The sequence below is a fragment of the Streptomyces albiaxialis genome (genome assembly GCF_039530985.1).
Taxonomy (GTDB): Bacteria; Actinomycetota; Actinomycetes; order Streptomycetales; family Streptomycetaceae; genus Streptomyces; species Streptomyces albiaxialis.
On the sequence record NZ_BAAAPE010000005.1, the window covers coordinates 269,041 to 384,383 of the forward strand.

At 72.7% G+C, this 115,343-nt stretch carries 87 protein-coding genes and 6 pseudogenes (1 of these 93 running past the window's edge); 46 read left to right on the top strand and 47 right to left on the bottom strand.

The window, feature by feature from the left end; genetic code table 11:
• The first annotated feature begins 127 nt into the window (after positions 1-127).
• A complete protein-coding gene (locus tag ABD343_RS09270; RefSeq protein WP_344526038.1) occupies positions 128-673 on the top strand; it encodes a MarR family winged helix-turn-helix transcriptional regulator in 546 nt (181 codons plus the stop codon).
• 1 nt (position 674) lies between these two features.
• A complete protein-coding gene (locus tag ABD343_RS09275; protein ID WP_344526040.1) occupies positions 675-1,439 on the top strand; it encodes a class I SAM-dependent methyltransferase in 765 nt (254 codons plus the stop codon).
• 42 nt (positions 1,440-1,481) lie between these two features.
• On the opposite strand, the pseudogene ABD343_RS09280 reads toward ABD343_RS09275, so the two are convergent.
• Both ABD343_RS09280 and ABD343_RS09285 read right to left on the bottom strand, forming a co-directional pair.
• Positions 1,482-1,961, bottom strand: a pseudogene (locus ABD343_RS09280) (helix-turn-helix domain-containing protein); the annotation flags it as partial.
• Between the two features lie 60 nt (positions 1,962-2,021).
• Positions 2,022-2,702: pseudogene (locus ABD343_RS09285) on the bottom strand (alpha/beta fold hydrolase); the annotation flags it as partial.
• 199 nt (positions 2,703-2,901) lie between these two features.
• On the opposite strand from ABD343_RS09285, the gene ABD343_RS09290 reads away from it, so the two are divergent.
• Positions 2,902-4,116, top strand: coding sequence for a serine hydrolase domain-containing protein (locus ABD343_RS09290; RefSeq protein WP_344526042.1), 1,215 nt, complete (start codon positions 2,902-2,904; stop codon positions 4,114-4,116).
• A gap of 224 nt (positions 4,117-4,340) precedes the next feature.
• Here ABD343_RS09290 and ABD343_RS09300 read toward each other — a convergent pair whose 3' ends face one another.
• Both ABD343_RS09300 and ABD343_RS09305 read right to left on the bottom strand, forming a co-directional pair.
• Positions 4,341-5,084 carry a GNAT family N-acetyltransferase gene (locus tag ABD343_RS09300; protein ID WP_344526044.1) on the bottom strand — a complete coding sequence of 248 codons (744 nt, stop codon included), beginning with the start codon at positions 5,082-5,084 and terminating at the stop codon, positions 4,341-4,343.
• A 2-nt stretch (positions 5,085-5,086) separates the two neighbouring features.
• Positions 5,087-6,223: an aminotransferase class I/II-fold pyridoxal phosphate-dependent enzyme gene (locus ABD343_RS09305; RefSeq protein WP_344526046.1), complete on the bottom strand. Its 1,137-nt coding sequence runs from the start codon at positions 6,221-6,223 to the stop codon at positions 5,087-5,089.
• Positions 6,224-6,290: 67 nt separating this feature from the next.
• Between ABD343_RS09305 and ABD343_RS09310 the strand changes: the two genes are divergently transcribed.
• Entirely contained in the window at positions 6,291-7,100 is an 810-nt protein-coding gene (locus ABD343_RS09310) for an acetoacetate decarboxylase family protein (protein WP_344526048.1), read from the top strand.
• A 66-nt stretch (positions 7,101-7,166) separates the two neighbouring features.
• Here ABD343_RS09310 and ABD343_RS09315 read toward each other — a convergent pair whose 3' ends face one another.
• The 8 genes from ABD343_RS09315 to ABD343_RS09350 form a co-directional block, all read right to left on the bottom strand.
• On the bottom strand, positions 7,167-7,379 hold the full coding sequence (locus tag ABD343_RS09315; RefSeq protein ID WP_344526050.1) for an MbtH family protein: 213 nt from the start codon (positions 7,377-7,379) through the stop codon (positions 7,167-7,169).
• Positions 7,376-26,539: an amino acid adenylation domain-containing protein gene (locus tag ABD343_RS09320; protein WP_344526052.1), complete on the bottom strand. Its 19,164-nt coding sequence runs from the start codon at positions 26,537-26,539 to the stop codon at positions 7,376-7,378. The genes ABD343_RS09315 and ABD343_RS09320 overlap by 4 nt, the downstream gene beginning before the upstream one ends.
• An 83-nt stretch (positions 26,540-26,622) precedes the next feature.
• Complete coding sequence (locus ABD343_RS09325; RefSeq protein WP_344526054.1) at positions 26,623-27,756, bottom strand: aminotransferase class I/II-fold pyridoxal phosphate-dependent enzyme; 1,134 nt, start codon at positions 27,754-27,756, stop codon at positions 26,623-26,625.
• Between the two features lie 115 nt (positions 27,757-27,871).
• Positions 27,872-28,495, bottom strand: a complete 624-nt coding sequence (locus tag ABD343_RS09330; RefSeq protein WP_344526056.1) for a carbonic anhydrase — start codon at positions 28,493-28,495, stop codon at positions 27,872-27,874.
• Positions 28,496-28,998: 503 nt separating this feature from the next.
• The gene (locus ABD343_RS09335) at positions 28,999-30,351 is read right to left on the bottom strand and encodes a cation:proton antiporter (protein WP_344526058.1); all 1,353 of its coding nucleotides are present in this window, start codon (positions 30,349-30,351) and stop codon (positions 28,999-29,001) included.
• 12 nt (positions 30,352-30,363) lie between these two features.
• Positions 30,364-31,554: a beta-ketoacyl-[acyl-carrier-protein] synthase family protein gene (locus ABD343_RS09340; RefSeq protein WP_344526411.1), complete on the bottom strand. Its 1,191-nt coding sequence runs from the start codon at positions 31,552-31,554 to the stop codon at positions 30,364-30,366.
• Between the two features lie 77 nt (positions 31,555-31,631).
• The gene (locus tag ABD343_RS09345) at positions 31,632-31,916 is read right to left on the bottom strand and encodes an acyl carrier protein (RefSeq protein ID WP_344526060.1); all 285 of its coding nucleotides are present in this window, start codon (positions 31,914-31,916) and stop codon (positions 31,632-31,634) included.
• 48 nt (positions 31,917-31,964) lie between these two features.
• Positions 31,965-32,972, bottom strand: coding sequence for a beta-ketoacyl-ACP synthase III (locus ABD343_RS09350; protein ID WP_344526062.1), 1,008 nt, complete (start codon positions 32,970-32,972; stop codon positions 31,965-31,967).
• Between the two features lie 314 nt (positions 32,973-33,286).
• Between ABD343_RS09350 and ABD343_RS09355 the strand changes: the two genes are divergently transcribed.
• The 11 genes from ABD343_RS09355 to ABD343_RS09405 are packed head-to-tail and all read left to right on the top strand — an operon-like array spanning position 33,287 to position 52,312.
• Positions 33,287-34,390, top strand: a complete 1,104-nt coding sequence (locus ABD343_RS09355; RefSeq protein ID WP_344526064.1) for a hypothetical protein — start codon at positions 33,287-33,289, stop codon at positions 34,388-34,390.
• A complete protein-coding gene (locus ABD343_RS09360; protein ID WP_344526066.1) occupies positions 34,387-35,427 on the top strand; it encodes an SDR family NAD(P)-dependent oxidoreductase in 1,041 nt (346 codons plus the stop codon). Before ABD343_RS09355 ends, ABD343_RS09360 begins: the two co-directional genes overlap by 4 nt.
• Positions 35,427-37,178, top strand: coding sequence for a fatty acyl-AMP ligase (locus ABD343_RS09365; protein WP_344526068.1), 1,752 nt, complete (start codon positions 35,427-35,429; stop codon positions 37,176-37,178). The genes ABD343_RS09360 and ABD343_RS09365 overlap by 1 nt, the downstream gene beginning before the upstream one ends.
• Positions 37,175-37,456, top strand: coding sequence for an acyl carrier protein (locus ABD343_RS09370; protein ID WP_344526070.1), 282 nt, complete (start codon positions 37,175-37,177; stop codon positions 37,454-37,456). The genes ABD343_RS09365 and ABD343_RS09370 overlap by 4 nt, the downstream gene beginning before the upstream one ends.
• Positions 37,449-41,336, top strand: a complete 3,888-nt coding sequence (locus tag ABD343_RS09375) for a type I polyketide synthase (protein ID WP_344526072.1) — start codon at positions 37,449-37,451, stop codon at positions 41,334-41,336. Before ABD343_RS09370 ends, ABD343_RS09375 begins: the two co-directional genes overlap by 8 nt.
• On the top strand, positions 41,320-44,553 hold the full coding sequence (locus ABD343_RS09380; RefSeq protein WP_344526074.1) for a type I polyketide synthase: 3,234 nt from the start codon (positions 41,320-41,322) through the stop codon (positions 44,551-44,553). The genes ABD343_RS09375 and ABD343_RS09380 overlap by 17 nt, the downstream gene beginning before the upstream one ends.
• A 2-nt stretch (positions 44,554-44,555) precedes the next feature.
• Positions 44,556-47,267, top strand: coding sequence for an aminotransferase class III-fold pyridoxal phosphate-dependent enzyme (locus ABD343_RS09385; RefSeq protein WP_344526076.1), 2,712 nt, complete (start codon positions 44,556-44,558; stop codon positions 47,265-47,267).
• A complete protein-coding gene (locus ABD343_RS09390) occupies positions 47,260-47,868 on the top strand; it encodes a hypothetical protein (RefSeq protein WP_344526077.1) in 609 nt (202 codons plus the stop codon). Before ABD343_RS09385 ends, ABD343_RS09390 begins: the two co-directional genes overlap by 8 nt.
• A 9-nt stretch (positions 47,869-47,877) precedes the next feature.
• Complete coding sequence (locus ABD343_RS09395) at positions 47,878-49,791, top strand: NAD(P)/FAD-dependent oxidoreductase (protein WP_344526078.1); 1,914 nt, start codon at positions 47,878-47,880, stop codon at positions 49,789-49,791.
• Entirely contained in the window at positions 49,788-50,918 is a 1,131-nt protein-coding gene (locus tag ABD343_RS09400) for a fatty acid desaturase (protein ID WP_344526080.1), read from the top strand. Before ABD343_RS09395 ends, ABD343_RS09400 begins: the two co-directional genes overlap by 4 nt.
• Complete coding sequence (locus tag ABD343_RS09405) at positions 50,915-52,312, top strand: cytochrome P450 (protein WP_344526082.1); 1,398 nt, start codon at positions 50,915-50,917, stop codon at positions 52,310-52,312. The genes ABD343_RS09400 and ABD343_RS09405 overlap by 4 nt, the downstream gene beginning before the upstream one ends.
• Before the next feature lie 38 nt (positions 52,313-52,350).
• Here ABD343_RS09405 and ABD343_RS09410 read toward each other — a convergent pair whose 3' ends face one another.
• Both ABD343_RS09410 and ABD343_RS09415 read right to left on the bottom strand, forming a co-directional pair.
• The gene (locus tag ABD343_RS09410; RefSeq protein WP_344526084.1) at positions 52,351-53,883 is read right to left on the bottom strand and encodes an MFS transporter; all 1,533 of its coding nucleotides are present in this window, start codon (positions 53,881-53,883) and stop codon (positions 52,351-52,353) included.
• A gap of 11 nt (positions 53,884-53,894) precedes the next feature.
• Positions 53,895-56,294: an MMPL family transporter gene (locus tag ABD343_RS09415; protein ID WP_344526086.1), complete on the bottom strand. Its 2,400-nt coding sequence runs from the start codon at positions 56,292-56,294 to the stop codon at positions 53,895-53,897.
• A gap of 170 nt (positions 56,295-56,464) precedes the next feature.
• Here ABD343_RS09415 and ABD343_RS09420 point away from each other — a divergent pair, with 170 nt between their 5' ends.
• On the top strand, positions 56,465-57,067 hold the full coding sequence (locus ABD343_RS09420) for a TetR/AcrR family transcriptional regulator (protein ID WP_344526088.1): 603 nt from the start codon (positions 56,465-56,467) through the stop codon (positions 57,065-57,067).
• A gap of 21 nt (positions 57,068-57,088) precedes the next feature.
• On the opposite strand, the gene ABD343_RS09425 is transcribed toward ABD343_RS09420, so the two are convergent.
• A complete protein-coding gene (locus ABD343_RS09425) occupies positions 57,089-58,000 on the bottom strand; it encodes a cation diffusion facilitator family transporter (RefSeq protein WP_344526090.1) in 912 nt (303 codons plus the stop codon).
• A 376-nt stretch (positions 58,001-58,376) separates the two neighbouring features.
• On the opposite strand from ABD343_RS09425, the gene ABD343_RS40960 reads away from it, so the two are divergent.
• Entirely contained in the window at positions 58,377-59,417 is a 1,041-nt protein-coding gene (locus ABD343_RS40960) for a serine/threonine-protein kinase (protein ID WP_425578129.1), read from the top strand.
• Between the two features lie 239 nt (positions 59,418-59,656).
• Here ABD343_RS40960 and ABD343_RS09445 read toward each other — a convergent pair.
• Both ABD343_RS09445 and ABD343_RS09455 read right to left on the bottom strand, forming a co-directional pair.
• Positions 59,657-59,800, bottom strand: a pseudogene (locus ABD343_RS09445) (sigma factor-like helix-turn-helix DNA-binding protein); the annotation flags it as partial.
• A gap of 158 nt (positions 59,801-59,958) precedes the next feature.
• On the bottom strand, positions 59,959-60,891 hold the full coding sequence (locus tag ABD343_RS09455) for an NAD-dependent epimerase/dehydratase family protein (protein ID WP_344526092.1): 933 nt from the start codon (positions 60,889-60,891) through the stop codon (positions 59,959-59,961).
• A 525-nt stretch (positions 60,892-61,416) separates the two neighbouring features.
• On the opposite strand from ABD343_RS09455, the gene ABD343_RS09460 reads away from it, so the two are divergent.
• Together ABD343_RS09460 and ABD343_RS09465 are read left to right on the top strand one after the other, a co-directional pair.
• Positions 61,417-61,872 (top strand): outer membrane protein assembly factor BamB family protein, encoded by a 456-nt coding sequence (locus ABD343_RS09460; RefSeq protein ID WP_344526094.1) that lies wholly within the window; start codon positions 61,417-61,419, stop codon positions 61,870-61,872.
• On the top strand, positions 61,869-62,090 hold the full coding sequence (locus tag ABD343_RS09465) for a hypothetical protein (protein WP_344526096.1): 222 nt from the start codon (positions 61,869-61,871) through the stop codon (positions 62,088-62,090). The genes ABD343_RS09460 and ABD343_RS09465 overlap by 4 nt, the downstream gene beginning before the upstream one ends.
• 241 nt (positions 62,091-62,331) lie before the next feature.
• On the opposite strand, the gene ABD343_RS09470 is transcribed toward ABD343_RS09465, so the two are convergent.
• On the bottom strand, positions 62,332-63,312 hold the full coding sequence (locus tag ABD343_RS09470) for a threonine ammonia-lyase (RefSeq protein ID WP_344526098.1): 981 nt from the start codon (positions 63,310-63,312) through the stop codon (positions 62,332-62,334).
• 310 nt (positions 63,313-63,622) lie between these two features.
• On the opposite strand from ABD343_RS09470, the gene ABD343_RS09475 reads away from it, so the two are divergent.
• The 3 genes from ABD343_RS09475 (at position 63,623) to ABD343_RS09485 (ending at position 65,820) form a co-directional block, all read left to right on the top strand.
• Positions 63,623-64,456: an NmrA/HSCARG family protein gene (locus ABD343_RS09475; RefSeq protein WP_344526100.1), complete on the top strand. Its 834-nt coding sequence runs from the start codon at positions 63,623-63,625 to the stop codon at positions 64,454-64,456.
• A gap of 167 nt (positions 64,457-64,623) precedes the next feature.
• Positions 64,624-64,845, top strand: coding sequence for a sigma-70 family RNA polymerase sigma factor family protein (locus ABD343_RS09480; protein WP_344526102.1), 222 nt, complete (start codon positions 64,624-64,626; stop codon positions 64,843-64,845).
• A 108-nt stretch (positions 64,846-64,953) separates the two neighbouring features.
• Entirely contained in the window at positions 64,954-65,820 is an 867-nt protein-coding gene (locus tag ABD343_RS09485; RefSeq protein WP_344526104.1) for an LPXTG cell wall anchor domain-containing protein, read from the top strand.
• Between the two features lie 95 nt (positions 65,821-65,915).
• Here the strand turns inward: ABD343_RS09485 and ABD343_RS09490 are convergent, their stop codons facing one another.
• Both ABD343_RS09490 and ABD343_RS09495 read right to left on the bottom strand, forming a co-directional pair.
• Complete coding sequence (locus ABD343_RS09490) at positions 65,916-66,521, bottom strand: FhaA domain-containing protein (RefSeq protein WP_344526106.1); 606 nt, start codon at positions 66,519-66,521, stop codon at positions 65,916-65,918.
• Between the two features lie 15 nt (positions 66,522-66,536).
• Entirely contained in the window at positions 66,537-67,049 is a 513-nt protein-coding gene (locus tag ABD343_RS09495; protein ID WP_344526415.1) for a winged helix-turn-helix transcriptional regulator, read from the bottom strand.
• 101 nt (positions 67,050-67,150) lie between these two features.
• On the opposite strand from ABD343_RS09495, the gene ABD343_RS09500 reads away from it, so the two are divergent.
• Positions 67,151-67,864: an SDR family oxidoreductase gene (locus tag ABD343_RS09500; protein ID WP_344526108.1), complete on the top strand. Its 714-nt coding sequence runs from the start codon at positions 67,151-67,153 to the stop codon at positions 67,862-67,864.
• 32 nt (positions 67,865-67,896) lie between these two features.
• The gene (locus ABD343_RS09505; protein WP_344526110.1) at positions 67,897-68,325 is read left to right on the top strand and encodes a tautomerase family protein; all 429 of its coding nucleotides are present in this window, start codon (positions 67,897-67,899) and stop codon (positions 68,323-68,325) included.
• A gap of 134 nt (positions 68,326-68,459) precedes the next feature.
• On the opposite strand, the gene ABD343_RS09510 is transcribed toward ABD343_RS09505, so the two are convergent.
• The 4 genes from ABD343_RS09510 to ABD343_RS09525 form a co-directional block, all read right to left on the bottom strand.
• Positions 68,460-69,356 carry a ferredoxin family protein gene (locus ABD343_RS09510; RefSeq protein ID WP_344526112.1) on the bottom strand — a complete coding sequence of 299 codons (897 nt, stop codon included), beginning with the start codon at positions 69,354-69,356 and terminating at the stop codon, positions 68,460-68,462.
• Complete coding sequence (locus ABD343_RS09515) at positions 69,353-70,570, bottom strand: cupin domain-containing protein (protein WP_344526114.1); 1,218 nt, start codon at positions 70,568-70,570, stop codon at positions 69,353-69,355. Before ABD343_RS09515 ends, ABD343_RS09510 begins: the two co-directional genes overlap by 4 nt.
• A complete protein-coding gene (locus ABD343_RS09520; RefSeq protein ID WP_344526116.1) occupies positions 70,567-70,818 on the bottom strand; it encodes a BatC protein in 252 nt (83 codons plus the stop codon). The genes ABD343_RS09515 and ABD343_RS09520 overlap by 4 nt, the downstream gene beginning before the upstream one ends.
• Before the next feature lie 180 nt (positions 70,819-70,998).
• Entirely contained in the window at positions 70,999-71,355 is a 357-nt protein-coding gene (locus tag ABD343_RS09525; RefSeq protein WP_344526118.1) for a MerR family transcriptional regulator, read from the bottom strand.
• 139 nt (positions 71,356-71,494) lie between these two features.
• Here ABD343_RS09525 and ABD343_RS09530 point away from each other — a divergent pair, with 139 nt between their 5' ends.
• Positions 71,495-72,400: an NmrA/HSCARG family protein gene (locus ABD343_RS09530; RefSeq protein ID WP_344526120.1), complete on the top strand. Its 906-nt coding sequence runs from the start codon at positions 71,495-71,497 to the stop codon at positions 72,398-72,400.
• A gap of 153 nt (positions 72,401-72,553) precedes the next feature.
• Here the strand turns inward: ABD343_RS09530 and ABD343_RS09535 are convergent, their stop codons facing one another.
• Positions 72,554-73,570 carry a LacI family DNA-binding transcriptional regulator gene (locus ABD343_RS09535; RefSeq protein WP_344526122.1) on the bottom strand — a complete coding sequence of 339 codons (1,017 nt, stop codon included), beginning with the start codon at positions 73,568-73,570 and terminating at the stop codon, positions 72,554-72,556.
• Between the two features lie 276 nt (positions 73,571-73,846).
• On the opposite strand from ABD343_RS09535, the gene ABD343_RS09540 reads away from it, so the two are divergent.
• Positions 73,847-75,121 (top strand): MFS transporter, encoded by a 1,275-nt coding sequence (locus ABD343_RS09540; RefSeq protein WP_344526124.1) that lies wholly within the window; start codon positions 73,847-73,849, stop codon positions 75,119-75,121.
• On the opposite strand, the gene ABD343_RS09545 is transcribed toward ABD343_RS09540, so the two are convergent.
• Complete coding sequence (locus ABD343_RS09545; RefSeq protein ID WP_344526126.1) at positions 75,118-76,047, bottom strand: helix-turn-helix domain-containing protein; 930 nt, start codon at positions 76,045-76,047, stop codon at positions 75,118-75,120. The two genes, ABD343_RS09540 and ABD343_RS09545, sit on opposite strands and share 4 nt — an antisense overlap.
• Positions 76,048-76,069: 22 nt before the next feature.
• Complete coding sequence (locus tag ABD343_RS09550; RefSeq protein WP_344526416.1) at positions 76,070-76,936, bottom strand: helix-turn-helix domain-containing protein; 867 nt, start codon at positions 76,934-76,936, stop codon at positions 76,070-76,072.
• A 341-nt stretch (positions 76,937-77,277) separates the two neighbouring features.
• Between ABD343_RS09550 and ABD343_RS09555 the strand changes: the two genes are divergently transcribed.
• Both ABD343_RS09555 and wrbA read left to right on the top strand, forming a co-directional pair.
• On the top strand, positions 77,278-78,180 hold the full coding sequence (locus tag ABD343_RS09555) for an NAD-dependent epimerase/dehydratase family protein (protein ID WP_344526128.1): 903 nt from the start codon (positions 77,278-77,280) through the stop codon (positions 78,178-78,180).
• A gap of 60 nt (positions 78,181-78,240) precedes the next feature.
• Positions 78,241-78,861, top strand: a complete 621-nt coding sequence (wrbA, locus tag ABD343_RS09560; RefSeq protein WP_344526130.1) for an NAD(P)H:quinone oxidoreductase — start codon at positions 78,241-78,243, stop codon at positions 78,859-78,861.
• A 37-nt stretch (positions 78,862-78,898) separates the two neighbouring features.
• On the opposite strand, the pseudogene ABD343_RS09565 reads toward wrbA, so the two are convergent.
• Positions 78,899-79,138: pseudogene (locus tag ABD343_RS09565) on the bottom strand (SbtR family transcriptional regulator); the annotation flags it as partial.
• A gap of 1 nt (position 79,139) precedes the next feature.
• Between ABD343_RS09565 and ABD343_RS09570 the strand changes: the two are divergent.
• Positions 79,140-79,484: pseudogene (locus ABD343_RS09570) on the top strand (zinc-binding dehydrogenase); the annotation flags it as partial.
• Positions 79,485-79,595: 111 nt separating this feature from the next.
• On the opposite strand, the gene ABD343_RS09575 reads toward ABD343_RS09570, so the two are convergent.
• The 3 genes from ABD343_RS09575 to ABD343_RS09585 form a co-directional block, all read right to left on the bottom strand.
• Positions 79,596-80,381 (bottom strand): IclR family transcriptional regulator, encoded by a 786-nt coding sequence (locus ABD343_RS09575; RefSeq protein WP_344526131.1) that lies wholly within the window; start codon positions 80,379-80,381, stop codon positions 79,596-79,598.
• 64 nt (positions 80,382-80,445) lie between these two features.
• Positions 80,446-81,387 carry a dihydrodipicolinate synthase family protein gene (locus ABD343_RS09580; protein ID WP_344526132.1) on the bottom strand — a complete coding sequence of 314 codons (942 nt, stop codon included), beginning with the start codon at positions 81,385-81,387 and terminating at the stop codon, positions 80,446-80,448.
• Between the two features lie 27 nt (positions 81,388-81,414).
• Positions 81,415-82,584 carry a mandelate racemase/muconate lactonizing enzyme family protein gene (locus ABD343_RS09585; protein ID WP_344526134.1) on the bottom strand — a complete coding sequence of 390 codons (1,170 nt, stop codon included), beginning with the start codon at positions 82,582-82,584 and terminating at the stop codon, positions 81,415-81,417.
• A gap of 86 nt (positions 82,585-82,670) precedes the next feature.
• On the opposite strand from ABD343_RS09585, the gene ABD343_RS09590 reads away from it, so the two are divergent.
• The 4 genes from ABD343_RS09590 to ABD343_RS09605 all read left to right on the top strand — a co-directional run bounded on the left by ABD343_RS09590 (position 82,671) and on the right by ABD343_RS09605 (position 86,177).
• Entirely contained in the window at positions 82,671-83,111 is a 441-nt protein-coding gene (locus tag ABD343_RS09590; protein ID WP_344526136.1) for a helix-turn-helix domain-containing protein, read from the top strand.
• Positions 83,112-83,188: 77 nt separating this feature from the next.
• Positions 83,189-84,550, top strand: a complete 1,362-nt coding sequence (locus tag ABD343_RS09595) for an MFS transporter (RefSeq protein WP_344526138.1) — start codon at positions 83,189-83,191, stop codon at positions 84,548-84,550.
• Positions 84,550-85,209: a bifunctional 4-hydroxy-2-oxoglutarate aldolase/2-dehydro-3-deoxy-phosphogluconate aldolase gene (locus ABD343_RS09600; RefSeq protein WP_344526140.1), complete on the top strand. Its 660-nt coding sequence runs from the start codon at positions 84,550-84,552 to the stop codon at positions 85,207-85,209. Before ABD343_RS09595 ends, ABD343_RS09600 begins: the two co-directional genes overlap by 1 nt.
• Complete coding sequence (locus tag ABD343_RS09605; protein WP_344526142.1) at positions 85,206-86,177, top strand: sugar kinase; 972 nt, start codon at positions 85,206-85,208, stop codon at positions 86,175-86,177. Before ABD343_RS09600 ends, ABD343_RS09605 begins: the two co-directional genes overlap by 4 nt.
• A gap of 18 nt (positions 86,178-86,195) precedes the next feature.
• On the opposite strand, the gene ABD343_RS09610 is transcribed toward ABD343_RS09605, so the two are convergent.
• The 6 genes from ABD343_RS09610 to ABD343_RS09635 form a co-directional block, all read right to left on the bottom strand.
• On the bottom strand, positions 86,196-86,999 hold the full coding sequence (locus tag ABD343_RS09610) for a TIGR03943 family putative permease subunit (protein ID WP_344526144.1): 804 nt from the start codon (positions 86,997-86,999) through the stop codon (positions 86,196-86,198).
• Positions 86,984-87,904, bottom strand: coding sequence for a permease (locus ABD343_RS09615; RefSeq protein WP_425578142.1), 921 nt, complete (start codon positions 87,902-87,904; stop codon positions 86,984-86,986). The genes ABD343_RS09610 and ABD343_RS09615 overlap by 16 nt, the downstream gene beginning before the upstream one ends.
• 98 nt (positions 87,905-88,002) lie before the next feature.
• Positions 88,003-88,818, bottom strand: coding sequence for a class I SAM-dependent methyltransferase (locus ABD343_RS09620; protein WP_344526146.1), 816 nt, complete (start codon positions 88,816-88,818; stop codon positions 88,003-88,005).
• Between the two features lie 78 nt (positions 88,819-88,896).
• Complete coding sequence (locus ABD343_RS09625) at positions 88,897-90,189, bottom strand: NAD(P)/FAD-dependent oxidoreductase (RefSeq protein WP_344526148.1); 1,293 nt, start codon at positions 90,187-90,189, stop codon at positions 88,897-88,899.
• A gap of 20 nt (positions 90,190-90,209) precedes the next feature.
• Positions 90,210-91,514, bottom strand: a complete 1,305-nt coding sequence (locus tag ABD343_RS09630; RefSeq protein ID WP_344526150.1) for an MFS transporter — start codon at positions 91,512-91,514, stop codon at positions 90,210-90,212.
• Between the two features lie 10 nt (positions 91,515-91,524).
• Positions 91,525-92,784 carry a M24 family metallopeptidase gene (locus ABD343_RS09635; protein WP_344526152.1) on the bottom strand — a complete coding sequence of 420 codons (1,260 nt, stop codon included), beginning with the start codon at positions 92,782-92,784 and terminating at the stop codon, positions 91,525-91,527.
• A 127-nt stretch (positions 92,785-92,911) separates the two neighbouring features.
• On the opposite strand from ABD343_RS09635, the gene ABD343_RS09640 reads away from it, so the two are divergent.
• Complete coding sequence (locus ABD343_RS09640) at positions 92,912-93,961, top strand: LysR substrate-binding domain-containing protein (RefSeq protein WP_344526154.1); 1,050 nt, start codon at positions 92,912-92,914, stop codon at positions 93,959-93,961.
• 12 nt (positions 93,962-93,973) lie between these two features.
• Here the strand turns inward: ABD343_RS09640 and ABD343_RS09645 are convergent, their stop codons facing one another.
• Entirely contained in the window at positions 93,974-94,726 is a 753-nt protein-coding gene (locus tag ABD343_RS09645; protein WP_425578143.1) for a TetR/AcrR family transcriptional regulator, read from the bottom strand.
• A 110-nt stretch (positions 94,727-94,836) separates the two neighbouring features.
• Between ABD343_RS09645 and ABD343_RS09650 the strand changes: the two genes are divergently transcribed.
• The 3 genes and pseudogenes from ABD343_RS09650 to ABD343_RS09660 all read left to right on the top strand — a co-directional run.
• The gene (locus ABD343_RS09650) at positions 94,837-95,760 is read left to right on the top strand and encodes an alpha/beta fold hydrolase (protein WP_344526158.1); all 924 of its coding nucleotides are present in this window, start codon (positions 94,837-94,839) and stop codon (positions 95,758-95,760) included.
• A gap of 119 nt (positions 95,761-95,879) precedes the next feature.
• On the top strand, positions 95,880-96,440 hold the full coding sequence (locus ABD343_RS09655; RefSeq protein WP_344526160.1) for a putative immunity protein: 561 nt from the start codon (positions 95,880-95,882) through the stop codon (positions 96,438-96,440).
• Positions 96,441-96,569: 129 nt separating this feature from the next.
• Positions 96,570-97,010: pseudogene (locus ABD343_RS09660) on the top strand (GNAT family N-acetyltransferase); the annotation flags it as partial.
• 69 nt (positions 97,011-97,079) lie between these two features.
• Here the strand turns inward: ABD343_RS09660 and ABD343_RS09665 are convergent.
• Complete coding sequence (locus ABD343_RS09665; RefSeq protein WP_344526162.1) at positions 97,080-98,681, bottom strand: MFS transporter; 1,602 nt, start codon at positions 98,679-98,681, stop codon at positions 97,080-97,082.
• Positions 98,682-98,766: 85 nt separating this feature from the next.
• Positions 98,767-99,843, bottom strand: a complete 1,077-nt coding sequence (locus ABD343_RS09670; RefSeq protein ID WP_344526164.1) for an NAD(P)/FAD-dependent oxidoreductase — start codon at positions 99,841-99,843, stop codon at positions 98,767-98,769.
• Between the two features lie 101 nt (positions 99,844-99,944).
• Between ABD343_RS09670 and ABD343_RS09675 the strand changes: the two genes are divergently transcribed.
• Positions 99,945-100,538 (top strand): helix-turn-helix domain-containing protein, encoded by a 594-nt coding sequence (locus ABD343_RS09675; RefSeq protein WP_425578130.1) that lies wholly within the window; start codon positions 99,945-99,947, stop codon positions 100,536-100,538.
• Positions 100,539-100,634: 96 nt separating this feature from the next.
• Positions 100,635-101,558: a class I SAM-dependent methyltransferase gene (locus ABD343_RS09680; protein WP_344526168.1), complete on the top strand. Its 924-nt coding sequence runs from the start codon at positions 100,635-100,637 to the stop codon at positions 101,556-101,558.
• Here ABD343_RS09680 and ABD343_RS09685 read toward each other — a convergent pair.
• On the bottom strand, positions 101,541-102,095 hold the full coding sequence (locus tag ABD343_RS09685) for a GNAT family N-acetyltransferase (protein ID WP_344526170.1): 555 nt from the start codon (positions 102,093-102,095) through the stop codon (positions 101,541-101,543). The two genes, ABD343_RS09680 and ABD343_RS09685, sit on opposite strands and share 18 nt — an antisense overlap.
• 564 nt (positions 102,096-102,659) lie before the next feature.
• Here ABD343_RS09685 and ABD343_RS09690 point away from each other — a divergent pair.
• Entirely contained in the window at positions 102,660-103,049 is a 390-nt protein-coding gene (locus ABD343_RS09690; protein WP_344526172.1) for a hypothetical protein, read from the top strand.
• A 27-nt stretch (positions 103,050-103,076) separates the two neighbouring features.
• On the opposite strand, the gene ABD343_RS09695 is transcribed toward ABD343_RS09690, so the two are convergent.
• On the bottom strand, positions 103,077-103,730 hold the full coding sequence (locus ABD343_RS09695; protein ID WP_344526174.1) for a type III effector protein: 654 nt from the start codon (positions 103,728-103,730) through the stop codon (positions 103,077-103,079).
• A 135-nt stretch (positions 103,731-103,865) separates the two neighbouring features.
• On the opposite strand from ABD343_RS09695, the gene ABD343_RS09700 reads away from it, so the two are divergent.
• Positions 103,866-104,306 carry an Hsp20/alpha crystallin family protein gene (locus ABD343_RS09700; RefSeq protein ID WP_344526176.1) on the top strand — a complete coding sequence of 147 codons (441 nt, stop codon included), beginning with the start codon at positions 103,866-103,868 and terminating at the stop codon, positions 104,304-104,306.
• 199 nt (positions 104,307-104,505) lie between these two features.
• The gene (locus ABD343_RS09705) at positions 104,506-104,949 is read left to right on the top strand and encodes a DUF2267 domain-containing protein (RefSeq protein WP_344526178.1); all 444 of its coding nucleotides are present in this window, start codon (positions 104,506-104,508) and stop codon (positions 104,947-104,949) included.
• 21 nt (positions 104,950-104,970) lie between these two features.
• Here the strand turns inward: ABD343_RS09705 and ABD343_RS09710 are convergent, their stop codons facing one another.
• Positions 104,971-105,384 carry an organic hydroperoxide resistance protein gene (locus ABD343_RS09710; protein ID WP_344526419.1) on the bottom strand — a complete coding sequence of 138 codons (414 nt, stop codon included), beginning with the start codon at positions 105,382-105,384 and terminating at the stop codon, positions 104,971-104,973.
• Positions 105,385-105,496: 112 nt separating this feature from the next.
• Here ABD343_RS09710 and ABD343_RS09715 point away from each other — a divergent pair, with 112 nt between their 5' ends.
• The 3 genes from ABD343_RS09715 to ABD343_RS09725 all read left to right on the top strand — a co-directional run bounded on the left by ABD343_RS09715 (position 105,497) and on the right by ABD343_RS09725 (position 107,552).
• Positions 105,497-105,973 (top strand): MarR family winged helix-turn-helix transcriptional regulator, encoded by a 477-nt coding sequence (locus tag ABD343_RS09715; RefSeq protein ID WP_344526180.1) that lies wholly within the window; start codon positions 105,497-105,499, stop codon positions 105,971-105,973.
• Between the two features lie 138 nt (positions 105,974-106,111).
• On the top strand, positions 106,112-106,690 hold the full coding sequence (locus tag ABD343_RS09720) for a dihydrofolate reductase family protein (protein WP_344526182.1): 579 nt from the start codon (positions 106,112-106,114) through the stop codon (positions 106,688-106,690).
• Between the two features lie 82 nt (positions 106,691-106,772).
• A complete protein-coding gene (locus ABD343_RS09725) occupies positions 106,773-107,552 on the top strand; it encodes a class I SAM-dependent methyltransferase (RefSeq protein ID WP_344526184.1) in 780 nt (259 codons plus the stop codon).
• Between the two features lie 84 nt (positions 107,553-107,636).
• On the opposite strand, the gene ABD343_RS09730 is transcribed toward ABD343_RS09725, so the two are convergent.
• On the bottom strand, positions 107,637-110,714 hold the full coding sequence (locus tag ABD343_RS09730; protein WP_344526421.1) for an AfsR/SARP family transcriptional regulator: 3,078 nt from the start codon (positions 110,712-110,714) through the stop codon (positions 107,637-107,639).
• Positions 110,715-111,162: 448 nt separating this feature from the next.
• Positions 111,163-112,041, bottom strand: coding sequence for an aldo/keto reductase (locus tag ABD343_RS09735; RefSeq protein WP_344526186.1), 879 nt, complete (start codon positions 112,039-112,041; stop codon positions 111,163-111,165).
• A 290-nt stretch (positions 112,042-112,331) separates the two neighbouring features.
• On the opposite strand from ABD343_RS09735, the gene ABD343_RS09740 reads away from it, so the two are divergent.
• Positions 112,332-113,261 carry a helix-turn-helix domain-containing protein gene (locus ABD343_RS09740; protein ID WP_344526188.1) on the top strand — a complete coding sequence of 310 codons (930 nt, stop codon included), beginning with the start codon at positions 112,332-112,334 and terminating at the stop codon, positions 113,259-113,261.
• Between the two features lie 115 nt (positions 113,262-113,376).
• Here the strand turns inward: ABD343_RS09740 and ABD343_RS09745 are convergent, their stop codons facing one another.
• Together ABD343_RS09745 and ABD343_RS09750 are read right to left on the bottom strand one after the other, a co-directional pair.
• Positions 113,377-114,576, bottom strand: a complete 1,200-nt coding sequence (locus ABD343_RS09745; RefSeq protein ID WP_344526190.1) for an ABC transporter permease — start codon at positions 114,574-114,576, stop codon at positions 113,377-113,379.
• Positions 114,576-115,343 carry the 3' portion of an ABC transporter ATP-binding protein gene (locus tag ABD343_RS09750; protein ID WP_344526192.1) on the bottom strand. It continues 6 nt past the right edge of the window, so the window shows 768 of its 774 coding nt (coding positions 7-774); its start codon lies off the right edge, out of view; its stop codon occupies positions 114,576-114,578. Before ABD343_RS09750 ends, ABD343_RS09745 begins: the two co-directional genes overlap by 1 nt.

Sequence of the window (115,343 nt, forward strand, 5' to 3'; positions counted from 1 at the left end):
TCCTCGGCCCCGACGGCCGTCCGCCGCCCCGTCCGGTTGTCGATGGTCTCGTACGGCACCCGGGGAGACGAGCGTCGGCCAGCCTGAGGCTTCCCCTTGCTTGTGCAAGCAGATAGAGTGCCGAGGCGTGGATGACCTCGTGCTGAACGACACCGCCCCCTCCGTCCCCTCCGCCCCCGCCGGTGACGAGGAGGACGACCGGTGGTGCATGGCCGTACGCCTGCTCGGCCAGGTGGAGAAGCAGTTGGACACGACGCTGCAACGTCACCACGGACTGCCGCTCTCGGAGTACCGGGCCCTGTGCGCGCTGAGCCGGGCGGAGGGCGCCGAGGCGATGCGGATGGGCGAACTCGCCGACCGTATCGGCCTCAAGGACAGCACCGTCACGCGGCTCGTGGCCCGGCTGGAGAGCCAGGGGCTGGCGGCCCGTACGTCCGGGTCCGGGTCCAGCACCCGGGACGGGCGGACCGTCACCGCCGTCATCACCGAGAGCGGCCGGAAGCGCTACGAGCAGGCCACCCCCACCTACCGCGCCGCGCTCGGCCGGGCCCTGGACACGGGGCGCGCCAACATCTACCTGGCCGACCTCGCCACGTGGGTACGCACCGGCCGCCCCGCGTCCGCCGACACCGACACCGACACCGACACCGACTTCGCCCCTGAGAGGACCTGACATGCCCTCCGGCGTGAGCACCGCCATCGAGCACTACGACCGGCTCCTCGCCGAGCACTACACCTGGATGGTCGGCGGCGACATCCGGCAACTCGGCGACCGTGAGGCCGACTTCCTCACCGAGCACGGCCTGTCCGGCCCCGCCCCCGGCGCCGCGGCGGTCGACCTGGGCTGCGGCCCCGGCGCCCACGCCCTCGCCCTGGCCCGCCTCGGCTACGACACGGTCCACGCCGTGGACACCAGCCGTACCCTGCTGGATGAACTGGCCCCGCTATCCGCCGAGTTCCCGGCGATCCACCTCACCCACGACGACCTGCGCACCGCACTCCCCCGGACCGTCGAGCCCGGCACGGCCCACGCGATCCTGTGCATGGGAGACACGCTCCTCCACCTGCCCGCCAGGCGCGACGTCCCCGCCCTCCTGGCCGACGTCGCCGCGGCCCTCTCCCCGGGCGGGCACTTCCTCGCCACGTACCGCGACCTCACCGGCGAACTGCGGGGCACGGACCGCTTCCTCCCGGTCCGCGCGGACGAGGACCGCATCCTCACCTGCTTCCTCGAATACCGCGACGAGGACACGGTCACCGTGCACGACCTGCTCCACGCCCGCACCGCCGGCTCCTGGCACTTCCAGGCCGGCAGCTACCCCAAGCTGCGCCTCGCCCCCTCCTGGCTGTCGGACCAGTGCCGGGCGGTCGGCCTCCACGTCCGGCCCGACGCCCCGGCGCCCGGCGGAATGCGCCTCTTGCACGCCACGAAACCCTGACCTGGCCTGTCAGGAAAGGGGGCCGGGCGGCCGTCCAGGCGGTCAAACCGGCGCAGGGCTCCGTGTCGGCGATGAATCCGGCCACGCGACGTCGTCGATCGCGAGCCACGGCGCGACGGCCACCGCCGTGGGAGTCGGCCCGGCGAACGACTTGACCTCGCGGTAGAGGTGGGACTGGTCGACGTAGCCGCTCTCGGCGGCGACGTCGGCGGCGGCACGGCCCGCCGTGAGAAGGCGGGTGGCGTGGTCGAACCGCACCAGGCGGGCCGCGCGTCGGGGAGTGATACCGAGCTGGGCCCGGAAGCGGGCCGACAGCCGCTTCCGGCTCCAGCCGACCTCGCCCGCAAGGCCCTCGACCCGCGCCCGCCCCCGGGAGGCGCGCGTCCGCCGCCAGGCGAAGGCGACCTCCGGGGCGACTGCCGGGGCGACTGCCGACCGGCCATCCAGGCGTCGTCGGCCGAGGAGGTCCGTCGCGAGCGTGAACCGCTCGTCCCAGGACGCGGCGGCGCGCAGCCTGTCCTCGTGCCCGACGCCGGGCGATTGCTCGACCCGTGCGTGCGGCACCGCGCCGTACTGGTGCACCGACGACGGTTCCCATCGGGGGTCGGCGGTGCCGAAAGCGGCCAGTACGGGCACGTCGAGGGCGGCGAGGCGCTCGGGCACACTCCGCTCGACGAGGTACTCCGTGTTCCGGCGCAGCACCGTCCTGAACGTTCGGTACGAGGTGCCCCGCATCTCGGCGACCATGTCGTCAGGGACGTCCACGGGACGGGCGGCGGTCGCCCTGATCCCCTTGCGCGTCATCGTGTCCGACCGCCGCGACCACAGGAGCGGGCCGAACGGCGGGCCCAGCAGGACGCGCAGGGCCAGCGGCTGCGGGAGGAGCGCGTCGGAGCTCGGGCCCGTGCTGAGCAACGCGATCGACCTCACCAGGTCGGGACGCCGTTCGGCGAGCGCGGTGGCGACATAGCCGCCGCTGGAATGCCCGACCACGGTGACGGGACCGAGGCCGAGGTGGTCCAGGTGCGCCGCCAACCGGACCGCCTGCTCGGGCACCTCGTAGGACACCGCGGGCGGTGACTGGCCGCAGCCCGGGAGATCGGCCCGGAGGACGTGATGATGACCGGCGAGTGCCGGGACGATCGGACTCCAGGAGCCCCCGGAGGCGCCCGATCCGTGGATGAGCAGCAGCGGTGGCGCCTGCCGAGGGCCGTCCTGGACCACATGCGTCCCCCGTACGTGCTCAACGCCGTGCTCGTTCATGCGAGCGCATGATCCGGGGGGGGCGCCGATCCTCGGTCTTGTACAAAAGTCCGTTGTCGAGTTGACGACCGCGTACGGTCGTCACGGCACCGGGCAGGGCACGGCCGCCGGTTCTCCACCACGCCCTAGGTCGGGTCCCTGACCCCCTTCCGGGATGTTCCCGATGGTCCGGCGGCGCGGTCCCTGGTGCGCTGTTCCCATGACTCGACTCACGTGGTCCCGCCTGCCCGCCGCCCTCGTCGCCGTCACCGTCGTCGCGGGGACGCTCGCCGTCACCACCGCGGCGGCCGGTCCGCCCCGTTCGACTTCGAAGGACCAGGACACACATACGCGGACCCAGAGAGCCCTGGACAGGATCGTCGCGCAGGGCACGCCCGGTGTCATCGCCGAGGTACGGGACGCGCACGGGGTCTGGAAGGGGCGGGCCGGAGTCCGGAATCTCGCCTCCGAACAGCCGCGGAGCCCCCGGGAGAGGTTCCGTGTCGCCAGTGTGACCAAGACCTTCACGGCCACGGTGCTGCTCAAGCTGGAGGCCGAGGGGAAGCTGTCACTGGACGACAGCGTGGCCGAATGGCTGCCGGGGGTGGTCCGGGGCAAGGGCTACCGGCCCGGGCACATCACCGTACGGCAACTGCTCAACCACACGAGCGGCATTTTCGACTACAACATGGACAAGGGGTTCCGCGCCCGGTACGCGGGTGACGAGTTCGAGCGGAATCGCCACGTCGAGTGGTCTCCGGCGAAGCTGGTGGACCTCGCGCTCGCGCATCCGCCCAACTTCCAGCCCGAGCAGGGCAGCAGGCCCGGCAGACCCGGCAAGTGGGACTACTCCGACACCAACTACGTCCTCGCCGGCATGGTCATCGAAAAGGTCACCGGCGGCAGCTACGCGCGGGCCGTCGAACGCCTCGTCATCGATCCGCTCGGCTTGCGCGGCACGCGCGTGCCCGGCCGGTCGCCCGCGCTGCCCTCACCACACGCGAGGCACTACTCCACGCTGTTCGAGGACGGCCCGCAGGCCAAGGTCCGCGATGTCACCGAGTTCAGTCCCACGGTCGCCTTCTCCGCCGGGCAGCTCATCTCGACCGCCCAGGACGTGAACACCTTTCTGTCCGAACTGCTGGCGGGCGACCTGCTGCCGCCCGCCCAGCAACGCCAGCTCCTCGACGCGGTCCCCGTTGACGGGGACAAGGGACACGGCGGCCCGCAGGACGTCTACGGCCTCGGCATACGGCACTTCAAGCTCGACGAGGGCTGTTGGGCCTGGGGCCACGGCGGCATGATCCCCGGTTCCGCGACCCGCACGCTCGCCTCGGCGGACGGCCGCCACGTCATGACGATGAACCGCAACGGCGACTGGGGAGAGCAGCGCCTGGAGGACGCCGCCGTCAGGACCGAGTTCTGCGGGACCTGACGGCAGCGGGCGACCGCCGGATCCACGGACCTGACCTCTGCCGCCGTCGCGGCCCGGCTCGGCTTCCCGCCCGCGACCGCCTTCACCCGCTTCTTCCGCAACCGCACGGGCGAGACACCCACCGATTTCAGCGGCCGAACGCGCCCCGCGTAGCCGGGGCGGGCCTCCGTGACGGCGACTGGCCTCCTGCCGCCCGGTGTGGCCTTGACTTGGCGGAAGGGGCTTCAGGTCAGGTTGTGGGAGATCCAGACGTTGGGTTCGACGTAGACGGCGTATCCGAAGGAGGCCGCGCAGTGGATCGGGGCGAGGGCGCCGGGGACTATCACCGGGCCGTCCTTGTCGAAGGGGAGGCTCGTCCAGGTGCGCCATTGCTCCAGCGAGCCGGGGATCGTCATGGAGGCCGGGGCGATGCCGGCTATCTCGCCGCCTAGCTGCACGTGCGTCCGCAGCCAGGGGTCGCGGGGCAGGCCGTCCGGGGCGACGTCCCGGACGTAGGCGTCGAGAGGTGTTTCCGGCCGTTCGTGCTTGGCGGTGGGGCGTACCGGGACGATCAGGCGGCTGCTGCCCTTCGTGCGGGCGTTGTCCGCCATCGCGCGGAGCATCAGCGTGGACAGACCCCGGCCCCTGTGGGCGGGGTCGATGACCACCTCGACGGCGCTGACAGTGTCGGTCCTTCGTCCGCGGCGGTGGTCGTCGAAGGCCCAGATGAGCATGCGGTCCCAGCCGTCGGGCGGGAGGTTCCGGCGGCCCGGGAGGTCCAGGGCCACGGGGAGGGTGTGGCCTCGTGCGACGGCTCGGCCCTCCTCGGTGGCGACCAGGGTGTAGTCGTGGAAGGTGTCGACGAGTTGCCCGTAGTGGGCGTCCGCCACCGGGCCGTGGTACATGAATTCGGGCCAGGTGGGGTTGAGGGTCCAGACCTCACCGAGCAGTTCGGGCCGTTCCGCGAGCGTGTGGATCTCGTACGCCATCGTCATCCGTCCTTGAGGGTCCAGGCACCGGCCAGGGCGTGGGCGGCGCGGTGGAGGCGGGTGGGGGGTGTGGCCGAGTAGGCCAGCCTGATCGCGGGGGTGGGGCTGCCGAAGGGGGAGCCGGGCTGGACCAGTACGCCCGCCTCGGCCGCTCGTGAGACGGCTTCCGTTTCGGGGAGCCACGGGGGAAGGCCGATCCAGGCGAAGAGCCCTCCCGGCGGGAGGGGGACGGTGAAGTCCTGGCCCAGGGTGTCGCGGAGCGTGGTGACCAGGGCGTTGCGGCGTTCCGCCAGGTGTTCGCGGAGTCCCCGGAGATGTGTGTCGTATCTGCCGTCGCCCAGGAGCCCGGCTACCGCGAGCGACGGGAGGTGGCTGGCCGCTCCTCCGCTCCGTACGACGCCCCTGCCCGCCAACTCGCGGCATCGGCGCGCGGAGGACCCGAGCCAGCCCAGGCGCAGCCCGGGGGCGAGGGTCTTGGAGAAGGTGCCGAGGCGGATCACGCCTTCCTGCCCGGCCAGCGCGGCCAGGGACGGCGGGGTGGGCAGGCCGTCGAAGGCCAGGTCCGCGTAGGCGTCGTCCTCCACGAACGTGAGGCCGCAACCACGCGCGGCGTCGATCAGTTCCGCCCGCCGGGACAGCGGGATGAGGGTGCCCGTCGGGTTGTGGAACGTCGGCACGAGGTAGACGAAGGCCGCGCGACGCCCGGACCGGCGGGCGGTACGTACGGCCTCCTCGATCGCTCCGGGAACGGGTCCGTGCCGGTCACGGTGGACCGGGGCGACGTCCAGTCCGCGGTCGCGGAAGATCCGCAACGCCAGGTCGTACGTGGGCGCTTCCGCGAGCACCACGTCGCCGGGACGGGACAGCGCGGAGGCGACGGTGTCCAGCATCTGCGACGTGCCCGGCGTCACGAGCAGTTGCTCCGGAGACCAGGGGTGGGCCTCGGTGCGCGACAGGTGCTCCGCCACCGCCTCCCGGAACGGCAGGGCGCCGTGGTCGTGTCCGTAGCGCAGCGCCAGGTCGCCGTAACGGTCGAGCGCGGTCGCGAAAGCGCCGCGCAGCGCATTCGTGGGTATCAGTTCCGGGTCGGGATATCCGGGCCCCAGATCGTGGAACCCGGCGGGCCCCACATGCTGCACGATGTCGGCGATTCGAGAGATCTCAGACTCCCCTTCTCTTTCCGGATCGGATGGGTATTCTCTGCCCATGCTCGAAGAAACCTCAACTCAACTGTCCGGATACTCCTACCCGTTGTCTCCTTCCGGAGAATCTTCCATGGTCACTCCCCCGCCGTGGCACTTCTCGGGAAACATGCTGTGGATCGACTGCCGGGTCACCCCCGAAGCGGCCCGGAAATTCCTCCCGGAAGGTCTCTCCCTGACGCAGGGGGAGATGAACGCAGCCGCCGTCTTCTCCGAGTGGGAGTGGTGTTCCGCGGATTTCCGGGAATCCGCGGACCCCGTCCGCTGCCAGTTCTCCGAGTTCCAGATACTCCTCGCGTGCGCGCACCGGGGGAAGCAGATGGCGCGCTGCCCCTACGCCTGGGTCGACTCGGCCACGTCGTTGACCCGGGGCTGGATCCAGGGCATGCCGAAGCAGTTCGGTTCGGTCCATCTGACCAGGATGTTGCCCGTCGGCCTGGCGGGCGGCAGGCGCGGGGAAGGGGCCCGGCTCTCCGGCTCGCTCGGCGTGCACGACAGGCGGTTCGCCTCGGCGACGGTGACCCTTTCCCGGCCCGAGGAGACTCCCCCGGCGCTCGCCCGGCTGCCGCTGGTGCACAGTCGGTTCATTCCGAGCTGGACCGGTGAGAGATCTCCCCGGGCTCGGCTCATGACCTCCCGGGTGTCGGGGACGGAATTCGGCGAGGTGTGGTCGGGTTCCGCGACGCTCTCCTTCGACGAGAGCAGCGTCGGATCACAGGACCCTGATCTGCTGTCACTGCTCCCGACGGAGACCGGAAACGGCTATTCGTTCGCGTACGCCGAGACGCTGGAAGGCGGCGATTACCTGGATTAGAAGGACCGTCCCGTCGACCGTGCGGCCGTGTCCCCGAATCGGAGGGGACACGGCCGGTTTTCGTCGTCACGAGGCGGCCGTCTGCTCCACCAGGCTGCGCGGCCGCATATCGACCCATTCGCGTTCCACATAGGCGAGGCATTCCTGGCGCGGGGCAGGACCGTGCACCTGGGTCCAGCCGCCCGGAGTCGGTAGATGCGCGGGCCAGATCGAGTGCTGGTTCTCGCTGTTCACAAGGACGAGGAATGCGAGGTCGTCGTTCTCGAACGGGTTGGTCATGAGTTCTTCCGTCCTCTCGGAGCGTGTTCGTCCGGCAGAAGGTGTGCGTCCAGCAGGCGCCCGATGTGCTTGGCCGACGGCGCGTCGAGCATCTCGGTGTGGCGGCAGTCGACGGCGTGATCGGTCACCTCGCCCTCGACGAAGGGCCCCCAGCGCCGCGCCGAGTCCGGGTGACCGGCCTCTCCCGTGGCGGTGAACGCGAGCACGTCGTGGTCGAGGCGACGCGGCGTGAAGCCGCGGGCCAGGCGCGCGTTGTTCGTGTAGACGGCGATGAGCCGTGAGAGTCCCTCCTCGTTCTGTCCCAACGGGGTCCGGTTCTCGGCCAGGAAGCCGGTGAGGGCGCGGCGCAGGATGCCGGGGTCCGCCTCGGCCGGTTGTGCGAGGCCGAAGTGGTCCAGCAGCGAGCGCAGCACCGAGATCTCGACGGACTCCGCGTCCTGGCCCTTGGCCTCGGGCGGGTCCTCGGGATGGGCGTCCAGCAGGGCCACGACGCCGACCTCGTGCCCCTGGCTCTTCAGCCGCGCCGCGACCTCGTGGGCGAGGGTGCCGCCCATCGACCAGCCGAGCAGGTGGTACGGACCGTGCGGCTGCGTCCGTACGATGTCCGCCGCGTAGCCCTGGGCCATCTCCGTCAGGCTCGACGGCAGGGACGCGCCGCCGTCGAGCCCCCGGGCCTGCAGCGCGACGACCGGCACGCGCCGGTCGAGATGCGGCAGCAGGCGGGCATACGCCCAGCTCAGGCCCGCGACCGGGTGGACGCAGAAGAGCGCGGGGCCCTCCCCCTCGCGGAGCCGCAGCAGCGGGGCGAACGCCGTACCGCCGGTGCTCCCCTCCTGTTCCGAGGGATCGCGTCCCGAGAGATGGCGGCGCACGAGGCCACGCGGTGTCGGGGCGTCGAAGAGGGCCGCGAGGGGCACGTGCACGCCGAAGGTCTCGTGCATCCTGCCGGTCAGCCGGGTGGCCAGCAGCGAATGGCCGCCGAGGTCGAAGAAGTTGTCGTCGGGCCCGACGTCCGGCAGCTCGAGAATCTCGGCGAACAGGCAGATCAGGAGGTCCTCCCGAAGGCCGCCGGTCCGGTGGCCGTGGGCCGGCACATGGGCACTCGGCGGGTCGGGGAGCGCCCGGCGGTCGATCTTCCCGTTGGACGTCAGCGCGAATCCGGGGACGGCGACATGGACGGCGGGGAGCATATGGCCGGGCAGGAACCGGCCCGCGTGCGCCCGCAGCGCGTCCGGATCCAGGTCCTCACCGGGTTCGGCGAGGTGTAGATACGCGATCAGCCGGCCCTGACGCTCCGTCACCACGGCTCGGCGGACCGAGGGATGGGCCTCGAGGACCGCCTCGATCTCGCCCGGTTCGATCCGTACGCCGCGGACCTTGAGCTGGTCGTCGCCGCGGCCGGCGAACTCCAGCTCGCCGCTCCTGTTCCAGCGGGCGAGGTCGCCCGTGCGGTACATGCGCTGCCCGTCGGCGGCGAACGGGTCGGGGACGAACCGTTCGGCGGACAGCCCCGGCCGGTTGAGGTAGCCGTCCGCGACGCCGTCGCCCGCGAGGTACAGCTCGGCGACGACACCGGGCAGCACGGGCCGTAGAGCGTCGTCGAGCAGACGCACCCGCGTGCCGGGCACGGCCGTCCCGATGGGCGGCGCGTGGGCGAAGTCCGTCGAGGCCCGCCAGTACGTGGCGTTGACCGTCGCCTCGGTGGGGCCGTAGAGATTGATCAGCCGCGCCGGGGTGGTGTCGTGGAAGCGGCGTACGGTCTCGCGGCCCAGCACGTCACCGGCGCACAGGACGCGCCGCAGAGACGGGAAGCCGTCCGGGCCCCCGTGGTCGAGGAGGGCGTCCAGGACCGCGGGCACCACGTCGAGCGTGGTCACCCCGTACCTGTTCAGTTCCCGCGCCAGATGCGCGGGGTCGGCGTCCGCTCCGGGCTCGGCGACTGCCAGCCGGGCGCCAGTCGCCAGGGCCCAGAAGATCTCCTCCAGCGAGGCGTCGAACCCCAGGGGCGACTTGTGCAGGACGACGTCGCTCTCGTCCAGCCGGAAGAGCTGCTGGACGGCGCCGACCATCGCGGCCACGTTGCTGCGGGTCAGCCTGACGCCCTTCGGCGTGCCCGTCGTCCCGGACGTGTAGAGGAGCGCGGCGGGGGCCGGACCGGGGTGCCGGTCCGGCGCGGCGGGCCGGGTGGCCGTCTCCTGCCCGGCCAGGGCCCCGAGGGTGAGCGTCGAGGAGGGGGGCAGCGCGTCGAGGGCGCCCTCGACGCCGAGGCAGCAGACCGGTTCCGCGTCCTTGAGCACGTAGGCGATGCGGTCCTGCGGGTGGCTCGGGTCGACGGGGACGTAGGCGGCGCCCGTCTTGAGGACCGCGAGCAGCGCGACGATCAGCTCGGGGGAACGCGGCAGCGCCACCGCGACGGTCGTGTGCTGCCGGGCGCCCCGGTCGACGAGGAGCCCGGCGAGTCGGTCCGACGCCTCGTCCAGCTCGCGGTACGTCAGTGACCGGTCGCCGTACTCGACCGCGACGGCGTCGGGACGCCGTACGGCCTGACGGCCGATGAGCACCACGACGTCCTCGTACGGCGCGGGCACCACGGCGTCGTGAGCGGGGTGCAGGAGGTCCCGTTCCGCCGGTTCGAAGAGGTCGATGTCCCCCAGCGGTACGTCGGGCGATGCGGCCACCGAGGCGAGCAGTGTGGTGAGCCGGCGACCGAGGGCTTCGACCGTCTGCGCGTCGAAGACGGCCGTGGGGTAGGTCAGTACGCCCTCGATACCTGCCGGGCCTCCAGTGTCGTCCCTCAGTTCGGTGAGGCTCACCGTGAGGTCGAAGCGCGCGATGTCAGGAGCGAGCGGGTATTCGCTCACTTCGAGCCCGGGGAGGGCGGGGGTGGGCTGGTGGGTGTTGTTCAGCGCGAGCATGACCTGGAACAACGGATGCCGGGCCATGCTCCGCTCGGGATTGAGGACCTCCACCAGCCGCTCGAACGGCACGTCCTGATGCGCGAACGCCGCCAGATCCCGCTCCCGTATCCGTGCCAGCAGCTCACGGAACGACGGATTCCCGGACGTGTCCGTACGGAGCACCAGGGTGTTGACGAAGAAGCCGACCGACTCGTCCAGCGCCTCGTCCAAACGCCCCGCCACCGGCGAACCCAGCGGAACGTCCTCCCCCGCACCCAACCGCGACAGCAGCGCGGCAACCGCTCCCTGCAACACCATGAAGACGCTCACGCCGCACTCCCGCGCCAGCCCCACCACGCTGTCGTGCAGGCAGGCCTCCAGCCCATACGCCACCGACGCGCCCCCGTGCGAGGCCACCGCAGGGCGCGGACGGTCGAAGGGCAACACCAGCTCATCCGGCAGTCCCGACAACTCCTGTTTCCAGAAAGCGAGCTGCCGCGCGCTCACGCTGCTCTCGTCGGCCTCGCTGCCGAGCAACTCACGCTGCCACAACGTGTAATCCGCGTACTGCACCGGCAACGGACCCCAACCCGGCACCCGTCCCTCACGACGCGCCTCGTACGCCACCCCCACATCCCGCAGCAACGGGCCCAACGACCACCCGTCCCCCGCAATGTGATGCAACACCACACACAACACCGACTCCCGCTCCCCCACCCGCAAAAGCACCGCACACAACGGCACCTCACACGACAGATCGAACGAACGCCCCACCACCTCCTCCACCACGCCGTCCACATCCGACGCGGCGACATCCCGCACCTCCAGCACCTCACCGACCGACCCCACCGGCAGCACCTCCTGCCGCGGCACACCCCCCACCTCCGGGAACACCGTCCGCAACACCTCATGCCGCCCCACCACATCCCGCAACGCCCCCGCCAACGCACCCGCATCCACCACGCCCACCAACCGCAGCACACCGGGCATGCTGTACGTCACGTCCTCGCCGTCGATCCGCTGCAGGAACCACATCCGCTGCTGCGCGTACGACAACGGCATCGGATCGGGGCGGTGAGTCGCCGGGGTGAGCGGGGGCCTGGCCGGTGCGGTCGTGTCGAGGGCGGTGGCCAGCGCGGCCGGGGTGGGGGCGTCGAAGAGGAGGCCGACGGTCACTTCCCTTCCGAGGTCGGCGCGGATCCGGCTGATCAGGCGGATGGCGAGGAGTGAATGTCCGCCGAGGTCGAAGAAGTCGTCCTCGGGCCCCACCGTCTCGGCTCCCACGACCGCCGCGAACAGCGCGCACAGCGCTGCTTCCAGCCGTGATTCCGGCGCCCTCCTCGACGTACCGGCCATCGACTTCGGCGCCGGGAGGGCCTCGCGGTCCAGCTTGCCGTTCCGGCTGACCGGCAGCCTGTCGAGGAGAGTGAAGCTGGAGGGCACCATGGAGGACGGGAGCCGCTGGGCGCAGTGCGAGCGCGCGGCGGTCGTCAGCCCCGCGAGGAGGCGGGACGTTTCCGGCGTGCCGGCGAAGTGCCCGGGCGCCGCCTCTGTCGTCTTCAGCCGGGTGCGCGGAGGAGCGGCGTCGCTCGCGAAGACCGCGTCGAAGCAGTCGTCGGCGGCCTCCGCGAAGGTGACCGTCACGCCCCTGTCCAGCCCGCGGCCGAGGGCGTGGACGTCCTCGATCTCCACGCCCGGCCGCTGCCGTATCCGCTCCACGGCGCCGCCGACGTCCCCGTGCGCGTCGAAGTGCCGCATCGCGGCGACCTCGTGCGCCGTACGGGCGTTGGGGACGCGGGCAAGCCGTATTCGCTCCCCGGCGTGCCGCTCCAGGGCCGTTGTCAGCTCGTCGAGGCCGGAGATGTCCTGGCCCCAGACCAGCGTCCGCTCCTCGTCGGGCGCGGGAGGCGTGGCGTCGGTGCGGAGGACCACGTCGTAGCGGTATCGGGTCAGTTCGTTGTGGTGAACGCCGCGCTTGTGGGTCGCCTCGGCCGAGGTGTAGCGCTGGAGGCGCCCGGTCGCGGCGGCGAAGAACGCGGGGTCGAGCAGGAGTTCCTTCTCCAGCAGCAGGTCCTGGGCGACCGCCTGCCGGATCTGACCGGCGTCGGCGCCAGGACCGCCGCGGCCCAGATGCACGGCGGTGCGCAGCGACCGTACGAGGCCGCGGTGGCGGACGTCGCCCACGAAGACGACGCCGCCCGGGGCCAGCAGCCCGGCCACCCCGTCCAGCACCTTGAGCAGGTAGTCCGCCGAGGGGAAGTACTGGACGACGGAGTTGAGCACGACCGCGTCGAAGTGGGCGGCGGGCAGGCCGCTCAGTTCGTCGGCCGCCCGCGCGCTCAGCCGCACCCGTCCCCGGAGTTCCGGGGATGCGGCCACCTGGCGGGCCAGCCGGTCCACCACGACCTGGGACACGTCGGTGCCCCAGTATTCGATGCTGTCGGCGGCGAGTTGGGAGAGCAGGAGGCCCGAGCCGACGCCGATCTCCAGGACGCGGCGTGCGTGCAGTTCCCTGACGCGCTCCACGGTGCGGTCACGCCACTCGCGCATCTCCTCCAGCGGGACGGGTTCCCCGTCGTAGCTGCTGTTCCAGCCGGAGAAGTCCTCCCCGAAAGGAGTCTCAAGGCCGTCGGGGGCGTCGGGGCCGTCGGCGCGGTACAGCTCGTCGTAGACGGACGCCCACTCGTCCACGTGTTCCTGGGCGCCGCCCGTCTCGGACTCGGCCCCGGCCACGAGATCGGCCGTCCGCGGGACCAAGTAGGCGGCTATGCGCGCATCACCCTCGCCGGCCCGGTGGACGGCCGCGGCTGCCTGGCCGACACCGGGGAGGGAGGCCAGAACAGCCTCGATCTCCCCCAGTTCGACGCGGACCCCGTGCAGCTTGATCTGGCCGTCGGCACGTCCGGCGTGTTCGAGGGCGCCTCTCCTCGACCATCGGGCGAGGTCGCCCGTGCGGTACATGCGGGTGCCGTCCCCGGCGAAGGGGTCCGCGACGAAGCGTTCCGCCGTGAGTGCGGGGCGGTTGACGTACCCCCGGGCCAGTTGTGCGCCGGAGATGTACAGCTCGCCCACGACTCCGGCGCCGACGGGGTCGAGGCGCTCGTCGAGGACGTAGGCGCCCGTGTTCCAGACCGGGTGCCCGATCGGGACCACGGGGCTGTCGTCGCTCGGGTCGCACGTCCAGGCCGTGACGTCGATCGCCGCCTCGGTGGGGCCGTACAGGTTGTGCAGGGAGGCGGGGAGCAGGCTCAGCGCGCGGTCCCGCAGCTCGGGTGTGAGGGCCTCGCCGCTGCTGAGGACGTGCCGCAGGCTCGTGCACCGGGCCGCCGAGGGCTCGTTGAGGAACTCTTCGAGCATGGAGGGGACGAAGTGGACGATGGTGACGTACTGCTGCTCGATCACGCGAGCGAGATAGGCCGGGTCGCGCTGCCCCTCGGGCCGGGCCATCACCAGCGTCGCGCCGGTGACGAGGGGCCAGAAGAACTCCCAGACGGAGACGTCGAAACCGGTGGAGGTCTTCTGCAGGACGCGGTCTTCCGGGCCCAGCCCGTATTGGTCCTGTGTCCACAGCAGCCTGTTCACGAGGGCGCCGTGCGTGTTGAGCACGCCCTTGGGCGTACCGGTGGTGCCCGAGGTGTAGAGCAGGTACGCGGGATGGCCGGGCGCGAGGTGTGCCCGCTCCGAGGGGAGCGTGTGCGGTGTCGAGAGGGCGTCGACGGTGACGGTGGGGAGGTCCCGCTCCGCGAGCGGGGCGTCGTCGCCCGGCCCGGTCACGGCACAGACCGGTGCCGCGTCCCGGAGCATGTGGTCGATCCGCGCGGAGGGCAGGCCGAGGTCCAGGGGGAGGTAGGCGGCGCCCGACTTGAGGACCGCCAGGAGCGCGACCACGAGGTCCGGGGAGCGGGGAAGCGTGACGGCCACGATCCGCTCGGGTCCGGCTCCGTGGTCCCTCAGTACGTGGGCCAGCCGGTCGGCGCGGGAATCCAGCTCCGCGTAGCTGAGCGACAGGCCCTCGTGGACGACCGCGGTGGCCTGCGGGGTGCGTGCCGCCTGTTCCTCGAAGAGCTGCGGCAGGGTCGTGGCCGGTACGGGCCGTGCCGTGTCGCGCGCCGTGACGAGCAGCCTGCCCCGTTCGTCCTCGCCGAGGATGTCGATCTCGCTCAGGCGCCTGTGCGGCTGGGACGTCACCGTCTCCAGGAGGGCGGTGAGGCGCCGTACGAGGTCCTCCGCCGTCGTACGGTCGAAAACGTCGGTGTTGTACTGCAGCGCTCCCGTGATCGCGCCGGTCCCGCCCTGCCACGGGTGCGCCTCGCCGAGTTCCAGGTGCAGGTCGAACTTCGCGGTGCGGATCGGCAGGTTCTGCACCTCGATGTCGAGTCCGGGCATGTCCAGGGCGGCGGGCGGGAGGTTGTGGTACGCGAACATGACCTGGAAGAGCGGGTGGTGGGCCATGTCGCGGACGGGGTTGAGTTCCTCGACGAGGTGCTCGAAGGGCAGGTCCTGGTTCTCCTGCGCGCTCAGCACAGTCTGCCGTACGCGCTCCAGCAGCTCCGCGAACGAGGGGTCGTCGGAGGTGTCGGTGCGCAGCACGAGGGTGTTGACGAAGAAGCCGACCAGCCCCTCCAGCGACTCGTCGGTGCGCCCGGCGACCGGGGTACCGACGGGGATGTCGTCACCGGCTCCCGTCTTCGACAGGAGCGTGGCGAAGGCGGCCTGCAGCACCATGAAGACGCTGGCGTGGTGCACGCGGCCCAGCTCCGCGACGGCTTGGTGGAGGCCGGGCTCCAGGGTGCAGGGCACGCTGTCGCCCCGGTAGGTGATCGTCGCGGGGTGCGGCCGGTCCACCGGGAGGCCGACGCGCTCGGGCAGCCCGTCGAGGGTCTCCCGCCAGTACGCGAGCTGCCGCCCCGCCAGGCTGTCCGGGTCGTCGGCGTCGCCGAGGAGGTGCCGCTGCCACTGGCTGTAGTCGGCGTACTGCACCGGCAGCGGGGCCCAGTCGGGCGCCTCGCCGGTCCGGAGCCTGGCACCGTACGCCGCTGCCAGGTCGTGCGTCAGGGGAGCGACCGACCAGCCGTCACCGGCGATGTGGTGCAGCAGGACGAGGAGGACGTGGTCGTCCTCCGCCACCCGGAAGAGCTCCGCGCGCAGCGGCAACTCGGCGGAGAGGTCGAAGCGGTGCGCGGCCGCCTCCTCGAGGGCAGGCATCAGCGCGTCCTCGGTCACCTCCCGCACCGTGAGGGCCGCGTCGGGCGACGGTACGGGCCGCACCCGCTGCCAGGGGGCGCCGTCCTCCTCGACGAGGAGCGTCCGCAGGGCCTCGTGGCGGGCGCTCACGTCCGCCAGCGCCGAGCGGAGCGCCGTAGGGTCGAGCGGCCCGGTCAGCCGCAGGGCCATCGGGATGTTGTAGGTGGCGCTGGCGCCGGTGAGCTGGTGCAGGAACCACAACCGCCGCTGGGCGTAGGACGGGGCGACGCGCCCCTGTTCCGGGCGGCGCTCCAGTGCCGGACGCGGGGCCACGCGCCGGTGGAGCCGGGCGGCGAGCGCGGCGACGGTGGGGTGCTCGAAGACGGCGCGAACGGAGACCTCCGCGCCCAGCCGGGTCCGTATCTTGCTGACGAGGCGCGTGGCCAGGAGCGAGTGGCCGCCGAGGGCGAAGAAGTCGTCGTCGATCCCGACGTGGGGAAGGTCGAGCACGTCGGCCGTCAGGGCGCACAGCGCCGCCTCCGTGGAATCGCGCGGCGGCCGGGACGAGGTGCCCTCCGAGAAGTCGGGCGCGGGCAGCGCGCCACGGTCGAGTTTCCTGTTGGGCAGCAGCGGCAGGGCGTCCAGCGTCACGATCACCGCCGGTACGAGGTGCGCGGGCAGGCGGCCCGCGAGGTGCTCCCGGATCTCCCGGGGCTCGACCGGGCCGTCCCCGGCGGGTTCGACGTAGGCGACCAGGCGGTGGCCGTGCGCCACGACCACCGCGTGGGTGACCGCCGCGTGGCTCGTCAGCGCGGCCTCGATCTCGCCGGGTTCGACGCGGAAGCCGCGTACCTTGATCTGCTCGTCCGCGCGGCCCATGTACTCCAGCTCGCCGCCGGCGTTCCAGCGGGCCAGGTCCCCGGTGCGGTACATCCGTGTGCCGGGCGGCCCGTACGGGTCGGCGACGAAGCGCCCGGCGGTCGGTCCCGGGCGGCCCGCGTACCCCCGGGCGAGCCCGCGCCCGGCCGAGTAGAGCTCCCCGACGACGCCCGCCGGTACGGGCTGGAGCCGCTGGTCCAGCACGTAGGCGCGCGTGTTGCTGAGGGGGCGGCCGATGGAGGGGCGGCCTTCGCCGTGCAGGGGGCCGGTCATGCTGACGCAGACGGAGTGTTCGGTGGGCCCGTAGGCATTGATCATCCGGCGTTCCCGCGACCAGAGCGCCACGGTCGTACCGGAGCAGGCCTCGCCCGCCGCGACCAGGGTGCGGGGCAGCTCGCCGAGCGGTGCCGCGGCGGCGTGGGCGTCGAGCACGGAGGCGGGCGCGCACAGGTGCGTGACGCCGTGCCTGGTGAGCGTGCGCGCCAACGGCTCGCCGGACAGGAGGTTCTCGGCGTCCGTGACGACCAGCGCGGCCCCTGCCGTGAGGGTGGGGATGATCTCGCTCATGGCCGCGTCGAAGCTGATGGACGAGAACTGCAGGCACCTGCTGTCCCCGTCCAGCCGCAGCGCCCCGCCGAACGAGTGGGCGAGATCGGGAAGCCCCGCGTGGGTGACCACGACCCCCTTGGGCGTCCCCGTCGACCCGGAGGTGTAGATCAGATACGCGGCGTGCCCGGCGCGGAGCGAGGCGGTGCGCTCGGAGTCGTCGAGGTCGCGGTCGGACAGCGCGGCCAGGCGGCGGCGTACGTCCTCGTCGTCCAGCCGTATCCGCGGGGGTGTGGGGGTGGGCAGCGCCGTCTCGTCGCCGGTCGTCACCAGCAGCACGGGGCCGGCGTCCTCGGCCATGAAGCGGAGGCGCTCCCGCGGGTAGGCGAGGTCGAGCGGAAGGAACGCGGCACCGCTGGCCCAGACCGCGAGCAGGGTCACCACGAGGTCGGTGGAGCGCGGCAGGGCCACGGCCACCGTCTGCTCGGGCCCCGCGCCGTGTTCGACGAGAAGCCGGGCGAGACGGTTGACCCTGCCGGACAGCTCGGCGTAGCTGAGGGATTCGGCGTCCCCCAGCAACGCCATGGCCTGCGGCGTCGCGGCGGCCTGCCGGGCGAACAGAAGGGGTACGGGGGCGTCGTCCCCGTACTGTTCGCCCGTGTCGTTGTACTCCTCCAGCAATTGGTGGCGTTCGGCGCCGTCGAGGATGTCCGCCGCCCGGACCGGCTGGTCGGGGTCGTCGACCACCTGCTCCAGCAGGCGGTTCAGGCGTCGCAGCGTCTTCTCGGCGGTGGCGGGGTCGAAGAGGTCCGTCGCGTAGGTGAGCCGGACCGGGATGCCCGCCGGCTCGCCGTCGTCGTACTCCTCGCGGAGATCGAACGCGAGGTCGAACTGCGTCGTGCCCGTTTCCAGGGGGTGAAGCGCTGTCTCGATTCCGGGGAGGGTGGGGAGCGGTTGTGTGGTGTTGTTCAGCGCGAGCATGACCTGGAACAACGGATGCCGGGCCATGCTCCGCTCGGGATTGAGGACCTCCACCAGCCGCTCGAACGGCACGTCCTGATGCGCGAACGCCGCCAGATCCCGCTCCCGCACCCGCCCCAACAGCTCACGGAACGACGGATTCCCGGACGTGTCCGTACGGAGCACCAGCGTATTGACGAAGAAGCCGACCGACTCGTCCAGCGCCTCGTCCAAACGCCCCGCCACCGGCGAACCCAGCGGAACGTCCTCCCCCGCACCCAACCGCGACAGCAGCGCGGCAACCGCTCCCTGCAACACCATGAAGACGCTCACGCCGCACTCCCGCGCCAGCCCCACCATGTCCCGGTGAAGCCGCGCGCTCAGCTCGTACACCACCGACGCGCCCCCGTGCGAGGCCACGCCCGGACGCGGACGATCGAACGGCAACACCAGCTCATCCGGCAGCCCCGACAACTCCTGTTCCCAGAAAGCGAGCTGCCGCGCGCTCACGCTGCTCTCGTCGGCCTCGCTGCCGAGCAACTCACGCTGCCACAACGTGTAATCCGCGTACTGCACCGGCAAGGGACCCCAACCCGGCACCCGTCCCTCACGACGCGCCTCGTACGCCACCCCCACATCCCGCAGCAACGGGCCCAACGACCACCCGTCCCCCGCGATGTGATGCAACACCACACACAACACCGACTCCCGCTCACCCACCCGCAAAAGCACCGCACACAACGGCACCTCACACGACAGATCGAACGAACGCCCCACCACCTCACCGATCGCCGCATCCACCTCCGCGGCCGGAAGGTCCCGCACCTCCAGCACCTCACCGACCGACCCCACCGGCAGCACCTCCTGCCGCGGCACACCCCCCACCTCCGGGAACACCGTCCGCAACACCTCATGCCGCCCCACCACATCCCGCAACGCCCCCGCCAACGCACCCGCATCCACCGCACCCACCAACCGCAGCACACCGGGAAGGTGGTAGCGCAGGCCGCCTTCGCTCAGTCGCTCCAGGAACCACATCCGCTGCTGCGCGTACGACAACGGCATCGGATCCGGGCGACGCGCGGCCGGGGTGAGGGCGGGCCTGGCGGTGTCCGCCTGCTCCACGCGGCGGGCGAGTGCCGCGACGTCGGGTGCCCCGAAGAGGGTCGCGAGGGGGATCTCGACCCCCAGCTCGGTCCTGATCCGGCTGATGAGGCGCGTGGCCAGCAGCGAGTGACCTCCCAGATCGAAGAAGTTGTCGTGCACGCCGATCCGCGGGGCCTGGAGGATCTCGGTGAAGAGGGTGAGCAGGACGAGTTCCGTCGAGGTCGCGGGCGCGCGGCCCGTCTCCCGGGGGGCGAGGTCCGGCGCGGGCAGGGCGGCCACGTCCACCTTGCCGTGCGCCGTCAGCGGCATCTCGGCGAGGGTCGTCACGAGGTCGGGGACCATGAACTCCGGGAGCCGCGCGCGAAGATGGGAGCGCAACTGCTCGGCCGTAGGGTCTTCTCCGCCCGTCGTCGTGGCGTACGCCACGAGGAGCCGCCGGCCCTCCCTGCCCTCGCGGGAGACCACCAGGGCGGTGTCGACGGCCTCGTGGCTCGCGAGTGCCGCCTCGATCTCCGCGGGCTCGATACGGACGCCGCGCAGCTTGATCTGCCGGTCCTCGCGGCCCGCGAACTCCAACTGCCCGTCCGCATTCCAGCGGGCCAGGTCTCCCGTGCGGTACATCCGCGCGCCCGGCACAAAGGGGTCGGCGACGAAGCGTTCCGCGGTCAGTCCCGGGCGGCCCGCGTATCCCCTGGCCAGCCCGCCCCCGGCGAGGTACAGCTCCCCCACGACCCCGTCCGGCACGGGCCGGAGCGAGGCGTCGAGGACGTGGGCACGGGTGGTGGCGGTGGGGGTGCCGATGGGCGGGCGCCGGTCGCCGTACGGGTCGGGCGCCGTCCAGGTCGTGGCGTTCACCGTGCACTCGGCGGGCCCGTAGGCGTTGACCAGCTCGGCCCGGGTCGTGGCGTGGAGCCTGTGGACGGTGTTCGCGGAGAGGGTGTCTCCGGCGCTGATCACTCGGGTGAGGGAGGGGGCCGGGGTCCGCGCCAGTTCCTCGGTGAGCAGGTCGAGGACGGCCGGTACGACATCGAGGGTGGTGACGTCGTACCGGCGGATCAGGTCGGCCAGTCGCGCGGGGTCGCGGTCCGCTCCGGGCGGGGCGACGGCCAGTCGGGCGCCGGTGAGCAGCGGCCAGAAGATCTCCTCGACCGCCGCGTCGAAGTGCAGCGGCGACTTGTGGAGCACGACGTCGCGGTGGCCGAGCGGCATCTCGTGCTGGAGTGCGGCGACGAGCCCGGCGACGTTGCCGTGGGTCAGCACGATGCCCTTGGGCCGCCCGGTCGAACCGGAGGTGTACAGCACGAGGGCCGCCCGCCCGGCCGCCGCGCGGGGGCGGGGCGGCGGGGTCGTGGCCGTAGCGCCGGAATCGTACGGATCCCCCTCTGCGTCGAGGACGAGGCGGGCAGTCGCGGGGTCGGCACCGTCCGCGACGTGCGCGGTGGCGGCGGTCGTGACCACACAGACGGGTGCGGCGTCCCAGAGCATGAAGTCCGTGCGGGCTCCCGCGTGTTCCGGGTCCAGCGCCAGACAGGCCGCGCCCGACCGGAGGACGGCGAACACGGTCACCACCTGCTCCGCTCCCCGGGGGAGGGCGATGCCGACCACCGTGTCCGGGCCCACGCCGTGGCGGGCGAGGAGGGCGGCCCGCTCCTCGGCGCGCGAGGCCAGCCCGGCGTACGTCAGGACGGCGTCCTCGGCGGTCAGGGCGGGCGCGTCGGGGCGGGCGGTCGCCTGCGCGGCGAGGAGCGAGAGGAGGTCCTGGTCCTCCGGTACGGGCGGAAGGACGGGCCCGCACCGGAGGCGGCGGTGCTCGGCGGGGGTGAGGACGTCCAGGTCCGCCAGCGGTACGTCGGGGTCCGTCAGGACCGCGCCGAGGAGCTGGTGCAGCCGCTGGACCAGCGTGTCGGCCGTGGCCGGATCGAAGAGGCCGGCGGCGTAGATGAGCGGGCCGTCGATGCCCGCGGGCTCGCCGTCGGCGGAGTGCCGTTCGGTGAGGCTGAAGGTCAGGTCGAACCGGGCGATTCCCGGTTCCAGGGGCTGGAGTTCCACCTCCAGGCCGGGCAGGCGCAGCTCGGGTTCGGGGTTGTTCTGGAGGGCGAGCATCACCTGGAACAGCGGGTGGCGGGAGGGCGACCTGTGCGGGTTGAGGCTCTCCACCAGCCGCTCGAAGGGGATGTCCTGGTGCTCGTGCGCGGCGAGGTTCGTCTCCCGTACGCGCCGCAGCAGCTCGCGGAACGTCGGGTTGCCCGAGGTGTCCGTGCGCAGCACCAGCGTGTTCACGAAGAAGCCCACCAGGTCTTCCAGCGCCTCGTCCCTGCGCCCGGCGACCGGCGAGCCCAACGGGATGTCGTCCCCGGCTCCCATCTTCGACAGCAGGGCGGCGACGGCCCCCTGCAGCACCATGAAGACGCTCACGCCGCACTCGCGCGCCAGCTCCGCCACGCCCCGGTGCACAGTGGCGTCGAGGCTGACAGGGCTGGTCAGGCCGCGGGGGTCGGCGACGGCGGGGCGCGGCCGGTCGAAGGGCAGGGCGAGCTGGTCGGGCAGTCCGGCCAGGTGGGTGCGCCAGTGGTCGAGCTGCTCGCTGAGCAGGCTCCCGGGGTCGTCCTCGGAGCCGAGCAGGTCCCGCTGCCAGAGGGTGTAGTCCGCGTACTGCACGGGCAGCGGCTCCCACGCGGGGGCGACACCCGCGCCGCGTGCCTCGTACGCGCTCGCCAGGTCCCGCAGGAGCGGGGTGAGCGACCATCCGTCGGCGGCGATGTGGTGGACGACCAGGAGCAGCAGGTGGTCGTGGGCGTCCGCCCGGTAGAGGCGGACGCGCAGTGGCGGCCGGGTGGTCAGGTCGAAGCCGGTACGGGCCTCTCCGAGGAGGTCGTCCGTGTCGGGCAACGCGTCGACCTGGGCGGTTTCGATCCGCGGCGCGGCCTCCCGCACCGGCAGAAGCCGACGGCCGGGCTCGCCGTCGTGGTCCGGGTAGATCGTGCGCAGCGACTCGTGCCGCTCGACGACGTCCGCGAAGGCCCGTTCCAGGGCGCCGACGTCGAGGGGCCCGCGCAGCCGCAGAACGCCGGGCATGTTGTACGCGAGGGTGTCCTCGTCCATGCGCTGGAGGAACCACATGCGGCGCTGGGCGAAGGACACGGGCACGGTGCCGGGCCGCTCCTGCGGGACGAGGGCCGGGCGAGGACGCGTACGGGCGCCGTCGAGCCGTTGCGCCAGCACCCCGGCGGTGGGGTTCTCGAACAGCGTGCGGATCTCCACTTCGGCGCCGAGGACGGAGCGGATCCGGCTGGCGAGCTTCGTCGCGAGGAGCGAGTGCCCGCCCAGGTCGAAGAAGCTGTCGTCGGGACCGACCCGCTCGACGCCCAGCGTCTCGGCGAAGAGGGCGCACAATGCCCGTTCCCGCTCGGTGCCGGGGGCCCGCGAGGCGCCGGCGGGCGTACGGACGGCGTCGGGCGCGGGAAGGGCTCGCTGGTCGACCTTGCCGTGGGCGGTCAGGGGCAGTCGTTCGAGCAGGACGAACGCGGCCGGGCGCATGTGCGGGGGAAGTTGTTCCTCGCACCAGGCGCGCGCGGCGGGGACGAGGGCGGTGTTGTGGTGCGCACGCGCCGGGCTGTTGGCGTGCTCGCGCGGGTCGGCCCGGTCGGGCTGGGGCGCGGGCAGGGGCAGGCGGGGGTCGTCGTCCGGGGTGAAGAGCGCGTCGAGGGTGTGCGAGTCGCCGTGGTGCGCGCAGGCGAGGCGTACCTGGAGCCCCAGTTCCTCGGCGAGTTCCCGTAGGTCGTCCGGGTCGAGGGCGTCGGTGGGCCGGGACAGGGCCGCGCACGCCTCCCCGACGTCCTCCGGGTCCCGCCGGAGCGACGCGGTCGCGGCGTGCTCGGCGGCCAGGCGGGCGTTGGGCACGCCGTCGATCCGCAGGGCACCGTCGTGCTGTTCCAGGTGGCGGCGGAGCTGGTCGCGGGTGGTGACGTCGCTTCCCCAGGAGAGGCGCCGCGGCGGTGGGCCCGACTGCGCCGGGGTCGAGCGGAGGATCACGTCGTAGCGGTGCCGGGTGAGTTCGTTGTGGTGCGTGCCGTGCTTGAGGTACGCCTCGGCTTCGGCCAGGCCCGGTACGCGGTGCGCGGCGGCGGCGAAGAAGGCGGGGTCGAGGCAGAGTTCGGTCTCGTTCAGCAGGTCCTGGGCGATGGCCTGGTCGAGCCGCGCCGGGTCGGCGGCGGGGCCTCCGCGCTCCAGGTGGACGGCCGTGCGGAAGGTGCGGAGCAGCGCGCGGTGGCGTACGTCGCCGATGAAGAGCACGCCGCCGGGCGCGAGCAGCTTCGCCGCGCCTTCGATGACGCGCAGCAGGTAGTCGCCCGAGGGGAAGTACTGCACGACGGAGTTGAGCACGACGGCGTCGAAGTGGGCCTCGGGCAGTCCGCGCAGGTCGTCGGCGGGCTGCGTGCGCAGCCAGACCTTGCCGCGCAGCGCGCTCTCGGCGGCCACCTGCCGGGCCAGGCGTTCCACCACGACGCGGGAGAGGTCGGTCCCCCAGTACTCGGTGCGGTCGGCCGCGAGCCGGGACAGCAGCAGGCCCGATCCCACGCCGATCTCCAGGACGCGCCGGGCGCCGAGTTGGGCGATCCGTTCGACCGTGGCCGCCCGCCACTCGCGCATCTGCGGCAACGGGATGGGCGCGCCCTCGCCGTAGCTGCTGTTCCAGCCGGAGAAGTCCTCGCCGAACTCGACCGAGTCCGCCCCGCCGCCCTCGCCCTCGCCGCCGTACAGCCGGTCGTAGACGGTCGCCCAGCCGTCGACGATCTCCTCGTGCCGGGAGGGGTCGTCCTCCGCGTCCGCCGAGGGCACGAGGTAGGCGACCAGCCGCGTGTCGTCCTCGTCGGAGGTACGGGCAACGACGGCTGCCTCGGCGACCGCGGGGTGGCGGGCGATCGTGGCCTGGATCTCGCCGGGCTCGATGCGGAAGCCGCGGACCTTGACCTGGTTGTCGGCGCGCCCGGCGTACGCGAACTCGCCGTCGGCCGTACGCCTGGCGAGGTCGCCGGTGCGGTACATGCGGGAGCCGTCGCCCGCGAACGGGTCGGCCACGAAGCGGGCCGCCGTCAGGGCGCCGCGCCCGCCGTATCCGGCCGCCGTCTGCGGTCCGGCGACGTACAGCTCGCCCACCACGCCGTCGGGCACGGGATGGAGGGCGGCGTCCAGCACGTACAGCCGGAAGCCCGGCAGGCCCGTGCCGATGACGCTGTCGTGCCGTCGGGTGTCGGCGGCACGGAGGCGGCGGTGGGTCACGTGGACGGTTGTCTCGGTGATGCCGTACATGTTGACCAGGACCGGGCTGCTCTCCGTGCCCTCCGGGTGCCGCTCGAACCAGCCGGCGAGGCGGGCGGGGTCCAGCGCCTCTCCCCCGAAGACGACGGTACGCAGGCACAGCGCGTCGCCCGGCGCCGGATCGTCCTGCTCGGCCCGTGCCAGCTCGTAGAAGGCGGACGGTGTCTGGTTCAGTACGGTGACCCGCTCCTCGGCCAGCAGCCGGAGGAAGCGCCGGGGGTCCCGGGTGACGTCCTTGGGGACCACGACGACGGACCCGCCGTGCCGGAACGCTCCCCAGATCTCCCACACGGAGAAGTCGAAGGCGTAGGAGTGGAAGAGCGTCCAGCGATCGTCGGCGGTGAAGGTGAAGCGCTCCTCGGCAGCGGTGAGGAGGGAGACGACGTTGCCGTGGGTGACGCTGACGCCCTTCGGGGTGCCGGTCGAACCGGACGTGTAGATCACGTAGGCGGGGTGCGAGGGTTGGAGCGGCGCGGTGCGGTCGCGCTGGTGGAGCGCGTCCCCCGGCTGCCGTTCGAGGCTCTGCCGGATGTCGGGGGCGTCCAGGAGCAGCACGGGGGATGCGGGCTCCTGGACGCCGGTCAGGGAACCCCATGTCGCCCGGGAGCTGACGACGGCGAGGGGCTTGGCGTCGGCGAGCGTGAAGTCGACGCGCGCGGCGGGGTAGTCGGGGTCGACCGGCACGTACGCCGCGCCGGTCTTGAGGACGGCGAGGATCGCGACGACGAGGTCGAGACGGCGCGGGAGGACCAGGGCCACGTGCTCCCCGGGGCCCGCGCCGTAGGACGTCAGCAGCCGCGCGAGCCGGTTCGCGCGCGTCTCCACGTCCGCGTAGGTGAGCACCTCGCCGTCGGTGCGGAGAGCGGTGGCGTCCGGGGTGCGGGCGGCGGAACGCTCGAAGAGATCGGGGAGGGTGAGGGCCGGGATCTCCGGCGGAGGAGCGGTCGGCCCGGCGGAAAGGGCCGCGGGGCTCCGCATGCCGATCGCCGCGGCCGGGCTGTCCGGTTCGGCGGCGGCGAGGTTGCGCAGCAGCCCGAGGAAGGCGCCGTGCAGTGCCGCGGGCTCGTCGGGCCCGTACAGCTCGGGGTTGGCGTCGAAGTCGACGCGCAGACCGTCGTCGTCGGGGTAGACGCCGACCGTCAGGTCGTCGACGGAGCCGATCGTGAGGTTGTGCACCGTCGCCGTGGCTCCCGCGAAGGTGAAGCGGTTGGCGAAGGGCATGAGGTTGAGCTGCGGCCCGCAGAGGCGTCGGCCGCTCGGCACGCCTTGGTCGCGCCGCATCTGCTCGTGGCGGTAGAGGCGGTGCCGGAGGGCGGTGCGGGCCTCCTGGGAGGTCTGCCTCACCAGTTGGGCCAGGGTGAGGTCCGGGTCGAGGGCGAGGCGCAGCGGGAGCATGTTCGAGACCATCCCGGGTGTCCGCCGCTGCGCCGCCGTACGGGCGCTGGAGGGCAGGCCGAGGACGACGTCGGTGCCGCCGGTGAGCCGGTGGGTCATGAGCCCGAGGGCGGCCATCAGCAGCACGGACCAGCTCGCGCCGTGCCGGCGTGCCGTGTCGCGCAGGCGCTGGAACTCGGCCGGGTCGAGGGCGCCGGTGTGCCTCAGCCGTTCGGTCTGCTCCGTCGTCCGGCCGCTGGAGAAGGAGAGCGGCTCGGGGCAGTCGCGGAGCTTGTCCGCCCAGAACGCCTTGTCCCGGTCGTACGCGTGGGAGGTCCGGTAGGCCGCGTCGTCCCTGAGCAGGTCGCTCGCGGGGGCGAGGGGCGGGTCCGGCGGGAGCTGCTCGGCGAGCCGGGTGTAGAGGTGGGCGGCGCGTTGCAGCATCAGCGCTCCGCTGTGCCCGTCGGCGACGAGGTGGTGCACCCGGCGGTAGTAGAGGTGGCGGTCGGGCGCCAGCGTGAAGAGCCGGTCCGCGAAGACCGGGTCGTGTGGCAGGTCGACCGGGGTCCGGGCGTCCTGCCGCATCCACGCGTACGCGACGGCCTCCGGGTCGGGTTCGCCGGTGAGGTCGACCGCCGTGACCGTCCACCGGGGGGCGGCGGGAAGGAGTTGTACGGGCTGTCCGTCCCGGGACTCGAAGCGGGCGTGGAAGGCCTGGGTCTCCCGTGCCGCCTGCGAGAGGGAGTCCTGGAGGAGGCCGGGGTCGAGTGCGCCGTGGAACTCGACGCAGTCCGCCAGGTTGTAGGCCGAGGCATCCTCCGAGATCTGGTGCGCGATCCAGATCTCGGCCTGGGCGGACGACAGCGGATACGTCTCGGCGGGCCCGGAGGACATGAGGTCTCCCTGTTTCGATGGGTACGGGGCGGTGAGGTCGTCGGGTGGAGGGAGCGGCGAAGGGAGCGGCGGAGGCGGGCGTCTCAGGGCCGCTGGGAGACGAGGTAGTCCCGGAGCAGCGATCCGGCCTTCTCGATCAGCGGGGTGTCCCTGCTGAGGGCGACGCGGATGAACCGCTCTCCCTGCTTCTTGTCGGCCCAGAAGAAGGATTCGCACGGCAGGGCGTGGAGCCCGAGCCGCCGCAGGTCGCTCCATGCCTTCCGCGACGAGAGGTGGTCGGGGAGTTCCACCAGTGCGACGCTGACGTCGGCGGAGCCCGGGGGCAGCGAGGCGCCGGTGCCGTCGAGGGAGTCGGCGAGCACCTGGCGGTTGCGGCGGATGAGGGCGTGGATCCGCTCGTAGCCGCCGTCGCGGGCGTCGGCGGCGAACTCGGCGAGCAGCGAGAGGACGAAGGGGCTGACGCTGAGCAGCACGTCGGAGAGCTTCTCGGCGATGTCGAACGAGCACTGCCGTGAGTGGGAGATGAAGCCGAGCTTGAGCTCCAGCAGGGGCCACAGTTTCCCGGTGTCCTCGATCATGATCCACTCGACGCCGGTGCCGTCGAGCAGCGCGCAGGTGTCCGGCCGTTCGCCGGGGATGAAGCCGCGGAAGCAGGTGTCGAGGATCAGGGGTTTGCCCTGGCCCGCGCACTGGAGGGCGATCCGGCGCAGCGCGTCGGGGCCGATGGTTGTCCCGGTCGGGTTGTTCGGGACGGTGAGGAAGACCGCGTCGAGGAGGTCCAGCCCTGGGACCTCGCCGTCGACGAGCGCGTCCTCTTCGAGCGGGACGAGGTGGTGGCCCCAGCCCAGCAGGAGGTCCGGGATGTTGTCGAACGTGGGGTGGATCAGCCCGATCGTACGGACGTGGGGGCGCAGGGAGCGGGCGACGACGTCCATCGCGACGGACGAGGCGTAGGCGGAGTGCACGCGGCCTTCCTCGACGGGCGCGCTCTTCTGGCCGAGGGAGTCGAGGAACGCGCGCTGCGCTCTCCGCTCCACTTCGGCGAAGGGTTTCTCCGCGGCGGCGGAGAATATCTCGGGCATGCGCCGGGTGATGCGCTGCTGGGTCGGGGAAAGTCCTTGCCGGGGATGGCCGTCGCTGACGTTTATCTCCCCGTCGAGCGCGAGCATCTCGTACTTGGTGAGATTGGTCAGCCCGGGACCGCTGGCGCGGCTCACGTGGATGTCCTTTCGTTGAATTACCGGTGTTTTTGGGCGCATTGATTTCGAGCGCGTCGAGGGCAGGCGTCAATGCCTGAAGAAATACGTGTCAGTTGGTGGGGGAAGGCGGGGGCTACCGGGCCGCGGCGGTCGAATGACGCCCCAGCGGCACGAACCGGTCCTCTCGGGGGGAGTAGACCTCGGTGGTTCCGGCCTCCGTGTCGAACAGGGCGCGGAGGCGCAGTCCGCCGTTGCTGCGGCCGGCCTCCAGGCCGGGGTAGCCGGCCAGGTGCGCGAGTTGCGCCAGCAGGTGGGCGCGGGCCGCGCGGTCACGGGCCGCCGAGTCGACGGAAGCTCCGGCTTGCAGGCCGACGGCCTCCCGGCTCACGGTGCGGGAGTTGCCCACGACGAGCCACCGGCGTACGGAGGCGGAGACCGTCTCCTGCCCCAGCAGGGCCGCCACGGCGCCGCAGCCGGAATGCCCCGAGATCACCACGTCCTTGAGGTTGGACAGGGCGAGTCCGTACTCGATCGTGGCGATGTCGCCCGAGATGATGCGCGGGTTGTGCGGTGGAACGATGTTGCCGATGTTCCTGATCTCGAAGAGCTGGCCGGGGTCCGACACGAATCGCTGCGGAGCGAGGCGTGCCTCCGTGCAGGAGATGAACAGGACCTTCGGCAGGACCTTGTCCGCTTTCCGCCGCCCGTACGACTGGCCGTGCTGCGCTTTGTGACTGAGTGAACGTGAAACGGGCATAACACTTCCTCTGACATGACGGGAGTTCGGTTGACGCGCTTCCGAGCTCGCGGATGTCAGATCAGCCACATTTGGAGACTCGACCGGATCAAGGTGTCCTGGGGCGGGAGGTGTTCTGCGCGCAGGGGTATCGGCGCCGGTGGGCCACGCTCCGGTTTCAGTCCGGCGGGACACAGGTCCGCTAAGCTCCGCGTACTGTCCGGAATCGACTCATGAACGCTCCGGAGCGACTGGACGGCCGCTTCACTTCCCTGATCGCAGATGTCCCGTGGCGGCGCGGGATGGCCCCGGCCGGACGCGAGAGGAATGTCTTCCTGCGTGCGGACGTCGGAGAAGGTGGGATTCTGGATTTCCGCCGCGGCGGCCGAATGTCCGAGCAAGGCGTGCCCGCACACCAGGAACGGCAACAGGAGGGCCACAAGAGATTTCAGTCGACGACGGAATCCAGCATGCGCCATGAGCAGTTCTCCCCGTTGAACAACACTGAGCGGTGGAATGACGATTCAGCCCGAAGCCGATCGCTCAGTCACCCCCGAATCTGTTCCGGCAGACACGCTAGCCGTTACTGCTCGGTTTTGGCCATCCTCGTTCTGCGTCGGCCAGGTGCCGCCGAGCGACAGCTTGCACAGCGGCAACGCACTGGCCGTCGTCACGAGCGCGACCAGCACCAAAAGGGAGAACGCCCGCTGACCGATGATCCCTTGGGCGAGCCCGACGTTGATGAAAACAAGAATCATGAGCCCTCGGGCGTTCATGAGGGACCCCATGGCGGACCCCTCTCGCCAACTGAACCCGCGGGCCTTCATTACGCCGACACATCCCACGTACTTGCCGATGAACGCGGTGACGATCAGCGCGACGAGAGGAACGAGCGTGGCCGCGTCCGTGAAACCGGAGATCTGCGTGTTGAGTCCGGAGAATGCGAAGAATATGGGGACCAGAAGGATCTGGACGGTGTCCCGGAGTCTGTCTCGCAGCGCGTTCTGGAGAATCTCGCTCCGGGGCATCGCCATGCCGACCATGAAGCCGCCGAACACCGCGTAGACGCCGATCTCCTCGGTGAAGAATCCCGCTCCGAGCACCAGCACGACGATGAAGCAGAACTGACCGCCCACCAGTTCCCCGGTCCGCTCCACCCGGTCGCCGATCCGGGAAAGGCCGCGCCTCCCCAGAGTCATGACGGCGAGGGCGAACAGCGCGGCCAGCAGAATGGTCCGTACGCTCTCCCCCAGACCGCCGCCCTGGTGGAACGCCACCAGGAATGCGAGCAGGCACCAGGCGAAGGCGTCGTCGACCGCAGCGGTGAGCAGCGCGAGGACCCCCAGGGGACTGCGCTCCAGGCCGCTGTCGTAGATGATGCGGGCCAGCATCGGGAAGGCCGTCACCGAGAGGGCGCCGCCGACGAAGAGGGCGAACATCGTCGGGCTCACGTCCGCGCGCGACAGACTGTCGTAGAAGACGAGCCCCACACAGCCGCCGGCCAGGATGGCGGGCAGGATGCTGGAGACGGCCAGGGCCCCCGCAGTGCCCTTGAAGCCCTCGGGCGCCGCGTGATGGTCCAGCCCCAGGCCGACCAGGAACATGAACAGGGTGAGCCCGATGGTGCTCAGCACGTACAGGACCGGTTTCACGTCCTGGCTGAACAGCGACTCCTGGACGTCCGGGGCGATCCTGCCGAGGAGTGTGGGGCCGAGAAGGATGCCCGCGACCATCTCGCCCAGAACCCGGGGCTGTCCCCACTTCTCGAAGAGTCTCCCGCACAGGGCGGACACGACCAGGATGGCCAGGAGCGCGGGCAGAACATCGATGACGAGCTGGACGTTGGGGTCGTCGGCCGCCAGCGGCGCTGTCTCCATGCTCTCCCTCTCCTAGGCCCTCGTCAGGACGAGGGCCGCGTTCTGCCCGCCGAACCCGAACGAGTTGCTCAGCGCGGCGTCCAGCGTCGCGGGGCGCGAGGTGCCGCCCACGACGTCCAGGTCGACCTCCGGGTCGGTTTCCCGCAGCCCGGCGGTGGGCGGCACCACCTGGTTCTTGAGCGTGAGCGCGGTGAGCGCGGCCTCGACCGCGCCCGCCGCTCCGAGGGAGTGGCCCGTGACTCCCTTCGCCGCGGTGACCAACGGGTGGGGGCCGATGACGCGCCGCACCATGCGCCCCTCGACGAGGTCGTTCAGCGGGGTCGAAGTGCCGTGCGCGTTCACGTGGTCGATGTCGGCCGCGCCCAGGTCGGCGTCCGCCATCGCGGCCTCGACGGCCCGCTGGGCGCCCGCCCCCTCCGGGTCGGGGCGGGTCTCGTGACCGGCGTCGGCGGAGGCACCGTAGCCGCTGACGTAGGCGTACGGGCGGGCGCCCCGCGCGCGGGCGTGCTCGGGGTGTTCCAGGACGAGGATCGCGGCGGCCTCGGCGATGACGAAGCCGTCCCTGTCCACGTCGAACGGGCGCGAGGCCCTGTCGGGCTCCTCGGTGTTCCGGGAGAGGGCGCCCGCGCGGGCGAAGGCGGCGACGACGGAGTCGACGAGGCTGGACTCGGCCCCGCCCGTGATCACGACGTCGCAACTGCCGTTGCGCAGCAGGTCCCGGGCCATCCCGAGGGCCGTGGTGCCCGACGCGCAGGCGGTGCTGGTCACCAGGCTCGGCCCGCAGGCCCGCAGGTCCGTGGCCAGTTGCCCCGCGACGAGGTTGGGCAGCGACATCGGGATGGTCAGCGGCGAGATCCGCTCCGGGCCCAGCTCCCGCAGGCGGTCGTACTCGCGCTGCCAGGTGCCGATCCCGCCCAGGGCCGAGCCGAGGACAGTGCCCACGCGGGCCGGCTCCCACTCTTCCGGGGCCAGCCCGGCGTCGGCGACCGCCTCCCGGCCGGCCGCGAGCGCCATCTGTGTGCACCGGTCCAGCCGCCAGGCGGTGCGCCGCCCGAGCGCGGCGTCCCCGTCGAAGTCCGCCCGGCAGGCGAGCTGGACCGGCATACCGGTCAGTTCGGGGATCACCGCCGTCGTGGGACGGCCCGCGACCACCGCCTGCCACGTCCGGCCGGTGTCCGGACCCGCCGCGGTGATCATGCCGATTCCCGTGACGGCGGCGTGGAACGGCGCGGACCGCCGCCCGCCGCCGCGGGCTTCCGCCGGGGCGGCGCGTACGGCGCTCACGCCTGGTCCGTCGCGGCGGCGTTCTCGATCAGCTTCTCCTGGAGCAGCGCGACGACGTCCGCGATCCGCTGCTCGCCGGTGAAGTCGTCGTCGGCGATGGACACCCCCAGGGCGCCCTGGAGGACGTCGGAGAGCTCGACCAGGGCGAGGGAGTCGAGGCCGAGCGCTTCGAACGTGGTGTCCGCGGTGACCTCGGAGCCGTCGACGCCGAAGCGTGCGGACAGCTCGTCGCGGAGCCGGTCCTGGAGCTGCTGAGCGGAGATACCCACAGAGGAGGTCATGATGTTCCCTTCGACAGTGGAGAGTTGGCCTGGCGCCGTGACACCGGGTCAGGTCAGCTCTGGAGTGATGGACGGCCAGGTGAGCGCCGCGGCGCCCCAGGTGACCCCGCCTCCGTAGGCGGTCGTCAGGACCCGGTGGCCGGGTTCGAGCTGTCCGCTCGCCGCGGCGTCGGCCATGGCGAGCGGGACGGAGGCCGCGGCGGTGTTGCCGACGCGGTCGAGGTTGAGGGCGCAGCGCTCCATGGGGAGCGCGAGCCGTTCGGCGACGGCTTCGAGGATGCGCCGGTTGGCCTGGTGCGCGATGAGGCAGTCGACGTCCTCGGGGGCCCAGCCCGCCCGTGCGCGGACCTCGGCCGCCGCCTCGGTCATACGGGCGACGGCGCGGCGGAAGACGGACTTCCCCCGCATGGTGAAGTACCGGCCGGGCCGGTCCGGGTCCCCGGGGCCGAGCGGCTCCCTCGATCCGCCGGCCTCGACGGTGATCAGCTCGCGCAGGGAACCGTCGCTCCCCAGCAGCGTGGGCCCCAGCGCGCCGGGTTCGCCCGCGGTGCCCGCGCGCAGCACGACGGCTCCCGCGCCGTCCCCGAAGATCGGGCGCGTGGCGCGGTCGGCGGGCGCCATGATCGTGGAGAACGTGTCGGCGCCGATGAGGAGCACGCGCCTCGCGGTGCCCGCGGCGATGAACGCGGCGGCGGTGGACAGCCCGTAGAGGAAGCCGCTGCACACGGCCGAGAGGTCCCACGCCGGAGCCTCCAGGAGGCCGAGCCGGTGGGCCACCGCGGGTGCCGTCGCGGGACAGGGGTGGTCCGGTGTCGTGGTCGCGAGGATGACGAGGTCGGCCGGTTCGCCACCGGCCGACTTGAGCGCGCGCGCTCCCGCCTCCACCGCGAGGTCACCGGTCGATGTTCCCCGTTCGACCACGCGCCGTTCCCGGATGCCCGTACGCGTGCTTATCCATTCGTCCGTGGTCTCCATGAACAGGGACAGATCCTGATTGGTGACCACCTTCGACGGCAGGAAGATACCCAGTCCGCAGAGCACTGCACTCGCATTCACTTCTGACGCACCCCCTTCCTTCGGCGAATGAAAGTAACACGGCCGATCCGCATTTTCCACAGTCGAAGAAAATTCCCTGGCGAACACGGGAACGGTTGTCATTAACTCTCCACAGGTGAAAACGGATCCCATAACCCTGACCATCAGTGCAGGTCAGAGCCCTATCGAGGGGAGATCTCAACTCTTCACGCGAATCCCCGTTGCCTTTCGGTCCGTGCAGGCTGTTCAATCCGAACCCAGTTCATAAAGCCTGCCCCATACGGCGAGAGGAAGGAAATTCCGTGCCGTCAGTGGCTCCTGTTCGCGGCGAAGTCATGCTCAATGAATTCATCGAATTCGCCCCACGCCTCTACCGCCGGCTCGGCGACGACCGATGGGTGCCCCCGCTCTCCTCGGACGTCCGCCGCTTCATCGACGCGGAGGTCAACCCGTACTTCGCCGAGGCGGAGATCGAACACTTCCTCGCGCTCGACGCCGACGGCAGCACCGTGGGCCGGGTCTCCGCGAGCATCGACCCCGCCTACGTGGAGCGCTTCGGCAAGACGGGGTTCTTCGGCTGGTTCGAGTGCGTCGACGACCCGGCGGTGGCCTCGGCACTGCTGCGTACCGCCGAGGAGTGGGCCGCCGAGCGGGGGATGGAACGGATCGCCGGCCCCTACTCGTACTGCGCGACCCAGGAGTTCGGCCTGCTCGTCGCGGACCGCGGGAGCGAGCCCGCCGTCTTCCAGCCCCACAACCCGCCCTACTACAAGGACCTCCTGGAGCAGGCCGGGTACGGCGTCGACTTCCGCACGAACACCTTCAGTTGGTTCGGCGAGCGCGACGCCGCGCTGATGGAACCCCTCGTCCGGCGCGGGGACGAGGTGCGGGACAGGCTCGGGCTCACCGTCCGCGACCTGGACCCCGAGCGCTGGGACAGCGAGGTCGACCTCATCCAGGAACTCCTCGCGGCGTCCTTCGCCGACAACCACGACATGGTGCCGATCAGCAAACCGGTCCTCCGGTTCCAGCTCGGTGAGCTGCGCGACCTCATGGACCCCCGGCTGACCCGCTTCGTGGAGCGCGACGGCCGTCCCATCGCCTTCAGCGTGCTCGCGGCCGACGGCAACGAGCTGCTCAAGGAGGCGGGCGGCACCGTCACGGACGAGTTCGCCGCGCGCTACGAGGACCTCAAGGCGAACATCCGCGGAACCGTCGTGCTGATGATCGGCGTGCGCCCCGAGTTCGACGGACAGGGCGTCGGACGCGTCCTGGTCGGCGAGGTCGCGAAGGTCGTCCTCGGCCGCGTGGGCCCGTACCGGGACATGCACACGACCTGGATCCACGAGCACAACTGGCAGAGCCGCTCCTACCTCGCGCACACGAAGACCGGTCCGGCGCGCACCTATGCCGTGTACGGGAAGGACCTCGCGCTGTGACCCGCGTGATGATCACCGGAGCGTCCGGGAGCCTGGGCTCGGCGTTCGCCCGCCATCTCATCGAGGACGGCGCCGACGTGGTCTGCCTCCTCCGCCCCGGCGAGGGGCCCGGCGGACTGGAGAACCACCTCCACCGGTGCGAGGTGCGCCGAGGCGACGTGACCGACCTGGCCTCGCTGGAGACCGCCCTCGAAGGCATCGACGAGATCTACCACTTCGCCGGCTGCGCGGTCACGCTCAACAAGCTCCACCCGCTGATGGAGCAGGTCAACGTGGCCGGTTGCGCCAACCTGATCAAGGCAGCGACGACGGCCGGGGTGCGCCGGATCGCCCACGCCTCCTCCATCTCCGCCATCGGTTACCCCCCGGTGGGCGAGACGGCCGACGAGCACTTCGACATCGCCCGTTCGAGCTGCGTCAACAGCTACATGATCACCAAACGGGCCGGGGAACGGGAGTTGCTGCGCGGTTCCCGGGCCGGTGGGCCCGAGGTGGTCATCGTCAACCTCAGCGCCTGCATCGCGCCGTACAGCGACCGCCGTTACGGCTGGGCCATGCTCATCGAGAGCGCGCGCCAGGGGAAGCTGTCCGCCTACCCGCGGGGAGGCGCCGCCTTCACCTCCGTCGAGGACATGAACTTCGGGATGCGCGCCGCCATGAAGAACGGCGTGCCCGGGCGGCGTTACATCGTCTCCTCCATGAACCTCACCTTCCGTGAGCTGTTCCAGCAGGTCGCGGAGGTCGTCGGCTGCCCGCCGCCCAGGCGGGCCGTGCCCGACAGCGTCGTACGCGCGGCCGGGCGGGTCGGCGCGGCCGTGGCGGCGTTCCGCAAGGACCCCATGAAGTCGCCGTTCCTGGTCCCCGAGAACGCCCAACTGTCCGTCAGCAGACTGTTCTACGACACCAGCCGGGCCCAGCGGGAACTCGGCTTCCGCCCCACTTCCCTGCGCGACTCCATCGCCGCCGTCGACTCCTGGCTCACCGAGATCGAGGTCGACGGGCTGATCGGCGCCCTGGGGCCGCGAGAGGTGGCGTGATGCCCTCCACGACGCTGCGGGCCGCGGCGCGGCACAGCACCCTCGCCCACGCGCTCACCGCGCACGCCGACAACCAGCCCGACACCCTCGCGCTGTCCTACGCCCGCCCGGACGGGGCGCACGACCGCCGCACCTACGCCGAGCTGTACGCCCAGGCCGCTGGCATCAGTGCCGTGCTGCGCGAACTCCCGGCCGGGGAGCACGCCCAGCCCTTCGTCCTGATCGCGCTGCCCAACGGCGTGGACTACGTGGCCTCCTTCTTCGGGTGCCTGCTCGCCGACGCGGTGGGCGTCACCTTCCACCCGCCGACGATGTCGACCATGCGCGCGGGCAAGGCGTGGGACCGCAGGCTGGAGCAGATCCTGCGCGACTGCGAGCCCTCGGCCGTGCTCGCCCCCCGCGCGCTGCACGGGCGCATCGGCGAGGTGAGCGCCGGTGTCTCCCCCGCCCCGCTGATCGCCGCACCCGAGGACATACCCGTCGAGGAACGGGGCACCGGCGGCGGCTCCCTCCGGGCGCGGCCCGAGCGGCTCGCGCTGCTGCAGTACACGTCCGGCTCCACGTCGAGCCCCAAGGGCGCCATGGTGTCCCACGCCAACCTCGCCCACAACATCGCGCACATCCGGCGGAACCTCGGCACCGGCCCGGGCCAGTCGGCGGCCGGTTGGCTGCCCCTCTTCCACGACATGGGCCTGATCGGCATGGTGTGCCACCCGCTCACCGCCGGGATGAGCCTGCACATGACCACCCCCACGGGCTTCCTGCGCGACCCGCTGAGCTGGCTGCGGACGTTGAGCGCCACCGGGTCCACGTTCACCATCGCGCCCGACTTCGGCTACGCCACCGCCGTACGCAAGGTGCCCGAGGAACACCGTACGGGCCTGGACCTCTCCGGGCTCCGGCACGCCCTCAACGGCGCGGAACCCGTACGGCGCGGGACGGTCGAGGCGTTCTGCGAGGCCTACGCGCCCTACGGCTTCCACCCGCACGCGCTGATGCCCGTCTACGGCCTGGCCGAGGCGACGCTCGTCGTCACCTGCCTCGACCGCCAGGCGCCCCCGGCGACGCGTACGGAACGGGTGGGCTGCGGCGCGGCCCTCGCCCCGGACATGGACGTCGCGGTGGTCGATCCGGCGACGTCCCGGCGCTGCCCGCCGGGAACGGTCGGCGAGATCTGGATCAGCGGGCCCAGCGTGGCGGGCGGCTACTGGGGGCGCGAGGAGGCCACCCGGGAGACCTTCCACGCGACGGTGAGCGGGGCCGGGGCCGATGCCGGGGCCGATGGAGAGGAGCGGCGCTTCCTCCGTACGGGAGACCTCGGGGTGTGGCACGAGGGCCAGCTCTGCGTCGTGGGCCGCATCAAGGACGTCATCATCCACCGCGGCACCAACCACCACCCCCAGGACCTGGAGGCCACCGCGGAGGAATGCCATCCGCTCGTCGCCCGCGCGGCCGCCTTCGGCGTACGCGACGAACCGGACCAGGACGAGCAGGTGGTCGTCGTGGCCGAGCTGCTGGAGTACGGCGACGGCGCGGACCACGCGGCGGTGCTGGCGGCGATCCGCGGCGCGGTGCTGGAGGAGCACGGCATCGCGCCCGCCGCGACGGCCCTGCTCCCGGCCGGCGCGGTGCCGCGCACCACCAGCGGAAAGCTCCGCCGGGCCGAGGCCGCGCGGCGCTGGAGTTCCGGAGCGTTCCGCCTCGTGGCCGCGTGGCGGCGGGGAGAGTCGAGCAAGGGAGAACAGCCGTGACCTCTGAACCCGTCCTCGACCAGCGCGGCATCGCGTCCGTGCTGGCGGCCTCGGTCGCCGCCGAACTGGGCCTCGCCGCGCACCAGCACGTGGACCGCGCGGCGACCTTCGCGGACCTCGGGCTCGACTCCGCCGCCCTCGTCACCCTCGCCGGTACGGCCTCGGCGGAGCTGGGCGTGGAGATCCCGACGGAGTGGCTCTTCGACCACCCCACCGTCGACAGCCTCGCCGCCTTCCTCGCGGAGACCGTCGGAACGCCGGAGCCCGCTCGTGGCTGACACGGAGAACAGCGCGATCGCCGTCGTGGGTCTCGGCTGCCGGGTGCCCGGCGCGGACGGCCCCGAGGCCCTGTGGGAGCTGCTCGACGGGCTCCGCGACGAGATCTCCCGGGTCCCGGAGAGCAGGGAAGTGCTGCACGGCGCGGTCACGTCGGAGGGTTCGGCGGGCGCGGACGGCCCCGCGTCGGCCGGGGCCGAGTGGGGCGGGTTCCTGGAGGACCTCGCGAGCTGGGACCCGCACTTCTTCGGCATCTCGCAGACCGAGGCGGCCGTGATGGACCCGCAGCAGGCCCTGGCGCTGGAGGTGTCGTGGCGCGCGCTGGAGTACGCCGGGATCACCCAGGCCGACCTCCTCGGCAGCCGGACCGGGGTCTTCTTCGGCCAGGCCACCCACGACCACGCGATGCTGCTGGGCGGGGCGGACCCGCGCGCCGCACAGGGCCCGTACACCAACCCCGGCCTCTCGCACGCCATCACCGCGAACCGCCTGTCGTACCTGTGGGACCTGCGCGGGCCCTCGCTGACCGTCGACACCGCCTGTTCGTCGTCCCTCGTGGCGGTGCACCTCGCGGCGCGCAGCCTCCGGTCGGGCGAGTGCGACATGGCCATCGCCGGTGGTGTCAACGCGCTCCTCTCCCCCGTCCCCCAACTCGGCGCGGCCGGTCTGACGGCACTCGCGGCGGACGGACGCTGCCGCACCTTCGACGCCTCCGGCCAGGGCTACGTACGTGCCGAGGGCGGTGGGGCGGTGGTCCTGCGCCGTCTGGAGGACGCCGTGGCCGCCGGGGACCGCGTCCACGCGGTGATCAGGGGGTCGGGCGTCAACCAGGACGGCCGTACGAACGGGCTGACCGCGCCGAGCGGTCGTTCCCAGACCGAGCTGATCGTCGACTCGCTGCGCCGCGCGGGCGTCGCGTCGGGCGAGGAGCTGGGGTACGTCGAGCTGCACGGCACCGGGACGCCGCTCGGCGACCCCATCGAGGCGCGCGCCCTGTCCGCGGCGCTGAACCGGGTCCTGGGCGAGGAGCGTCCGCCCCTTCCGGTGGGCTCGGTCAAGGCGAACATCGGGCACCTCGAAGCCGCCGCCGGAGTCCTCGGGCTCATCAAGACGGCCCTGGTGCTGCGGCACGGTGTCGTCCCCGGCAACCCGCATCTCCGCGAGGTCAACCCCCGTATCGACCTGGAGGGTTCCGGCCTGCGGATGTCGGCGACGCGAACGGAACTTCCGAAGGAGATATCGGCGGCGGCCGTGAGTTCCTTCGGATTCGGAGGCACCAACGCCTCCGTCGTGCTCGCCCGTGCGCCGCGACGGACCCCCCGTGTCCGGAGCGGCGCGCGGGCGGGCTCCCTGCCCGTCCTGCTCCCGCTGTCCGCCCGCGCCCCCGAGTCGCTCGCCGCGTACGCGCGTGCCTGGGCCGAGAAGGTACGGGTGCTGGAGTCCTGGGACGAGGTGCGGCAGCTCGCACGGGCGGCCGTCACGCACCGCACGCTCTTCGAATGGCGTACCGGCGTGGTCGCCCACGACAAGGAGGAGTTGCTGCGCCGGCTGGAGGAGATCGCGGAGGGGCGCCGCCGCCCCACTCGCGCGAGCCGCGGCGCGGGCTCGCTGGGCTTCGTGTACTCCGGCCACGGTTCCCAGTGGGAGGGGATGGGCCGTGAACTGCTGCGGAGCTGCCCCGCGTTCGCCGCCCGGGTGCGCGAGGCCGACGCCGTGCTGGCGCCGATGCTGGGCTGGAGCCCGCTCGCGGCACTGGAGCAGGCCGCGCCCGTGGAGCTCGACGACATCCGCGTGGCCCAGCCCTTGATCTTCACGGTCCAACTGGCCCTCACCGCGCAGCTCGCCGACCTGGGTATCGAGCCGGACGCCGTCGTCGGGCACAGCATGGGCGAGCTGAGCGCGGCGGTCGTGGCCGGGAGGCTCGGTCTGGAGACGGCGTGCCGGGTGCTGCGGGCGCGCAACGACGCCGTCGAGGCGGCGCGCGGCACGGGCGGCATGGCCGTGGTCGAGGCGAGCGCGGACGAGACCGCGGAGATCCTGCGCGGCCTGGGCACCTCTGTCACCGTCGCGGCCGACAACAGCCCCCGCTCCTGCGTCGTTTCCGGGTCGAGCGAGGCGCTCTCCTCGGTGCTCGCGGAGTTCGAGCGGCTGGGCCGCGAGGCCCGCCGGGTGAAGGTGGACTACCCGTCGCACGGACCGCTGATGGAGGCTCCCGCCGAAGAACTGGGCCGGCTGCTCGGCCACCTGGAGGCCGGGAAGCGCCGACAGGGCCCCGCGTTCTACTCCTCCGTCCACGGCCGTCCGTACGACGACGAGCTGGACTCGCGGTACTGGCAGGACAACCTCACGCACCCGGTCCGCGTCCGCGAGGCCGTCTCGGCGATGGCCGGGAACGGTGTGACCCACCTGCTGGAGATCAGCCCCCATCCGGTGCTGCTGGTCGCCCTGCGCGAGTGCCTGGAGGCGTTCGGGGAGGGCACGGTGGCGCTCCACACGGGTCACCGCGACACCAGGGAGAGCGCACAGTTGCGTGAGGTCGAAGCGGCGCTGTTCGAGCACGCCTTCTGGCACGGCACGGAACCGGACGAGACGACGCGCGGCTGGGCGGAGCACCTGCCGGTCCACCCCTTCCTCCGTACGCGGGTCTACGAGCCTCCCGCGCAGGCCCAGGCACGGGCGGAGGAGGCCCGCCCGCGACTGACGGAGGCGTCCTTCCAGCCCGGCACGTTCCTCGCCGGCCTGCCCCTGCGGGAGCAGGGCAAGAGCCACACGGTGGCGGGCGAACCCGCCGTCTCGGCCACGGAGATGGCCGCCACGGCGCTGTGGGCCGCGCGACGCGCGGGGCTCGACGGCGCGAACGTCGTACGGGATCTCGAACTGATCCGGCGGCTTCCGGCGGAGGACGGCGTGGAGCGGCAGTTGGTGCTGCACCGGAGCGGCGACGGGTCACGGCCCGCACGCTCGGCCGCGGTGTCGTTCCACTTCGGCCGGGCCGGACAGTGGGTACGGGCCGCCTCGTGCACGGTCGACGGGCAACCGCCGCCGCCTCCCACCGCTCCGGCGACGGCGGAGCGCAAGCTGAGCCGGCCCCCCGGGACTTCCCGGACGCTGGCCGACGTGCTCGACGAGGCGCTGCCCGCCGTGGCGGAGGCGCTGCTCGCCGGACGGCCCGACGCGACGGAGCTGGACCGGTTCGCGGTCTCCGGGATCGGCGCGCTCCATGTGGCGGCCGATCCGGGGACGGCCGATGCCGTGGTGGCCGAAGGGCGGCTGCGGGAGTCCCAGGGGAATCCGCTCATGGACATCACGCTCGTCTCCACGACCGGCACCATGCTCGTCCACGTGCAGCGGCTGGCTCTCACCCGGCTCGCGGAGAGCGGCGCGCATCCCGTCGTGGACGAGGAGTCCGCGTCTGCCGACCGGTCCGCGACCGGCGGTGCGCTGGCGCGGCGGCTGCTCTCGACGGCCTCGGAGGGCGAGCGGTACCGGGAGCTCAGCGCGTGGCTGCGTGCCGCGCTGGAGGACGTGCTGCCGAACCGGCTGCACACGGCGGCCGAGCCGGACGAGGTGCCGTTCGTCGACATGGGGCTGGATTCCCTGATGGGGGTCGAGCTGCGCAACCGTCTGGAGAAGGAGCTCGGGCTGCGGATGTCGGCCACCTTGGTCTGGGCGCACCCCACGATCCGCGCTCTGGCCTCCGCACTGCTGCGGCGTCTCGGACCGGCCGCGGACCCGTCGCCCTCGTCCGGCCAGGGCGCGTCGCCCGAGGCGAGCGCGGAGGGGCCGGACGGGCCCTCGCGGGCGGAAGGCTCCGCCCTCCAGCAACTGCTCGCCGAACTCGACGGCTCGCCACCCGGGGGGAACCATGGACAACACCACTGACCGGACGCTGTTGCGAGCGGCCGAGACGATCCGGTCGCTGCGCGCGCGTATCGCCGACCTCGAAGCGGACTCCGGGGAGCGGGGACGGGGGCCGGGGCGGACGGACGAGCCCATCGCCGTCGTCGCCTCCGCCTGCCGCCTGCCCGGCGGCGTGAGCAGCCCGGAGGAGTACTGGGACCTGCTGCTCGAAGGGCGCGACGCGGTGCGGGAACTGCGCCGGGAACGCTGGGCGGACATCGATTTCGGCACCCTGGACGACCCGGGCTTCGCCCGGCTGACCCAGCACGCCGGGCAGGTGGACGACGTCGACAGGTTCGACGCCGCCTTCTTCGGCATCGGCGACGCCGAGGCCGAGATGATGGACCCTCAGCAGCGGCTTCTGCTGGAGATCGCGTGGGAGGCCACCGAACGCGCGGGATGGCCCGCCTCGGAGCTGGAGGAGTCCGCCACGGGCGTCTTCGTCGGCGTCGGCCACCAGGACTACATGCTCGCGTCCCTCGCGGCCCGGCAGGAGATCGGCAGCAGGCTCTCCACCGGCAGCGGCGCGCGCAGCCTGCTGGCGAACCGGATCAGCTACCAGCTCGGGCTGCGCGGCCCGAGCCTGGCGGTGGACACGGCCTGCTCGTCCTCGCTCGTCGCGGTCCACCTCGCCTGCCAGGCCCTGCGCTCCGGTGCCTGCGACCGCGCGCTCGCCGGGGGCGTCAACCTGATCCTCTCGCCCCTGTCCACCACCATGACGGGGCGTGCGCTGCCGCTGGCACCCGACGGCCGTACGAAGGCCCTGGCCGAGGACGCGGACGGCATGGTGCGCGGCGAGGGCGCCGGGATGGTGGCCCTGCGCCGGCTCTCGGACGCGCTGGAGGACGGCGACCTGATCGAGGGCGTGATCCTGGCCGACGCCACCAACCAGGACGGCCGCACCAACGGCCTGACCGCCCCCTCACCCGTGGCGCAGGAACTCCTGCTCCGGCGGGTGCTGGACGCCTCGGGGCTCGCGGCCGGTGACATCCGTATGGTCGAGATGCACGGAACGGGCACCCCGCTGGGAGACCCGATCGAGTACGAGGCCGTCCGCGCGGTCTACGGCGGGCGCGGCGAGCAGGATCCGGCCTGTTGGCTGGGCTCGGTCAAGGCCAACCTCGGGCACCTGGAGTCCGCGGCGGGCATCGCCTCCCTGATCAAGACCCTCGGCGCGCTGCGGCACGGCGAGCTGCCGCCCCAGATCAACCTCCGGCAGGTCAGCCCCCTCATCGACCTCGACGGGGAGCGCTTCGCGATCCCCCGGCGGCGCGAGGGCTGGGAGCCGCCGGAGAAGCGGTGCGCGGCGGTGAGTTCGTTCGGCTTCGGCGGCACCAACGCCCACCTCGTCGTCGTCCACCCCGACGCGGTCGAGGCGGCGCGCGCCCGTCCCCGTCGTACGCGCGCCGGCCGCTCCGCCCACGAGCCCGTGCTGCTGCCGGTCTCGGCCCGCTCGTCCGCCGCGCTGACCGCGAGCCTGCGGCGGTTCGCCGACCACCTGGACGGACTGGCAGCGCCGGACGTACGCGACGCGGTGCCCGCCACGGCGCGGCGGCGGCAGCAGCATCCGTGGCGGGCGGCCGTCACGGCGGGAGCGCCGGACCTGCTCGCCGACGCGGTGCGCCGGGCGGCGGCGGGCCGCGGCGGACCGGCGTCCCGACCGGCATCCGCCGCCGCGCCCGCGGCCCCGCAGCGGCTGGCCTTCATCTACTCCGGGCAGGTCGGGCAGTGGGCCGGGATGGGCGTGGCCCTCGCCGAGAAGGACCCTCTCGTCCGCGAGGAACTCGCCGCGTGGGACGAGGCGGTCACCGGCGCGGGCGGGCCGCCACTGCTCAAGACCCTCGCCGGTGCGGACTGCGAGGAGGCCCTGCGCGACACCCGATTCGCGCAGCTCGCCCTCGCGGCGCTGCAGGCCGCCGTGACCCGGCGGCTGACCGGCTGGGGGCTGAAGCCGGAGGCGGTCTGCGGGCACAGCGTGGGAGAGGTGTCGGCCGCGCTCGCCTGCGGCGCGTTGAGCCGCGCGCAGGCCGTCGAGGTGATCCTCGCCCGGGGCGAGACGCTCCACCGGCACGCCGCGGGCGGAGCGATGTACGCGGTGCGCGCACCGGCCGCCGAGGTCACCGACGTGCTCGCGGTGGCGCAGGAATCCGCCGACGACGTGTCCGTACGGGTGGGCATCGCGGCGGTCAACGGCCCGGAGGGCACCGTACTGGCCGGGCCCGCCGCGGCGTTGGAGGCGCTGCTTCCGCGGCTGTCGGCCTGGCGGGTGACGCGCCTCGACACGGACTACGCCTTCCACAGCCCCGGGCTCGTCACCGTGGCGGACCGGCTCGCGGAGGAGCTGCGCGACGTCCGTCCGACGGCCGGGCACACGCCGTTCTACTCCACCGTGACGGGCGAACTCGCCGCAGGCGGCACGCTGTCGGCCTCGCACTGGGCGGCGAACGCGACACGGCCGGTCCGCTTCAGCGACGCGGTCGAGGCCATGCTCGACGACGGCCTCACCAGCTTCGTGGAGATCGGCCCGCACCCCGCGCTCCTCCCCCACCTCCGGCAGATCGCCGACTCCGGCTCGTGGGACGGACGGGTCCACGCGACGGCCACGCTGCGCCGGAACCAGGACGAACTCGCCGCGCTGCACGCGGCGTCGGGCGAGTTGTGGGCCGCCGGGAACGAGGTGGACTGGTCCGCCGTCTTCCCCGGGCCGTGCCCCATGGTGCCGCTGCCGACGTACCCCTGGCAGCGGACCTCCCACTGGGTCACCGGATCACCCTCCACCTCTCCGTCCGCCACCTCTCCGTCCGCACCCTCGTCCGCCGAGGCCGCCGAGACCGCCGAGGCCGAACCGATGGCCGCGGACGCCGTCCTGGACCGCCTGGTCTCCCACCTGGCCGACATCATGCAGGCCGATCCCGCCGCCCTCGCCCCCGACCGCTCCGCGCGCGATCTCGACATCGACTCGATCTCCTTCGTGGAGCTCAAGAACCGCCTGGAGAGCGACCTGGGCGTGGCGATACCGATCACCGTCCTCACCGAAGGGGCGGCCTTGCGGGACGTGGCCGAAGGCCTCGCGGCGGCCGGCCGCACACGCGCCCCGACCTCGGAGGAGGCCCGCCGGGCTCTGGACGGCCTGGACGACCTGTCCGACGCAGAACTCGACCGCCTGATGGCGGCACTCGACTCCGATGAGGAACGATAACCGTGGCACCCACGTCCTCGACCAACTCGACCAGTTCGACCAACTCGACCGAAGAGAAGCGGGCCGCGCTGCGGGCCCGGCTGAGCACGGTGGCCGCGCGGGACGAGACCGCCGAGCGCTACCGCCGTCACGCCAACCCCTATGTCGCCCGCATGCTCGACGGCCTGGGCATCGACGTCCACTACGTGCGCGGTGAGGGGACGCGGCTCTACGACGCGGCGGGCAACGAGTACCTCGACTTCGCGGGCGCGTACGGGGCCCTGCCCTTCGGCCACAACCCGCCGGAGATGTGGAAGGCCGTCTCGGCCGTACGGCACGCGGGCGAGCCCAGCATCACCCTTCCCTCCGTTCTCGGCGCCTCCGCGCTGCTCGCCGAGCGGCTGGCGGCGGTCGCCCCGGGGTCGCTGGACCAGGTCTGGCAGTGCAACAGCGGCGCGGAGGCGGTCGAGGCCGCGCTGAAACTCGCCCGCGCGGCCACGCGGCGCCCCCTGGTCGTCTCGACGCGCAACTCGTTCCACGGCAAGACGCTCGGCGCCCTCTCCGCGACCGGCCGCAGCCGCTACCAGGAGCCCTTCGGCGCGCCATCCGCCGGATTCCTGCACCTCCCCTTCGGCGACACGGACGCGCTGAGGAAGACCTTCGAGGAACACTCGGAGCAGATCGCGGCGTTCATCGTCGAGCCCGTCCAGGGCGAGGGCGGGATCGTCCCGGCGCCGCAGGGCTATCTGGCCGCCGCGCGCGAACTGTGCACGCGCTTCGGGGCCAAGCTGATCCTCGACGAGGTGCAGACGGGGCTGGGGCGTACCGGGCGGCTGTTCGCCTGCGAGCACCACGGCGTCGTCCCCGACATCATGCCGCTCGCCAAGGCGCTGGGCGGCGGGATGGTGCCCATCGGGGCCGTGGTGTTCGGGCAGGACAGCTTGACGGAGGACTTCGGGCTGCGGCACACCTCCACCTTCGGCGGCAACGCCTTCTGCTCCCGGGTCGGCGTCGGCGCCGTCGAGCTGCTCACCGGCGACGACCAGGCCCTGGTGCGGCAGGTCGCCGAGCGCGGGGCCCACCTGCTGGCCGGGCTCCGCGAGGTGGCCGCCCGGCATCCGGACCTGGTCGCGGACGTACGCGGGCAGGGCCTTCTGCTGGGCGTGCAGCTCTCCGACGATCCGGACCTCCACCCGCGCCAGGGCCTGTTCCGGTCGCTGGCCGACCAGGAGGGCCTGGCCGGGTTCCTCTGCGGATACCTGCTGCGCAACGAGGGCATCCGCCTGGCTCCGGCCTACTTCGCCAACAGCGTGCTGCGCGTCGAACCGCCGCTCAACGTCACCCGGGAGGACTGCGACACCCTGGTGGCCGCGCTCGACCGAGGGCTGGAGGTCATCGAGCGCGGCGACAGCGCCCGCTTCTTCGCCCACCTGCTGCCCGGCGCCCGCCGGAGCGGCACCCTCCGTCCGGGCGGCGGCGCCGCGGAGCCGGCCGCTTCCGCGGACACGCCCCGGCCGAGGCCCGAGCGGCTCCGGCCACGGGACGGCGAGCCGAGGTGGGCGTTCATCGCGCACCCCACCGACCTGGCGAGCTACGAGAGTTACGACAGCCGCCTGGGACTGCCCGGCGAGCAGGTGCGGGTGCTGTTCGACCGTATGAACCAGTGCCGGAACGTCGACACGGCCGCCGCGATGCTGGTGGGTCGGTGCCGGGTGGAGACCGACACCGGGGAGAGTTCCTACGGCGAGGTGTTCGCGCTCCCCTACGGCGCCGACCGGCTCCTCGACATGCCGAGCGCCAAGGCGACGGCGCTGGTCCAGGAGGCCGTCGACGACGCCGTCGCGCGCGGCGCCGAGCTGGTGGGCCTGGGCGCCTACACCTCGGTGATCACCGCGAACGCGACCGCCCTGCGCGACGTGAAGGTCCCCGTCACCACCGGGAACGCCTACACCGTGGCGGCGGCGGTGGACGGCCTGGAGCAGGCCGCGACGCGGCAGGGCATCGCGCTCGGCGACGCGTGCTGCGTCGTCCTCGGCGGTGCCGGGGCGATCGGGCTGGCCTCCAGTCTCCTGCTGTCGGAGAAGATCGGCCGCCTGGTCCTGGTGGGCAACCCGGCCAACCGGTCACGCAGCGAGCACCGGCTGGCCGCGGCGCTGGAGTCGGTGGTCGCGCACCTGCTGGAGCTGGACGACCCGACGCACGCGGGCGCGCTGGCCCGGGCCGTACGCGAGGAGGCGGACGCGGGCGAGGCCGCCGGGGCCATCACGGAACGGCTCGTCGAACGCGGCCTCCTCGCCGCCTCGTTGGAGGCCGAGGCGGTGCTGCCGGAGGGCGACCTGGTCCTGGCCGCCACCTCGACGCCGGACCAGCTCGTCCGGCCGGAGCACGTACGGCAGGGGGCCGCGGTCTGCGACGTGTCACAGCCGCCGAACGTGGGCCCGCAGCTCAAGGAGGCCCGGCCCGATCTGCGGGTCGTCGCGGGCGGCCTGGTGGAGCTGCCCGGCGGCCGCGACCTCGGCATCGACTTCGGGGTGCCCAGCGGTGTGACGTACGCCTGCACCGCCGAAACCATGATCATCGCCCACCGTCTGCACGACCCCGTCGTCAGCCACGGCGACAAGCTCTCCGTCGGTCTGGTGCGCATGCTCCGCGACGACGCCCGGCGCCTGGGCTACCGGCTGCACCTGCCGGAGGAGTCCGACCGACAGCGGCAGGAGGCCGTTCCCCATGAGTGACATCCTCGACACCACCGGCACGGGCGCCCGGAAGGCGCCGTCCTTCCGCCCGCCGCCGTCCGTGCTCGCGCACTACCCGGACCTCGCGCACGTGCCCGACTCGCGGTGGCAGCAGGTCCACCGCGCGACGTTCCTCCCCGGCGCCGACCCGGCGCAGGTGTGGCGGGGCGCCACCGAGGTGGACGGGATCAACGCCGAACTCTCGCCCGTCATGCGGATGACCCTGCCGAAGAGCATGCGGGGCCTCGGCACGCCGTCCCTGGCCAAGGTCCCGCTCGAACAGCCGCTGGGCCGCTCCTGGATCCTGCTCGGCCGGCTGCTGCCCTACGACTACGACGACGTGATGATCACCGAACGGGAGGAGGGCAGGCGCTTCCTGGAGGTGTCCCGTATGTCCTCCGCGCGGGCGTGGATCCACGAGCGGGTCATCGACGGCAAGGACGGCGGCACCGTCCTCTCGGACCGCCTGACCTACGTGCTCACCGCCCGCATGCGGCCCATGGCCCCGGTCTACCGCCGCACCGTCCAGCAGCTCTTTGCCCACCGCCACCGCCGGGTGGCGCGGCGGTTCGCCCGCCTTGCCTCCCGAACCGCGGAATGAGGAGAACCGGTGCCCGACTCCGAGAAGACGACCAAGAAGACCGGAAGCGATGAGATCACCCGCGGGAGCAAGGACCGCCCGCGGATCCGCACCGTAACGCCCGCCACCGGCCCGGACACCACCGGTTCGGACAACCCCGTACGGGACCGGGACCTGGACCGGACGCGCGCCGACGTCTGCGTGGTGGGGCACGGCGTCGTCGGACTGACCACGGCCATCGCCATGGCCAAGCGCGGCATGACCGTCGTCTGCCTCGACCAGCCGACGGAGAAGCAGCAGGCCAGCTACAAGGTCGGCGAGTCCCTGCTGGTGTTCTCCAACGCCTTCCTCCGCGCGATCGGCGAACTCGACGAGACCCTGGAGAACTCCTTCGGCAAGAAGGGCTTCTGGATGGCCCACGGCCTCGAGGGCCGTACGAGCTTCGACGAGTCGGTCTCGGAGTGGGGCTTCCAGAGCACGCTGCCCGACCACTGGGTGGCCAAGCTGGAGAACCCGCTCTTCTACCGCACCATGTTCAAGGACTCCCAGATCGTCCGCCCCGAGGTCGAGGCCGTGCTGCGCAAGCGCGCCCGCGAGACGGAGGGCATCACGTTCCTGGACTGCGGCCTGGTCAAGGACATCGACCTCGGCGACGAGGGGAGCGACCACGTCCTGCACTGGGCCTCGCGCGACAAGAAGCGGAGCGGCCGGATCGAGGCCCGCTGGATAGCCGACTGCACGGGCCGCGCCCGCCTGCTCGCCCGCCGGTTCGGTCACGACATCCCGCTCGACGACGGCTTCTCGACCACCGCCGCCTGGGCGCAGTTCTCCCACTGCACCCAGGACCTCTTCGACGAGCGCTGGAAGTTCTCGTTCCCCGACGGAGAGGTGACCGACCGGGAACGCACCACCGTGCATCTGTGGGGCGACGGTTACTGGATCTGGCTGATCCGCCTCGCGGGCGACCGCATCAGCGTCGGCGTCACCTACAGCCAGCAGCGCCCGCCGGAGGAGGGCAACGCGCGCGAGGTCTTCTGGAAGGTCCTGCGCCGCTACCCGATGCTCGACTGGCTGCGCGACGAGGACATGCTGGAGTTCAGCGCCTACCGGGACGTCCAGCGGATGACCAACACGTTCGTCTCCCCCAGGCGTTACGCCATGGTCGGCGACGCCTCCACGATGATCGACGCGCTCTACAGCCAGGGCATCAGCCTGTCCATGTCCACCGCGTGGCACCTCTCGAACATCGCCCAGCGCGATGTGCAGGAGGACCGGCTGGACCTGGAGTACATCGACCATGTGAACCGGGCCGGCACCGCCGACTGGCGGATCATGCGCTCGATGGTGCGCGGCAAGTACGGCCCCGCCATCGCCGACAGCCGGTTCTTCATCCTCGACCACATGCTCGACTACATGATCTTCGGGGCGGCGCTCCTCGGGCGCTTCCGCATCTCGCGCTGGCTCACCGAGACGGGCGGCCGGACCGACGAGGAGACCGTCGAGCACGCCCGGATCCGCGCGCATCTGGAACGGCGCCTCTTCCTCTCCCAGTCCGCCCCCTGGCACCGCCTCGACCCGCACCGGGTGGCTGGCCTGGTGGAGAAGTGGCACGAGGGGCTGGAGAAGCGGGCACTGTGGCGTCTGGAGAACGGCGAGAAGCTGCCCGCCACCAAGGCGGGCCTGCGTGCGCACGCCGCGCTGCCGGGCATCTGGCGGCTGCCCTACGTACACAAGATGAAGCGGGCCGATCTCACGCTGTCCGCCATCAGGGAACCGGGGTTCATGACGGCGACCGGCAAGGAGTACCGGCCCGTGATCCCGGCGGGTTCCGGCCCCATGCTCGTCACGCTGACCTCGCTGGGCACGCTGCTGGACGTCGCGGACACCCGGGTCCGCAAGGCCCGGCGCGCGCTGCGGCGCCGCCGCGGGGGAGGCACCCGATGACCACCGCGGATTCCGGGCAGAAGGTGGCGATCCCCTGGGAGCCACGGCTGGTCACCGCCATGGAGGAGTTCTCCGTCAAGGAGGCGCACACCCTGCTGCACGGGCTGTTCCGGCCGCGGATGGCGGTCTACTGGGCGGACTTCACGCTCAGCCTGCTGGTGGCCGGTACGGCGTTCTGGGCGGTGGGGCCGCTGGGCGGCCTCACCGTGGGGGGCATGGCGGCTTTCCTGGTCTCGGTGCTGGCGGCCTACCGCTGCTTCGCGTTCATCCACGAGATCGCGCACTTCCGGGCCAAGAAGGCGTTCGGGCCCTTCCGGATCTGGTGGAACGCCCTGTTCGGCATCCCCATGATGGTGCCGGTCTTCATGTACGAGTGCCACGGCGAGCACCACAACCGGAAGCTCTACGGCACCCGGCAGGACGCCGAGTACCTGCCGCTGGCGCGGATGGCGCCCTCCACCATCGTGGGCGTGCTGTTCACCCCACTGTTCCTGCCGTTCTTCGGGCCCTACCGCTTCGCCGTCCTCACGCCCCTGTCGTGGTTCGTGCCGCGCGTCCGGGAGTACCTGTACCGGAACGCCTCCTCGCTGAAGCTCGACTTCGAGTACCGGGGTCGGCAGCCCAAGGCCGAGGAGAAGTGGGTGTGGCGCGGCCAGGAGCTGCTGTGCCTGGCGTGGATCGCCACGGTCACGGCCCTGGTCGTCGGCGGCGTCGTCCCGGTGGGGCGGCTGGTGCAGTGGTACGCCATGTTCGCCGCCATCGCGCTCGTCAACTCGCTGCGGCTGCTGGCCGCTCACCGCTACCTGGGCGACGAGGACGAGATGAGCATCGTGGAACAGATGATGGACACCGTGAACCATCCGCGGGCCCGGCTGCTGGCCGAGCTGTGGGCCCCGGTGGGGCTGCGGCTGCACGCCCTGCACCACCTGATGCCCGGACTGCCGTACCACAGCTTCCCCCGCGCCCACTCCCGGCTCGTGGCAGGGCTTCCCGAGGACTCCGCGTACCGGCTCACCGAGAGCCCCGGCATGGCGTACACCCTGCGCCGGTTGTGGCGGGAGAGCCGCGCCCACAAGAAGGCGGGCACCCTGCTCGATCGTCAGGCGCTCAAGGAGGCCGCGGTATGAGGTCCCGTGCCAACCCGGAAGAGCGCGCGAGCGCCGATGCCCGCCCGCTGCCGATGGCGCCGAAGAGGGGATTGCTGGGGCACGCGCGGGCGTTGCAGACGGACACCCTCAACGCCCTCCACGAGTTGTCGTCCGGGTCCGACGGCGTGGTGGGGTTCCGGATCGGCGGCACTCTCGCCGTCGCGGTCTCCACGCCCGCCGCCGCACGGGACGTACTGATCCACCGCGCGGACGACTTCGGCCGGGGCAGGCGGCAGACCCGCGCGCTCACACCGCTGATGGGCCAGGGGCTGCTGACGAGCGAGGGCGAACTGCACAAGAAGCAGCGCCGGTTGGTCGTGCCGCACTTCTCCCCGCGCCGCATCCCCCGCCACGCGGATCTCATCGTCTCCTCCGCGGAGAACGTGGCGGAACGCTGGAAGCGCGGCGTCGACGTCGACCTGGTGGCGGAGATGAACGCGTTGACGATGGACATCGTCAGCCGACTCCTCTTCAGCACCTCCAGCCGCGACAACGGCCCGCTGGCCGAGGCCATCACCGAGGCCTTCGAGTGGGAGATGCACGCCCTCACCAGCCCGTTCGCCCTCCCGCTTGGAGTTCCCGTACCGCGCAACCGGCGGGCGCGGCGCGCCATCGACGGCATCCGGGCATGGATCGCCGAGTTCATCCGGCAGCGCCAGGAGGCCCAGCGGGACGCCGACGGGGGCGCCGGGGAGGACGCCCCCGCCGACGTGCTCGGGGACCTGATGGCCGCCCGGTACGAGGACGGCGGGGCCATGAGCGCGGAGTTGCTGCTCGACGAGGTCCTGACCACCTGGGGCGCCGCGCAGGAGACCTCCGCGGACGCCCAGGCGTGGACGCTGTATCTGCTGGCCCGCCACCCGGACGTGCTCAAGGGCGTCCACCACGAGATCGACACCGTGCTCGGCGAACGGTCGGTCCGCTTCGAGGATCTGGCGCACCTTCCCTACTGCCTCCAGGTGTTCAAGGAGACGATGCGGCTCTGTCCTCCGGCCGCGGTGATCCCCCGCCAGGCGGTGCGCGACACGGTGGTCGACGGCTGCGCGATACCCGCCGGGGCCATGATCTTCCTGAACGCGTACAGCCTGCACCGCCGTCCCGAGGTGTTCGCCGATCCGGAGCGCTTCGACCCGGACCGCTTCTCCCGGGAGCGGGAGAAGGAGCTGCCGAAGGGCGCGTACCTCCCCTTCGGCACGGGCGGGAACGTCTGCCCGGGCAGTCATCTGGCCATGATGGAGGGCCACTTGCTGACTGTGCTGCTCAACCAGCGCCTCACGTTCGAGCTGCTGCCGCAGGCCGCCGACGTGGTTCCGGAGCTGCTGGTGAACCTCCGCCCGAGCCCGGGAGTACGCGCGCACGTCGCCGCCCGCTAGCGACAGCCCGCCGGGCCCGGTCATGCCGGTCGTTCCGGTCATGCCGGGCCCGGCGGGGTCGAGGGCATGCGGACCATGAGCAGTACGGCCATGACGGCCGTCGCCCCCGCGCCGATACGCGCGGTCGTCGCCATACCGGTGACGAACGCGTGGTGCGCGAGCGCCGTGAGGTCCTCCCCCTGCCGGGCGGGCAGCGTGGCGGCCGTACGGACCGCCTCGGCGATCCCCCGTCCGGCACCCGCGGCCTCGGCGGTCAGGTCCGGAGGGGTGTCTCTGCGCAGCTCGCCCCGGTACGAAGCATTCAGGGCCCCGCCCAGGAGCGCGATGCCGAGGGCCGCGCCCATCTGACGGCAGGCGTCGGCCAGCGCGTTGCCGCCCGGCGCTCCCCCGGGCGGCAACGCGGCCGTGAGCGCTCGCAGTGCGGTCGAGAGCGTCAGGCCCAGGGCGAATCCCGCGGCGGTCAGCGCACCGGCCGCCGCCGCGTACGGGCTGTCGCCGTGCAACTGGCCGATCCACAGGAGCCCGAACGAGCACAGCAGCAGCCCGCCTCCCACCGTCCGCCGCGTCTCGAACCGGGCCGCGCATCTGTCCGCGACCGCAGCCCCCGCCGCGAGCCCCGCCATCATCGGCAGGAGGCGTACGCCGGTGGCCCAGGCGTCGTATCCCTGGACGTGCTGCAAGTACGGCGGCAGCACGAACAGCAGGGCGAGCAGGATGAGCGTGACGAAGGACAGCGCGGCCGTCGCCCACACGAAGCCCGAACACCGCCGCCGGGTCCAGCCGTCCGCCGCCGCGAGCCGGCGGCGGGTACGGGCCGCGAGCGCGCACAGCAGCAGCGCGCCGGTGCTCAGCGCGAGGAGCGTGAGCGGGTGGCTCCAGCCCAGGGCGGGGGCTTCCGTCAGGCCGAAGGCCAGCGCCGACGTACCGGCCAGGGCGAGCACGGCGCCGCGCAGGTCGACGGGCGCGTCGACGGGCTCCGCCGCGGCTGCCGGGACGGCGAGCGCCGCCCCGGCGAGCACACACGCGCCGACGAGAGCGTTGACGGCGAACACCGCCTGCCAGCCGAAGGCCTGGAGCAGCCAGCCCCCGGCCAGCGGCCCGAGGGGCAGGCCCAGCGCGAAGCCGGTGGAGGCGACCGCCGAGGCCCGGTTGCCCTCTCCGGGGGCCACGGTGCCCGGCGCGAGGGCGAGCGCCTGCGGCACGGCCAGGCCCGCGCCCGTACCCATGAGCGCGCGGGCGCCGATGAGTTCCACCGCGCTGTCGGCGGGGAGGGCCAGCGCCGACCCCGCCGCGAAGAGGCCGAGTCCGGCGAGAAGGAGTCGCTTGCTGCCGCCGTTCCCCCACGCCGACGAGGGGAACAGCAGGGCCGCGAACGGCAGGGTGAACGCGTTGGTCGTCCACTGCAGGTCGGAGGTGGAGGCGCCGACGGCGGTGGCCAGGGTGGGCAGGGCGATCGTGACGACCGTGACGTCCAGCCCGATGAGCACCAGTGCCGTGGTCAGGACGGCCAGGCCCAACCGCCGCCGTGTCGGCTTCCGCAGAGGGTCGGTGATGTCTGCTCCCGGTAGCACGAGCGGCGAGGTCAGTCCGCGGAGCGCGCGGGTCCGGAGGGCGCCGTCGCCTCCCGTTCCGATGCGCGCGGCCGGTCCTCCTCGCCGGAGGGCATCGGGCTCGGTCCCTCGGTGAGTTCCACGCGCGGCAGGGCCCGGTCCAGCCAGCGGGGCATCCACCAGTTCGCCGGCCCGGCGAGCCGCATGGCGGCGGGGACGACGACCACCCGGATCAGCGTCGCGTCCACCAGGACCGCCACCGCCAGGGCGAACCCCATCTGCTTCAGCTCGACCACCCTCGTGATCATGAAGGCGGCGAAGACGACGACCATGATGGCGGCGGCAGCCGTGATCACCTTGGCGGTGTGGGCGGTGCCGACGGATACGGCGCGCAGGTTGTCCCCGGTCCTGTCCCACTCCTCCTTCATGCGGGAGATGATGAACACCTCGTAGTCCATGGACAGTCCGAACAGCACGACGAAGGTCAACAGCGGCAGATAGGCCTGGATGAAGCCCCGGCTGCTGAAGTCGAACAGCGCCTCCCCCGCGCCCTGCTGGAACACCCAGGTGAGCAGGCCGAACGCGGCGCCGACCGACAGCAGGTTCATCAGGATCGCGCTGAAGGCCAGCAGCAGGCTGCGGAACGCGAGCAGCAGCAGGAGGAAGGAGAGGCCGAGGATGGCGCAGAGGACCCAGGGGGTCGCGCGGTTGATCTCCTCGGCGACGTCCACGGTCTGCGCCGTCAGGCCGCCCGTGGTGACGGTGATCCCGCCCGCGCCGCGTTCCGCCTCCGGCGCGGCGGTGTCACGGATCCAGCGCACGAGGCCGCTCGTCTCGTCCGAGTCCGGGGCCGCCTTGGAGAAGACGGTGAGCATGGTGACGTCGCCGCGCGAGCTGACGATCCTCGACAGCGCACCGTCGTCCTCCTTCAGGGCCGCCTGCAGCGTCGCGCCGTCGCTGCGCCCCGCCTTCTCCTTGAGCAGGTCGGTCACGGACAGGACGCCGTCGACCTGCTTGTTGTCCTTGACGGTCTTCGTGAGGCGTTCCAGCGCGGCCACGCCCTTGTCGTCGAAGGCGCCGTTGTCGCTGGTGACGACGATCTGGACGGGGACCGCGGCGCCCGGGGCGAACTTCTCGGAGACGATGTCGTAGCCCTTGCCGGCGGGCGCGTCCGCCACCGCGCCGGCACCGACGTCGAAGCCGAGCTTCAGGTCGGTCACCGGTACGGCGGCCGCCCCGAGGGCCAGCACCGCCGCGCCCCCGATGAGGACGGGGCGCCGCATCACGGCCCTCGTCCAGCGTGCCCACACCGAGTGCTCGGGGTCCGGGTGGTTGACGCTGCGCCGCAGCCCGGGCACGGCCAAGCGGTTGATCCTGGTGCCGCACAGGCCGAGCATCGCCGGCAGCAGCGTCATCGCCACGGTCAGCATGACCGCCACGGCCACCATGACCCCGAAGGCCATCGACCAGAACACCGGCGACCGGACGAGGAACAGCCCGGCGACGGAGATCAGCACGGTGCACCCCGAGAAGAGCACCGCCTTGCCCGCGGTCGCCATGGTGGCTCCGACGGTCTCCCCGATCGGGCGTTCCGGCCGCGCCTGGAGTTCCTCCCGTTGCCGGGTCACGATGAACAGGCAGTAGTCGATCCCGAGCGCCAGCCCCAGCATCGTGACGATCGCCTGGACGAACGTGTCGAACGTCGTCACGTAACTGAGCGCGCCCAGCGCACCGAAAGACGTCATCAGCGCCGCGACGCCGAGCAGCAGCGGCAGTCCGGCGGCCACCAGCGTGCCGAAGGCGATCAGCAGGACGACCAGGGCGATGGAGAGGCCGATGGTCTCGGCGCGCGCCAGGTCCTTGTCCTGCTGCTCGATGACGGCGGCGTTGAGCGCGCTGGAGCCGGTGAGCATGACGTCCACGCCGTCGCCCTCGACGCGGTCGAGCGCCTTCTGGATGTCGGGGGCGGTCTTCTGCCGCTTGCGCTCGTCCCCCGTCAGGCCGGCCAGGACCAGCGCCGTACGGCCGTCGGCGGCGATCTGCTGCTCGCCCCCGGCCGCGTAGGGGTCCTCGACGCTCGCCACTCCGGACTGCTCGCGCAGCTCCGCGACGCCGCGGCGCACGACGTCGCGGAACTCGGCGTCCCGGGCGGAACGGGTGGCGGAGTCGAAGACGACGACCACGTCCTCGGTCACCGCGTTGTCGAACTCCTCCTTCATGAGCTTCTCGGCCCGCGCCGACTCCGAGCCGCGCACGGTGAGGGAGGAACCGGTCAGGCTGTCCGTGAACTTCGGGACGAGCGCTCCTCCGACCACGAGGACGACCAGCCAGGCGAGGAGCACCCGCCACACATGCGTGGCACACCAGGCACCGAGACGGTGCAGGAGGGTGGGGCCGGAGCGCCCTTCGTCCGGGCTCGTACGGGGTGGCATGCGCGACGCTCCTCACTCGACTGACTGGTCGGTCGAGAAAAGTATGGCACTAGACCGACCAGCCGGTCTAGTGCTACTTTTAGGCGGTAATGGAAACGATCGCCGGTTCCATATCTCGCTCGCGAGAAGCGGCCCGAAGGGACCCGGCAGGCACGAAGGACAGGGCACCTATGGCAGCCAACGAAGACCGCAGCAATGCGCGCAGAACGCAGATCTTCAAGGCCGCGGCTGCGGTTTTTGCACGGCAGGGCTACCACGGAGCCCGTATGGACGACATCGTCAAGGAATCCGGCCTGAGCAAGGGAGCGCTCTACTGGTATTTCAAGAGCAAGGAGGAGCTGGCGACCGGTCTGGTGAACCAGATGCTCACCCACGAGTCCGAAGCGCTCGAGGCCGTGGTGAGCAATCCGGAACCGGCGGTCGACCGGCTCCGATTCGTGTCGTCGTCTTTCGCCCGCGACCTCACGGAGAATCCGGAAAAAGCCTCGCTCACCCTGGAACTGCTCTCCCTGGCCCGTACCGTTCCCGAGATCAGGGAATGCTTCAGCTCCCACCACGAGCACTTCGTCGACCAGATCTCACGGCTGCTCGCGGATCTCCGTGGCTCGCGGCCTTCCGCGCCGGAAACGCGGGCCGCCGCGCTGGCCCTTTCGGCGCTGATCGACGGAATGGTGCTGCGCTGGACCCTGGCCACGCCGCCCTTCGACCTGGAAAAGGCGCTGCGGGAAACGATCGACGCCCTTGTCCAGGAGGCGAGTGGCCCCGGGGAATGACGCGCGGCTGCTGACCCGCGGCTACCAGCCGACGCGGTCGCACCCCACATGGTCGGCGGGCTCTACCTGCAGCGTCGCGTGCGCGATGCCGTGGCGCACCTCGAGCAGCTCGCGCGCCTCGTCGAGTACGCGATGCCCGTCATCGGGCGTTTCCGTGACGAGGTGGGCCGTCGCCACGTTCATCCCCGACGTGAGGGTCCAGAGGTGCAGATCGTGCACGTCCGAAACCCCCTGGATGCCGGCCAGTTCGTCGGACACGGCCACGGGGTCCACCCCCGCGGGGGCGTGCTGCCCGAGGACAGCCAGCACCTCCTTGCCCAGCATCGTCGCGCGCACCGCCACGAAGACACCGATGGCGAGCGCGATCAGGGTGTCCCACACCGCCACGCCCGTAGCGGCGACGAGCCACCCGGCAATGATGACCCCGACGGAACCGGCCGTATCGGCGACCACTTCAAGATAGGCGCCCTTGACGTTCAGGCTGTCGGCCGCTCCTTTTCGCAGCAGAAGGAGCACCACGACATTGACCGCGAGACCGATCGCCCCCACGACGAACATCGGCCCGGTTTCCACGTCGACGGAAGTGCCGATCCGGGAAATCGCCTCCACCACCACATAGACGGCCACGCCGTACATCAGCAGCACGGCAAGAAGAGACGCGAAAACCTCGGCCCGGTAGTGACCGTAGGTCCGCCGCCCCGTGGCATCGGCCCGGGTCGCCAGCCGCGTGGCGACCAATGCCGCCCCCAGCGCCGTGACATCGGCCGCCATGTGCCCGGCGTCGGACAGCAACGCGAGCGAACCGGAAATGATCCCGAAAACCAGCTCGACAATGAAGTAGGCGCCGATAAGGAAGAATGCCACCGCAAGACGCCGCCGATACGGCCCAGAAGCGGGCTGTGTCCCTCCACCGTGACTATGACCGTGCCCCATACCTCGCACCCCTCCCGACTTTCCCGAGTCCGCCGAGAGTAGACGGAGGAACCTCGGCCTCGCAAAGGCTGTACTGAAGACCGTTCCCATCTCCGAAAGCGACACCGGCACCGTGAACGGAGAGCGGCGGAAAATACCCCGTGGAAACAGCGCGAATGACGGGCAACGCAGGGGAGCTGTTCGTGTCCTGCCGTTCTACAGGTCCCCTTCGGGCATCTCGGCGAGCCCGGTCTCGCGCATGTGCGAGGAGACCTCTGGCCGTGACCGCCGTCATGGAACCGGCAGGGCCGCCGGGCCGCTCTTCCTGCGAGGGCCCGTGAGCGATGCTGATGTCGGGACGGGGCGGAACGGGGCGGGGACAGGGCAGGGAGTGGAGTTGGACTGGCGGTACGGGGAGATTCCCGCGACGATCGGCGGCTATCGCGTCGAACGGCGTATCGGCGCCGGGGGCATGGGGGTCGTCCTCCTCGCCGAGGCGCTGCGGGACATCCACCGGGTCGGGCTCGTGCACCGGGACCTGAAACCGGCCAATGTGCTGCTGACCGAGTACGGCCCCCGCATCATCGACTTCTGCATCGCCCGGGTGCTGGCCAACGACCTGATCACGCGGAGCGGCAAGGTGCTCGGCACGGTGTCCTTCATGGCGCCGGAGCAGTTGACGGCTCCGCGCGAGGTGGACACGCGGTCCGACGTGTTCGCGCTCGGCGGCGTCCCGACCTTCGCGGCCACCGGACGAGGCCCCTTCGACCTGGGCGACGACACCCCGGCCGTCACCGTCGCCATGGGGATCGTGCACGACGAACCCGACCTGTCCGGCGTCCCGGCGGGGCTGCGTCCCCTCGTCGAGCGGTGCCTGCGCAAGGACCCCGCCGACCGCCCCTCCCCCGCCGAGCTGCTCGCGTTGCTGCGGGATGCGCCGTCGCCCTCGTCGCCGCCGGACCCGCCGGTCCCGGTCCTGGCCCCAGTCCCTCGGCACTGGACGAGTCCGAATGCGAGAAGAAGCCCGTCAAGCGCGGCGGCAAGAGGCTCACCCTCGGGGTGGCCGGCGGGCGCCCCGGCCTGTCGCTCCGCAAGCCCGACTGCGGGTTCGCGGGATTCGACGCGGAGGTGGCGGCGTACGTCGCGCGGGAACTGGGATACGAGCCCGAGCGCATCATGGCGTTGCAGGGGGGCGAGGTGGACATGGTCGTCTCCTCGTTCGCGCGCACCCGAGCGTGCGCGACACGTCGCTCTCTCCGTCCCGTACATCACCGGCCACCAGGATCTGCTGCTGCGCGCGAACGGGCCCTCGGATCTGAAGGGCAAGAGGGTCTGCGTGGTGGAGAACAGCACCGGCGAGGAACGGCTGCGCGCCTTCCTGGGGCCGCCCGGGACAGGACCACGGTGGTGCCGGACAAGGACATCGAGCGCTGTGTGAAGCGGCTGACCGACGGCTCCGTGCACGCGGTCACGGCGAACGACACGTCGCTTGCCTACGCGGCGACCCTGGAGCCCAGCACCTTCGCGCCGGCCGGTCTCGGGACTGCCGCTCACCGCGGCGCACGCGTCGGCCGACGACACGGCTGAAGCGGCACCTGCCCGGGGTCCGCCCGCATGGGCGCCAGAGTCCTCGCCCACGAGGGGGTCCACGGAACACCGGCCCAGACACGCGTCGCCCGGACCGAGGGCGTGGACGTGTCCAGCGGCAGCGATCTCGGTGTGCGCGTAGCCGAACACCTCGCGCAGGACGAAGACCGCGCGTTCCAGCGGTGTCAGTGCCTCCAGCACCACCAGCATCGCCATCGAGTACGACTCGGCGCGGGCGGATCGCCCCCGGCCTGCGTGCCGACCTGCTCCTCGTGGACGGCGACCCGACCACCGGCATCACCGCGACCCGCTCGATCGCCGGTGTCCGGCGGGGTGGCGTCGGGTCCACGGCTTGACGACACAGTGAACGCCGGACACGGTGAACGCCGTACCTAGCGCGTGGTTTTCGTGGGCAGCGCGTCGATGGTCTCGCGGAGTGCGTCGTCGGTCGGTGTCGGGTCGATCCCGAAGGCCGCTGTGGCGGCGGAGGAGTCGAGGACGAAGGGCCGACGCAACTGGTATTGGACCTCCACCAGCTCGCGTGCGGCAGGGTTGAAGGCACCGGCGATCCTGAGCGCGACGGCGGGCATGGCGGCCACCTTGGCGCTCGGGGCTCCCGTCAGTTCGGCGGCGCGGGCGGCGAGCGCGCGGACGGACAGCGGCGGGGCCGTGGGCACGTGCCATGCCCGGCCCCATGCGCCGTCGTCCCCGGCGACCGCGATCAGCGTGCGGGCCACGTCACCGACGTAGGTCCAACTGTGCGGCGCATCCAGGTCGGCGGGCACGGCAGCGCGTCGGCCCGCGAGGACTTTGGGCAACACCATGACGGTGAACGGCGTGTTCGCGCCCGCGCCCAGGTAGTCCGATCCCCGGACCTCCGCCGTGCGGATGCGCCCGGCCTGGTGCGCGGCCAGCGCGTCGGCCCACAGCTTGGCCCGGACCTCTCCTTTGACGGAGTTGGGGCGCAGGGGCAGTTGCTCGGTCATGGGGGCGTCGACCTGACCGTAGCCGTACAGATTGCCGGTGGTGACCAGCACCGTGCCGGTGGCCTCGGCGGCACGTATCAGGGCCGCGCCGAGGGGCGGCCACTCGGTGGGCCAGCGGTGGTAGGCCGGGCCCGCGCAACTGTAGAGCGCGACGGCGCCCTCGGCGTGCCGGGCGAGAACGTCCGGGTCGGTGGCATCTGCCGCGACGCGCTCGATGCCGGCCGCCTCCGGCCCGCCGCCGCCGCGCGTGAGCAGGCGGACCTGCTCGCCTCTGTCGGCGAGTATCCGTGCGGTCGCCGAGCCGACCGGGCCGGCCCCGACGATGACGTGAAGGGACATGGTTGACACTCTCCTCATCCGGAGCGAGAACGCCGTTCGAATCAGCCCACCGTACAGAGCCCGGACGCACGGCGACGTGCCGTCGCTCGGCGACCCCGCGGGCGTCCCGGCGGCTTCGGGTGGAAGCGGGGCTCGCGACGCAACGCCAACGGCGTCACCGATGGATGGCGTCAGGGGGTACGGAGGAGTGCGGCTGTGCGAGTCATCGCGGACAGGTACGAACCTGTGGAGTTCGTGGGCCGGGGCGGCATGGGAGAGGTCGGGGAGGGCCGGGAACGGCTCATCGGGCGCCGCGTCGCGTCAAACTGCTGCTGGACCACCAGCACGGCCCGGCCGCCGACCTCCCGGCCGCCGACCTGTTCTTCCGCGAGGCCCGCACCGCGGGCGGGCTGAACCCCCGCGGGGTCGTCACCGTCCACGACCTGGGCCGCGACCCGCGCGACGGCACAGCGGGCCCACCACCCCCTCGGCCCTCACCCGTCCCCGTACCGTGCGGACAGCATCGGGATTCCGGCCAAGTTCACAGTGGCCGACGGCGTCCTGTACCTCTGCGGTGAGTCCACGGTCACCGCCCTGCAGCGGCGGGACGCCGGGCACAAGCGCTGGGACGGTCCCTCCGGCCTCTCCCCGCAGCGGCCCGCGTTCGCCCACGGGACGCTGTACGTGGGCGATCTGGGCGACGACGAGGGACTGTGGGCGCTCGGCAAGGACGGCAAGAAGAAGTGGGTCTTCCCTGTCGGCTACAGCATTCCCCAGACACCCGTCGTCTCCGGCGGGCTCGTGTACGCCCTCGACGCCGAGGACGGCTCCGAGCGCTGGTCAGCCTCGACCTGGACGGGCAGGCAGAAGGTGAGCGTGGTGGCCCTCGGCGCGGCCACAGGGGCGACGCCCGACGGAAGCCGGCGCCGGAGGCTTGGGCTCGACCGCGGATGCGTATTCCATGGCGGACGGGTGCGCGTGAACGCATACTGGTGGCAATGACAAAGCCAGCCGCCCCGAGGCGGTCCTTGCCCACCAGCCCCTTCCAGGCCCCGGTCACGCTGCCTCCCGAGCAGTTCGCCGTGGGCGACCGGGTCTCCCACGACATGTACGGACTCGGCCGTGTGATCGGCATCGAGGATGGTCTCGCGGTGCTTGTGGATTTCACTTCGGCACAGAAGCGGGTCATGAGTCCGTACACCAAGATGAGCAAGCTGTAGCGCCCCCGTGCCCCGTCGCGGCACGCCAACCCGTTCATGTCCGCGTCACACATGGGAGACCCGTCATCGACCCGACCTTGTTGTTCTCCGCCCCGGAAGGGGCGCCCCACCGGGCCACCGCGGCCTCGCCGCCTCCGTCGACGAACCCCTTCAATGCCCAGGGCCTCGAGGCGAACGAGGCTCTCCTGCCCCAAGGCCCGCAAGCATCCGCCTCGGACGCGGACGCGGCCCCGACCGTCGGTTAACTCCCCGGGAGGGGCCCCGCCCTGGTCCAGCGGTGATAGGCGTCCACGTCGACATTGCTGCCGCACACGATGGTGACCACGTGCCGTCCGGCGAAGCGGTCACGGTCTTCGAGGAGCGCCGCGACGCCCAGCGCGGCCGAGGGTTCGACGACGAGACCGGCGTGGTCGAGGAGCATCCTCATACCGGCGATGATCGACGCCTCCTCGACCAGGACGGCGTCGTCGGCGACCAGGAGGAGGTCGTCCAGGACGGCCGGTATGGGACACCGTCCGGCGACGCCGTCGGCGATGGTGTCGGCCGAGTCGGTGGTGACGACGCGCCCCCGGTGCCAGGAGCGCGTCATCGCCGGTGCGCCCAGCGGCTGGACGCAGATCACCTCGGCCCGGGGCGCCATGGCCTTCACCACATGCCCCACGCCGGTGGCCAGCGCCCCGCCGCCGAGGGCGATCAGGACGGTGTCGAACGACGCCGCGCTGTCCACCAGTTCCAGACCGATGGTCGCCGCGCCCTCGCACGTCTCGATGTCCAGGCTGTCTTCGACCAGCCGAATGCCGTCGCGGCGCGCGATCGCCGCCGCCCGCTCGCGCGCCCTCTCGTGGTCGCCGTCCACCAGTTCCAGCCTGGCGCCCAGTGCGCGAATGCGCTCGAGCTTGGCAACCGTCGCGAAGCGGGAGGCCACGACGGTGACGTCGAGCCCCCGGCCGCGACCGGACCAGGCGAGGGCTTGCCCGAGGTTGCCCGCGCTGGCGCACACCACGGCTCGCGAGCCGCGCTCGGCGAGCCGGCTCGCGACCAGCTCGGTCCCGCGGGCCTTGAAGCTGCGGACCGGGTTCGCCGTTTCCAGCTTGATGCTCACCGCACACCCGAGGTCGGGCTCCAGCGCCTCGCAGCGGTACAGCGGAGTGTCGAGGAACATCGGGTCGATCACCCGGCGGGCCGCCCGGATCCGAGCGGTGTCGAGACGCGTCTCCTGCATGACACAGCAGCGTAGGGCCGCCGACGCCGTTCCGTGCGCGATGAGGAGCTGACGCGGGGATGCCGGGGCCCCGTCCGTTCGCTGCGGTCGGAGAACGGGGTCCCAGCACCAAGGGAGTTCGCGAGCACGCCCGGCATCAGCCCGGCGGGCACGGCGACTCGCCGGGGTCTGGACCGGGCGGCCCCGGTGATCCGGCCCACCGGGCCTCTGTTCACGAGATCGGGTTGACTTCAACTTCGCTTCAAGTTGCAGGGTTGGGCCGTCAGGGCGAGCCGCGACAGGCGTGGCCGCCGCGAGTTGGGGGGTCCTTGTGAGCGAAGCACACAGCATCCTGGTCATCGGTGCGACCGGCAATCAGGGCGGCGCCACCGCACGGCAGTTGCTCTCCCGCGGATGGAGCGTCCGCGCCTTCGTCCGTGACCCGGACAAGCTCGAGGCCCAGGCTCTCGAGAAGCAGGGGGCGACCCTCGTCCAGGGCGACTTGGACGACGAGGCGTCCCTGCACAGCGCCATGACCGGCGTCCACGGCGTATTCAGCGTACAGGCGCTCGCGTACGAGCCGGAGACGCTCGCCGCGGAGGTCCGTCAGGGCAAGGCGGTGGCGGACACGGCCCAGGCCCTGGGGGTCGAGCACCTCGTCTACAGCTCCGTGGGCGGGGCCGAACGCCGCACCGGGATCGGCCACTTCGAGAGCAAGGCCGAGATCGAGCGGCACATCCTGGCCCTCGATCTGCCCGCCACCATCCTGCGGCCGGTGTTCTTCATGAACAACCTGCTGCACTACGCCGACGCCCAGGGCGAGCGGCTCATGGCGCTGCCCGTGAAGCCGGACAAGCCGATGCAGATGATCGCCGGTGACGACATCGGGTTCTTCGCGGCTGCCGCCTTCGACGACCCGCAGGGGTACATCGGCCGCCAGATCGAGCTGGCCGGGGACGAGGTCACGTTCCCCGCGGTGGCGGAGATCTATGAACGGGTCACCGGCGTTCCCACGCGCTTCGAGGCCCTGCCGATCGAGGAGCGCATGTTCGAGTGGTTCGCGGAGGAGGGCTACCAGGCGGACATCCCCGTCCTGCGGCGCCTGCATCCGGCCCTCATGTCCCTCGAGGACTTCCTGTCCCGACGCCTGCGGCTGCGGCCGTAGGGCCGAACGGGCGGCGCCGAGGTGCTCGGCGGTACGCCCGCGGCCGCCCGCAAGCTCGCCTCCCGCGCGCGGGTACGGGTGGCCGAGTCCGGGAGCGGCCCCGCGCGTCCAGAGCCGAGACCGCACGCGTGCTCAAGGCGTTCAAGGCGGCCGCCGACGCGGGGAACATGGACGAGCTCGTCGCGCTGCCGCATCCCGAGGTCACGTATGTCGCCGACGGCGGCGGAAAGGTGACGGCCGCGCGCAGGCCGGTCCGGGGAGCCGCGCCGATCGCGCTGCCGGCGGTCGGGCAGATCGCGATCAGGCAGCCTGGCGCGTTCCGGCTCGTCGAGGCGAACGGGCTCCCCTTCTTCCCTCGTGAGGCGGTGAATTCCCGGCGTTCGGAATGAACGCGAGCTGAATGACCGCGCAACGTTCCGGACGGCCCAGAACGAGGACTGGACCGGCGCCGTGTCACAGGTGACTGCCCTTACTCCAGCTCAATTCAAGGATCAGGTATGAAGCATCGCCGCACATCGGCGGCCGTCGCCCTGGCCGCCGCGATCACCCCGTTGACGCTGCTGGCCGCCGCTACCGCCGCGCACGCAGCGGACGGACGGTCGCCCTCGCCGTCGCCCTCCACCTCCTCGTCCCCCTCGGAACCCGCCCCGGAGCCCACCCCGGAGTCCTGCAAGAACGGCCCCGCCTCCAAGGTGAAGCTCAGTCTCAAGGGGGTTCCCGAGAAGATCGAAGCGGGCGGCGGCTGGCACGAGTTCAGCCTCGGCGTGAGCAACAAGTCCGACAGCCCGCTCGGTCAGGTCGAAGCCACGGTCAACGCCTCCAACGGCGAAGGCAGCGAGAACGGGGACCTGTTCAAGTACGCCTGGCTGGAATTCTGGGACGCCGAAAAGGGCGAGTGGCTGGATCTGGAGGAAGAGGGCCGCAACGATATCCGCGACACCGGCATGATCTTCGGCTTCACGGATCTGGACGGCAAGGATTCCGTCACCCTGAAATTCCGTATGCGGATCGACGCGGAAGCCACGCCCGGCGACAGCTACGCCTACGGCGGCGCCAGGTACACGGACCCCGACGAGAACTGCACCGACGGCACCATCACCCCGTCCTCCACTTTCGAGGTGCTCGCACCCGGCGCGGGCGGCGACAGCAGTGACGGCAACGGCAACGGCGGCGACGACAGGCCGGAGGGCGGCGCCGCGCCCCAGGGCGGCAAGGAGGAGCAGGCGAGCACGGAGCACCTCGCGAAGACCGGTTCGTCCACTGAGGTGACGGGCATCGCGGTCGCCGGCGGCCTGGCCCTGCTGGCCGGCGCGGGCACGGTGTACGCGGTGCGCCGCCGCAAGGGCGGTTCCGCGGCGGCGTAGGGGCGTCGCGCCCACATGCCTCCGCGCGTACCCGGGCGCGAAGGCATGTGGGCGCGGCCGTGCCTCGCGGGAGTCGCCATGCTCTCGCCCACCCCTCAGGGGGAACGTTTCTGCGCGCCCGGCGTGCGCGCCGGATCGAGCGCTTCCCGCGCCACCGACAGGTCGACGGGGCGGACCCGGCTGTGGACGCGGAAGCGCTCCCCCTCACCCACGGGGAGCGCGGACAGGAGTACGGAGACCGGCCCGGCGAAGCTGTAGCGCCGCTCCACCGCGTACCCCCGTACTTGCGCGGCCAGCTCCGGACTGGGCACGGGGCCGTACTCCGCGAGCCTTTCGTGGTTCGCGTCCGGCAGTTCGATCGTGAAGTCGTTCGGCACGAGCACCCGGTCACGGCTCACGATCAGAGCCCTCCGGTCGCACTCGTGGCGCAGGACCGTGACCACCGCGATGTGAGCGTGCCGCGGTCTGCGGGCCGCGGCACGCACCCATGCGGTCGACCGCTCCCTCACCGCCCCCAGCCACGTGGTGCTGCCCTTCCTCACTACGGCCACCCGCCTTCTGCTCGCTCCTGGGCCACAGGCCCGTCCTGGCCGGTTAACGGACAGGCGCACGCGAGGGCACGCACCTCCCCTCCGATCAGCGCACGCCCCCCTCAGGTGAGCCTCCGACGGATACGCAGATACAGGGATACGGGGATCCACGACTGGTGGTCGTCGTCAGTCCCGTGTGCCGGTTGCAGCGTCGTCCTCCGGTCGCCGCCATGCCGGGTTCAGCCGGATCTCCACGTCGGCGGATTCGGCGTCGCGGACCGGCTCGGCGGTCACATGGACGCCCAGCGCGCGGCCCGTACCGGCCTCCGTGAAGGTCAGGGGCGGCCGGCCGTCCTGGAGGTGCTTGTCGCCCCACTGCATCAGGGACATGAACACCGGCAGCAGGTCCTCGCCCGCCTCGGTCAGCCGGTACTCGTAGCGGCTGCGGCTTCCCGGCTCCCGGTAGGGGGTGCGCACGACGACACCCGCGGACTCCAACTGCTTCAGCGCGCGCGAGACGGCGGGGGCCGTCGTCCCGATCCGGGTGGCGAAGTCCTCGAACCTCGTCGTGCCGTAGAAGCACTCGCGGACCACCAGGAACACGGTCTTGGTGCTCAGCAGCCCCAGCACGCGCTCCGCCGAGCATCCGTCACCGATCGACCAGGTGTCCCGGTCGCGCAGCCTCTCCTCGAAGTTCATCGCCACGCACCCATGGTAGCTAACGCTTGCATTACCCAGCACGGACGTGATTCCCTCTGCCTAACGTCACCGTTAGTCAGGTGTGCCGAGGGAGGAATGCCGTGGTCGCGATAGCGGGCAAGGTCGTGGTGGTGACCGGTGGGCGGCGCGGGCTGGGTGCCGCGCTGGTGGACGAGGTGCTGGCCCGTGGGGCGCGGCGGGTGTACTCCACCGCACGCTCCCCTTTCACCGACACCCGCCCGGAGGTGGAGGCCGTCGGACTGGAGGTCACGTCGCCGGAATCGGTGGCCGCGCTGGCGCGGACCGCCCCGGACGCCCAGGTCGTGTTCAACAACGCGGGCATCCTCCGGCCGGGCCCGCTGCTGACGGGCGAGTTCCCGGACGTCGTCGCGACCTTCGACGTCAACGTCTTCGGCGTACTGCGCGTGGCGCGGGCCTTCGCCCCGGTCCTGGCGGCGAACGGCGGGGGCGCGCTCGTGAACATGCACTCCGTGCTGTCCTGGCTGGCCGGCAGCGGCGCCTACGGCGGCTCGAAGGCCGCGGCGTGGTCCCTCACGAACTCGCTCCGGCTCGAACTGGGCCGGCAGAACACGCAGGTCGTCGGCGCCCATGCCGGCTTCATCGACACCGAGATGGTCTCCGCCCTCGACCAGCCCAAAGCGACACCGGCCGAGATCGCCGCCCGGATCGCCGACGGGGTGGAGGCCGGGGCCACGGAGGTCCTGGCCGACGACATCACCGTCACGACGAAGGCCGCGCTGTCGGGCCCCGTCGAGCGCCTGGCCTTCACCCCCGCCCGCACCCCCGCACGCTGACCCCTCCCTCGCCCGAGAAGGACGGAACCCGCATGCCCCTGTGGACCATTCACCACTCGCCCGGGATCTTCGACACCGACGGGAAGCGCCGCCTGGCCCTCCGCATAGCCGATCACTACGAACAGGTCGGACTCCCCCGGTTCTACGTCGTCACGCTGTTTCACGCGACGCCGCCCGAGGACTTCTACGTCGGCGGCGAGTCCACCGACGCCGGAGTCCGGATCTCCATCGACCACATCGCCCGGCGCAACCCCGACCAGGACAGCCGCCGCCGGACCGCCCAGTGGATCAACGGCATCCTCCGGCCACATCTCACCGGCCGGCACCCCGCACTGCACTGGGAGTTCCACGTCGACGAAACCAGCGACGACCTCTGGATGATCAACGGAATCGCACCTCCCCCAGCAGGCTCCGAGGCCGAGAAGACCTGGGCCGCCACGAATTGGGCATCCCCGTACTGACCGGTCGTCCCTCGGAAGGCTGGGCGTGGCACCGGCGTTCGGTCGCCGCATGGCCCAGGTGCTGAACTGGCCGCCTGTCGGACTCGGTTGACGGTGCGGACTCGGCGACGGCGATCGCCGGAAGGGCGGCGGTCTCAGGCGCGGTCGATCGAACGTACCCGGTAGGCGACGGCGGGGGCCGGTGCCGGGCCGTGGCAGGTGAGGCGGTACGGGGCCGAGCGCTCGGCGTGCACCTCGACGTCGTAGGCGGCCGGGCGGGGCGCGCGGGAGGCCACGTGGAGTCGCCAGATGCCGCCGTCACGGGTGCTGCTCGTGACGGCATGGTCGTGCCGTCCCGCGGGGCCGAAGCGGGCGAGCAGGGCCGCGACCGCGGCCTGTTGCGGCGGGCCGAGGTCGGTGTAGCCGCGCAGTCGGCCGGCGTGGATGCGCCCGGCCAGGTGTTCCTCGACCACCGCGATGGCGGAGGGGGCGTCGAGAGAGCCGTAATACACCCCGTCGGGCACGACGACGACGTTGGCGGCGAACCGGTCGCCGCCCACGTGCGTGCACTCCCACACCAGGTCCGGCCAGCGCCCGCTCAGCGCCCGCGCGACGGGGCGTCCGCGCACGGAGCAGCAGATGTCGTGCTGCCCGTGGACGCAGACGAGGACGACCGGAGAGGGGTCGATCCGGCCGGGCGAACGGAGGGCGTCGGCGATCTCCGCCAGGTCCTCGTCGTGGGCCCATGTGCCCCAGCGCTGGCGGTACGCGCCCGAGGGCTCGTAGTGCAGTACGGCCCACCGGGCGGGGCCGCGGGGCCCGGGGCGTGCCAGCCGCCGGATCAGGAGGATGCGGGCCCGGACCGCGTGGGCGGCGGTCCAGACGCGGGCCTTGACCCCGGGGGCGAGGTCGAGGCCGTCGAAGCCGTTGGACGGCCACGCGCCCCGGTATTCGACGAGCACCCACACCAGTCCGCGCGGCGCGGTGCCCGCGAGGGGGTCCCCGCGCGTGCGGGCGGCGTCGGCGCAGAAGAAGCGGTCCTTGGCGGTCACCGGGGACCGCTGCTTCGGCCGGGTACCAGGACGCCCGCGCGCAGCAGTCTCTCGGCGAGCGCGAGACCGAGGTCGCCGGCCGTGCGGACCTCGCCGTCCAGCAGGCGGCGGATGACGGGCAACTCGGCCTCCGGGAAGTCGAGCCAGCCCACGCGGGTCAGCAGGCGTGCCCCCTCCAGCCGCGCCTCCAGAGCCTCCCGCAGCCGTACGGGCGATCGCGGGCCGAGGGCGTCGACGGCGGTGAGCTGGGCCAACGGGCCCAGTGGCGCGGGGCGTTCCTGGCCCCGGCGGGCCCGGTGGAACAGCGGGGCCGGGTCCGCTTCTTCGACCGCGGCGGCGAGGCGTTTGCGGACGCCCTCGGTCTCCCACGCGGTGCCGTCGGCACCGAGCGGCAGCGAGCCGCGCATCTCGGGATCCTCGCGCAGGGCGGCGAGCGCGGCTTCGGCCATCTGTTCGGCCAGCGCGTACCGGGTCCAGACGTGAACGCCCAGGGTCAGATGGACCGACACCTCTCCCCTGGCCTCAGCGGCATGCAGCCAGCCGCGCGGCAGATACAGCACGTCGCCGGGTTCCAGCACAGTGTCGAGGTACGCGGGCCCCTGCGCGGCCTCGGCGACGGCGGCGCGGTGGTCGGTCCAGGGCTGTCGGCGCAGCGGGTCGCGGTGGACGGGCTCACGGACGAGCCAGCGCTTACGGCCCTGGATCTGGACGACGAAAACGTCGTGGACGTCGTAGTGGTCGTCGAACCCCCGGTTCTGCGGCGGGGTGACGTACGCGTTGGCCTGCACCGGGTGCCCCAGCTCGGCGCCGAGCCGGGCGCACAGGTCGCCGACCGGGGCCCAGGCGCGGTGCAGGGCCTGGAGGACGAGCGTCGCGCCGTCCGCGAACAGCCGCCACAGCGCGGTGTCGTCGACCTGGTCGGCGACGGTCGCGCCGACGCCGCCGGACGCGGTGTAGGACGACTCGGGAAGCACCGCGCCGTTCTTGGCGACGCGGAGGAAGGGCGTACGCAGTCCCCGGCGCGAGACGAGTTCGTCCACGGCGTCGGCGTCGAACACGTCGGAGAAGTCGCTCGCCCTACGGGTGAGCAGGGCGTCGCGCGACCAGATCTGCCGGGCGAACTCCTCGACGGGCAGGCCGGTCAGACGGGACTCCAGAATCCCGGCGTCGCCGGGGACGCCGGGATTCCGGAGGTCGGCCCGAGGGGTGGTCAAGACCGGTTGCCGCCGCCGTCGGCGCCACCGTCGTGGACACCGGGTTCACCGGCCGCACCACCGTCGGCCGGACCCTCAGCACCACCGTCCGCACCACCATCGTGCACACCCGGCACACCGGCCGCACCACCGTCGGCCGGACCCTCAGCACCACCGTCCGCACCACCATCGTGCACACCCGGCTCGCCAGCCGCACCACCGTCCGCCGGGCCCTCGTGCTCGTTCGGATCCTGATCGGAAATAGCCACGGTTCCTCCTCGGCATCGACCTCTGGTGCCCTGTCGCCGGCTCTTCGGGCCGGTCGTGGCTCTCCAGACGCTGCGGCGAAAGGGAAGTGTCTCCAGGCTCGCCCAGAACACGGCTGCCTGCATCTCGTGGCCGGCCGGCCACGAGCGCGGAGCCCGGGTGTACGCCGCTGGCTTGCTCGATCAGGTTCCTGTTCCGTCGTGATTCCGCGCCTCGGTGATGCAGTCGTGCAACCGGTGGCGCACGTTCCGCAGGTCCGTCATCTGCCGGTCCAGGCGGTCGCGTTCGGCCGCGAGCAGCTCCAGCAGTTCCGGTGACGCCTCACCGGAGTCGGCGAACGGCAGCACCTCGCGGATGGTTCTGCTGGGCAGGCCCATGGAGTAGAGCTGCTGGATCAGCCTGACCCGTTCGACGGCACCGGCCGGATACTGGCGCTGGCCACCCGGATTCCGGGTGGAGTGCAGCAAGTCCTGCTGCTCGTAGTAGCGCAGCGCCCTGACACTGACGCCCGCCTGCGCGGCGACCTCTCCGATCCGCACCCGGCCCCTCCTGGCTCGACTCCACGTCTCGTCCGCGTCTCGCTTGCACCTGACGTCGACGTCAGGTTTTAGCGTAGCGGACACGGCGCGAACCACCCCTTACGACCTCTGGAGCACGCCTGTGACCAGCACATCTCCGATGACCAACATCGGCAAAACCGTCGTCGTCCTGGGCGCCACGGGGCAGCAGGGAGGATCGGTCGCCGCTGCGCTGAGGGCCGAGGGCTGGGTGGTGCGCGCGGTCGTGCGCGATCCGTCCGGCTACCGGGCCCGTTCCCTCTCCGCCTCCGGCGTCGAAACCGTCCGCGGTGACCTTGGGGATCCGGAGTCGCTCCGCGCGGCCTTCGCCGACGCCCACGGTGTCTTCAGTGTCCAGCCGAACTCCGGACAGGCCGGCGCCGGCGTGACCGACGAGGACGAGGTCCGCTTCGGCACGGCGGTGGCCGACATCGCCGAGCGCTGCGGCGTCGCCCACCTTGTCTACAGCTCGGCGGTCACCGCGGGCTCGACAACGGGCGTCGGCCATCTCGACACCAAGAACCGTATCGAGGCCCATGTCCGGGATCTGGACATCGCCGGCACCATCATTCGGCCGGCCACGTTCATGGAGCTCCTGGTGACCCCCGAAATCGGCCTCGACCGGGGACACCTGTCCTTCCTGATGCGCCCCGACCAGGCCATGCAGTTCATCGCGGTACGCGACATCGGCCGCATCGTCGCCGCGGTCTTCGGCTCACCCGAAAGCTACGTCGGCCGCACCATGGAGATCGCCGGTGACGCTCTCACCGGCAACGCCCTGGCCGGGCATCTGACCCAGGCCGCCGGTCGACCGATCAGCTACAGCCGCCTGCCGGCACGGGACGAGGTCCTCGGCAAGTTGGAAGCACTCGTCGACTCCGGCAGGCTGGTGGGAAACGCGAACCTCGGCGCCTTGCGCACGGAATTCCCGTTCCTGCTGCGCTTCGACCGCTGGCTGGCGGGCCCCGGTGCGGGCCTCCTCGAGGAGACGCTCCGTTCCACGGACACGGGCATCGCGCCGCGCTGAACGGGGCCCTTCCAGGCGACGTCGGAGATGTCGGCGAATCCGGGGTGAGACGCAGATCGCGAACAGGCCGAAGACGTTGTCGCATCGTACCCGGCACGACCACCCCGCCCAGCTCCCTTGGCACCGGCGTCGAGGTCCCGACACCTCGCCGGGTCAGCCGTGTGGCGGTGCCGCGCTCGATTCGCGTACCACCATCACCGGCGCCGGGTCCTCGACGCTCTCGTGGCGGGCGGGTTCGCCCTCCCGCTGGCTCAGCAGCAGCGTGACCGCGCGGGCGCCGAGTTCGAAGAGCGGGAGCTTGACGACGGTCAGCCGCGGCTGGAGGAAGTTCGCGACGAAGACGTCGTGCAGCCCGACCAGCGAGATGCCGTCCGGCACCCGCACCCCGGCGTCGTGGGCCGCGCTGAGGGCGCCGACGGCGGAGAGCACGTTCGCGGCGAAGACGGCGGTGGGGCGCGTGGGCGCCGCGAGCAGTTCGCGCATGCCGCGACAGCCCTGCTCGGCGGTGTGGCCGCCGGGGAAGACGCGGGACTTCGGGGCCTCCAGCCCGGCCGCCTCCAGCGCTTCCGCCCAGCCCTTGCGCCTGCGGTCCGCACGGCTGCGGGGGCCGTCCACCTGGAGCAGGCCGATGTCCCGGTGGCCCAGCTCGATCAGGTGGGAGACGGCAAGGTGGGCGGCCGCGTAGTCGTCGACGGCGACGCTGCCGACGGCGCCCCGCGTACGGTCGTTGAGCAGGACGGTCGGCACCTCGGCCGACGCGATCTTCGACACCAGGGAGTCGGCGGCGGTCCCGGCCCGCTGGAGGAGCAGGCCGTCGATCGCGCCGCCGGAGACGATGCGCTTGAACATCTCGTCGTCGGTGGCGAGCGCGTCGACATCCGCCAGCATCAGCGCGTAGCCGCCCTTCGCCGCCTCGGCCTGGGCACCGGCGATGATCTCGCTGTAGACGGGATTGCTCGCGTCGTGGACGGCGAGGCCGATGACGCCGACCCTGGCCTTGCGCAGGGCCCGCGCCGCGTAGTTCGGCGTGTACTCCAGCTCCGCCGCCGCGGCCCTGACCCGCTGCTTCGTCTCCTCGCGGGCACGGAGGGTCTCGTCCCCGTTGAGCAGCCGGGAGACGACCCCGACCGACACCCCTGCGCGCTTCGCCACGTCGGCGAGAGTGACCATCGCGTGCGTTCCTCCCCGAGACTCCTCCCCACATTAGCTTGATCGCCGCGCCACCGGCGGATCGCCCTTCCGGGCGGCGGGAGGCTTCCGGATCACTGCTTGACGGCGTACGGGAGGACGCTTAGCTTGACTGATAAAACGTCATACCAGATCGTGCAACGGCCTGGTTCGAGCGCCGAGCGACACAGACCGCACCCGTGGTGCGAGGGAGTCGCCCGTCCGACCGCCTAAGGAGACCCGGTGCGGAAAAATGGGTCCGGCAAGACCAAAACCGTCGTGGCAGCAGCCGCCGGCAACTTCGTCGAGTGGTACGACTTCGCCATCTACGGCTACTTCTCGCCCGTTCTCGCCAAAACGTTCTTCCCGGACTCCGACGGGCTCACGGGGCTCCTCGCCACGCTCGCCGTCTTCGGCGCGGCCTTCGTGCTGCGCCCCGTCGGTGCGGTCATCTTCGGGCACCTCGGGGACAAGCGCGGGCGGCGCTGGGTGCTGTCGGTCGTCATCCTCACCATGGCCGGTGCGACGACGCTGATCGGCGCCCTCCCCTCGTACGACTCGGTCGGGGTGCTCGCCCCGATCGCGCTGACCGTGCTGCGGCTCGTCCAGGGGCTCTCGGCGGGCGGCGAGTTCGGCGGCGCGGCGTCGCTGCTGTTCGAGCACGCGCCGGAGCGGCGGCGCGGGCTGTTCGGTTCGGCGCAGGCGGCGAGCATCGCCGTCGCGCTCGCCGTCTCCGCGGGCCTGGGCACGGCCCTCACGGGGTGGATGAGCCACGACTTCCTGTACTCGTCGGGCTGGCGCATCCCCTTCCTGCTGGGCCTGCCCCTGGGCGTCGGCGGCTGGTACATCCGCAGACACGTCGAGGAGACGCCCCAGTTCACCGAGATGCGGGAGCAGGGCGAGGTGGCCGACAGCCCGGTGAAGGACGTCTTCCGGGGCCACTGGCGCATGATCATCGCGGGCACCGCGGCGATCGTCTCGTGGACGGCGGGCGGCTACGTCACGCTCCAGTTCCTGCCCACGTTCTTCGACGGGGTGCTCGACCGGAGCCTCTCCGAGGGCCTGACGGCCTCACTGGTCGGACTGACGGCGTACGCCGGGTTCATCGTGCTGGGCGGGTGGCTCTCCGACCGGTACGCGCGCTGGAAGGTGATGGTCACGGGGGCCGTCGCGCTGGGGGCGCTCGCGGTGCCGTGCTATCAACTCCTCATCCGGGGCGGCGCGTTGGGCATCGGCGTGGCCGTCTTCCTCTTCGCCGCCTCCCTCGGACTGACGGCGGGGCCGACGCCCGCGATGCTGTCCGAGCTGACGCCGGGCAACGTCCGCAACTCGTATCTGTCGATCGTCTACTCGATCGCCAACGCCGCGTTCGGCGGCTTCGCCCCGTACATCGTCACCGCCCTCATCGACTCCAGCGGCAACCGGCTCTCCCCCGCCTTCTACCTCATCGGCCTCGAAGCGGTCGCGGTCGCCGGGCTCGTCGGCATCGCCGTCCACGTCCGCAGGCGCGCCGCCCGCCCGGAGGAGCCGGAGCCCGCGCCGGTCCCGGTCTAAAGGGTTCGGCCTTCAGCGCGCTCCCTCGTCCGGGGGCGCAGGGGGAACGGCGTACGGCTGTGGGTCCGGGTGGCCGACGGGGTGCCGTCCGGGGCGTGGGCGTCGGCGAGCCGGTTCAGGGCGGCCTTGGTCGGTGAGTGGGACGGGGCGGAGTAGCTGGCGAAGGCGAGGTCGGGGTCGCCGTCCGGGCGCATGACCTCCAGCTCCATCTCCAGCGTGCCGACCAGCTCGTGGTGGAGGCGTACGCGCTTCTGCGGCCAGTTGTAGATGGGGTGCTCGGCCCAGAGCCGGCGGAAGTCGTCGCTGCTGTCCAGGAGTTCGGTGACGGCGGCGGCGATGTCCGGGTCCTCGGGGAAGCGGCTCCAGCACAGGCGCAGGTAGCCGATCTGGTACCGCGCGGCGCGGTCCCACTCGCCCGCGTCGCTCAGCCTCGTCCGGAGCGCCGTGTCGAGGAAGATCGCGTGTGTCCAGGTACGCCGGCCCGGGGGCACCGTGTCGAAGTCGAACAGGGTCAGTGCGGTCAGCCGGTTCCACGCGAGCGCGTTGCCGTAGCGGCCTGTGACGTAGGCGGGGACGCCGGTGACGGCGTCGACCAGGTGCTTCAGGTTCTCCAGCGCTCCCCGGGCGGGGGCGCCGGGGGTGGTTTGCGGCGGCTGGACGAGGTTGTGCAGGTATTCGCGCTCGTCGGTGCACAGCCGCAGGGCCGAGGCGACGGCGCCGAGGACCTCGGCGGAGACGTGGGTGTACTGGCCCTGTTCCAGCCGGGTGTAGTGGCTGATGCTGACACCGGCGAGCTGGGCGAGTTCCTCGCGGCGCAGTCCGGGGACGCGGCGCCGGTCGTCGAAGAGGGGCAGGCCGACGTCCTCCGGGCGCAGCCGGGCGCGGCGCGATCGGAGGAAGCCGCTCAGCTCGGTGCGTCGGTCCATCCTGCGGAAACTACGCATCCGGTTACTGGGTGTCAACAAATGCCGAGAGGTCGGCGAGCGTACGGAAGGCCGCCCGTGCCGGGGGCGAGGGTTCCGCGTGGTGCAGCAGGAGCCGGTTTCCCGAGCGGTCGGAGAACTCGACCAGCTCGAAGGCCAGGGGCAGGGTCCCCACCAGCGGATGCCGGATCTGCACCTTCCCGTAGCTGCCGTACCGGTGCGGGGGGCGCCTCCACAGCGCCGCGAACTGCCGGCTCCCGGCCGTCAACGCGTCGACGAGCACGGCGAGTCCGGGGTCGTCGGGCTCGCGGGCGAGGGACTGGTGGAGGAAGGCCACCGTGCGCCGGGCCTCGATGTCCCACTGCGGGTAGAGCCGCTGTGTCTCCGGGTCGAGGAAGAGCTGCGCGGCGAGGTTGTGCGGCGGCCGCCTTCGGTCACGGAGCGTGGATACGGAGGGTTCCAGGTGCCCGGCGAGCAGGGCGTGGGCCGCCCGGTTCCAGGCCAGGACGTTCAGCCCCGGGTCCAGCACGGTGGCCGCCGCGCCGTCGATGGCCGTGACGAGGGTGGCCAGTTCCGGGCGCAGCCGGGGGTACGTCCCGCCCGAGGTGCCGTGGGCCGGTGGTGCGTGCCGGATGAGCGCGAGCAGCCGCAGCCGTTCCTCCGCGTCCAGGCGCAGGGCGCGGGCCAGGCGTACGGCGGCGCCGGGCGTCAGGCGCCCGTACTGTCCGCGCTCCAGCCGGACGTACTGGGCGACGCTCAGCCCCGCGAGGTCGGCGACCTCCTCCCTGCGCAGCCCGGGCACGCGGCGGCGACGCCCCTGGGGGAGCCCGACGTCGGACGGCTGGAGCCGTGCCCGCCAGGCCCGCAGGAGCCCGGCCAGCTCCTCGCCCATGCGCACCTCTCTCTCCTGCGGCGGACCGCTCCGGCGCGGACCGCCCCGCGACGCCTCTCACCGACGGGTGCTACGGCAGCCGGTCCTCGTTCTCGGCGGCTGGTCAGCAGCACATGTTCCGCCGGGGCGGCGCCGCGCAGCCAGGCCCACGTGCTGCCTACTCACGGGCTGAGTACCCGCGCCCGCCTCCGGCCTCGCCCCGCCTGGGTGCTCATCGGCTGAGTAGCCAGCCCACGGGCCTGGCAAGGCCCCGCGGGCGACCACAGGCTGTCTGCGCGGCCGACAGCCCGGTCGCCCTCCCCATCCCGCATCCCGCATCCCGCATCCCGAAAGGAGTGACCATGCGCGTCCTCATCGCCGGGGCCACCGGCGTCATCGGCTCACGCCTGGCACCGCTGCTCCACGCGGCCGGACACGACGTCGTCCCGGTCTCACGCAGGCACGGAGTCGACGCCCTGGACCGGGACCGGCTCACCCGGGCCGTCCACGACGCGCGACCCGACGCCGTGGTCAACATGCTCACCGCGATCCCGGCCGCCGTGAACCCGCGCCGCCTGGCACGCGACTTCGCCGCGACCAACCGCCTGCGCACCGAGGCCACCCGCACCCTGAACGCCGCGGCGCGGGAGGCCGGTGCCACGCGGATCGTCGCCCAGGGACTCGCGTACGGCTACCAGCCGGGCGACGGGCTCGCCGACGAGGACGCGCCACTGTGGCTGGAGCACACCCCCAAGCAGTTCGCGCCGAACCTCGACGCCCTCATCGAGCTGGAACGGCTCACGACGGAGACGGAGGGGACGGTGCTGCGCCTGGGCCATCTCTATGGACCGGGCACCGCGTTCGCCGCCGACGGGTCGTACGTCCAGGCCGTACGCGCGGGCAAGCTTCCGCTCGTCGGCTCCGGCACGGGGGTCTTCTCCTTCACCCACACCCACGACGCGGCCGCCGCGATCGTCGCGGCCCTCGACGCGGACGTCACCGGACCCTTGAACATCGTGGACGAGACCCCGGTGACCGCCGCCGAATGGATCCCCGCCCTCGCCGCCCTGCTCGACGCACCGGCACCGAAACGCGTCCCGGCACCACTGGCGCGCCTCGCCATCGGCGGCTTCGGCGTGGCCTTCATGAACGACCTGCGCGGCGCCGACAACAGCCGCGCCAAGCAGCACCTGGACTGGCGCCCCCGCCACGCCTCCTGGCACGAGGGCCTCACCGCCGAACTGCGCACGCACTCCGCCGCCTGAGCCCTCCTCTCCGCTTCGTCCAGATCCCATGTCCTGTCCCTGCAAAAGGAGACCACCGTCATGACCAACGTCGTCGTCATCCACTACTCCTCCACCGGCAACGTCCACACCATGGCCAAGGCCGCCGCCCAGGCCGCCGGGAAGGCCGGTGCCGACGAGGTGCGGCTGCTGAAGGTCGCCGAACTGGCCCCCGCCGCCGCCATCGAGAGCGACCCCGACTGGGCCCGGCACACCACCGCCACCGCCGAGGTCCGCGAGGCGACCGTGGCCGACGTGGAGTGGGCCGACGTCATTCTCTTCGGCACTCCGACCCGGTTCGGCCTGCCCGCCGCCCAGCTCAAGCAGTTCATCGACACCACCGGCGGCCTGTGGGCCCGGGGCGGGCTCGTGAACAAGGTCGTCTCCTCGTTCACCTCGACCTCGACGTGCCACGGAGGGCAGGAGAGCACGCTCCTGGCGCTCAACAACACCTTCTACCACTGGGGTTCGATCATCGTCCCGCCCGGCTTCGCCGACCCCGTCCAGTTCGACGCGGCCAACGGCAATCCCTACGGCGCGAGCAGCATCTCCGGCAACAGCCCGGCCAACGTCGCGGAGGCCAATCTCGCCGCCGTCGAGTTCCAGGCCCGCCGTGCCGTGGAGATCGCCGCCGCGCTGCTGCGCGGCCTGGCCACCGCATGACACCCCCGCCGCCGGATCTGCCGGTGAGGGGGCGGCTTCACCCCTTGCCGGGGGCGCCCGTACCCCGGTCGCCTTCCGTGCGCGTCAGTACCGCGCTGGTGACGAGGGCGAAGAGGTCATCGCCGTCGATGTCGTTCCGGGCCGCGCCGGAGGCCTGGGCCCGGGTGAGGAGCCGGGCACCGGCCGCGCGCAGGGTGACGCACGAGGCATGCAGGGCGGATTCCGGGTCCTCGATGGCTGCGGCCATCAGTACGGTCACCCCTCGGTACTCGGTCGTCAAGGAGCGCCCCGAGGACCTCGTCCGCGACGCCGACCTCGTCCTGGACGCCGTCGGGGGCCCCGGCAGCCGACGCTTCCTGCCCACTCTCCGGCGCGGCGGCGCGCTGTACCCGGTGTACTTCGGCGAGTTCGACGACGAGGAGAACGCGAGGCTGGGCGTCACCGTATCCGGCACGCAGGTGCGGGCGAACGGCGCTCAGCTCGCGGAATTGGGGCGGCTGATGGACGCGGGCACGATCCGCGTCGCCATCGACAGCACGTTCGCGCTCGCGGACGCCCGAGCGGCACACGAGCGCGCCTCCCAGGGGCACATCCAAGGCAAGATCGTGCTCACGGTCCCTTGAGGCGGGCCGGTGGGTCGGCGGGCCGGGGACGAGAATCCCGTACGTACGGGGAGCCGCGCGGGTTCTCGGCCACGACTTCTCCGTTCACGCCGGGCGGACCCGGGCGAGGGCTCAGTAGTGCAGGTACCCCAGCCCAGAGGAGATCTGGTCGGCGAACTCGATGACCTGGCCGGCGAGTTCGCGCTCGCGCGTGTCCAGGTCCATCGCGGAGAGGGAGCCGGAGACGGAGAGCGCGGCCACGATGTCGCCCGAGCGGTCCCGGACGGGTACGGCCAGGCAGGCGCGGCCCAGGGCGAGTTCCTCGACCTCGGTGGCGTACCCCCGGGTGCGTACGTCGTCCAGGGCGGAGCGCAGGGCCTTGAGGGTGGTGGCGGTGTGCGCGGTGTACGCGGGGTACGTCGCGCCGATCGCCGCCTCGACCTCGTCGTCCTTCAGGCCGGAGAGCAGGGCCTTGCCCATGGCGGTGGCGTGCAGCGGGGCCAGACGGCCGGTGAGGGTGAAGTTGCGGGCCGCGCGGGGGCCCTCGAAGTGGCAGAGGTAGAACATCTGGTCGCCGTGGCGCTCGGCGACGTTCGCGCCGAGGCCGGTCTCGTGCGCGAGGTTCTGCGCGACCTGGCGGGCGGCCCGGTGGACGGGAGACTGGTTGAGCGCGACACCCGCCAGGCCGACGAGGCGCGGGCCCAGGCGGTGCAGGCCGCTGCGCTCGTCGCGGGCCAGATAGCCGAGCGATTCGAGTGCGCTCACGAGGCGGGAGACCGTCGACTGGCCGAGGCCCGTCAGCTCCACCAGCTCGGCGATCCTGCGCTCGGGGTGCTCGTCCGTGAAGTGGGTGAGCAGGGAGAGGGCCCGCTCCACGCTCTGGGTCCCGGCACCGCCAGCACGAGATGTAGCATCCATATCGTGGATGCTACATCGTCGCGTGGGGCGGCGGGGCATCGCACAGGGTCCGGCCCCGGCCCCGCTACGGGCGTCCCGCCAGCGGTACCGCTCCCTCTTCCAGGACCTCGTCCAGCGCGCGCCGGGTCACCGCGTCCAGGGGCGCGGCGGGCAGCCGTACGGCGGGCGAGGCGATGATGCCGCGCCGCACCAGCACCTCTTTGTGGACCGCCCAGGCCTGGCCCGCGCGGACGCCCAGGTGGATGAGCGGCCGCAGGTCGCGGTAGCGGGCGCGGGCCTCGGCGCGCTCGCCCTTGTCCAGCGCGTCCAGGACCTCGCGCAGGACGTCGGAGAACTCGCAGGCCGGCATGGTGCCGACGGCGCCCGCCGCGTGCTCGTCCAGCAGGAACTGGGCGTTCTGGCCGCCCAGTACGGCGAAGTCCCCGGCACCGGCTCCGGCACCGCCCTCGGCTCCGATCGTCGCGACGACGGCCTCGATCTTGGCGGGCGGCGCGGGGACCTCGACCTTGACGGAGGTGACGCGCGGCTCTGCCGCGAGGGCGGCTATCTGGTCGACGCCGAGGCTGACGCCCGTGACGCCGGGGGCGTCCTGGAGCATCACGGAGGCGTCCGTCGCCGCGGCGACCTCGGCGAAGAACTCCACGGTCTGGGCGGGCGAGGGCTTGGTGAGGAACGGCGGGAGGACCATGAGGTGGTCGGCGCCGCCCTCGACGGCGCGCGCCGCGAGTTCGCGCGCGGTGACGGTGCTGGTGCCGTTGACCCCGGCGACCAGCGGCAGCGCGGGTCCGGCGACGGCGCGGACCTCGCGCAGGATCGCGGCCCGTTCGGTGTCGGTGAGGGCGAAGCCCTCGCTGGCCATGCCGAAGACGGCCAGCCCGTCGACGCCGCAGGCGAGCTGGAACTCGACCAGGGAGCGCAGGGAGGGCAGGTCCAGCTCGCCGCCGTCGGTGAAGGGCGTGGCGAGGATCGGGATGAGGCCACGGAGGGCGGGGGTCTGTGCGGTCACGGTCGGTTCTCCTGGAGAGGCGGCGGGTCAGGCGGATGCGGTGAGTTCGGCGATCTTCTCCACGTCCACGTCGATGCCCAGGCCGGGGCCGGTGGGCAGGGCGTAGCCGGTGGGCGTCGCGTCGAGCGGGGTGCGCAGGATGCTCTGCGCGACGGACAGCGAGTCGGCCTGGAACTCGAAGAACGGGCAGTCCTCGGTGGCGGCGCTGAGGTGGATGCCCGCGGCCAGGGCGACGCCGAGTCCGACGGAGTGGTGGCAGGCGACAGGAAGGTGGGCGGCGGCGGCCAGCTCCGTGATGGAGACGGCCTCGGTGATGCCCGTACGGGCGACGTCGGGCTGGGCCAGGCGCAGGGCCCGGCGTGAGATCCAGTCGGCGAACTCGTACCGGTTGCGCAGCGCCTCCCCGACGGCGACGGGGGTGGCGAGGTGCGCGGCGAGTTCGCGGTGGCCCTCGACGTCCTCGGGGGCGAGCGGCGCCTCGTAGAAGAGGGCGCCGCGGCGGTCGAGTTCGCGGCCGAGGACGAGGGCCTCTCCGGAGCGGTACGCCCAGTGGGCGTCCACGGCGATCCGCAGCCCGGGAGCGGCGGCGGCCACCGCGTCATAGGTGGCCAGGTCGGTCTCGATGCCCTTGCCGAGCGCCAGCTTGACCATCGTGGCGCCCTGCCGCTCGTAGGAGGCGGCGAGGGCCGCGCGCTCCTCGTCGGTGGGTTCGGGCAGCCCGGAGACGTAGGCGGGCACGCGGTCGCGGTGGGCGCCGCCGAGGAGTTCGGCGACGGAGAGCCCGGTGAGCTTGCCGTGCAGGTCCCACAGGGCGATGTCGACGGCGGCCATGGCGTCGGCCTGATGTCCCGTCAGATGGCCGCGCTCGCGCATCAGGTCGCGCATCCGGTGCCACAGCGGGCGCACGCGCGCGGGGTCCTGGCCGACGAGCCGGCCGGCGAGCAGCCGGTCCACGACGGCGGCCGGGATCTCCGGGCCGACGGGCGCGAGTGCCTCGCCCCAGCCCCGGCAGCCCTCGTCGGTGCGGATCTCGACCAGCAGCGTCTCGTAGCGGGCCGAGTACAGGCTGCGCCACGGCTCGCGGACGACGTATCCCCGCTCCGGGGTCAGCTCGGCCCCGTCCTCCAGGCGTCCCAGGTAGGCCCGTGGCCCGTCGAGCTTGAGTACGTGGGTCAGTACCTCGGTGATGCGGGCCATGCGGCGCCCCTCTCTCACAGTGACGTGCTGTATCCATAGTTTGCATAGCTCTTGTAAATAGAGCAAGCATGCTTAATATCGTGGCTATGTGCTCTCAACGAGGCGGCAACCAGTCCGTCGAACGCGGCGCGGCCGTCCTGCGGGCCCTGCGCCGGGGGCCGCCCGCCCAGCGGGTCTCCGACATCGCCGGGGCCACCGGCCTCAGCTTCTCCACGGCCTCCCGCCTCCTCGCCACGCTCGAAGCGGCGGACCTGGTCCGGCGCGCCCCCGACGGCCAGGGCTACGGGCTGGGCCCCGAGGTCCTCGCGCTGGCCGGGGCGGCCCTCAACCACCACACCGTCCACCGGCAGGCACGCCCCGTCGCCCAGCGACTCGCCTGGGAGCTGGGGCTGGGCGCCATGGCGCTCCACGAGCGCGCGGCCGCGCTGGGCCGACGGGTCGTCGAGGCCGCCGACACGGTCAGCCTGGCCCTCGGCCACACCCCCGCCCCGCTGCCACCGCCCCGGAGGGCCGAGCACCCCTCCTGACCCGAACCGACCGGACGCCCGAACCGCCCCCGTCCCCACCCCGTCCCCACTCCGACCGCACCCACGCGAGGCACCCCATGCCAGAGCAGAGCACCCTGTCCCCCGACCCCGCCCCTGGCCCCGGCCCCGGGACCGGCAGCGGCACCGAGCCCGGCTCGGCCACGCCGTCGCGCCGCGTCCTGATCGCGGGCAGCATCGGCAACTTCGTCGAGTGGTTCGACATCGGCATCTACGGCACGCTCTCGTCCGTCATCGCCGGGAACTTCTTCGCCCACGGCGACCGCACCGCCGCGCTCCTGTCGACCTTCGCGATCTTCGCCGTGGGCTTCGCCATCCGCCCCGTCGGCGCCCTCTACTTCGGCCCGCTCGCCGACCGCGTCGGCCGCAACCGGGTCCTCGCGATCACCGTCCTCGTGACCTCGGCGGCGACCTTCGCGATCGGCGTGCTGCCCACGTACGCCACCGTGGGCACGCTCGCCCCGCTGCTGCTCGTCCTGGCCCGGCTGGTCCAGGGCTTCGCGGCGGGCGGCGAGACGTCCAGCGCCGTCAGCCTGCTCTTCGAGTACGCGCCCCGTAACCGCCGGGGCTACTACACGAGTTACGGGGCGGCGCTCGGCTTCGTCGCGTTCGTCTGCGGCGCCGGTGTGGCCCTCGTGCTCTCCCTCGCCTTCGGGGACGACCAGATGAGCGCCTACGCCTGGCGCATTCCGTTCCTGCTCGCCCTGCCGCTGGGCGTCGCGGGGCTCTATCTGCGCCTCAAGCTCGACGACACGCCGGAGTTCGTCCGCATGGCGAAGGCGGGCGAGGTCGCCGAGGCGCCCATGAAGGAGACCTTCCGCACCAGCGGCAGACCCATGCTGATCCTGGCCGGGGTGATCGTCCTCAAGGGCGTGGCCCACTGGATCCTGCAGACGTTCATGGTCAGCTATCTCAGCGACACCATGCACTTCAGCCGGACCCAGTCCTTCGCCGCCTCGACGGTCTGCATGGGCGCGGTGGCCGTCCTCATCCCCTGTGCCGGGCTGCTCTCCGACCGGGTGGGCCGCAGGCCGCTGCTCATCGGCGGCGCCGTCGGCCTGATCGTCCTCGCCTGGCCGAGCCTGCTGCTGATGTCCTTCGACAACGCGCTGCTCGCGGTCGCCGCGATGGTGCTCCTCGGCCTGCCGATCGCGGCGTACGACGGCGCGGCCAACGCCAGCATGGCCGAGCTGTTCCCGGCCCGTATCCGCACGGGCGCCATCGCCATCCCGTACAACATCTCGGTCAGCCTCTTCGGCGGCACCGCGCCCTACATCGCGACCTGGCTGGTCAGCTCCACGGGGTACGACCTGGCGCCGTCCTACTACTTGATGTTCGCCGGGCTGCTCACGCTCGTCACCGTCGTGCTCGGGGTCCGCGAGACGGCGGGCCCGCGCGCGGAGAAGACGGTGACCGGCTGATGTCCCGTCCCACATCCACGCCCGCGCCCTCGGGGTTCGCCGAGGCCCTCGAACGGCACGGCCTGGTCGCCATCCTGCGCACCCGCCGCCCGGCGGCACCCCTGCTCGACGTCGTGCGGACCCTCGCCGACGCGGGCGTACGCCTCGTCGAGATCACCGTCCCGACGCCCGGGAGCCTGGCGGCGCTCCGCCGCGCGGCCGAGGAGTTCGACGGCGCCGTGCACCTCGGCGCGGGCACGGTCACCACCGTCGCCGAGGTGGGCGCCGTCCGCGAGGCGGGCGGCGGCTTCGTGGTGAGCCCGCACACCGACCCCGGGATCGTCCGGGCCGCGGGCGACGCGGCGCTGGGCAGCCTGCCCGGCGCGCTGACCCCGACCGAGATCCTGCGCGCGCACCGGGCGGGGGCCACCGCGGTCAAGGTGTTCCCCGCCGCGCGCCTGGGGCCGCCGTACATCGCGGACGTACGCGCCACCCTGCCCGGCATCCCCCTGGTGCCCACCGGCGGGGTGACGGCGGCGGACGTCCCCGCCCACCTCGCGGCGGGCGCGACCGCCGTGGGCGTCGGCTCGCCGCTGCTCGGCGACGCCCTGGAGGGCGGCTCCCTGCCCGAACTCGCCGACCGCGCACGGCATTTCGCCGCGCTGGCGAGTGCCCGGTGAGCGCCCGCGCGGCGGGGGCCGCCGAACTGACCGTGCTCGGGGAGACCATGGCGGCCCTCGCCCCCGACCACGTCGGGCCGCTGCGCCACGCGCGCGCCCTGGGCCTGTCGGTGGCGGGCTCGGAGTCGACGGTGGCCGTCGGGGTCCGGCGGCTGGGCCACCGCGCCGCGTGGATCGGCCGGACGGGCGACGACGAGCTGGGCCGCCTCGTCCTCACCCGGCTGCGCGGCGAGGACCTCGACGTCCACTCCGTCACCGACCCGCTGGCCCCGACCGGCCTGATGCTCAAGGAGCGGCCGTCCGCCGGACAGGGCCGGGTCCACTACTACCGCGCGGGCTCCGCCGGTTCCCGCCTCTCCCCCGCCGACCTGCCGTACGAGGTCCTGGACCGCACCCGCGTCCTGCACTGCTCCGGCATCACCCTCGCGCTCTCCGCCGACGCGCGCGACGCCGCGCACGCCGCGATGCGTCGGGTACGCGCCGCGGGCGGCACGGTCTCCTTCGACCTCAACCACCGGGCGCGCCTGTGGCACGAGGACGAGGCACGCGCGGCCTGGCGGGCCGTACTGCCGCTGGCTGACGTGGTGTTCGCGAGCGCCGACGAGGCGGCGACACTGTGCGAGGCGCCCGCGACCGACCTCGCGGAACTGGGCCGCGCGCTGTGCGCGTACGGGCCGCGTACGGTCGTGGTCACCGACGGGGCCGAGGGCGCCGTGTCCGTCTCCCCCGCCGGAACGGTCCCCGTGGCGGCCGTTCCCGTCACCGCCGTCGACCCGGTGGGCGCGGGCGACGCGTTCGTGGCCGGATACCTCTCCGCGCTCCTCGACGGCCTGCCGGAGGAGCGCCGGATGCGTCGCGCGGCGGCCGTCGCGGCGCTGTGCGTGGCCACCGAGGGCGACTGGGAGGGCCTGCCGGAACGCGACCGGCTGGAAACGGCGGGGGCGGAGGCCGGAGCGGTGGCCCGCTGACGGACTCCTGGACACCCTCTATCCGTTCACCGGCGTCGAGTCGGTGTACGGGCTCGCCGGGGCCGGTACGCGCTTCGTCGTCCGCACCTCCAGCACGGGCGTCTTCCCCGGGGCGCCGCCCGTGCCCGGACGCAGGGCGCCCGTCACGGTCACCCAACTGTCGGCGGGCGGGGCGCTCTTCCCGCGCATGGCGACCTTCACGGTGAGGGAGTCCGCCGCGCAGCAGTTGACGATCATCCGCGTCAGGAACCACCCGCCGTCGCGGCCGGGCGTGACGAAGCCCCGCATCAGGACGGTGTGCCCGCGCAGGGTCTTCCCGCCGTCCTGCCGGGCGCGGATCGTGAACTCCGTGAGGGAGAGCGGAGCAGGGTCCTTCCGGGAGAGGGGCGCGACCGGGGCGCTGTCCTCGCCCAGAGAGTCGACGGCCCGGTCGCTGTCGCGCGCGGCGGTGTACGCGCCGAGGGCGGGCGGCGGGAAGAACAGCACGGCGAGCACCGGCAGGAAGAGCAGCCACGCGACGCCGGGGCCATGGCGGTGATCGTGGCCGTGGTCATGGCCGTGGTCGTGGCCCTGCTCGTACTCGTGCTGGCTCTCGTGCTCACGCTCGTCGGGCCGCGACCGGGCCAGCAGGGGGAAGCCGTCACGTGCGGCGGCGACCGTACCGGCCGCGAGCAGCACCACACCCGAGCAGATCAGGAAGGGCCGCATGCCCTCCTTCACGTAGCGCAGGGAGAGGTCGCTCAGCAGGCAGGCGTGGAGCAGCGCGCCACCGGCGAGGACGAGCAGCAGCGCCTGGAAGGGCCGTCTCACAGCAGTACCCATCCCGTCAGTGCGCCGCACACCACGGCGACCGCCCAGGTGGCCGCCGAGAACCGCAGGGCGAAGGCCCGGCCGAACGTTCCGGCCTGCAGGGCGATGAGCTTGAGGTCGACCATCGGGCCCACCACCATGAAGACGAGCCGGGCCGTGGGAGAGAAGCCCGTCAGCGAGGCGGCGAGGAACGCGTCGGCCTCCGAGCACACGGCGATGACGACGGCGAGCAGCGCGAGGAACAGCACCGAGAGCCACGGGGAGTCCGAGAAGACGTCGGCCACCGACCGGGGCACGGCCACGGTGAACGTGGCCGCCGCCATGGCGCCGAGGACGAGGAACCCGGCCGCGTGCAGGAAGTCGTGCTGGAACCCCAGCCGGAACTCCTCCCAGCGGCTGCGGCCCGGCTCGTGTCCGAGGCGCCGTACGGGCATCCGCAGCCACCGTTCGTTCCCCCATCTCAGCCACAGCCAGCCCATCGCGGCCGAAGCGGCGAGCGAGGCGACGAGGCGGGCCGCGACCATCTCGGGGCGCCCGGGGAACGCGACCGCCGTGGAGGCGAGCACCACCGGGTTGACCGCCGGTGCCGAGAGGAGGAAGGCGAACGCCGCCGCCGGGGCGACCCCGCGGCCGATGAGGCTGCCCGCCACCGGCACCGAGGCGCACTCGCAGCCCGGGAGCACGACTCCGGCGGCGCTCGCGACGGGCACGGCGGCGGCCGGTCTGCGGGGCAGCAGCTTGGTGAAGGCGCTCGCGGGGACGAAGGCGTTGACGGCGCCGGAGACCAGGGTGCCGAGCAGCAGGAACGGGACGGCCTGGAGCGTGAGGGCGACGCATACGGTCTGCCAGGCGAGGAAGCCCGGGTGTGTGAGCCAGCCGAGCCCGGCCAGGCCGATCGCGGTGAGGCCGCAGACCATCAGGACGGAGAGCCAGCGGGCGAGGCGCTCCTGCCGTCCGGCCGGAGCCGGAGCCATGGACGGGGACGGCGGGGTCGCCGCCGCCCCCGCGCTGTCCGTCACGCCGAGCCCACCCCGACGAGGATCCGTACGTCGAGGTCGCCGGTGCCGCCGTCGGTGTCGGCGGCGACGCGCTCCCGGAACCGTTCACGCACCCGCTCCACCGCCGCCGCTTCCATGCCGTCGAGGACCTGACGGATGCCGCTTCCCAGGACGAGGCGCCAGGCGCTGTCGGGGGTGAACGGCGCCGGGAGGCTGTGCTGTTCGACCCGCGCGCCGCGCAGGCCCACCTCGCCGAGCCAGGAGCGGAAGGCGGGGACGGTGTCGATACGGCCCAGACGCCGGGGCAGTTCGGGGTCGGCGGGCCACGCGCGTTCGGTCTCGACGGCCGCCTTGAAGGCGGCGCCCCAGGCGCCGAGCGCGCCGTTCTCCCAGACGGTGAGCACGAGCCGGCCGCCGGGGCGGAGATGGCCCATGAGGGCCTTCGCGCCCGCCTCCATGTCGGGGAGGAAGAAGAGCCCGAGCGCGCACTGGGCGATGTCGTACGGCACGTCGCGCCGGGGCCAGGTCGTCACGTCGCCCTGGTGGAAGCGGAGATGGTGCTGCCCTTCCTCGGCGGCCCGTCGTCTGCCGAGGGCGAGCAGCCCGGCCGAGAGATCGACGGCGTCGACGACCCCGGCGGGACCGACGGCGCGTGCAGCGGGCAGCGCCGAGGCCCCGGCGCCGCAGCAGGCGTCGAGGACGCGCTGTCCGGCGCGGGGCCCGGCCGCCTCGGCGGTCACCCTGCCGACCGGGTCCCACAGCCCCTCGGACCAGGTGTGGAACTCCTCGGCTCCCGCCGTGAACGCTGCGCCGGCATCCGCGTGGCCGGTCATGGGCACCCCCTGGAGACTCTGCCAGTGACGACAATCATTTCCAGTAAAGCAGAGTCCCCCGGACGCCCCGGAGGGGGTTCAGCGGAGCGGGTCGAGGTGGCGCAGGAGCGGATGCGCGTCGCCCTCGCCCAGGATCGAGTCGGCGAGCATGCGGCCGGTGAGCGGGCCGAGCACCATGCCCCACATCCCGTGGCCCCCCGAGACGTGCACGCGCGGCGAGCGGGTGCGGCCCACCAGCGGCAGGCCGTCGGGGGTGCAGGGCCGGGAGCCGACCCACTCCTCGTGCCGGTCGTTCCAGTCGACGCCGCTGAACATGGGCCGCGCGGAGGCGACGATCGTACGGATGCGCCGGGGGTCCAGCGGGGCGTCCGGCGCGCGGAACTCCATGGTCCCGGTGATGCGGAACCGGTCTCCCAGCGGGGTGCAGGCGAGGCGCTGGCCCGGCAGGTAGATGGGGTGCACGGGCATGTCCCGGGGCCGCACGGTGAAGCTGTAGCCGCGGCCCGCCTGGACGCGGGCGCGGACGCCGAAGGGCCGCGCCAGGCCGTTCAGCCAGGCCCCGCCCGCGAGAACGGCCGCGTCCGCGCGCACGGTCTCCTTCCCCGGGGATACGGGGATCAGCTCGACGCCGTCGGCGCCTCGGTCGAGGACCCGGGCCACGGCGTGGTCCTCGACGATCTCCCCTCCCCCGTCCCGTACGGCGTCCGCGAGGGTGCGCATGAAGGCGGGCGGGTTGATGAAGCGCTGCCCGTGCACGCGGATGCCGGTGCGCACCTCGGCGCTGAGGACGGGTTCGAGGGCGCGCAGTTCGTCGCCGGAGACGGTGTCGAACTCGGCCTCGTCGCCGCCGCAGGCGCGGATGTGCGCGAACTCGTCCAGGACATGCTGCTGGTCGTGCCGGTCGCGGCAGGCGATGACGAGCGGGTCGGCGCGCGTCACGGGCGCCGCGACGCCGCTCTCGACGAGCTGCTCGTACGCCGCGAGGCAGGTGCGGTTGAACTCGTTGAAGACGGCCATCGCGCGGCGCCAGCGCGCCGCGGTGCAGTTGCGGGTGAACGCCAGGAGGAACGCCCAGAGTTGCCGGTCGACTGCGGGCGGGATCGAGACCGGGGAGGTGCGGTCGAAGAGCGATCTGAGGCCGTAGCGCAGCACCGAGGGTTCCGGGAGCGGCACGGTGAAGGCGGGGTTGAGCATGCCCGCGTTCCCCCAGGAGGACCCGGCGGCGACTCCGGTCCGGTCCAGGACCGTGACGCGTACGCCGCGCTGCTGGAGGAACCACGCGGTGGAGAGCCCGGCCATTCCGGCGCCGACGACGGCGACATGTCCGGGGGCGGCATGTCCAGGGGTGGCACGTCCAGGGGTGGCGCTCATCTCGGACTCCTCTCGTGCGGTCAGGGGAGGGGCTTGCGTGCGGTCTCCGGCATCAGCAGCACCGGGACGAGCGTGACCAGCGCCACCAGCACGAGGTAGAACGCGGGGACGTCCAGGTTCCCGGTGCGGTCGACGAGAAAGGTCATCAGGAGCGGGGCCGTGCCGCCGAAGACGGCGAAGGAGATGTTGTAGCCGATGGCCACCCCGGTCCCGCGCACCCGGGCGGGGAACAGCGCGGGCAGCGTCGCGGTGGTCGTGCCCAGGATCGGGATGTGACAGAGGGTCAGGAGCAGGATCCCGGCGAGCGCGGGGGCCCAGCTCGCCCGCTGGATCAGGAGGAAGGCCGGGTAGGCCAGGACGGCGTAGGCGAGGGCGGCGCCCGCGAGCATGGGCCTGCGGCCGACGCGGTCGGAGAGGATCCCCGCGAAGGGGATGCCCGCGGTGAGCAGCGCCCCGGCGAGGAACACCAGCGCCTGCGCGGTGGCCGAGGGCATGTCGAGGTCCTCGGAGAGATAGCTGGGCAGGTAGGTGAGCAGGACGTACGTGCCGATGCTGGAGCAGATGACGATGCCGCCGCAGATCAGCAGCCGGGCGCGGTGGCCGGTGAGCGTCTCCCTGACGGGGGCCTCGGGCCTGGCCTCCTCCTCGGCGAGCGCCTGGAAGCTCGGCGTGTCCGTCAGCCGGATCCGCAGATAGAGCCCGATGGTGCCGAGGGGCAGGGCGACGAGGAAGGGGATCCGCCAGCCCCAGGACTCCATCGCCGCGTCGGAGAGCCCGTACGTGAGCGCCGTGGTGAGCCCGGAGGCCAGCAGGAAGCCGCCGAGCGCGCCGCACTCCAGCCAGCTCGCCCAGAAGCCGCGCCGCCGGTCGGGGGCGTACTCCACGACGAACGTCGATGCCCCGCCGTACTCGCCGCCGACCGCGAAGCCCTGCACGAGCCGCGCCAGGATCAGCGCGACGGGGGCGAACACGCCCGCCGTGGCGTAGCCGGGCAGCAGGCCGATGGCGCAGGTCGCGGCGGCCATGGTGAGGATGGTCAGCGAGAGGGTTCTCTTGCGGCCGATCCTGTCGTTCAGCGGTCCCAGCACGAAGGCGCCCAGCGGGCGGACCGCGAAGGCCAGCGCGAACGTCGCGTAGGAGGCGAGGAGCGAGAGGCCGGGCCGCGACTGGGGGAAGAACACGTCCCCCAGGACGACGGCCAGGTACCCGTACGTCGCGTAGTCGTACCACTCGGTGGCGTTGCCGATCATCGCGGCCGTCACCGCGCGCCGCCGCGTGGCGCGGCCGGTCTCCGGCCGGACGGTGGATTCCAGCAGCTCGCTCATGCCGGCCGCGTCAGATCTCGATGACGTCGGCCGGGCCGTGGGTGAGCGCGCGGGTGCCGTTCCGCTCCACGACGAAGGTCTGGCTCAGCCCCACGCACGCGTTGCCGAACGAGCGGAAGGAGCCGGGGATGTGGAACACCATGCCGCTCTCCAGCGGCTCGTGGTTGTCGGGGGTGAGGTAGAAGGGGGCGCCGTCCATCCAGTGCGGCTTGTGGGCCAGGCCGACGGGATAGCCGAAGAGCTGATGGAACATCACGTCGTCGGGGAGCCGCCCCAGCGCCTTGCCGGCCTGCGTGGCGACGTGCGAGGCGGTGACGCCCTCCGCTGCGTGCTCCAGCACGGCGGCGACGGCGGTGCGCGCGAGGTCGACGAGCCGCCGGTCGGCGGGCCACAGCGGGCCGTCCCGGACCACGGTGCGCATGACCGGCGCGTGGTAGCGGGACCGCGTCCCGGCGAACTCCATGAAGGTGGCCCCCGCGCTCAGCGGCGACCCCACCCAACTGGAGTGCGGGATCCCGCTCCGCCGCCCGCTGACGACGAGGGGGCCCCAGGCGGACGCGGAGTCGGCCCCGTCGTAGAGCGCGGCGGCGATCGCCGCGGCCACCGAGGAGTCGGTGGCTCCGGTGGCACCGGCGGCCTCCACCCCGGCCTCGACGCCGCGCCGGGTCACCTCGGCGGCCTCCTCGATCCGGCGCAGCTCCGCCGGGGAGAGCACCAGGCGGGCCCGCTCGACGAGATAGCCGGGCTCGACCGCCACCAGCCCGTGCTCGCGCAGCAGGTCCAGGGCGCGCGGGGGCGTGGAGGGGTGCCCGGTCTCCACTCCCACGCGGGCGCCCCGGGGCAGCACCGAGGCCGCGTGCTGGAGGAACAGTTCCAGGCCGCGCAGCGCGTCCGCGTAGCCGCAGTAGTGGAGGTTGCCGGCGACGGAGCTGGCCAGCGCCCTGCCGACCTCCAGGTCCGGGATGTAGAGGTGGGTCTCCGCGTGCGTGACCAGCAGGGGCTGCGGGGCCGTCTCGGCGGTGTGGAAGCCGCACAGGTACTCGACGCTCGACGGCCGGAACACCAGCATCGCGTCGAGGGGCAGCCCGGCCATACGGTCGCGCAGCGCGGCCAGCCGCGCCGCGTACTCGGCCGGTTCGAAGGCCGGTCCCTCGGCCGCCCGTACCGCCTCCGCGCTCCGTCGCGTCAGCCAGCCGGGCGACGGGGCGCTGCCGAGCTGTGTGATGTCGGGGCCGTGGCCGTCGTGTCCGCCGTCTGCTGTCCCAGCCATGCGACTCTCCTCCGGACTAAGGGCTTCTGTGACCGCCGTCACCGCCGTCACTGGAAAAGCAGTGTGATCTCTCCGCTTTGTTCACGTCCATCGACAAGTCCTTCAGGTTTCGCTTTAGATTCCGTGAATGGAACTCTCCTTGAAGCGGCTGCGGATGCTCCGGGAGCTGGCCCGTCGCGGCACGATGACCGAGGCCGCCGAGGCGCTGCACTACACGCCCTCGGCCGTCTCCCAGCAGTTGTCCGCGCTGGAGCGCGAGGTGGGCGTGGCCCTGCTGGAGCACGTCGGGCGGCGCGTGCGGCTGACCGAGGCCGGACAGGTCCTGGCGCGGCACGCGGTGGAGGTCCTGGCCGCCGAGGAGCGTGCCCGTACGGCGCTGGAACAGGCGCGCGAGCACCTCACCGCCGACCTGACCGTGGGCGTGCTGGCGACCCTGGCCGGGACGCTGGTGCCGCCCGCGCTGGCGACGCTGGCCGAGCGCCACCCGGGGGTACGGGTCACCACGCGGGAGGTCGTCCCGGAGGAGACCCACGCGGCCGTACGGGACGGCGATCTCGACCTCGCGTTCGTACTGGACTACCCGGCCGTGCCCGGGTCCGGGCCGCCGGACCCCGCGCTGGAGTCCACGGTGATCGGCGTGGAGCCCCTCCTCCTGGTCACCCCGCGAGGGGCCTTCGGCGGAGGGGCGGCAGGCGATCCACGCGGCGCGGGCGACGCACTGGACACACGCGACGACGCCCGCGACGCACGCAACGGACTCGGCTCACGCGACGACGGCGCCCGTACGGGCCTGGGACCCCCGGTGGATCTCGCCGATCTGTCGGAGCACACCTGGGTCGCGTCGGGCACCGGCACGGAGTTCGGCCGGGTGCTGCTCGCCCTGTGCCGGGCTGCCGGGTTCACCCCGCGCCTCGCCCACCAGATCGACGAGCAGGCGACGGCGATGGCCATGGTCGCGGCGGGCCTCGGCGTCACCATGGTCGCCGAACTGGCGATGGCGCTGCGGCCCGCCGGGGTGGACGTCTTCCCCTTCCGGGAACCGGTGGAGCGCCGGATCACCGTGATCCGCAAGGCCTCGACCAGGGACCGCCCCTCGGAACAGGCGTTCCTCCGCGCGGCGTTGGACACGGCGGCCTCGCTCCGGCTGCGGAAGACCCCGGCGGGCCGGACGGCCTGAGGGCCCCTCCGGTCACCCGCGCGGGTCGGGGGCCGTCAGCGCGGTCAGGACGCGGCGCATCGTGTGCCGGAACATGCCGTGCGCGTCGGCGACGTCCGGACCGCCGCCGTTCGCCGCGCTCTCTCCGCTCCCCCCGGCGTCCGCTCCGGACGCCGCCGCTCCGCCGAGCGCCTCGGCCAGGTACGGGTGCCGCCCCTCGGCGACGGCGCGGCGCAGATACGTCTCCTGCGCCCGGCGGCGCGCCCTGTCGGCGTCGGCCCCGGGCCGTTCCGTGCGGGCGAACTGCGCGATCAGCGCGTTCATCACGGCGACCGCCTCGACCTTGGCGGCGCCGGTCAGCGCGGTGGGAGCCAGGGCCCTCAGCGCGTACTCCAGGTGGTCCAGCCCGTGCGGACCCAGCCGCAGCGGCTCCGGGGGTACGTCCGCGAGCCAGGGGTGCCGCACATGGACGGCCCGGGTCCGGTCGGCCAGGGCCAGCAGGTCCTCGACGGGCTCGCCGGTGAGCGGGGCGTCCACGCCGATCTCCCCGGCCGCCGCGTCCGTCATCAGGTCGAGCAGGTCGTCACGGCTCGCGACGTAGCGGTAGAGGGAGGACTGACCGACGCCCAGCTCTCTGGCCACCTGGCGCATGGACACCGCCTCCAGTCCGCCCCGGTCGGCCAACCGGACGGCGGCGTCGGCCAGTTCGGCGCGGGTCCGCCCGGCCGCCGGGCCACGGGTGCCGCGCCCGGGCCGCAGCCACACGGACTCCTGTTCCTCCGCCACCCAGCTCACCCGTCCCTTCCGTCGCCGGTGGTACCGTGCCTACTATAACTGCGAACACCGATCGCAGTTATAGCGGCCACGAGTGCGCCGCCGTCGAAAGGAGGGCCGTCATGACCAGTTCACCGACTCCCCTGTGGGGCCCGATGGAATTCGCGGAGAACGGCCCGGTGCGCCTGGCGTTCGACCGGCTGACCGAGGGCCAGGACGGCGAACCCCTCCTGCTCGCCACCGGCCTGGGCGCCAACCGGCGCTGGATCCCGGACGGCCTGTGCCGGACCCTGGCCGCGCAGGGCTTCGCCGTGGCCCGTTACGACCAGCGGGACGGCGGCGACTCGACCCACCTGCCGCCCACCGCGGCGCGGAACCCGATCAAGGCGCTGCTCACCCGGGACACCGAGGCGTACACGGCCGAGGACATGGTCGACGACACCATCGCGGTCATGCGCGCGCTCGGCTGGACGTCCATGCACCTGCTCGGCGTCTCGCTGGGCGGCGCCGTCGCCCAGCGGGTGGCGCTGCGGCACCCGGAGCGCATCCGGTCGCTCACCACCATGTCCGCCGTCCCCGGCGATGTCGCGGGCCTGCGGACGTTCCGCTACATACGGCTCGGGACGCTCGCGAAGTTCAGCCGGCTGAAGTTCCCCGACACCCGAGAGGGGGCGGTCGACGCGGGGGTCGCCGTCTCCCGTGAACTCGCCTCGCCGAACCGCCCGTTCGACGAGGCGGCGGCGCGCGAGGCCGCAGAGCGCAACGCCGACAGCGGCATCCACGACGCGCAGGCCCAGAGCCGGCAGATCGGCGCGCAGTGGCACGGCCCGCGCATCAGCGCCGTCGACCGCCCCACGCTCGTCCTGCACGGCGCGGACGATCCGCTGATCAAGCCCGGCGCGGCACGGGCGATCGCGTCCCGCATCCGCGGCTCCCGCCTGATGCTGCTGCCCGAGGTCGGCCACGAGCTGCCCGAGCACGTATGGGACACGGTCGGCGCCGAGCTGCGCAGGCACGCGGACGCCGCCCGGGAGCACGCGATTTGAGGGTCGAGAGGCCTGCGACTGCGGGAATCCCGCGAAAGTCTCCACCCGTTGCTTCAACGATACGATCGAAACGACGGTGATCGGACCGGCCGGGGAGCCGGGGCGGGGAGGGCGGGGTGATGACGGACGAGGACGCGACGACCGCGACCGGTGCCGTGGAGATCGAACTGAGCCGGGCCGAACTCCGTACGGTCACCGGTTACGCGGTGGCGTGCGCCGAGCCCTCCCTGGCGTTCTACGAGCGCGAGTGCCCCGGCGACCCCCGCCCGCGCGCCGCGATCGAGGCCGCGCGGGAGTTCGCGGAGGGGGCCGGGCGGACCAAGCTGCTGCGCGACCGCGCGTGGGCGGCGCACCGCGCGGCCCAGGAGACCCGCGACGCGGGACAACTCCTCGCGAGCGACGCCGCACGCGCGGCCGCGCACGCGTGCGGAGCCGCGTATCTGCACCCCCTGGCGAAGGCCACCCAGGTCCGGCACATCCTCTCCTCGGCCGCCCACACGGCACGGGCGTACGAGCGGGTGGCCGACGGCGACCCGGCCGTGGGCGCAGGGCACGTCGCGCGGTTCGCGGCCCTCACGCCCCACGGCGTCGCCGACGTCCTGCGCCGCTATCCGGCGGCGCCGCCCGGCGGCGGGCGCGTCGGCGCGCTGATCCGCGAGCTGGACGCGGCGCTGCGATGAGCCCGTCCCCCGGCCTGGGGGACAAGACGGCCAGGACAGAGACAGCCAGGACAGGAGAGACTCCGCACGATGCACGACGATGACGCCATAGGCCTGGACGCCCTCAGCTCCGCCCCCTCCTCCGACGGCACCGGCGCCGTCGAGCTGGGCCCGGACGACGTGCCCGAGATGCTGGACCTCGCCGCACGCACGCGGCCGGGCCCCTTCTGGCCCCGCACCCGCGAACTCGGCACGTATCTCGGCGTCCGCGAGCGCGGGGCCCTGGTGGCGATGGCCGGGGAACGCCTCCGTCCTCCGGGCTGGACCGAGATCAGCGCCGTCTGCACCGCCCCCGAGGCCCGTGGCCGCGGCCACGCCGCCCGGCTGGTGCGGGCCCTCGTCGCCGGCATCGTCCGGCGCGGCGAGCGTCCGTTCCTGCATGCCGCCGACGCGAACACGGGCGCCCTCGCCCTGTACGAACGCCTCGGCTTCACCACCCGCAGGCCCGTCGTCGTCCGGGGCTTCCCCACGCCGCCCGCCCAGGAGCCGACGGGCTCCGCCGGCGAGGAGCGCCAGCGGGCGGGAGCGTGACGAGGCGGGCCGGAGCGTGACGAGGCGGGCCGGAGCGCGGCAGGGCGCTTCCCGCCCGCTGAGCCGCCGTCAGCCCTGCGTCGCGCGGGGGCCGCGTGCGGCGATGGCGACGAGGAGGACGGCCATGACGGCGACGCCGGTCCACATGGCCTGTTGCCAGCCGTCGACGAACGACTGCTGGGCGGCGTGCAGGAGCCGGGGGGCGTGCGGGCCCGCGGCGTCCGCCGCCTCGACCGCGTTGGCGACGCCCTCGCGTGCCGCGTCGGCCGAGCCGTGCGGGACGCCGTGGAGCCTGTCGTCGATCGCGGCGCGGTAGCCCGAGGTCAGGAGGGCGCCGAGCATGGCGACGCCGAGGGCGGTGCCGAGTTCGCGGGTGACGTCGTTCAGCGCGGAGGCGACGCCCTGCTTCTCGCGGGGCAGGGAGCCGGTGATGGCCTCGGTGGAGGGCGTCATGGACAGGCCCATGCCGAGGCCCATGGCGAGCATGCCGGGCAGGAGCGAGAGGTAGCCGCCGTCGGCGGAGACGAACAGGGCCATGAGGGCCAGGCCGCCCCCGGCCAGCGCGATGCCCAGGGCCATGGTCGAGCGGGCCCCGCCACGTGCGGCCAGCCTGGGCGCCAGCCCCGAGGCCGCCATCATCGTGACGGCCATGGGCATCAGGGCCAGCGTGGACAGCAGGCCCGACCAGCCCAGCACGGCCTGGAAGAACGGGAAGAGGACGACGGCGACGCCCGCCTGGACGCCGAAGACGACCAGCAGGGTGAGGGAGCCGCCCGCCAGGCCGCGCTCGCGGAACAGCCGCACGTCCAGCAACGAGGCGTCCGCGCGGCGCAGTTCCCACGCCACGAAGCCGACGGCGCCGACGAGCCCGACGGCGAGGCCGGTGAGCGTCGCGGGCGCGGTCCACCCGCGCTCGGGCCCCTCCTGCAGGACGAAGATCAGCCCGACCACGGCGACGGCGGATACGAGCGCGCCGACGGTGTCGAACGTATGGCGGGATCTTTCGCGGGAGTTGGGCACCGACCTGAGCGTCGTCGCCAGGGCCACGGCGACGAGGACCACGGGCAGGACGAACAGCCAGCGCCAGTCCGCGACATCGACGAGGAGCGCGGAGAGGAACATGCCGAGAATGCCGCCGCCTCCCGCCACGCCCGTCCACACGCCGATCGCCTTGCCGCGCCGCTCCTCGGGAAAGGTCGAGGTGATCACGGCGAGCGTGATGGGCATGATCATCGCCGCGCCGGTCCCGGCGGCCACCCGCGCGGCGAGCATCACCTCGGCCGTCGGCGCCAGCCCCGCCACGACGCTCGCGGCGCCGAAGAGGCCCAGTCCGGCGACCAGCATCGGCTTGCGCCCCCACCGGTCGCCGAGCGCGCCGAGCGGCAGCAGCAGCGCGGCCAGCGCGAGGGTGTAGACGTTGATGATCCACAGGACCGTGCTCTGCGAGGCGCCGAACGCGACAGCCATGTGGGTCTGGGCGACGTTCAGCCCGGACACCGAGGCGATGACGGCCATCAGCGCGATGCAGACGGCGGTCAGGATCGTACGGAGCCGACGCGCGTCCGGCACTCCCCCGGCGTCCGCTCGGGCATCCGCCCGGGCATCCGCCCGGGTGTCCGCTCGCGGTTCGGCTGCGGGGGCTGCCGCCCGCACGGGCTGGTTCGCGGTCATGAGGTTCCTCTCGGAAAAGAGCATGCGGAATCGGCGCCGGGCGGATGGCGGGTGCGGCCGGGCCCGGCGCCGGAGGTGGCCGGGGTCAGGCGGCGGTGCTCCGGCCGCGCGCCGGGGCGGGCGCCTCCGCCGCGAGTGCCGCGTCGGTGTCGGCGGTGGCCAGCTCGGCGTTGAGGCGCGCTGCGGCCAGCGCACCGGCCGCCGCGGCGGCGCCGACCTGGGCGGCGAGGTCGGTGGCGTTGCCCGCCACCCACACGCCCGGCACCTCGGTCGCACCGGCCGCGCCCGAGGCGAGGCGGCGGCCCATGTCGTCGGGCAGGTCCTCCATCGGCAGCCCCAGGCCGTCGAGCCCCTCGGTACGGGCTTCCATCCGGGTGGCGACGGCGAGGACGCGACGGGCGACGAACGTACCGTCGGCCAGGCGCACCCCCGCGATGCCCCCGTCGGCGCCGTTCCCGTCGCCGACGACTTCCCGTACGGGCTCGTCGACGACGCGGATGCCACGGGCGGCGAAGCGCGCCCGGTTCTCCCCGTCCAGCGCGGTCCCGCGCACGAAGTAGACCAGGTCGTCGGTCAACTGGCGGAACAGCAGGGCGTGGTGGACCGAGGCCGGGCCGGTGGCGAGGACGCCGATCGGCTCGTCGCGCACCTCCCAGCCGTGGCAGTACGGGCAGTGCACCACGCCCCGGCCCCAGTGCCCGGCCAGGCCCGGCACGTCGGGCAGCACGTCCCGCAGCCCGGTGGCCACCAGCAGCCGCCGCGCGGTCACGCTCCGGCCGTCGGCCAGGGTGACGGTGAACCGGGGGTCGAGCGGGGACGGGGACCCGGCGGGCGGGGACCCGGCGGGCGGAGCGGGCTCGGCGGGCTCGGCGGTGGCCACCTCGCCGAGGACGACACGGCCGCCGTACTGCCGCACCTGCTCGCGGCCCCGCTCCAGGATCTCCGCGGGCGGGGTGCCGTCCAGGACGAGGAAACCGTGCATGGCCTCGGCGGGCGCGTTGCGCGGCGTACCGCTGTCGATCACGACGACCGAGCGGCGGGAACGGGCGAGCATCAGGGCCCCGTTGAGCCCCGCCGCGCCGCCGCCGATCACCACGGCGTCGACGGTCCCACCGGGCAGTACGTCGCTCGCGTACGCGGAAGTCCTCGCAGACTCAGGCATCTCGTGCCCCTTCCTCTTGCTTCGTGCGCGGCCCGGGGCGATCCGGGCCGTCTGTGCACGACGCTAACCCCGGCTTGCATCGAGGGCATACGATGTTGCCTATGACGCAAGAAGACGAGGGGCTCGACAGCCTCGTACGCAAACGGATCCGCGCTCTGCGGGTCGCGCAGGGCTGGTCCCTGGAGGAGCTGGCCACCCGCGCCAACCTCAGCCAGTCCTCGCTGAGCCGCATCGAGAACGGGCAGCGACGCCTCGCGCTGGACCAGCTCGTCACCCTCGCCCGCGCGCTGGACACCACGCTGGACCAGCTCGTCGAGACGGCCGCCGACGACATCGTCACCAGCCCGATGATCGACAGCGCCCACAGCCTCATGCGCTGGCCCGTCAAGGGCGACCCCGGCATGACCGTCATGCGCCAGCGCATGACCGAACCGCCGCCCGCCAACCCCGCCCGTATGCGCGCGCACCCGGGCCGCGAATGGCTCGTCGTCCTGTCCGGCACGGCGGTCCTGATGCTGGGGCACCGCCGCTTCCGCGTCGAGACGAACCAGGCCGCCGAGTTCCCCACGATGCTGCCGCACGCGATCGGCGCCGAGGGCGGCCCGTGCGAGATCCTGGGCATCTTCGACCGCGACGCCCGCCGGGGCCACCAGCGCGACACGGGCGGCACGAACGGAGCGGACGGCGCCGGGTGAACGCGCCTTGCGCGTCGGGCAGCGCGGACGGCCGCCGTCTTGCGCATACGGGGAGCGACCATGCCCTCGGGACATGGCCGACCTAACGTGACTGGCATGACCCCAGCTCACCCGCACCCTCAGCACCGCCACCCCCACGACCACGGCCACGCACACGGCGGTGACGACGGCGACCAGGCCGAGATCCTCGATCTCGACGCCGAGGTGCTCGCCGAGCACCTCGGCGACCTCACCGCGTGGCTCCCGCTGCGGACCGGCCCGCGTCGGATCGTCGACCTGGGCTGCGGCACGGGCGCGGGCACGTTCGCCCTGCTCGACCGCTTCCCCGAGGCGCATGTCACCGCCGTCGACGCCTCGGCGGCACATCTCCGGCGGCTGCGCGAGAAGGCGTGCGCCCGTGGCGTGGAGGGGCGCGTGCACACCGTGCAGGCCGACCTCGATGCCCCCGGCTGGCCCGCGCTCGGCGCGCCGGACCTGGTGTGGGCCTCGGCCTCGATGCACCACATGGCCCGTCCCGACCAGGCCCTGCGCCGGGTCCGCGACGCGCTCGCGCCCGAAGGCCTGTTCGCGGTCGTCGAGCTGGCCGGATTCCCCCGCTTCCTGCCCGACGGCGCCCCCGAGGACCGGCCCGGTCTGGAGGAGCGCTGCCACGCGGCGGCCGACGGCTTCCACACCGAGCACGTGCCGCACCGCGGCGCCGACTGGGGGCCGATGCTGACGGCGGCCGGATTCACGGTCGTAGGGGAACGGACCCTCGCCGTGCACGTCGGGGCCGGGGCCGCCCCTGGCGACGCGCTCGGCCGCTATGCCCTCGGGAGCCTGCGCCGCCTCCGCGGCCCCGCCGCCGGGGCCCTCTCCCCCGAGGACCTCGACGCGCTCGACCGGCTCCTCGACACCGACGGCCCGCACAGCGTCCTGCGCCGCGACGACCTGGCCGCACGCACCGAGCGCACGGTCTGGGCCGCCCGCCGGACCGAGGACGTTCCGGAGGACGGCACCGGCTCAGCGCTCGGCCGCTGACGCGGAGCGCCCGGACGACGGGAGCCGGACGCCGAGCCACTGTTCGGCGCCGTACTCCTCGTACCGCTCCACCTCGGTGAACCCGAGCCTCGCCGCGAGGCGCATCGCGCGGCCGTTGGCGGTCCGGGTGCGGAGCGCCACGGGCTCGCCGGGACGTACGCCGGCGAACCAGCCGAGCACCGCCGCGCACGCCTCCTCGGCGTACCCGCGTCCCCACGCCTCCGGCAGGAGCATGAAGCCGAGTTCGGCCGCGCCGGGGCCCTTCGCTCCCTCGCGCCGGTCGCGGTCGAGCGTGATGACGCCGGTCATCGTCCCGGCGAACTCGGCCACGAAGAGGCCGGGGCGCCGCCCGGGCACCTCGGGCATCTCGTGTTCGAGCGCTTCCCGCGGCCGGGGACCCCCGAGGTGGGCGCCCACCTCCGGCGAGGCGAACAGCTCGACGAACGCCGCGCGGTCCCGCGCCTCGGCCCCACGGAGCACGAGCCGCTCGGTCGTCAGCGGGGCGGGCGGCCAGGTGGGGAACTCGAGTTCGGACATCGCGGCAACGTACCGCACCCCGGAACGCGTCAGCGCCGGATGCCCCGGCGGCGCCGCCAGTCGCGCCCCGCCACCCGGCGACGTGCAGGGCCGGGGCGGCGGGCAGATGGAAGAGCCGGGCCAGGCCCACCCATACGACGGTCGTCACGCAGGCACGGACCACCGACCGGTCGCCCCGCTCGCCTTCCTGCCGGGGGCCGTGGAGACCGGACATCGTCCGAGTGCGGCAGCCGCCGACGGGTCCCGGCAGGCCCCGGCGGGCCCCACGCCAGGCCCCGGCGGGCCCACGGCAGGCCCCCGGCTGGAACGAGGCGTTCCGGTCATGGTGGTGTCGCGGTTGTCGCGGGCACATCCGTGCGAGACACGTGCGAGGGCGCACGGGTTGGGCATCATCTCAGCGAGACAGCAGGGGCCCGCGATACGCGGGGTTCGTACGGGCTGACCGCCCACGATCCGCATCGCCCGCCGCTCTGCGAGAACGGCGACCGCCCCGTGCCCTGGCCTCCCTCCGCGCCGCGCCGGACGGTCGGGAGCGCCACGAGGCAGGCAGGGATGACCACCGGCATGAACAGCCCCCCACCCTCCACATGCGACCTGTGCGGCACCCGGCTGACGGGGGGCGCGGGCGCGCTCGCCGCCGTCCCCGACTCCTCCGCGCTGCATCCCCGGCGACGGGCGCTGGACGGGCTGCGCCTGGTGCGCGGCTGCTCGCCCGCGCACCTCGACCGCCTGCGCGCCCACTACCGCGTACGCCCCTTCGTGCTCGAAGAGCTGTGGTCCGGCCAGATAGGGCGCGCCCAGGACTCCCACCCGTACGAACTCACCCCGGCTCAGATCGCCAACCTCACCGGACTGCTGCCCACCCAGATCGCGCGCGCCCTGCACTGGCGCCGTCACCAGGACGACGAGGCGGCGCCCGCCCCTCTCGCCGGGGGCTCCCCGCCCGGCAGTTGACCCCTGCCCGGCCGGCGCGGCGGGGGCTCATCCGGGGCGGCGCTGGGTGTCGCTCTCCCGGCGGAGGCGGTCGGTGTGACGCGTGAGGTCGTCGAGGCGTCCGGCGAGGTCGGGGCGCCTGTCGGCCAGGTGGGCCCGGGTGTCGGCCATCGGGGCGAGGAGACGCGCGACATCGTCGGCGCCGAGGGCCTGGACGAGGGGGCGGCGGGCCGCGTCCGGGAGGTCGGCCAGAGCCGTGATCTCCCCGGCGAGCTGCCGCAGATCCGCGGCGTGGTCACGGGCCCAGGCGGTGACGGAGCGGTCGGCGGCACGGCGGTCCCGGACGGCCTGGATGCGCTCCTCCCCCGTGCTGTCGGGGGCGCCGGGTCTCAGACGCAGGTAACGCCGCTCGGCCGACTGGCGGTTGGCCACCCCCAGGGGGTGCGCGAGGTCGGCCCAGCTCGCGCCCGCCTCGCGCGCGGCTTCGATCAGGCCCGTCTCCCAGCCCGCGAGCTGGTCGCGCATCTGCCGGAGCAGCAGCAGCGCGGCGAGCGCCTGCTCGGCGCTCGTCCGGGGCCCGGACCGCCGGATCGGCTGTGCCGCCTGGGCGGTGTGCACCGCCTCCTCGATGGTCTCCAGCGCGGCCTGCGCGGCGGGGAAGGACGCGGGCGGGGGGCCGGTCCCGCGCTCGGCTGCACCCATGGAGCGTCTCCTCTCCTCGTGTCACCGGACGGGCGACACCCATGCTTGTCATCGTCTGGATGACATGCTACAACAGGAGCATACGGAAGCGCATGGGCATGCACAGCCCAGCCGAGAAGACGGAGGTGTTTCCCGATGCTGATGCGCACCGATCCCTTCCGCGAGCTGGACCGGATCACCCAGCACCTCTTCACCGGCAATGCGACGGGCACATGGACGAAGCCCTCGACGATGCCGATGGACGCCCACCGCGAGGGCGATGAGTATGTGCTGACCATCGACCTCCCCGGCGTCACCCCCGACGCGATCGACATCGACGTCGAGCGGAACATGCTGACGGTCAAGGCCGAGCGGCGCCCCCAGACGAAGAGCGACAAGGTGCAGGTCGAGCTCGCCGAGCGCCCGCTGGGCGTCTTCTCACGCCAGGTGATGCTGGCCGACACCCTGGACACCGAGCGGATCGACGCGGCGTACGACGCGGGGGTCCTCACCGTGCGGATCCCCATCACCGAGCGCGCCAAGCCCCGCAAGATCACCGTCGGCACCGGCTCGGAGCCCAAGGAAATACGCGCCTGAGCCCGCGCCCCGGATCGCCGGGCGCCCATAAAGCCGTATGACCGTGCGGCCGCGCACCCGTGTGACATCCGCGGCATCCCGAGCGGCGTGGAGGGCGGAGGGTGGCAACTCCCCCGCCGCGCCGTCCTCCACGCCCCCGCCCTCAGCCACGGGCCACCGACAGAGCCCCCGTTCAGAGAGAGAAAGGCGTCTCCCGTCCATGCACCCGCTCACGCCGGATTCCGCGGCGCCCGCCGCTCCGCCCAGCCGGCCCTACGTCCAGATGCTGGAGCGCGTCCGTTACGACGGCGCCTATCCCACGCGCGAGAAGGCCGAGGAGGTCACCACGGCCGTCCTCACCGCCCTCGGCCGACGGCTCACGGGTGAGGAACGGGTGGGGCTCGCCGCCCGGCTCCCGGTCGAGGCCGCGCGGCTCTTCGTCTCCTCCGCGCCCGAGGCCGACCGGCTGACGGGCTGGGCGTTCGTCAAGGACCTCGCGTCCCGCACGGGCGGCACCCTCGCCACCACGCGCTGGGACGTCGGCTCCGTCCTGGGCGCCGTGGCCCAACTGGCGGGCCCGGAGCTGCTGGACCGCATCCTCGCCCAGCTCCCCTCGGGATACGCGATCCTCTTCGGCCGCCCCGAACTCACCCAGGCGGCCTGAGCCCGGCCCCTCACCCGGCCCTCACTCGACGACGAGCTCGACCGGGATGTTGCCGCGGGTCGCGTTGGAGTACGGGCAGACCTGGTGGGCCTGCTCCAGCAGCTCGCGGCCCTGCGCCGGGTCGAGGGCGTCGGGCAGCTCGACCCGGAGCGTGACCGCGAGGCCGAAGCCCTCGCCCTCCTTGCCGATCCCGACCTCGGCGGTCACCGCGGCGTCGCCGAGGTCGATCTTCGCCCGCCTGCCGACGACGCCGAGGGCGCTGGCGAAGCACGCCGCGTATCCGGCGGCGAAGAGCTGCTCCGGGTTCGTCCCCTGCCCGTTGCCGCCCATCTCCGTGGGGACGCCCAGCTCCAGGTCGAGCTTGCCGTCCGAGCTGACGGCCCGGCCCTCGCGGCCGTGGGTGGCGGTGGCGGCGGCGGTGTAGAGCGGGTCCATGGAGTCCATCTCCCTCATGAGTCGGGTTCTGCGTGCGTACGGAAGCACGACTCAAAGTAGAGCACACAATTAAGTTGCGCACAATTAATTCGTGTGTCGCTATCCTGGGGGCATGTCCTCCGACGACGCGCACCTCCGCCTCGACCAGCAGGTCTGCTTCTCCCTGAACGCCGCCTCGCGCGCCTTCAGCGGTCTCTACCGCGTGCTGCTCAAGGACCTGGGCCTCACCTATCCCCAGTACCTGGTGATGCTCGCGCTGTGGGAGCACGGCGAGCTGCCCGTCAAGCAGCTCGGCGAGCTGCTGCGTCTCGACTCCGGCACCCTGTCCCCCCTGCTCAAGAGGCTGGAGGCGGCCGGGCGCGTCCGACGCGAGCGCAGCGCCCGCGACGAGCGCTCCGTGCACGTCCGCCTCACCGACGAGGGGTCCGCCCTGCGCGAGCGCGCGGCGCTCGTGCCGCGCCGGATCTCCGCCGCGACGGGCTTCGACCTCGACGAGATCCGCGATCTGCGCGCCCGCCTCGACCGGCTCACCGACGCGCTGGACACGGCGGCACGCGAGGAGGCGTCGTCCGGCTCCGGGGCGGAGTGAACCGTACGGGACACGGGTTACGGATCGGTGCCCACAGGCAACGGGTGAGGGCGCGGCGGCGATGAATCCGGGCGGGCCCGCCGGTCTGTATCTCCGACATCTCCGACACGGGAATCCACCCGACCCAAGGACGGCATCATGACCGCGACCTACACGTTCGACGTCTTCTCCAGCCTCGACGGCTACGGCGCAGCGGGCGGGAACTGGACCGGATACTGGGGCAAGCAGGGCCCCGAGCTGCTCGACCACCGCCTCTCCCTGTACGACGAGGAGCAGCGGATGGTCTTCGGGGCGCGCACCTATCAGTTGTTCGCGCGGATGCTGGCCGAGAGCACCGAGGAGTCCGAGGTCCGCGACCCCTGGGTCACCCGGATGAGGAACCTCCCGGCGACGGTGATGTCCAGCACGCTGGAGGGCCCCCTGGACTGGCCCGACGGGCAGCTCGCGAGCGGCGACGCGGTCGAGGTCGTCGCCCGGCTCAAGGAGGAGTCCGACGTGCCGTTGCGCTCGCACGGCAGCCTGTCGATGAACCGGGCGCTGATGTCCGCGGGGCTGGTCGACCGCGTCCAGGTCACGCTCTTCCCCGTGATCACCGGGGAGTCCGGACTGGACCCGATCTTCCACGGCGGCGGCGACTTCGACCTCGAACTGATCGAGCAGCGCACCCTGGACGGCCGCACCCAGGAACTCGTCTACCGGCCCACGCCGCACACCTGAGGCACGGTCACCACCCGGGACGGACGAGAGGCGCGACGCGGGCGTCCGGCGCCTCCGCCCCCTTCCCCCATAGGGTGACCCGATGGATCAGGATGAACGGCTCCTTCATTCCTCGTCGTTCGGCTCCGCCGCGGTGGACTATGCCGAGCACCGTCCCGATTACGCGCAGGAAGCGGTGCGTTGGGCACTCGGACCGGCTCCCGGCCCCCGCGTCCTCGACCTCGGCGCCGGAACCGGCAAGCTGACGGCCACGCTCGCCGCGCTGGGCGCCGACGTTGTCGCGGTCGAGCCCGACCCGGCCATGCTGGCCGAGCTGCGCCGCGCGCTGCCGGGGGCCCGTGCCCTGGAGGGAAGTGCCGAGTCGATCCCGCTGCCGGACGCGTCCGTCGACGCCGTGGTGGCGGGCAACGCGATGCACTGGTTCGACATGGCCGTCGCCGGGCCCGAGATCGCCAGGGTCCTCGCGCCCGGCGGCGTCCTCGCGGGCCTGTGGAACGTCATGGACGACGCGGTCGAGTGGGTCGACGGCCTCGCCCGGGTCAGCGGCAGCGCGGCCGTCGGCCCGCGTGACACACCCGCCGGTTGGCGCGCGGAGACGGCGGACACGCATCTGCCCGGAGACGGCACGGCGGCCCGGTTCGGCTCGCCGGAGCAGAAGACGTTCCGACACGGGCAGCGCCGTACCGCGGACTCCCTCGTCGCGACCCTCGCGACGCGCGCGGGGGTGCTCGTCATGCCGGAGGCGGAGCGGGAGGCCACGCTGGGCCGGATCCGCGCGTTCCTCGGAAGCCGTCCGGAGACCGCCGAGGGCGAGTTCACCCTCCCGATGCTGACCGCCGTACTGCGCGTACGGCGGTTGTGAGGCACCGCCCCGGAGGGGAACCGCCGCGCCCGGCGGTTCCCCGTTCCCCGTCCCCCCGTTCCCCCGGGCAGCGCCCGGTGCGGGCTACCGCCCGGCCTCGGACCGCGACGGCCGGATGGCTCCGTTACGGGGACGCCTCGCCCTCCCGCCCGGCGTACAGGCCTCCAGGCGGCGGAGGTTCGCGCGGATCTTCTCGGTGTCGGGGTGGTCGGACTCCTCGAAGATCGCCAGCGCCTCCGTCCACCGGACGCGGGCCTCGTTGGGCTTGCCCGCGGCCAGGAGCGCGTCGCCGAGGTGGCCGAGGGTGTCGCCCTCGCCCCAGCGGTTGCCGACGTCCCGGTGCGCCCGGAGCGCCTCGTGGTAGTGCTCGATCGCGTCGTGGTGGTGGTGCCGCTTGTGCTGGACCGCGCCGAGGATGTCGAGGGTGACGCCCTCGACCCAGCGGTTGCCGGTGGCGCTCAGGATCTTCAGCCCGTGCCGCAGATGGTCGAGGGCCTCGTCGAACCGGCCCAGCCGCTGCAGGGCGTCCCCCAGGTTCGACAGGCCGATGCCCATGGACCAACTGTCGTCCAGGGCCCGGTCGATCCGCATGACGCGCTCGAAGCTCTCGACCGCCTTTTCGAGCTGCCCCGCCTGCAGATACGCGTTGCCCAGGTTGCCCACGGCCTGGGAGCGGCCCCAGACGTCCCCGAGCTGCTCGCAGAGCGCCATCGCCTCGCGGAGGTGCTCGATGGCCTCGTCGAACCGGCGCATCATCGTCAGCGCCGCGGCCACGTCGCCGTGGCTCCACGCCTCCCCCACGAGGTCCCCGGTCTCGCGGGCGCCCGCGAGTGAGGCCCGTGCGGTGCTGAGCCAGTCGTGCAGGTGGCTGCGGAGGTAGAAGAACCCCCACAGGACGGCGGTCTGCCGCCACGCGATGCCGTGCCGCCCCGTCCCGGCGGCCAGATGGACCGCGGCCACGAGGTTGGGGCGCTCGTTCTCGCACCACTGCAGGGCCTCGCCGCGCGAGGTGAACTCCAGGATCTCCTGCCCGGAGGGGAAGGAGTCCAGGGGGACCCGGCGGCGGCGCGGGGCGAGATGGGGATAGGTGGCGTCGGCCGTGTGCAGGTACCAGAGCAGGAGCCGCTCCACCGCCCTCTCCCGCTCCTCGGGCGGCTCCTCCGTGCCGACGCGTTCGGCGGCGTAGACCCGCAGGAGGTCGTGCAGGGCGTAACGGCCGGGGGCGTGCTCGTCGACGAGATGGGCCCGGGTGATCTCCGCGAGCAGCGTACGGGCCTCGCGCGGGGCGACCCCGGCCAGCGCCGCCGCCGCGTGCGCGGAGATGTCCGGGCCCGAGTGCAGGCCCAGCAGGCGGAAGAGGCGGGAGGCGGGGGCGGACAGTGCCTCGTACGACCAGGAGAAGACGGTGCGTACGTCCGTGGTGGGGTCGCCGCCGGTGAGCGCGTCGAGGTTGCCCCGGCTCTCGCGCAGTTCCCCGGCGACGGTGTCCAGCGAGAACGTCGGGTTGGTCGCGGCGCGTGCCGCGACGACGGCGAGGGCCAGGGGCAGCCGCCCGCAGCACTCGATGATCTCGTCCGTCACCCAGGGTTCCGCCCTCGTCCAGGCCGCCCCGATACGGCGCTCCAGGAAGCCGTACGCCTCCTGGGGCGTCAGCGGGCTCAACGCCACCGGCTGCGCGCCCTCGTTGGCGATGAGGCCGGTGAGCTGGCTGCGGCTGGTCACGATGACGAGGCAGTCGGCGGAGCCGGGCAGCAGCGGGCGTACCTGCTCCGTGTCGCGCGCGTTGTCGAGGACGAGCAGCATGCGGCGCCGGGCGAGCAGGCTGCGGAACAGCGCGGACTGCGCCTCCAGCGTGTCCGGGATGCCCTCCGGTGGCACGCCGAGCGCGTCGAGGAAGATCCGGACGGCCTCCGCCTGCGGGACGGTCTCACCGGTCGGGTCGAATCCGCGCAGGTTGATGTAGAGCTGTCCGTCGGGGTAGAGGTGCGCGATGCGGTGGGCCCAGTGCACGGCCAGGGCGGTCTTGCCGATGCCGCCCATGCCGCCGATCACCATGATCGACGAGGGCGCCCCGGCGTCCGGCATCAGCGCCTGGACCTGCCGGAGTTCGTCCTCGCGCCCGGTGAAGGCCGGGAGGTCGGCGGGCAGTTGCGCGGGCCTGGCCACCTGCCGTACGGCCGTGGAGTCCGCCACGGGGCCCGGTACGGCACCCGGCACGGAATCCTGCGCGGCCTCCGGCCCGGTGCCCGGGACCGAACCCGGCACGGCACCCGCCGCGGAGCCCGGCGCCGAGCCCGCCGGGGAACCCGGCACGGAGTCCGGCACGGGTCCCGCTGCGGATCCCGGCACGGGTCCCGGCGCCGAGCCCGGCGCGGGGGCTCCGGGCATGGCGGGCCGCTCCTGGTGCGGGAGGTCGAGGGCGGGGTCCGCGGCGAGGATACGTTCGTGCAACTCCCGCAACGCCACCCCCGGCTCCACCCCCAACTCCCCCACCAACCGCGCCCGCATCCCCCGATACGCCTCCAACGCCTCCGCCTGCCGACCCGACCGGTACAACGCCAGCATCAACAACCGGCACAACCCCTCCCGCAACGGATGCTCCCCCAACAACCCCACCAACCCCGCAACCACCTCCCCATGCCGGCCCAACTCCACCTCACACTCCGCACACACCTCCCACGCCCCCAACCGCACCTCACCCAACCGATCCCGCTCCACCTCCACGAACGACCCCGACAACCCCGCCAACGGCACCCCCTCCCACACACCCAACGCCCCCCGCAACGCCTCGGCGGCCCCGGACAACTCACCCGCCCCGCGCAACCGGCGCCCCTCAGTGACCCGGCGCTCGAACACCCCCACGTCCACGGCGCCGTCCGGCACCCGCGCCAGATAGCCGTCCGCCACCGACACCAGCACCTGACCCGAACCCCCCGAACCCCCAGGCCCCGACCGCAGCACCTTCCTCAGCCGCGACACATACGTCCGCAACACCGACACCGCCGCGGCCGGAGGCTCCTCACCCCACACCGCGTCCACCAACTCACCCACCGACACCGGCCGCCCACGCCGCAGCAACAACACCGCCAACACCACCCGCTGCTGCGGCGACCCCAAATCCAACTCCCGCCCCCCACACCACGCCCGCACCCGGCCCAACACCGCAAAACGCAGGGGGTAAGGGGCGGCGTCCGCCGTGGAGTCTTCCGGTGAGGCGCTGGTTCCGGTCGAGGTATCCATACGCTTCAGGCTCCTTGCAGTCGGGCGCCGAAAGGAATACCAGCTCGTCCACAACCCGGTGACAAAATGTCACGGCGCGGGCGGAGGAGCGCGGCGGCGACGAACGCTACGGATCCGGAGCCCCGGAAATCATCCCCGCACGGAGGACACCTGGGCATGGCTCGCACAGGGGACAGCAGGGCCGCGTCGCGCTACCTGGCGATGGGCTCGTGAAGGAACAGGATCGTACAGCCTGTCCTGCTGAAGGACTGATGCCCGATGGGGTACGGGTAGTCGACGAAGTCGCCCCTCATACGGTGCGCGGTCTGCCGCGTTCCGTCCGGGAACACCAATTCGTCATCGGCCTGGCCGATCGGGGTGGTGCCCCCTCTCAATCGGCCAGCGCGTTCAGTTCCGTGACCTGGGCCGGGTCCAGCCGTACCGCCGCTGCCGCGATGTTCTCCTCCAGGTGGGTCATCGACGCCGTGCCGGGAATCGGCACCACGTTCTCGGCCCGCGCGAGCAACCAGGCGAGCGCGACCTGGGCCGGTGAGGCGCCGATCCGCGCGGCGAGGCCGCTGAGCGGGCTGTCCGTCCGGGCCAGGGGGCCCATGTCGAGCGGGAACCAGGGGATGAACGGCAGCCCCTCGCGTGCGCAGTGTTCGAGCACGTCCTCGTGCTTGCGTTGCGTCACGCTGTACTGATTCTGGACGGAGGCGATCTCAACGATCTCGCGGGCGGCGGAGACCTGGCCCACCGTCACCTCGTTGAGTCCGATCGCGCCGATCTTCCCCTCCTCCTTCAGCTTCTTCAGCTCACCGATCTGGTCTTCGAACGGCACCATGGGGTCGACCTGGTGAAGCTGGTAGAGATCGATGTGATCGACGCCCAGACGGCGCATGCTCAGCACACACTCCTGCCGCAGATACTCCGGACGCCCGAGAACGGCGTACTCCCCTGGGCCGAACTGCGTCTGACCGCCCTTGGTCGTGATCAGCACGTGCTCCGGATAGGGGTGCAGCGCCTCACGGATGATCTCCTCGCTGACGTGCGGCCCGTAGACACTGGCGGTGTCGATGAAGTCGACGCCCAGCTCGACCGCGCGCCGCAGGAGCCGCACCGAGGCGTCCCGGTCGACCGGCTCCCCCCAGCAGCCGGGACCGACCACGCGCATGGCTCCGAACCCGAGCCTGTGGATGGTCCTTCCGGCGAGCTCTATCGTCCCGGACGCGTGGTTGACGCGATCCCCGAGAGGCTGTTCCTCGGTCATACGTACTCCTTGTCAGGGTCTACGAATGGCATACGAATGGCGTACTGGCGGCGGCCGCTTCCCCGGGCAAGCCCGGCCGCGGCCGGGCGTCGGCCTGCCACCGGACCGTACGCACGGCGGTCCGGCCGGCGCTTGCACGTCAGCGACATGCCGATCGGACGTCCGCGCCACGCGGCGTAGGCTCGGCATGCCGGCCTCTCGGCATACATGTCGGTCTCTCGGCAGAAAGGCGGTGGCAACAGGCGATGGACGGCGCCGGAGAAGGGACTGAGGGCGCGCGAGACGCGTTCGTGGTGGACACCACGGCCCAGACGTCTCGGCCGGAAGCATTCGCCGGCTTCCGGCAGCAGTGGGAGACGCAGATCGGTGACGGCTTCCCGCTGCCGGACTTCAGCCCGGCGACGACAGGCGACTTCCGGGTCAGGGGCCAGGCCACGAAGGTCCGCGACGTGGCGCTCACCGACGTGAACGCGGCATCGGCCATGCGGACGGCGGACCCCGGCGCCCTCGAAGACCAGGTACGGATCTGGATCGTGCGGCGCGGCGCGTGGACCCTCTGCGGCGGCACCGGCGGTGAACACACCGTGTCCTTCGGCCAGTTCCATCTTCGCCACGTCGGGAACGCCTCGCACTTCGCGACGGCACCGCACACGTCGGCGAAGGTCCTCGTCCTGCCCGCCGCCACGCTCAAGCCGCTGCTCCGGAACCAGGCAGTCACCGGCTCGGCGGACTCGGCCGAGGTGCGCCTGCTCGTGGCGCACACGAACATGATCCACGCCACCCTGAGCGAGCTCAGCCCGGCCGGTGTGCACGCCGCACACGGCGCTCTCATGGAGCTGGCCAAGTCGGTGGCGGTGCGCCAGTTCGACGGCCAGGAACCCCTGCTGGCCCCCGCGCTCGCCCGGGCCGCGAAGGACCTCGCGGACAGTCGGCTCGCCGACCCCACGCTCTCCACCGCGACGCTCGCACGCGAACTCAGCGTCTCCGTGCGCACCCTGCAGCGGGCCTTCGCCGCCGAGGGAGAACCGGTGACCGCCTACATCCGCCGCCAGCGCCTGGAAAGGGCACGGCTGGCCCTCACCGCCCCGTCCGGCCGGCCGAGCGTCTCGGAGCTCGCCGCCCATTGGCAGTTCGCGGACAGCAGCCACTTCATCCGGGCCTTCAAGAAGCGCTACGGTCAGACGCCCACCGACTACGCCCGCCAGACCGACCGCGCATGACCCGCCAGTCGCCGTGAGCCCGGAGCGCGTCATCCGCCCGGCGCACGTCAGGTTCCAGGTCCGGCGCACCCTGTCCCGTGGTGGCGAGACAGGGGCGTGGCTCTGAAGACAACACCTAAGCCGCGTGCAGCGCCAGGGTCGGGGAGAGGCGGGCCGCCCGGACCGCCGGGTAGAGCCCGGCGAGCGTACCGATCACCAGGGTCGCCCCGAATCCGCCCGCCACCGACCACAGCGGAACGACCCACGGCAGGCCGTCGAGGCGGGCGAAGACCGCCGTCGCCGCCGCGCCCAGCGCGACGCCGACCGCGCCGCCGAGGCAGGAGAGCAGCAGCGACTCCGTGACGAACTGGATACGGATCTGCCCCCGTGCCGCGCCCAGCGAGCGCCGCAGCCCGATCTCGTAGCGTCTCTCCAGCACCGAGATGATCATGGTGTTGGCGACGCCGACGCCTCCCACGAGCAGCGCGATCCCGCCGAGTCCCAGCAGGAGGCTGTTGAAGGCGCCCTCCGTCGCCGCCTTCGCCTGGAGCTTCGCGGAGGGGTCGGTGACCTCGACCTCCTGCGGGCGCTCCGGGTCGAGCGTGGCGGGGAGCAGGTCGCGTACGGCGCTCACGGCGTCGTCGGCCGACCGCTCGTACACCGAGGTCGGGTGGCCGTCGAAGCCGAGCAGCCGTTCGGCCGCGTCCCAGCCGACCAGTGCCGAGCGCTCGATCTCCGGGGCGAGGGGCAGCGGGTCGAGGACGCCGACGACCGTGAAGTACCGGTCTCCGAGCCACACCTGCTGGCCCGCCCTGCCGACGCCGAGCCGCCGCGCGGAGACATGGCCGAGGACGACCGCGGGGTAGCGGCCGCTGGCGCGGTTCAGCCAGGTGCCGCTGCCGACCTCTCCGCGTACGACCTTCAGCAGGTCCCGGGAGGCGGCCTGGACGGCGATGCCGCCGCTGTCGTCCTCCGGGATCCGCTCGTTACGGCGTACGGACACCTCGACCTCGCCGGTCGCGGCCGCCCGCTCGACCCCGTCGATCCGGCCGACCTTGCCGACGGAGCTTCTCGGCAGCTTGACGTCCTCCCCCTCGAACATCGCCTCTCCGGGCGACGCCACCAGCATGTTGGTGCCCAGCCGGTCGAGCCGCCGCATCAACTGCTCCTCGCTGGAGGCCGAGACGCCGACCACGGAGACCATCGTGGCGATGCCGATGGCGATGCCGAGCGCGGACAGGACGACGCGCAGCGGGCGGCTGCGCAGGCCGCCGGAGCCCACGTGCAGGACGTCGCGGAAGCCGAGCCGGGCGGGGGCGAGCCCGCGGCGGGCCATCAGGCGCCCGCCCCGACGTCGTGTGGGACGGAATCCCGTACAGCGGGAGGCGCCCCGTCGCCCGCGCCCGCCCCGTCCTCCGTGACGCCCCCCGTGACGCTCCCCGTGACGTCCTCGGCGACCGCGCCGTCCCGGAGCCGTACGCGGCGCGGCAGTTGGTCAGCGATCTCCGTGTCGTGCGTGATGACGGCGACGGTCGAGCCGGAGGCGCCCAGGTCGCGCAGCAGCTCCATGACCGAGGCGCCGGACGCGGAGTCCAGCGCGCCGGTCGGCTCGTCCGCCAGCAGCAGTTCGGGGTCGCCGACCACGGCGCGGGCGATGGCGACCCGCTGCTTCTGGCCGCCGGACAGCTCGTGCGGCCGGTGCCGGGCGCGGTCGGCGAGTCCGACGCGTTCGAGCGCGTCGGCGGCTCGGCGGCGGCGTACGGCGCGGGGCAGGCCGGAGTAGAGCAGCCCCTCGGCCACGTTGTCGAGGGCGCTGACGCCCGGCACCAGGTGGAAGGCCTGGAAGACGAAGCCGACGTGCCGGGCACGCAGCGTGGACAGCTCACGGTCGGACAGCGCCGCCACGTCGAACCCGGCGATCTCGACCGCGCCCGACGTGGGCCGGTCCAGCGTGCCGATGATGTGCAGCAGCGTGGACTTCCCCGAGCCGGACGGCCCGACGATACCCACCAACTCGCCCTCCAGGATGTCGAGATCCACCTCGCGCAGGGCCGTGACGCCGCCCGCGTACTCCTTCGTGACTCCGGAGAGCCCGACGACGCG

Bases quoted from the DNA above. Each gene is read 5' to 3' on its own strand.
- ABD343_RS09275 (WP_344526040.1), top strand. From the start codon at position 675: ATGCCCTCCGGCGTGAGCACCGCCATCGAGCACTACGACCGGCTCCTC.
- ABD343_RS09290 (WP_344526042.1), top strand. From the start codon at position 2,902: ATGACTCGACTCACGTGGTCCCGCCTGCCCGCCGCCCTCGTCGCCGTC.
- ABD343_RS09300 (WP_344526044.1), bottom strand. From the start codon at position 5,084: ATGGCGTACGAGATCCACACGCTCGCGGAACGGCCCGAACTGCTCGGT.
- ABD343_RS09310 (WP_344526048.1), top strand. From the start codon at position 6,291: ATGCTCGAAGAAACCTCAACTCAACTGTCCGGATACTCCTACCCGTTG.
- ABD343_RS09315 (WP_344526050.1), bottom strand. From the start codon at position 7,379: ATGACCAACCCGTTCGAGAACGACGACCTCGCATTCCTCGTCCTTGTG.
- ABD343_RS09320 (WP_344526052.1), bottom strand. From the start codon at position 26,539: ATGTCCTCCGGGCCCGCCGAGACGTATCCGCTGTCGTCCGCCCAGGCC.
- ABD343_RS09330 (WP_344526056.1), bottom strand. From the start codon at position 28,495: ATGCCCGTTTCACGTTCACTCAGTCACAAAGCGCAGCACGGCCAGTCG.
- ABD343_RS09335 (WP_344526058.1), bottom strand. From the start codon at position 30,351: ATGGAGACAGCGCCGCTGGCGGCCGACGACCCCAACGTCCAGCTCGTC.
- ABD343_RS09345 (WP_344526060.1), bottom strand. From the start codon at position 31,916: ATGACCTCCTCTGTGGGTATCTCCGCTCAGCAGCTCCAGGACCGGCTC.
- ABD343_RS09355 (WP_344526064.1), top strand. From the start codon at position 33,287: ATGCTCAATGAATTCATCGAATTCGCCCCACGCCTCTACCGCCGGCTC.
- ABD343_RS09365 (WP_344526068.1), top strand. From the start codon at position 35,427: ATGCCCTCCACGACGCTGCGGGCCGCGGCGCGGCACAGCACCCTCGCC.
- ABD343_RS09380 (WP_344526074.1), top strand. From the start codon at position 41,320: ATGGACAACACCACTGACCGGACGCTGTTGCGAGCGGCCGAGACGATC.
- ABD343_RS09390 (WP_344526077.1), top strand. From the start codon at position 47,260: ATGAGTGACATCCTCGACACCACCGGCACGGGCGCCCGGAAGGCGCCG.
- ABD343_RS09400 (WP_344526080.1), top strand. From the start codon at position 49,788: ATGACCACCGCGGATTCCGGGCAGAAGGTGGCGATCCCCTGGGAGCCA.
- ABD343_RS09405 (WP_344526082.1), top strand. From the start codon at position 50,915: ATGAGGTCCCGTGCCAACCCGGAAGAGCGCGCGAGCGCCGATGCCCGC.
- ABD343_RS09415 (WP_344526086.1), bottom strand. From the start codon at position 56,294: ATGCCACCCCGTACGAGCCCGGACGAAGGGCGCTCCGGCCCCACCCTC.
- ABD343_RS09420 (WP_344526088.1), top strand. From the start codon at position 56,465: ATGGCAGCCAACGAAGACCGCAGCAATGCGCGCAGAACGCAGATCTTC.
- ABD343_RS09425 (WP_344526090.1), bottom strand. From the start codon at position 58,000: ATGGGGCACGGTCATAGTCACGGTGGAGGGACACAGCCCGCTTCTGGG.
- ABD343_RS09455 (WP_344526092.1), bottom strand. From the start codon at position 60,891: ATGTCCCTTCACGTCATCGTCGGGGCCGGCCCGGTCGGCTCGGCGACC.
- ABD343_RS09465 (WP_344526096.1), top strand. From the start codon at position 61,869: ATGACAAAGCCAGCCGCCCCGAGGCGGTCCTTGCCCACCAGCCCCTTC.
- ABD343_RS09470 (WP_344526098.1), bottom strand. From the start codon at position 63,312: ATGCAGGAGACGCGTCTCGACACCGCTCGGATCCGGGCGGCCCGCCGG.
- ABD343_RS09480 (WP_344526102.1), top strand. From the start codon at position 64,624: ATGGACGAGCTCGTCGCGCTGCCGCATCCCGAGGTCACGTATGTCGCC.
- ABD343_RS09485 (WP_344526104.1), top strand. From the start codon at position 64,954: ATGAAGCATCGCCGCACATCGGCGGCCGTCGCCCTGGCCGCCGCGATC.
- ABD343_RS09495 (WP_344526415.1), bottom strand. From the start codon at position 67,049: ATGAACTTCGAGGAGAGGCTGCGCGACCGGGACACCTGGTCGATCGGT.
- ABD343_RS09505 (WP_344526110.1), top strand. From the start codon at position 67,897: ATGCCCCTGTGGACCATTCACCACTCGCCCGGGATCTTCGACACCGAC.
- ABD343_RS09530 (WP_344526120.1), top strand. From the start codon at position 71,495: ATGACCAACATCGGCAAAACCGTCGTCGTCCTGGGCGCCACGGGGCAG.
- ABD343_RS09535 (WP_344526122.1), bottom strand. From the start codon at position 73,570: ATGGTCACTCTCGCCGACGTGGCGAAGCGCGCAGGGGTGTCGGTCGGG.
- ABD343_RS09545 (WP_344526126.1), bottom strand. From the start codon at position 76,047: ATGGACCGACGCACCGAGCTGAGCGGCTTCCTCCGATCGCGCCGCGCC.
- ABD343_RS09550 (WP_344526416.1), bottom strand. From the start codon at position 76,936: ATGGGCGAGGAGCTGGCCGGGCTCCTGCGGGCCTGGCGGGCACGGCTC.
- ABD343_RS09555 (WP_344526128.1), top strand. From the start codon at position 77,278: ATGCGCGTCCTCATCGCCGGGGCCACCGGCGTCATCGGCTCACGCCTG.
- wrbA (WP_344526130.1), top strand. From the start codon at position 78,241: ATGACCAACGTCGTCGTCATCCACTACTCCTCCACCGGCAACGTCCAC.
- ABD343_RS09575 (WP_344526131.1), bottom strand. From the start codon at position 80,381: ATGGATGCTACATCTCGTGCTGGCGGTGCCGGGACCCAGAGCGTGGAG.
- ABD343_RS09585 (WP_344526134.1), bottom strand. From the start codon at position 82,584: ATGGCCCGCATCACCGAGGTACTGACCCACGTACTCAAGCTCGACGGG.
- ABD343_RS09590 (WP_344526136.1), top strand. From the start codon at position 82,671: ATGTGCTCTCAACGAGGCGGCAACCAGTCCGTCGAACGCGGCGCGGCC.
- ABD343_RS09595 (WP_344526138.1), top strand. From the start codon at position 83,189: ATGCCAGAGCAGAGCACCCTGTCCCCCGACCCCGCCCCTGGCCCCGGC.
- ABD343_RS09600 (WP_344526140.1), top strand. From the start codon at position 84,550: ATGTCCCGTCCCACATCCACGCCCGCGCCCTCGGGGTTCGCCGAGGCC.
- ABD343_RS09610 (WP_344526144.1), bottom strand. From the start codon at position 86,999: ATGGGTACTGCTGTGAGACGGCCCTTCCAGGCGCTGCTGCTCGTCCTC.
- ABD343_RS09615 (WP_425578142.1), bottom strand. From the start codon at position 87,904: ATGGTCTGCGGCCTCACCGCGATCGGCCTGGCCGGGCTCGGCTGGCTC.
- ABD343_RS09620 (WP_344526146.1), bottom strand. From the start codon at position 88,818: ATGACCGGCCACGCGGATGCCGGCGCAGCGTTCACGGCGGGAGCCGAG.
- ABD343_RS09625 (WP_344526148.1), bottom strand. From the start codon at position 90,189: ATGAGCGCCACCCCTGGACGTGCCACCCCTGGACATGCCGCCCCCGGA.
- ABD343_RS09630 (WP_344526150.1), bottom strand. From the start codon at position 91,514: ATGAGCGAGCTGCTGGAATCCACCGTCCGGCCGGAGACCGGCCGCGCC.
- ABD343_RS09635 (WP_344526152.1), bottom strand. From the start codon at position 92,784: ATGGCTGGGACAGCAGACGGCGGACACGACGGCCACGGCCCCGACATC.
- ABD343_RS09640 (WP_344526154.1), top strand. From the start codon at position 92,912: ATGGAACTCTCCTTGAAGCGGCTGCGGATGCTCCGGGAGCTGGCCCGT.
- ABD343_RS09650 (WP_344526158.1), top strand. From the start codon at position 94,837: ATGACCAGTTCACCGACTCCCCTGTGGGGCCCGATGGAATTCGCGGAG.
- ABD343_RS09655 (WP_344526160.1), top strand. From the start codon at position 95,880: ATGACGGACGAGGACGCGACGACCGCGACCGGTGCCGTGGAGATCGAA.
- ABD343_RS09665 (WP_344526162.1), bottom strand. From the start codon at position 98,681: ATGACCGCGAACCAGCCCGTGCGGGCGGCAGCCCCCGCAGCCGAACCG.
- ABD343_RS09670 (WP_344526164.1), bottom strand. From the start codon at position 99,843: ATGCCTGAGTCTGCGAGGACTTCCGCGTACGCGAGCGACGTACTGCCC.
- ABD343_RS09675 (WP_425578130.1), top strand. From the start codon at position 99,945: ATGACGCAAGAAGACGAGGGGCTCGACAGCCTCGTACGCAAACGGATC.
- ABD343_RS09680 (WP_344526168.1), top strand. From the start codon at position 100,635: ATGACCCCAGCTCACCCGCACCCTCAGCACCGCCACCCCCACGACCAC.
- ABD343_RS09685 (WP_344526170.1), bottom strand. From the start codon at position 102,095: ATGTCCGAACTCGAGTTCCCCACCTGGCCGCCCGCCCCGCTGACGACC.
- ABD343_RS09690 (WP_344526172.1), top strand. From the start codon at position 102,660: ATGAACAGCCCCCCACCCTCCACATGCGACCTGTGCGGCACCCGGCTG.
- ABD343_RS09695 (WP_344526174.1), bottom strand. From the start codon at position 103,730: ATGGGTGCAGCCGAGCGCGGGACCGGCCCCCCGCCCGCGTCCTTCCCC.
- ABD343_RS09700 (WP_344526176.1), top strand. From the start codon at position 103,866: ATGCTGATGCGCACCGATCCCTTCCGCGAGCTGGACCGGATCACCCAG.
- ABD343_RS09705 (WP_344526178.1), top strand. From the start codon at position 104,506: ATGCACCCGCTCACGCCGGATTCCGCGGCGCCCGCCGCTCCGCCCAGC.
- ABD343_RS09710 (WP_344526419.1), bottom strand. From the start codon at position 105,384: ATGGACCCGCTCTACACCGCCGCCGCCACCGCCACCCACGGCCGCGAG.
- ABD343_RS09715 (WP_344526180.1), top strand. From the start codon at position 105,497: ATGTCCTCCGACGACGCGCACCTCCGCCTCGACCAGCAGGTCTGCTTC.
- ABD343_RS09720 (WP_344526182.1), top strand. From the start codon at position 106,112: ATGACCGCGACCTACACGTTCGACGTCTTCTCCAGCCTCGACGGCTAC.
- ABD343_RS09725 (WP_344526184.1), top strand. From the start codon at position 106,773: ATGGATCAGGATGAACGGCTCCTTCATTCCTCGTCGTTCGGCTCCGCC.
- ABD343_RS09735 (WP_344526186.1), bottom strand. From the start codon at position 112,041: ATGACCGAGGAACAGCCTCTCGGGGATCGCGTCAACCACGCGTCCGGG.
- ABD343_RS09745 (WP_344526190.1), bottom strand. From the start codon at position 114,576: ATGGCCCGCCGCGGGCTCGCCCCCGCCCGGCTCGGCTTCCGCGACGTC.